Here is a 115,343-nt window from a genome sequence, read left to right as displayed (position 1 = left end):
AACTACAGTCGATAATTGGACGTACGAAGGTGATATTGCCTTAACCGCCAGCAATGCCATTTTTAAAGATAGCGATATCGGTAACACTATTCACTTGCCTTACTTTGAAGATGATGAAAATAAAACGCTACGCTGTGAAATTACTGAGTTTATTAACACTCACGCGGTGCGAGTAACACCTAATCGTGATGTTCCTGAATTACTACAGGAAAAGCCATTGAGCGAATGGGGCTTTGCGCGTTTCCGTTTTGAAGGGCTACAGCATATCGAAGGTAAAACCACTAGCATTCTAGCCGATGCAAACGTGTTACCTCAGCAAAAAGTATCTGGCGGTGCTGTATCACTCGAAGAGCCTGCGGTAGTTGTTCACATTGGCTTACCGTACGTGAGTGATATGGAAACTTTAGATATTCATATTAATGGGCAAGAAACGCTACTAGACAAAAAGAAACTGGTTAAGACAGCTAGCCTTATTGTCAATTCAAGCCGAGGGATATTTGCTGGCACCGAAAAAGACCGACTATATGAATATCCACAGCGTGAATTCGAGTTCTATGATAACCCGGTTGATGACGCTACTGGCGTAGTAGAAATTAACCTTGATGCTCAATGGAGCAAAAACGGCCGTGTGTATGTCAGACAGTCTGATCCGTTACCTCTATCTATCTTAGCGGTTATACCTCGTTTAGATGTGGGAGGCTTCTAATATGGCAAAGAGTATTGTTCAAATCGTACCTGCGACATTAGAGCACGCTAAAGCATTGGTGCCGCGTGTTAGACAGGCTGATATCGATGAATTCTATGCAATGAACCTATCAACGCCTGAGGATGTTTTAGCCTCAGGCATCAAGCTATCTACAAAATCATGGGCTGCTATTTTCAATGGTGAGGTAGCGGCTATCTTTGGTGTGTCTCCTGCGTCCATTATCGGTGGAGTTGGGATCCCCTGGTTGGTTGGCTCGGATATTTTAGAAAAGCATCAGAAAGCTTTTCTACGCCGTTGTAAGCCATTCGTCGGTTTAATGCTGCATATCTATCCAGAACTACTTAATTACGTTGATGAACGCAATTACGTTGCTAAGAGTTGGCTGCATTGGTTAGGGTTTAAGTTAGAAGATGCAAAGCCAATTGGTGCGCTTAATTATCCATTCCACAAATTCACGATGAGGGCTAAATAATGTGTGATCCTATTTATGCCGGTGTTGCAATGCTTGCTTCATCAGGCGTGCAAGCATATAGCCAATATCAATCAGGTAAGTTTAATGCTGATGTAGCCAATCAAAATGCGCGCCAGAACGAACAAGCGGCTAATGATTCAATCAATCGTGGTAATGCGGAAGCAGAGAAACAGCGTTCACGTACGCGGCAACTTGCCGGGTCACAGGCTGCGGCAATGTCTGCTAATGGCCTTGATTTAAGTTCTGCAGGTGCACTTGATATGTTCGGCGATACAGCGGCGATGGGTGAGCTTGACGCTTTAACGCTGGTTAATAATGCGAGTCGCGAAGCGTACGGCCTACGTATGCAAGCAGCTAATGACAGACTTCAGGGTAAAATGGCACGCCGTGAGGGTAATTTTGGCGCTGCTACAACATTATTAACTGCACCAATCAAAGCCTACGGTGCATATCAATTGGCTGGTGGTACGTGGGATCCGTTCTCTGGTACATCTAGTGCAGCAGCTAGCGGTAGTTCAAGTAACAACCTATTCGATATTGCAAAGAAAAGCGGTACCAACCGTTTTGTATTCTAAGGGGGGGGGACGCATGCCAATTGTACCAACGTATAAAGAACAACAGGTTAGTTCATCGCCTCTGCCAAATAATGGTTTTAGTGTTCAGTCTAACCCTAATCAGTTTGGTGCTGGTTTAGGTCAAGTTGCCGAGCAATATACAGGCTTATTCGCTGAAGCGAAGCAACGGGCTGATGTGGCATTGGCACAAGATGCGTCATTGCAGCTTAGACAAAAAGCAAATGAACTAATGAACGATTTACTTGCTATGCAGGGTAAGAATGCTATTGGTAAAGGTTATGAGTTTGAGCAAGCATTTGATAATGCTGCTGGTGAAATAGCCGGAACACTGCAGGATGATGCGATTAAAAGCATGTTCGCACAGCAAGCAAAAGAAATGCGATTGCAGTTTAGCTCGCAGGCTAATAAGCATGAAATGGGGCAAATTAAAGCTTACGAACAAGACCAATTCCAAGCAACGTTATCTGTGAATGCGGAGTCGGCCGCTAGTTTGTATGGAGATAACAATGCTTACCTATCAGCAAACAAACAAGTATTCCAACAAATAGAAGAGTTTGGGTTTTCGCACGGCTGGAGCGATGAGCAGATTCTAGCTAAGAAACAAGAATTTAAAACAGCCACAGCCAAGAGAGCTATTGAAAATCAGATAGGATCTGATTATATGCAGTTTATGCAGCAGAACGGAGAGCCGTCAGATAACGGTGGTATTTCACGTTATTCTGATGACAAATCAACACCATCAACTGTCACGGGAAAAGCAAGAGGGTTAAGAAATAATAACCCTGGCAATATTGAGTTTTCCAAAGAAAATAATTGGGTTGGACAGCTTGGACATGATGGTAGATTTGTACAATTTGAAACGCCAGAGCATGGACTCAGAGCGCTGGGTAAAAACTTATTATCTTATGCAAGGCAAGGATATGTAACGCCTGAGCAAATTATAACGCGATGGGCTCCACCGGGTAAAATAGATAAAAATGATACTGAGGCATATATTAAGTTTGTTTCGGAATATATCGGCGTTGATAGGGATGTACCTCTTGATTTAACTGATTTAAACACCCTGACAAAAATGACGATGGCAATTATTACGCAAGAGAATAAGGGTCATAAAATTAACTATACACAAGCGCAAATTTCGAATGGAATGCAAAGCGCATTGGGTTTATCCAGTTTACCTAAATCTGAACGCCAGCCAAAGCGATTAACTGGCTCAGTAGCTTTCGATGCGCTAGACGAGTCAGACCAAGCCAAATACTTGAAGCAAGCTGAACAAATGGATAAGCAACGTCAGCAGCAATTACAAATTGAACTTGGAACTACTATTTCTGATTCCTACGCCGCATGGGAAAACGGTCTTGATGCACCTAATGCGCCATCTGAAAAAACTATTATTTCTGCTTTTGGTTATGACAAAGGCACTGCAATGATAGCTGATATGCGAGAAGCGAAGCGCTATGCTGGATTGATATCAGCTGCTAAAGATATGACGCCACAGGCTCAGCGCTCATTATTAAACAGCATCATGCCGGACCCATCTGAAAGCAATTATGCAAGTAAAATGCAGCGCTGGGAAAAGTTTGGTAAGTTTGTTGATAGCAACATCAAGGCGCAAAACAAGGCATTTTCAGCAAATCGCCTGCAGTTATCTATACAGAATAACTTCCCGCTAGATCCTAACGATAAAAGCAATCAGGATGCAGCAGACCACTACTTTGCAAACAATATCGAATCATCATTCAATATTCGTGATGAGAATAGTTTAAATGCAGTAGCTGAAATATCTAGTCGTACTGGAATTATTCCCTCGCAAATTAAATCAAAACTGGCGACTGGCTCAACATCTAGAAACCCTGAATTAGTCATTCCAATGTCTAAAATGTACGGGCAAATCTTTGATAATAATCCGTCTGCGATTAATGGTCTATCTACTGACGCCATGGCTTACTATGGAAAAATCTATGACTTAACTCGATCAGGTATGGATAGTGAAAAGGCAATAGATATTGCATACAACCTAACCTATGAGCAGAACGATAGAACCAAGGCGATTATCGCCGAACAGATGCGTGATAAGAAATATAGCAAAGAAAGAGACAAAGCAGCTCAAGGTAATATTAATAGTTTCTTTGCCTTAGGTGGTTTCTCTTCGCCTAATGTTACAAAGCCTGGCATTAACAACCGTGAATATATGCGAGACTATCAAACGCTTTATGATGCGAACTTTGCTAGTACTGGCGGCGATCCTGATTTAGCTAAAAAAATGACGGATGCACAAGTTAAGAAAACATGGGGCGTTACATCAATAAACGGTAAAGATGAAGTTATGCGTTATGCTCCTGAAGCTGTTTATGGCACTAATGAAAGCGGTGCTGGTAACTGGATCATTGGTCAATGGCAAGAAGAGCAAAAACAGCTTAAATCTAAAGTGTTTGGTGGTATGCCTAGCGATGCTGAATTTGTTTTAGTTCCTGATGCGGTGACAGCTCGTGATTACAGTTATGCAATCATGCTAAAACAAACTGGTAGTGACGGTATCCCTATGTTTACACCTTTCCTTGGTGATAGCGGTATGCCATCACGCTTTAAACCTGATCAATCATCATCACCAATGTACCGTGAGGTTATGGATAAACGCCAGAAAACATATCAAGAGGCTAAGAAAGAGCGTGAGATATTAGAAGGTAACGCAAAGCCTGATCCGATTGATTATGGCTTCAGCAATACACTTAACACCATGTTCGGGAGAGAATAGCCATGCCTATTTATGAAATGAATCCAAATGATGTAATGGGCGCTGATATTGGTTCAATTAAACAACCTGAACCTCAATATGGTGAATCAAATGATGTAGGAATTCTTGATGCTGCAAACCCTTTCAGTGATAAAAATGAGGTTTCTAGGCTACGTGATGCAGCATTTAGGATTGATAACTCAGTAGGTAGTTTAATCGCTACCATGCCTTTTAATCAGTTCGAAGAACAAGACGGTTATAATCCATTCGATGATGAACGCACATTATCTGGCTATGAAGATTTTGCAGATGCTTTTATTCACTCTAAATCACCAGAGGAAACATCAGCAATAAAACAGCGTATTAATAGACAAATTCAAGATAGGCAATTGCTGCAAGATGCTGGTGGAGCTGGATTAATTTCAAGCATAGCGATGGGGGTAATTGATCCTATAAACGTAGCAGCAATGATGGTACCTGCAGGTACTATTGCGCGTGGCGGGGATGTATTAGCTACCGCCAGTAAATTTGCGGTTTCTAACGCGCTTGGTGGTGTTGCTTCTGAATTGGCGTTATCTGCTACCCAAGAGACTAGAACGCTTGAAGAAAGCGCATTGAACGTAACGTTTGATGCTATGTTAGGTGGATTACTTGGCTCTGCCGCTCAGTTAGTTAAAAACAGAGGGCAGATAGTCAGTAAGTTTAAAAATGATGTGTTAGGCGAACAGCAGACAATACAACAAAATATTCCTGATAATACTAGTGTAGGTGCAATGGAAGTCCCTGAGACCACGTTAGAACAGGAAACATTGAAAGGACCATCATTTATTAACAGAACAATGAATGTTAGTCCTGTTGGGCGAGTAGCTCAGTCACCATCAAAAACAGCACGGCAAATTAACCAGCAGCTTGCAGAGAACAATTTTACCTTTGCAAAAAATGAAGAAGGTATTGCTTCGTTTACAGCTGTAGAAACCAAGGTAAGAGGCTATGAAACGCTTGTTTATAAGCAAGTTGAATCAACCAAAGATTTTTATAAAACCTATCGCAAAAAAGCCAAAGAGCGTGACGGTAGTCGATTAAGCTTATATGAGTTTAGTGAGCAAGTTGGTGATGCTATGCGCAATAATGATCGCCATGCAATACCAGAAGTCGCAGAAGCAGCAAGAGCGGTGCGTCCTATTGTTGAAAAGACCAAGGATCGCATGGTTGAGCTTGGCATCTTGCGTGAAGGGGTAACTGTATCAACAGCAGAAAGCTATTTTCCTCGCATTTATAAGTTCGACAAAATACTGAATGATCGGGCTGAATTTAGAAATATTATTGCTGATTGGTTACAGGAAATGAATCAGCGCACAGTTTATAAAGCTGAATCTAGTCTAGCTAAAGCCGATGCAGGAATAGAACAGGCCAGAGCGTCCGTACCACAAGCAGAAAAGTTGAACGCTGAAATAAAAGAGGCTGAACGCTGGTCTGGTAAAAAACAGCTTTTAATGAATGAAATAGAAAAGAACCGAAAATTAGTTGCAGAAAAAGAAGCTGTTTCAGCTGAAATTGAAATGCGTAAAGCAAAAAAGCCAACTAAAAAACTTGAGCAATTAGAGCGTAAACTTATGCGCATTGAAGATGCTGAAAATAAACTGGCTTCTTATCAGCGTTCTTTAGAAATTTTAGACAAACCACGCCAGTTTAGAAACGAGTATAGCCAATTAACACGTAAAGCAAATTCACTAACTCGCTATGATAATCGTCGCCATGCAGCATTGCGCAGAATGGAGCCATTAGCGCGTGAAGAGGTTGAGGCAGCAGCAGATGATATCATCAATAAAATTATCGGTGCACCATCTGGAATTGTACCTAGTGAGCTGATACCTGATGGATTAACTAAGCGTGCAGGTTTCACTAAATCACGTACGTTAAATATTCCAGATGAACGTATTAAAGACTTTTTAGAGTCAGATGTTAACTACGTAATGGAAAACTATATTCGCCAAGTAGCACCAGAAATAGAGCTCACGGCGCAGTTTGGGCGAGTGGATATGGACGCACAAATCAAAGCCATTACTAATGATTACAACACGTTAATTTCCGAAGCTAAAACCGCAAAAGAACGTGGAAAATTAGAAGCCAGAAGGGATGCTGATTTACGCGATATTCGCGCCATGCGTGACAGGTTATTAGGTACCTATGGTGCACCTAAAGATCCATCAAGTTTCTTTGTCAGAGCTGGTCGCATTGCTCGTCACGTTAACTTTTTACGTTTACTTGGCGGCATGACAATTTCATCATTGCCAGATATAGCCAGACCTATTATGCAGCATGGTTTGCGTAGCGCATTAAAGCCATTGGGTAAAATGTTAACCGACATTAGCGCAATGAAGATCGCCAAAGCTGATTTGCGTGAAATGGGCGTAGGCCTTGAATATGCATTGTCTAGCCGTTCTAAAGTTATTGCTGACCTTAATGACCCTTATGCTCGACGCACTTTTCTTGAACGTGGCTTAGAATGGTCCTCACAAAAGTTTGGTAACTTTACATTGATGAATCAATATACCGACACAATGAAGATGTGGACTGGCGTTGTTACGCAATCAAAGATACTCAGAGCTGCGCAAGAGGTTTCGACTGGGAATGCATTAAGTAGCAAGGAAATCAAAAAGCTGGCTCACCTTGGCGTTGATAAGAATATGTTAGAGCGTATCGCTCAGCAATACTCAAAACACGGTGAAGATTTAGACGGTATGTTAACTGGCCATAGTCACTTATGGGATGATCGTGTAGTTCGTGAGACTTTCCAAGCAGCTGTATTGAAAGATGTAAGAACTACTGTAATCACTCCTGGTATTGGTGACACACCATTAATGATGAGTAGCGAACTAGGAAAGATTGTGATGCAGTTTAAAACTTTCTTCTTTGGTACCCACAATAGGGCGTTAGTGTCTGGCATTCAATCTGGTGATGCTTCATTCTATTATGGTGCATTGTTACAAATTTCATTAGGCTCATTGGTATATGTATTAAAATCAATGATGGCAGGGCGTGAAATTAATGCTGAACCTGCTAACCTTGTGAAAGAGGGGTTAGACTGGTCTGGAATGATGGGCTGGCTAGGTGAGCCTAATAACCTATTAGAAAACCTCAGCGGTGGTTCGTACGGCATGAGCGCTATGTTTGGTGGCCCACCAGCATCACGTTATCAGAGTCGAAACGGTATCGGTGCACTGTTAGGCCCTACATTTGACCTTGGTGGGGATATCCAAAATATTACTGCAGGCGTTATGAATGGTGAGTTTGATGATAGAGAAGTCAGATCGGTAAGAAAACTGTTACCATTTCAGAACCTTTTCTATTTATCACCGTTGCTTAATCAGGTAGAAGAGCAGCTAAAATAAAGATCACAAAGTACATAGTAGGGCTGAATGGCTTATTGGTTTATTCTGCTCTACTATTTTTCCAGCAAGAGAAAAGCTATCTTCGTCCAAAGAAATCATAGTAATAATAGCTTTGAAGTCATTTTCATATATATGCTTTTTTATATGATGACCTTTGTATCTATCGTTTATATAGGAAACAAAGTTATTAAGCATATTCATTGTATTATCAGTAACAAGCTCACCTAAAGGCAGCTCTATTATTTGCTTTGCAACGTGTATTACTAATATATTAGACAGCACTTCAGAGCTACTATAATCGCTTTTAAGCCCCATAATAGCCAGTACTTTACCACCATTCGTTACTGTAAAACCAAGATCACTAGCCATTTGCTGTACTTCTTCGAAAGTATTTTTTCTTTTTTCTAAATAAACCAAACATATGACCTCACATTATTTTAGTGCTAAATATAATCAGTAATTATTTTGATTTATCCATGCAGGTTTTACACCACATTGTTAACCCATCTTTACGTTTACTGTTTGGGTAAAAATTTGTTTTGTTTCGGCGAACTTTGCATTTAGGGCAGTACTTCATTTTAGGTGTATCTCTTGGTGCATCTAAACACTCTCTGCACCAAACAGTTAAACCATCATCACTCTTTCCCGACTTGCCAAATTTATCAAATGGTAAATTTCTACCGCAGCGTTTACATTTTTTCCTCTCGCTATCAATAGGATTATTTTTAGTCGCTTTTTGGGATTGAGCTGTTATTTGTTTAACTGGTTGCTGATTGATAACAATAGGCTGTTTTTCAGATATAGAGTAAGATTGTTGAGGTTGGGTATTCTTGGTAGTTTTGACTGTATCAGCAGATTGTACAGCCTGACTATGGAAAGTATTAACATCAGGTTTACTGCTAAATTGGGTGGTAGTTTGTTCTACAACCTGAGTTCTATGGATGTTAATTTCACCATCATCAGTTTGTATTTTCTTTGTATGGGTTACAACGGTTCTATCAGATACTTTAGTCTTATTTTGATTAATTAGGTAAATGATAACAACGACCACACCAATAACAATAAACAGTTCCATAATATCACTTTATCTTATCAATTATCATTAACCCAGTAGGTTAATATCTAAAGTGAAATTATTCAATCAAAAAAGCACCTCCGCATAGGTGCTTTAATTTATTCTTAAATGATTACTTGTTTAACTCGTTGGCGATATATTCAATATGCGTCTTGATATTCTCTTTAACCTTCAAACTCAGGTTTATGTAATTCATCATTGCTGTAATTTCAATGAGTGCCGCGCTCACGTCACATCCTTCACTATCCAGTTTTCTTAGTAGTTCTTCTACGTTCGACTTGCTCATCAACTCCTTTATTCCAGTTTCGGTATTAACTTTTTCTGCATAGTTATCGGGTGCTGGAAAATTAATTACATCTTTCATATTAACTACCTATGTGATTTAAGGAGCTTATACAGTAACTGAAAATACTTCACGAATGTTTATCTTTTTATATTTAAAAGTAAACAATGTTCCGTTGATGAATTTTAATGGCTATCATACACCAACGCAACCAAGTGGAGAATAGCCATGACTGTTTCAACTGAAATCAGCAGTAATGAATATACAGGAAACGGTGTAACAACCGATTTTGATTATAAGTTCAGGATATTTAAGGCAAGTGATTTAAGCGTTACAACGTCAGACGCAGACGGTGATAATGTTGTCATGTTACGTTTAGGTACTGATTACACAGTAACAGAGGTCAATAAATCAGCTGGTGGCAAGGTACTATTAACCAGGCCATTAGCTGATAAACATCAAATTAGCATTGCCCGCGTAATTCCAATCGTTCAGGAAACCTCATTTCGCAATCAAGGTAAATTCTTAGCTGAAACTCATGAAGATGCATTTGATTATCTCACGATGCTTATGCAACGCCTATGGGGAAGCTTGTCATTATTTCTAAAGCGCCCAAGCATTTTAGCTAACTGGTTCGATGCTAAAGGCTATCGTATTGCTAACCTTGGGAAGCCTAAGAGTGATAGTGATGCGGTTGATTTAGGCACATTGAAAGATGCTCTTTTAGCTAAAGAGAGGCGAGCACTTCGTGTTGAAGATATGGATATTCTAGCTTTTCCTAAGCGTAATGATAGAAAAAATAAAGCAATAGGATTTGATTCCTTTGGGTTGCCTTATCTTTTTGATCCTAATGATCCATCTAGTATTAGTGATGCTGTTTTGAAAAGTTCGGAGATGAACCATCTGATTGACGGTCAGTTAAGAATAGGAACAATGACTCCAGTGCCGGGTGTCGGCGGTGAAAGGGACACTATATTATTGGTAAGGGATATCCAAGGAGAGTCTGATAGGCATGGTTTCAGAGATGAATCTGTATTAAGCAACATTACAGACCATGGAACTTATGGAACATTTGATGCTGCTGTAATTTATCGCGGAGATAATTTCTACGGACACAATTTTTCCTTCCAAGATAGATTCAGATATCAAGGTTCAGGTGGTGTTAAATTACATGGCGGGCTACTTTCAGCGCCAAACTACAGTGGAACTGGCGTAATTTACGAAAGAAATGGATTTAAAGTCCAAGAGTATGATGGTACATCAGTAGTAAATACACAAATCGCTATAAAAATCGATGCACTAGATAAAGCAAAATCAAACTACACTTTGGTATCAGACAGTCCAAAAGCAAGCATGTTACATACAGGTGTTGCTATATATGGATATCCAAAGAAGGCTCCTGATTTTACAGAAGGATTGGTGTATCAAGGTAACTGGCTTGTTGGTGGTAAGCAGACAGGCATCCGGTCAGAGGGATCAGCTAATAAAGCTTGTTTTGAATCATATAAAGCGTTTTCAGCAAAGCTACAAACCACACCGGAAGCCAATGTTCCAGACTTGATTGGATATGATGTTAATACTGGCGGCGCTGCAAGCAACTCTAGCGTTTCTCGTGTAGTTGGATTTAACTTTACCGAATACAACCAAATAGCAATCAGCGTGCGCGGAATTCAGTTAGCAGTAAATGCTGAGGATGGTAAAAATAACTGGCAACTTTTTATCGCTGGAACAGCACCGAATTGGATAAATAGCAGGACAGGGTTTGGCGTTGATAATGAAGCTAGAGCACCCAAAGCAAGAGTTGACATTCAAGGTAGCACAGAAACTGAAGCTCAACTTAGATTAAGGGCTGGAACGCTAACAACAACCCCTCTTGACGGGTTTATCGAGTTTACTGGCAACAACTTGTATATAACAATAAAAGGAGTCCGGAAAAAGTTTTCATTGATTGATTAATATATTTACATTAATTCTCTGATGGTATTTTGTTTATCTTTTGTGCTGTAGTATCATGGTTATTTCTCAACTATGGTGCTACTCATGCATGAAAACACTACAGCGGTTACAGGCTTAAGCCTTGCATCATTTGTTAGTTATTTTTCAGGATTGCCCCCGGAGGTTGTTATGGGGGCTATTCTTGGCGCTATTTATTTCACTACAGCTGCAACAGAATTCCCCTTAGCTATCCGTTCAATATTTGCCATGCTCAGCTTTGCCGCAGGGCTTTTACTGTTCAGCCCGTTCGCTACTATCTTTGTTTCCATGACGGGTTTAATTGGCGTTAAGCCTGATGCTTATAACGTTGATAGCCTTGATGCTATGGGGGCGTTCGTAGCTTCTCTTCTCTCTGTAAAACTCAGTATCAAATTGTATAAGAAAGCTGATATTCCGAAAGGAGGTAACAGCCATGACATACGATAAATCACTACTAATTATCAATGCACTAATCTGCTTAATCATGTTCTTTAGAGGTCTTTATTTCGTACGAGGAGATAAAGGCTATAGCCGATTAGGTGGCTGGCTTGCGTGGGTATTCTTAGGTTACTCAATTTCGGTACCGGTATTTTCCTATCTAGATCCAACCTATCAGGTTGGTATTCAAAACCTTATTCCAAATTCGTTCCTTTGTGCTGCGCTGTTTGCTAAGCGTGGCAATGTTATGCAATTACTTAAAAAAGTGGGGTGATCCTAATGTCTATGGTGGATAAACAAAATAGATTTACTGGAATGGTGGCTAAGTTAATTATCTTTGCTCAGGCGAATGGCTACCAGTTAACTTTTGGTGAAGCATACCGAACGAAAGAACAGGCAGCATTAAATGAAAAGGCTGGTAAAGGCATCAGTAAAAGCCTGCATACAGAGCGCCTAGCGGTTGATTTTAATTTATTTAAAGACGGTAAGTGGTTAACTGCTTCCAGTGATCATAAACCACTTGGTGAATACTGGGAATCAATTGGCGGTAGCTGGGGCGGTCGTTTTAATGACGGTAACCACTATTCATTGGAACACAACGGGGTTCGCTAATGAAACAAGTAGCCATTGCATTAATTGCGCTGGCTATCTCATTTGCCGCTGGTTTTATGACTAGCGGCATTTTTTCTGATAACCAGCAAATGACAAAACAGATTGCAGGGAAACAGGAAGATGAGAAAGACCTAGCGTTTAACCTCGACCAGCGCAAGCAGGCTGATGAAGAACAACAAAATAGGGTGGTGATATACAATGAACAAAAAGAACGTGCTACGATGCGCACAGACGCTCTGCTTGAGCGTGTTCTTAATCACTTTGATGGGATGCAGTACGAAGCCAGTGCCTCGGAAACAAAAGCTAATGGTACCATTAACGCCGATACCTGCCGAACTGAAAGAGAAAAGACCAGTGAACTTTCTAGACAACTACGAAGAACACTTGAAGTCTATGGGCGTGAGTCTAGGCGTGCAGATGAAAACACAAGCGCCCTTAATTTATGTATCACTGAGTTAGCTGAGAAAGAAAAACTACTGAATTCGTATCGATAAACCGCTGTGCAAATATTGTTCACTTTTCATTGTGACGGTATTGGCGACGGTATCACAACCTGCTAGGTTAATCTTGATTTATATAAATCAATTGGTTATGTGGTTCTAAAACAATTGAGTGGGAATGATTTAGCTATTATCGATAGCGATTTTTAGAAATCATTAATGTTAAAGGCATCAGTTACTTACTGGTGCCTTTTTGTTTTTTAAATATAAAACAGTTTTATTAACTAAGCTGGTCAAATATCCAGCCTCAAATTTTTACTTATCTCATCAGCCAATGTCGTCGGAACTTCCCACTCCTTGGCGAGATCATTCCATTGTGAAACTGCATCGATAGTTTCATCGATAATATTATCGATTTTTTGTTTGTTAAATGCTGGGCTGAGCTTGATTAAAGAATAAAAATCGTCGCGGCTAAAATCATCTCTTTTCCCATTTAAACTCATCCAATGGCTATTTACCCACTTGCTGCCAGGCTTATAACTATAAGCAAGATCGTATGCAGGCGCTAAAATCCATTTATTATCTTTAAGCATAAATGCAAAGTTTTTCGAATGGTCATCATGATTACGAGCGATAATATTAAATGCCATACGCCTCAATAATTGGTAAGCGTCATTTGCAGATAATCTCAGTTCGCGCGCTATACCAAATAGTTCTGCATAAGAAAATGAGCCTGGCTTTTTATAATCCACATGGGCTAGCCCGTTTAAGGTTTGTACATGAATTTTTTGATTACCAATGCGATCAAAACGCTGAGTAATAAAATGCCGTCTAGCACCTTCATCTAATAAATGGCAGGGCATCATATCTACACCGCTCTGTCTTGCCATCAGGTGATAAACATATTCCATTGCCCCGTAGCCTAGGGGATCTCCAAACGTTTCTTGGTTTTTATTATGCTCACTGACGCCATCAAATTTCATTAAATAATGCGTGAAGTTATCCGGAATATCAGATTGACCTGATCGAACTTGGGTAAAGTCTTGGTTAAAGGCAAGCACAGCCTTAGGTCTTGCTCCACCTGCACTCATTCCGACAGAAAGTAGTTCAATCATGGCAGCCGAATCTTCTTGGTGATTACGATTTAATTCCAAATGAAAATCGCCACGTAAATCGAGAACCTCCTGTGCGATAGCAACAAGAGATTCAATCTGAATGTCGGATTGCTTATTACCGGAATGAAGTTTTGTAGCAGGGATGTACTCTAGTGCGCCCATTCCGCGTTTTCCCGTGTATTGCAGGCGCTGCAAAGGTGTAATGCTGTCAACGGATTTACCTTGGCTCGAAACCCAAGCATTCATGACTGCGTTACCAAAATCATCGGGCAGAGAATCGGCAATTAACCCTGGTAGCCCTTTGAATGTCTGATAATCGAGCTCAGGAAAACGATAAATATGCGGAGATAAAGGCATCTTTAACGGAGAAAGCTGGATGCCTTTTTTAATGAATTCAGGAGTGTATTCAAACGCGCCAAGACCCGTAGAGGAATCAAAGCTTAATGCGCCAATACTGTCACCTTGGTAGCACACTTCGATGACTTCCATTACCATTCTAATTCTTCCTCTTCAATATCAGTACGTTGTCCAGATGCACGTTGACGTTTTTTTCCTTGTAGCTTCATCAGCTGAATAGGGGATATTGGCTGTGGAGGTAAAAATAAATCTAATTGTTCAGTTAGGTTGAGTGCCATCATGATGGCAATAAACATTTCTAGCTGGGCATGACCTTTTTCTGCGGCCATGATTGTTTTGCGTGAGACACCAACAAATTGCGCTAATTTAGCTTGGGTTAAATTTTGATTGAGTCTCGCTTGCTTTAGACGTTCACCTATTTGCTCTGCATAAGCTAAAGCGGATTTTATCTTGGTCATAATGTCCCCCAATTTGGACATAGTGTGCAATATTACACTTTAATGTATCAAATATAGGACTTTATAATACTCTAGTCAAATGCATTGGTAAGTCCTAAATTATGGACCTAATGTGTTTTTATTGCTTTAAAGTCCATAAATTGGGACTTTGCTATATTTTTATTATTTTCATTTTGGATGGAGCGCTTACGGGGAGATGATGACCGATAAAATCAAAATAGATGTATGGAAAATAACTATAAATTCATAAAATGTGATTTTTTATTCAAAATATCCCAATTATCACTTGTTCAATTAATTCAGCTTGTTATTATCAGCAGCCTATATACATAGAAGGTATATGTTCACTCCCCGTAATCATAATAATAAAGGTGAGGGGAAACTCACTGAACCATGGCTAAGGATAAAAACGTGTCATTTCGTCTTAGATATCTTGCTCTTTTGCCTTTGCTGGTTGCGACAGCCTGCCAGCAACCCGCGAAAACCAACATCATTGAAACCTCATCAGCACAAGTTCAACCCGCGGTCATTAATAATTCGTGGATAGAAATTTCGCACAGTGCGTTGGATTACAATATCAAGAAAGTGCAAACATTATTGGGTGATAAAGCGGGGTTGTGCGCCGTTTTAAAAGGGGATTCCTATGGGCATGATTTGACGCTCGTCACACCAGTGATGATTGAGAATAATGTCCAATGCATTGGATTAACGAGTAATACAGAGTTTAAGCAGGTTCGTGATTTAGGCTTTAAAGGTCGTTTAATGCGAGTGCGTAACGCCACTGAGAAAGAAATGGCTCAAGCGACGGAATTTCATGTAGAAGAACTCATTGGTAACTTGGATATGGCGCAGCGCTTAAATGCGATTGGGGCGAAACAAAACACCATTATTCCTATTCATCTTGCATTGAATTCAGCCGGTATGTCGCGCAATGGATTAGAGGTTAGCAATGCTGAGGGATTACAACAAGCTAAGCTAATTTCGCAGTTACCAAATTTAAAGATTGTCGGGATTATGTCGCATTACCCAGAAGAAGATGAAGCGCAAATTAGACAGGATCTGGCTAAGTTTAAAAAACAGTCTCAACAAGTGTTAAAGATGACAGGGCTAAAGCGTGAGGACGTGACACTGCATGTGGCGAATACTTATGCAACATTAACGGTACCGGAATCGTGGTTAGATATGGTACGTGTTGGTGGCATTTTTTATGGTGACACTATTGCGACCAAAGATTACAAACGTGTCATGACGTTTAAATCAAATATTGCGGCTGTTAATCATTATCCGAAAGGAAATACAGTGGGTTATGATAGAACTTACACTTTGAAGCGTGACTCAGTGTTAGCCAATATACCTGTTGGTTATGCGGATGGATATCGTCGTGTCTTCAGTAATGCTGGCCATGTATTGATTAATGGTCAACGTGTGCCGGTTTTTGGGAAAACATCCATGAATACCGTAATGGTAGACATTACTGACCTTAAAAATGTTCAGCCAGGGGATGAGGTTGTCTTTTTTGGTAAACAAGGCAATGGAGAAATTACCGCTGAGGAAGTTGAAGAGATTAGCGGTGCTTTGTTTACAGAAATGTCCATTTTGTGGGGAGCCACAAACAAGCGGATTCTTGTGAATTAAGGCATTTTATCTGAACTTAAACCCGTCCATGTGGCGGGTTTTTTTATGTATATGGAGGTATCAGAATAATTGCAATTTACTATGACGATCCGATAAGTGCGGTTTAACAGAATTGTTATCGAATCATGAGTAGGGATATGTTAGTTTGGAGATAACCTTTTCAATCTGAATAATGTCAGAAGGCAAATAGAAGAATTAGAAGGATATTCTATGTATCAAGTTGATTTACATGCTCACACTATCGCCAGCACCCATGCATTTAGCACTGTTAATGAATACTTTGCAGAAGCCGCCGCTTGTGGCATGAAACTATTTGCGATTACTGACCATGGCCCAGAGATGCAAGATGCTCCACATGAGTGGCACTTTGGGAATATGCCAATATTGCCACGCATTGTAGGCGGTGTTGGTTTGCTCTATGGAATCGAAGCAAATATTAAGAATAAGTTAGGTGAGACAGACTGCAATGAAAAGATAGCTCGTCACCTAGATATTATATTAGCGGGTTTCCATGAGCCTGTTTTAGAACCACAAAGTTTAGAAGAGAATACTGAAGCGATGATCGCCACTATTCGTAGCGGAAAAGTGCAAATTATTACTCATCCTGGTAATCCCAAATATCCTATTGATATTAAAGCCGTTGCCCAAGCAGCCAAAGAGTGCAACGTGGCACTAGAGATGAACAACTCCTCTTTCTTGCATTCTAGAGCGGGTAGTAAGAAGAACTGCATAGAAATAGCAAAAGCGGTGAAAGAAGCGGGTGGTTGGGTTGCATTAGGCTCAGATTCTCATCATGTTAGCTATTTAGGGCATTTTGATGAAGTGATTGAAATGCTGAAATCGATCGATTTTCCGGAATCTCGAATTTTGAATACCACGCCACGTCGTGTTTTAGACTTTTTAGAAGCTCATGGGCGTAAGCCTATTCCTGAGTTTGCCCATTTTTAATTTTAAAATTTAAATTATCCGTAAAAAAGCCATTCAAGATTGAATGGCTTTTTTACTTGAAGTAAGCAAAAAAAGTTCTCTTTAGATAAAAATAAAAGTCAGTACATCTTAAAAAAAGAAACTTTATTAAATTAGTAAGATAAAAAGTGAGTTTTTAAAATAAAAACGAAGAAAAAATAGATATCAAATAAATTGGAATGAAGATGATCTTTAAAACCAAAAAATTAACATCAAGACTATCTTTAATTTATCTATTTGATATTTATAAATAAATTAACTTCGCAGTAAATCAAATAAAGATTGAAAATTAACCTATGAAAGTAAATGGAATATCAACAAAATTAAAATATTTATTCATTAAAATAACCTATAAAAAATTTAAGAATCTTTAATATTCTCCTATTGCGAAATGATCTACAGATATGATTTATTAGTGTGGCAAGAACATCCTTGCTTAATAAATTAATCTTAAGGTACTTAGTATGAAAAAGTTATTAGCAATCGCAACTGTATTGTCATTAGCTGTTTCTGGTGCTGCATTAGCAAATACAACAACTAAAACTGAGCCAGTAGCGCCAATTGCTGCCGCTCATCACTCAGCGAAAGCTCATCACGCAAAAGTGAAAACTGAGAAAAAAGTGAGTGCAACTAAAGATAAAAGTGCCGAAAAAGCCATTTAAATTTTTAGCTACACCAAAATATAAGTTTTATATCAATGACTCGTTAGTTTGAATTTAAATAAGGCGTTCAAAATGAAAAAATTATTAGCAATCGCGACTGTTCTGTCATTAGCTGTTTCTGGTGCCGCACTAGCAAATACCACTGTGAAAACTGAACATGTAAACCATGGTGTGAAAACTCACGAAGTTGCCAAAGCAGAACACAGTAAAAAAGAACTTAAAAAGAGTGAAGTCAAACAAACTGGTGAAGTAAAAGCACCAGAAGCGACTAAAGCAGGTAAATAAGTTCGCTTTACTCCTCTAGATTACGTCACGGTGCCATGGGGGTATAATTCCATGGCGCTGCTTGACCGCTTATATGGTATACTGCGCATTATTTTTAAATCAGTGTAACCGTATGAATTATCAATGTCCCCTGTGTTTTAAACCTCTCAATTTAATTAACAGTACCTATCGTTGTGAAGCAAACCACCAGTTTGATTGCGCCAAAGAGGGTTATGTTAATTTACTTCCAGTGCAACATAAGCGTTCGAAAGATCCGGGCGATAGTTTAGAGATGATGGTATCGCGCCGACAATTTTTAGATGCTGGGCATTATCAACCTATGCGCAATAAAGTCGCGGAAAAACTTGCACAATATTTACCTGAAAATAGCCAAAGCATACTCGATATTGGGTGTGGGGAAGGGTATTACACCGATTATTTTTTACAGTCATTATTAGCAGCATCCAAGCCCATCAACATGTATGGGCTTGATGTTTCGAAGGTCGCGATCCGTTTTGCTGCTAAGCGGTACAAATCAGTCAATTTTTGTGTCGCATCGAGTCATCGTTTACCTTTTGCTGATACCAGCATCAGTGGAATTATTCGTATTTACGCACCCTGTAAAGCACAAGAGCTCAGTCGCGTATTAATGTCTATGGGCATCTTAATTACCGTGACGCCCGCAGCAGAACATCTGCAAGAATTAAAAGCCTTGATTTATGATGAAGTGAAATTACATCCAGCAAAAGAGGAAGATCTTCCTGATTTCAAACTGATTGATGAAACGCGTTTAAATTACGCGATGAGTTTGTCTGGAGAAGAGGCATTTGGATTACTTGAGATGACGCCATTTGCATGGAGAGCGTCTGAAGAAGTGAAACAGCAATTAAAACAATCAGAAATTAAAGCGTATACCGCAGATTTTTTGATTCGAGTTTATCAATATCAACCATAAACTCACGGTGAAACTTTGAACGATCCCCCTGAACAAGTCAGGGGGATATCGAATATTACGGTGCGTACATAAACAATTCGAGATGTTCAAAAAGGATATTGAAGCCAATCGCGATAAGTACCAAACCACCTAATATTTCTGCTTTTTTTCCTAGTAGTGGACCCACGTAACGTCCAATCATCATACCGATCGTCGCCATAATCATGGTGGTTAAACCAATGGTCATTGCGGTATGGACAATATCGACTTGTAAGAAAGCTAAACCTAAACCAATCGCCATTGCATCGAGGCTGGTGGCTATCGCGGATAACACAAGGTTTCCTGCACTATGACTTGATGGTTTATCGCAGCAGTCTTCATCTTTCGTCGTCAGACTTTGCCAGATCATACGACCGCCAAGGATGAATAGTAGGGCAAAGGCAATCCAGTGATCCCAACGGATCACATACTGGCTAGCTAAAATACCGATTCCCCAGCCAATGATTGGCGTAATGGCTTCGATAAAACCAAAGATAAATCCAGTACGGAGAATTTCACGAAAACGGGGTTTATGGAGTACTGCACCTTTGCAGATAGCGACAGCAAAAGCATCCATGGATAGTGCGAAGGCGAGGATGAGAGTGGCGTAAAAGCTCATAACAATAATCTCGGTTGGGTGTTTCCATATACACATAAATTACCCCCAACCAAAAGGCGTATTTATGTGTCTATGGTCTTGCCAACCAGTAAATGGCATCCGCACCACGTTTAAAAACAAACGAGTATGTTGATACGGATTTTCTGGAAAGAATATATTTCCAGAACAGGCTACTCCCCAATGACGTGGGACGAAAGATATCATAGATTTTAATAAAGGCAAAATATTAATTATTAATAATGATTTCTGCAAATGATAATAATTTTCATTTTCGATATTAACAAAATTAAGGTTAATTAAACATTTAATTAACCTTAATATTTATACCAATATATAAAGTAGTTATTTGTGATTAATGAAGAAATCATAAATCTTTTGTAAATCATCAAGATGGTTGACTTGAACATGGATTTTCTTTTGCTCCAATCCAATCATTAAAATACCATCTTCAGATAAATTCATTGTTTTAATTCGCTCATATAAAATAAATGTATTGGCGAAATAAAAACCGGTTTGTTTAAAAAATACTTTCGGACGACGAATAAAGGCTAAATAAATAGCCATAAAAATAGTAATCATTAATAAATAAGTGGTTAATAAATTACCATGTCGAGCAATGTTTGTATAAATGACGATGCAAATGAGAACAATAAAAATAATGGCATCGACTCTGTGTTTACGTTTTAAGTTAACTTTTAATAGAGTTTTGCCCTTCAGAATTCCTTGGATAAATTCATCATAGATTGCGTATACAAGCATGATCAAAATGATAATGGCTAAAATTGCATCATTTAAGGTCATTTGAGTACCCATGACTAAGTGGACGAGCTATCAAGCTTAAAAGTAAAAAAGGGAGGCTGCAACCTCCCTTTCTTGATATTGAACAGAAATTATGGCGCTAAGAAGTTTAACCAAGCACCAAGGATACCTAAACCGAAGAAGCCGATAATAATCCATAAAGCGTTCACTTTACGGCGTAACAGCCACATACAGGCGAAGGTAAGTAACAGAGGCACCAAGCCAGGCATTAATTGGTCAAGGATCATCTGAACGGTAGTGATGTCTTCAACACCTGTAGTTTGGTTTTTGATCCGCGAAACTTCGAGTGGAATATTGACATGAGTCCATTTATTGACCAATGCCCCCATAACGAACAGACCGAGAATTGACGCCCCTTCTGTCAGTTTTTGCAGGAACCCACCACCAATATCCTGAACGATATCAATCCCTTTTTTATAGCCATAGGCAACACCATAGTAAAGTGTCAGCAAACGGACTAAGTTAAAAAGAACAAAGAATAGCAGCGGCCCTAATAGGCTACCTGTCATTGCGATACCCGCACCCAATGCAGCAAACACGGGACGCACGGTTCCCCAGAAAATAGGGTCACCGACACCCGCTAATGGTCCCATCAAACCGACTTTAATACCGTTGATAGCACCGTCATCGATATCTGCACCGTTCGCGCGTTCTTCTTCCATCGCCATTGTGACACCTAAAATAGGCGCGGCAACGTAAGGATGAGTATTAAAAAACTCTAGGTGACGTTTAATCGCTTGTTTACGATCATCATTGTTGTCTGGATACAAACGACGAATAACAGGAACCATTGAATAGCAAAAGCCTAAGGCTTGCATACGTTCAAAGTTCCATGAACCTTGTAATAAGTTAGAGCGTAGAAATACGCCGCGAATATCGCTTTGAGTTAACCGCTTTTCGGTTGGTTTTGTGATATCGACCATTATTGCATTCCTCCTAGTCCAGCTCATTGTCGAGGTTGTTATTGCTGTTTTGTGTGACAACAACCTGAGATTTGTTGTATTTAGGGCTGAGTTGGATATATAGGATAGCCATCACAGTTCCAATCACACCAAGCGCAACAAGGTTAAAGTTAGTGAATGCTGCAGTGACGAAACCTAAATAGAAGAACGGCATGAGGTAGCCAGCGCGCATCATGTTAATAACCATCGCATAACCCACAACAACAATCATACCACCCGCAATATTCAGACCGTCAGTAACAACCTGAGGGATGGAATCCAGCATCTGTTGTACTTCTGATGTCCCGACTGAGACAGCAACAATGAGAGCCGGAATGGCGATACGCATTGCTTGAAGTAATAATGCAGAAATATGAATAAAGCCAATCGCGGATAAATTACCATTGAGCGCAGCACGGTCAGCAGCATGTTGGAATGCAACAGTAACTGTACGTACAATAATGGTGAGGACTTGACCCGCAGCAGCTAATGGTATCGCGATTGCAATACCCGCGCCGATACTTTGACCACCTGCGATAACCAGAATGGTTGAAATGATGGAGGCTAATGCTGCATCAGGGGCAACCGCCGCACCGATGTTCATCCAACCTAACGCGATCATTTCCAGAGTACCACCGATAATAATACCGGTTTTCATATCACCCAGAACAATACCAATAAGCGTACAGGCAATGAGAGGGCGGTGGAACTGGAATTCATCGAGGATTGATCCCATACCGGCGATACAAGCCACAACGAAGACCATTACTATTTGAACAACGGTAAGTTCCATTGTTTAATCTCCTGTAACCAACAAGTTTTTAAGACTGTTTTTGAGTAACGGTTCAATATGAACTAATTTCTAAAACATTATTTTTTGAGTTTATTAATTAAATCCATCATGTGGACTTTACTGTCTGAAGCAACTTTACGGACTTCTAACTCAATATTTTTGTCATTCAAATACTTAAATGCATCGATATCTTTTTGGTTAATTGATACGGCATTGGTGACCATGGTTTTTCCTTCGGTATAAGCCATTCCACCGATATTGACCGAGTCAATTTCAACGCCTTGTTCAACAATGCGTTGTACGTCTGTTGGATTAGTAAATAACAGCATGACACGCTCACCCGAGTATTTCGGGTTGTTGTACACGCGGACACATTTATCTACGTCAACAACGTGGGCGGTGACACCAGGAGGGGCAACTTGCTTCAGTAGCGTGGAACGTACAGTGTCTTTTGCCACTTCGTCACTGACCACGATAATGCGTTTAACTCGCATCTCTTTGGTCCAGCGCGTCGCGACTTGACCGTGGATTAAACGGTCATCAACACGGGCTAAAGCAATGATCATATGTTCACCTGGACCGGCAATAACAGGTTGTGGAGCAGGTGTGTTGACGGCTTTAGGTGCGGGTGCTTCTGCAACAACTTCTTTAAACTTGAATGGACGGATGCCACCGCGACCTGTTTCGAGTGCGACAGTGATCAGCTCATCCATGGATGGGTTATCATCGCGGCACATGAAGGTCTCGACGAGCATTGGGACATTTACGCCTGTAATGATTTCGTAATTGTCATGCTCATTGGCAATGCGTGTAGCAGCATTAAATGGACTACCTCCCCACGTATCAACAAGAAATAGCACACCAGCTGAGGTATCAAGAGTGGTCAGCTTTTGTGTGTATTTATCGAATAGCGTGTCAGCATTTTCCCCAGGGACAAAGTCAATAAACGAGACGTTTTCTTGCTCGCCTATTAACATCTCGGTGGTTCGGAGTAGCTGTTCGGCAGCAACTCCGTGGGTACCAATCATAATAGCTATACTCACTATTTTTCCCTCTTAACAGATAAATCGAAACATCATTGACGATAGAATAGAAGTTAGAAACCGGACTTCTTCTCTATGTGTTTCCCCTGCACCTTAAATAGTAGCTGAATAAATTCAAACTAAGTGGCTAGCTAATAATTAGTTAAGTGCAATTATTAGCTGAATGGTCAGTCCAATCATATCACTAGGATTAATCTAAAAAACTTGTTTCGCGTCAGAAAAATAAAAACCGATCCAAATATTACTGATAAATAAACCTATAAATCTAAAAATATAATATTATTCAGATAATAAATCTTTATTTTGTTAAGATAGCGATACATTACTTTGTTATCGGTAACAAAAAAGAGACTTTTTTAGAGGGTAATTGTTAGAATTGAATGAATAGTGAGCAAATTTAGTCTGAGGGATAGAATCTTCAGTAATAAAAGGACGAAAGTATAGATTCAAAAATAAGAGAAAAGGCGATAAAAACAGACAAAGCAAAACAATCATAAACGATAAAAATCGAAAGCTGAAACGAGAAAAGCTGATAGAGAGAGACAGAATGGTGGTAGGGAGTCGTAAGGGCAATTAACTTAATTAAATAAATTAAATAAGGGGGAGGTAAAGTGAGGAAAAATTTCCCTCTTCATGATGCATAATACGCCATGAAGAGGGAGGGTCTACGTACTAATAATTAATCACATTGGACTTTGATTGCTAAACCACCGCGAGAGGTTTCACGGTACTTAGCATTCATATCTTTACCGGTTTCGTACATAGTTTCGATGACTTTATCCAGTGAAACGCGAGGTTCGCTGGTTCGGCGTAAAGCCATTCGTGCTGCGTTAACAGCTTTAACAGAAGCGATGGCATTACGTTCGATACAAGGTACTTGAACTTGTCCTGCAACAGGATCACAGGTTAAACCTAAATTATGTTCCATACCAATTTCGGCAGCAATACACACTTGCTCTGGGCTTGCGCCAAATAATTCGGCGAGACCAGCTGCTGCCATAGAACACGCCACACCAACTTCACCTTGGCAACCGACTTCAGCGCCGGAGATAGAAGCATTCATTTTGTAGAGAATACCAATTGCCCCAGAGGCTAAGAAATAACGCAAATACAGTTCAGGGGTGACAGGTTCAATACTGTGGTTATAGTAAGCCAGCACTGCTGGAACAATACCGCAAGCACCATTAGTTGGTGCAGTCACGACGCGCCCACCCGCTGCGTTTTCTTCGTTAACGGCTAATGCATACATGTTGATCAAATCAACGATGTTCATGGGGTCGTTCGACAGTTTGCTTGCAGAGGTAACTAAACGGTTAAGTGCTGGCGCACGGCGTGGTACACGCAGTGGACCCGGTAGAATGCCTTCGGTGTTAAGACCGCGTTCAATACACGCTTGCATGGTTTTCCATACATCAGCAAAGTAAGCATCAATTTCTTCACGTGGATGTAAATCCAACTCATTTTTCATCATTAAGCTGGAAATGGACAAACCTGATTCTTTACATTTTAGCAGTAACTCAGCAGCCGAGTTGAATGGATAAGAAACGGGTTTGCTGTCTAATACCGTTTGACCAAAATGCTCTTCATCAACAATGAAACCACCACCGATGGAATAGTAGGTTTTGGTATAAATTTCTTTATCGCCAGCGAAGGCGTGGATAGTCATTCCGTTTTCATGTAACGGTAAGTTATCTTGACGGAAATTCATGCCACCTTCACGTGGAAATTCAACAGTATGGGTACCATTTGCTAATGGTAACTTTTCTGTTTCTTCCACATTTTTGATAAAAGATGGGATTGATTCGATGTCAACGGTAGCAGGAAGGTTACCTGCTAAACCCATAATAATGGCGATATCGGTATGGTGACCTTTACCTGTTAAGGATAAAGAGCCATAAACGTCTACTGCGACACGGGTGACGGATGGTAATAATTGCTTATTGACCAAATCATCGACAAATTCTTTCCCAGCTTTCATCGGACCAACTGTATGAGAGCTTGAAGGGCCAATGCCCACTTTAAACATGTCGAAAACGCTTATCACGCAGGACTCCTTAAACAAAAGATGAAGATATAGTGATTTATTTTAAAGGGCGCTACTTTACTGTTATTTCGTAGTGTTAACCAGTAAGTTTAAAGTATTTTTTGAAATAAGGTAGTTACATAAGGTGGATTGGTTATAAATAGCACTAATTGTATTTTAGACAATGGAAAAATAATTGAATAAAAGGATTATTCGCTGTGAAAATTAATCCAGCTGTAAGGCAAGTTGGTGCAGGATGGATGCTGTTAAACCCCAAACTAAATGGTTGTTATACCAGTAAAAAAAGACACGTTTCTCACGACCAGAGCGATTGATATCCACATATTTATGTTTCTGTAGAGATAGCGCATCAAACAGCGGGATCTCAAAGATAGACGAAACCTCGCTTGGATTCGCTTGATAGCGAATATTATCGGGCACGAGTCCAACAATCGGGGTTACTTGATAACCGCCAATGCTGGTAATCGGAGCGAGCTGCCCTAAAACTTGCACTTTTTCAGGCGGCATGGCGACCTCTTCGTAGGCTTCTCGTAGCGCCGTGGCAATTAAATTTGAATCTTCAGGGTCACGTGAACCACCGGGGAAGGCGACTTGCCCTGCATGGGAACGCAAGAGAGGCGAGCGCTGAGTTAGTAACAATGTTGGATTGGATTTGTTGATAATCGGCAAGAGCACAGCAGCCGCTTTACCCGCCGATGTGGCGGGTTGGCGTGAGAGGGGAAGTGTCAATTGAAAACGGTTAATAAAGCTATTCAGCTCAGTCATCGTTATCCAGTTTTCCTAGTATTGGCAAAATTAAACGCAATTTGTCAAAGGTCTCTTGATACTCTTTATCAGCTTGACTGTCAGCAACAATGCCACCGCCTGCCCAGCAATAAATCTGTTTTTTATCAGTAAGTAGGGTACGGATTGTAATATTCGTATCCATATTGCCACAGAAACTAATATAGCCTATTGCACCACAATATCCATGTCGACGATTCGGTTCAAGCTCTTCAATAATCTGCATAGCACGAATTTTGGGTGCTCCCGTAATTGAACCGCCAGGGAAACATGCGCGAAGTAAATCGGTAGCTTGGTATTGAGTCTCTAATGTCGCCGTAATCGTGCTGACAAGATGATGAACGGCAGGGAATGGCTCTACTTTAAAGAGTTCAGGCACGCGCACAGTACCGGGTTTTGCGACGCGTCCAATGTCATTACGTAGTAAGTCTACAATCATCAAGTTTTCAGCACGATCTTTCGATGAGTTTGCTAACTTTTCAGCTTGCAGCTGATCTTCTTCTGGAGAATCAAGTCGAGGTAATGTTCCTTTAATGGGGCGTGTTTGAATCTCACCTTTTTCTAATAGAATAAAGCGTTCAGGTGAAATGCTGATAATAGCATTATCAGGCAAGCGAATGAACGAGGAGAATGGCGCGCGGTTATGTTGATTCAGCGTTAGAAAAGCATCCCATTCATTACCTTTATATTTAGCTTTAAAGCGCTGTGCAAGGTTGATTTGGTAGCAATCACCTTCGCGTAAGTATTGGTGAATTCGGGCAATATTTTCATGGTATTGCTCTTCAGTCATGTTGGCATGCCACGGCGATGTTAGTGCAAAGGGCGCTTTACGTGACGTTTTCTGCGCCTGCAACCAGGCTAACCGCTGCTCGACATCTTGATGACTAAACAACGTCACACATTGTTCATGATGGTCGACAATTAAACCCCATAAATAAATACCGACTGCCATATCAGGAAACTTCAGTTCAGTTGTGGCGAGTTCAGGCAATTTTTCGATGCGGCGACCGAGATCATAACTCCAAATACCCATAGCGCCACCTTGGAATGGCAAGTGCTCATCCATGCATTTTGCTTCGGGGTATTGATCAATTTGCTGTTGTAAAAGGGCGAAAGGGTCCTGTTCCGAATATTGTATGGGTTGGTTTTGTATTTGAATTTCGGTTTGAGGACCACGGGTTAGTAGGGTTGCGACCGGATCGGCGACAATCATATCATAGCGATTGTGTGAGTGCTCAGCCTGACCTGAGTGGAGTAGCATAGCCCACGGTTGGTGTGATAACGGTGCAAAATAATCTAATGCCGCATTTGGGCTGTAAGGAAGTTGTATTTTATTAATAGCCATATCAATCAATTAATATCGGGTTCTACAGTGAATGATGCCAGATTACCATATAATCTTACCTTATTAAGGTAAGAGCTGTTAAAATTTGCTGAAAATCCTAATGTATAAAATAAGTCCACAATTTAAAGAGGTTGATGATGTTTTCAGGTATGCCAGCACTTTCCCATGAAGAGCAACAAGAAGCCGTTGAGCGTATTCACCAATTGATGGCAGATGGCATGAGTAGTGGAGAGGCGATTGCGCTGGTAGCGCACGAAATCAGAGAAAAATACCAAGATAAAGAGCAAATTGTTGCTCGATTCGATGATGAAAATTAATAATCGGTAAACATACTATTAACATTTAAAAATATTTCTGATAAATTCATATCGGTTAAGTCATTTTGCTCATAGGTTTTATTTTAGCAACTACACTGTATGGATAACGTCAGCATATATGCGTGGCGTTGTTAACCTTGATGCAGTTTTGGTGAGTAAAATGGATCTCAATTTCACCTACATCTCGTGGGTGCCGGAGGATGGTATGAATATTAATAAAAAAATGGCAGTTGTTTTAGGCGGTTGTGCGCTTGTATTAAGCTCGTTTGCGTTCAGTGCTAACAAGGAAGAAGGTAAAGCTGCGGCATTTGTGAGTTGTGGTAATCTCACTGAACCACAAATTGCAGCTCAAGTTAAAAATGACTTTATGAACAACAGATTACCACGTTGGGCAGATGAAAAAGCGGCGGTAGGTAAAAAAGCAGTTGCTTGGATTAATGACAATGAAGTGACTAAAACTGAAGAGGGTTACATACTTCCTTTAGTGGTCAGAGGCTCAAAATCTGATTTGCACTACCGTGTTACAGTCAATTGCAAAAACGACACGATTACGTATAACACCAGCAATTAATTTGCAGGTTTAGCGAACGAAAAAGGAGAATTGAATTCTCCTTTTTTTGTTTTAGCGATTTCTTGGCTCATATGGCATACGAGCAAAATTCATCGATAACTGGCGATAATAAACCAGTCTTTCCCGAAAGTAATCCCGCAGATGTTCTGGCTGTTCACGTTCGACGGCTTCAGGAATAATAGGAATATTATAGCGCTCCTTGAAGGCAACACCGGAAGCAAGAAGGTCAACGTTGATTTTATCCATCTCGTCTTTGGGGAGGATGGCAAGATTGTGGCTCATTTTAAATCCTAACAGTTAACAACATCAGCCGTAATTGTAGCAATTGAAGTACAGAAAATCTTGATAAAATAAAGATATCACCAATGAATAATATCAAATTCAAACTCGATAATAGTCGCCAATTAGGATTATGACGGTAATGAAAAGCTAATGCGATTGATTCGTGTTATTTTTACTAAAAATCATTGTTAATCAATAAATTAAATTTTATGGAAAGAATGTTTTATGAATTCATTTATTATGTTACTGTGCAGTATAACTTCTTAAAATCATCATCATTAAGGTAGAACTATGTTAAAAGCTGACATGATTGAAGCGCTAAATAAACAACTGAATCTTGAATTCTTCTCTGCCAACCTGTACTTACAGATGAGTGCTTGGTGTAGCGATAAAGGTTTTGAAGGCGCAGCTGCATTCTTAAAAGCACACTCGCAAGAAGAGATGGAACATATGCAACGTTTATTTAATTACCTTAGCGATACAGGTGCATTACCTCGCTTAGGTGCGATTGCTGCTCCACCAGAAAATTTTGACTCTATCGCTGATGTATTCAACAAAACCTATGAACATGAGCAGTTAATTACTTCAGAAATCAATAAGTTAGCGCATTTAGCGATGACGACTCAAGATTATTCAACATTTAACTTCCTGCAATGGTATGTGGCAGAGCAGCATGAAGAAGAGAAACTGTTCAAATCTGTGCTTGATAAACTGGGCATGGTGGGTGAATCAGGTAAATCTCTATTCTTATTGGATAAAGATCTGAAAGGTTTAGCGGCAGCAGCGCACGTTTAATCTATTTCCTTATTTTATGTTTCAAGCGCCATCTCAGTAATGAATGGCGCTTGTTTTATTTTTGCGAGTGAGTTTTATTCTCGTTTTGTGTCAAAGTTCACAAGCTGGCTGAGAAAATCTGCTTTTATCGCTGCGCATCGTATTATTTTCCGTATAATGATTGGCAATATATCTAAATTCACCTGCAAATTAAGAGGTTACTATGCCAATCAACCAGATAAAATCATCTTGGCGTAAATTAAGCGCGGTCGCTGTACTGTTCTTAGGAATGTCATTTCAACAAGCCTTCGCGCATGCCCATCTGAAAGATCAATTACCCGCTGAGGGCGCCGCTCTAGAGCAAGCCCCTGAAGCAATCACGCTGAATTTTTCTGAAGGCATTGAAGTTAACTTTACTAAAGTTAATGTGACCGATGAAAATAAACAAACTATCAAAACAGGTAAAGCTGCTTTAGATCCTAGCAACAATACCAAAGTCATTATTCCTGTCGAAAGTAAGCTAGCTGCGGGTAAATATGATGTTCAATGGAGCGTGGTCTCTGTTGATGGACATAAAACAAAAGGGAACTATAGCTTCACTGTGAAATAATATGTCACTAGAAGCATTTTATACCTTAACGCGATTTGCTCACTTTATCGCCGCAATGTTGATGTGTGGAATGTCAATGTTTGCGGTGATAGTTTGTCGCGGGCAATTTCGCGAATTGTTACAAACTGCACTGAAGAAAAGTATTATCTTTAGCGCAGTTATCACGATTATTACCACATTTTGCTGGATGATTGCTCAATCAGGTTTGATGGGCGATGGCTGGGAAGATGCGCTTGATATGACTATTTGGCAAGGTGTACTCGGCACAACGTTTGGACAAATCTGGCGTTGGGAAATCCTCTGTGCGGTTGGCTTATTGGCGGTGCTATTTATACGCCCGATTACGCTAAAGCTTTATCTTATCCTTATTTTTTCCATTATTATCCTTGGTTTGCATGCATTAATTGGACATGCTGCAATGCATGATGGGGGATTAGGTGTGTTTCACCAAATCAACCAATTTATTCATCTGATTAGTTGTGCATATTGGTTTGGCGGGTTGTGGCCATTTCTGATTTGTATTCAATTCTTGCGCAGTAAAGATAAACTTAAAACGGGATTAGACCAGCAAATTGTGATTTCAATGAAGCGTTACTCACAATTAGGGCATCTTGCGGTTATTTGCGTCCTTGTCACAGGAATTATCAATAGTGTGATTTTATTGCCTGATTGGCCATTCTCGTCAGTGTTGTCCGAATATCAATCTTGGCTATGGCTAAAAATTGTATTAGTTGGATTGATGGTATTGTTAGCACTAACCAATCGTTATTGGGTGGTTCCCCGTCTTCAGCAGCAAGGGCGTATCAGCTATTTGATTATGAATAGTTGGGCTGAATTATTGCTAGGAACTATCGCTATTCTTGCGGTGTCTATTTTTGCTACCTACCAACCTGTATAATAGCTTCCTATGTATATAACCCTCGTTTGACAAGGTTACTTTAGATGAAATCCAAATTACTAGTTTGTGCATTATTACTGAGTGGAGCATTCAGTACTGCAGTTGCTGCACCATTGGCGACAGTGAGTAAAAAACAGTTTGGCGATGATTGGCCACTAAAACGTGAAGAAGTGATGTTAGAGTGCCGAGCTAATGGAGCCTTGGTTGTGATTAATCCCGCTACATTAATGCAGCATCCGCTAAATGATATTGCGACTGCACAAATGGAGAAAAAACAGATTCAAGCACAGCCGATCGATGTACTACTCACACCGATTGAAACCTCGAAATCTGTTGAAGAGAGAGTATTACCGCTAAAACAAGCAGCAGAAAAGTTGTGTGAAAATAAATAAGATGTTGAGACTTTTTAGCTGAAAGATCAAGGGAATGGCGATTGAAAGGTTTTACTGATTGCTCTGATAGATTTAACTTATCATGCAAATAGTTCAATCTTGGAAAATTAAGCAATAAATTGTGTTAAAAATATGTGAAATAATTGCTGATTTAAGTGGTAAGAACGTAAGCTGAACGCTAGTATTAGGGAGTACTTTGTTACGTCTCAATGGCAATTTTAGCGCACGGCTCTGCCAGAGCCATTTCCCAAGGCCCGGTAATCGGAATCTACCAGGCCTCTTTTTTTGTGTTATTTCCCATCTGATATTTCGACTTAGCCCCTTCGCACTCATTAAGCAATTCTCATCAGCCAGTGATGATTTTCTTTATCGTAACGTTGGCGATAGAGCAAAACAGGCTTTTCATTCAGTGTCGCAGGGATACTTGTATGTTCGTCCCAGCCATCTAATTGCATGCAGAATTCAGAATCAGAATCACAAGGGATACTCACGGTATCGCTACGCTTGTCCGCCATTACTGCATCATTGATTTCATAGGAAGAGATTTTCAATTTAACTATGCTCATAACATTTCCTCTTTACTCTTTATTTTAACAATAAAAAATCAGCCCAACGAAATTAAGCATAGTATAAATGGAATTCATTTCCAAAATATTTTTTTATGAATGGAAGATAAAAAAGGCGTCCTGCTGAAAAATAGGACGCCTTGTTAGGGATTATTTTTTGGGGATAGGGGTTCCCCAGTCTAACCAGTCCGCTGGTGGCTCTAATTTCAGAATGAAATGCTGATCAGGTTTAGCTTTAGGTGCGAGTGGCACTGTTGGTGGGGTTGCCAGTGAGATTCCACCACGAACAAACTGTTTGAATGTGCCGCTTTTCACCACGCCGCCCGTTAAGCCAAAGGCGAGGTTGTAACCTGAAGATAACCAGAACTGGGTATTATCACGGATCAGATATTGGTATTCTTTACCTATACGCGTTGCAACATAAACGCGATCGGAAAGCTCTCCCAAATAAAGCCCGGTGACGGTTCCGATCTCTAATCCTCTAAACAGAATTGGCGTTCCTACCTGAATAGAACCCGCTTCACTGGCATCAAGGATAATGGTGAGACCATCGAGATAACGGGAATCTGTAATGTTGGCAGTTTGCAATTCAAATTGGAAACGGCTCTTATTACTGCGCCCCGGCTCTGCACTAATATAAGGTTGGATCAGTGTATCAAGATTATTGACCCCAGAAGGTGAAAGCTCGGGGGTAACAATGGCAAAACGGCTGCCAATTTTAGTGAAGTTTTCCACATATTCTGGGTATAAAATAGCTTTTGCTTTCACTTCGCGGTTATCAGCTGAGAGCTGCAATGATTCGATTTGACCAATGTTAATCCCCAAATAACGGATAGGCATTCCTTCTGATAATTTAGAGGCATCAAAGGTGGTTAGCGTCACAGCACTACCAATGGCTTTCGCGGCAGTTTCTGATGGATAGAGAGTGTGTTGGCGTGAAGTATCTAAAGAGCCAGATTGGATATTGTCAAAGCTAATCGCACCACTAAATGCACGGCTGAGCGGGGAGGCTTGAACGGTTAAACCACCTGCATTTAACTGAACTTTGGCGCCACCTTCTGCCCAAAATACACTTTGTGGTGTGAGTAAGTTGCGATATTGTGCGGAGATATAGACATTCACCGCAAAACCATCATTATTTGGCTTAATCGAGACGATTTTACCCACTTCAAATTGTCGATATAACACGACGGAACCTTGTTGGATATCAGGTAGCGTATTGGTGTTCAACGTAATCGTCGTTGGTAGGGTTGAGCCTAAAACACCTGCTTTGGCATTCTCATCCGTACGGTATAAAGGAAATGATTCGGGTAAGGTATCTTTGCCTTTCCCTGGAATAATATGTAAGCCGCCATCTAACCATTCTTGTGGCGTAGCGCCTTGGAATTGCACGCCATTCATACCCAGTTGTACATCGACACGGCTATTGGCAACAAACTTACTGTCTTGTTTAACCAAATGTTTAAATTCATTGAAAATGGAAATTTGGAACTGAACATTATCGTCAGTTAAGTGACGTTGTAACACTTTACCAATTTTGATCCCGCGGTATACAACGGGTTGACCTACGTTAACTCCAAATGTATCCAAGGCGGTTAGGGTGAGTTGTAAATCTAGGTTACCTTGCTGATCTAGCGGTTTGACATCGTCTTTACTGGCTTGTAATACGTACTGTTGTCCCGTTTGTGCCGGCAGACTGTTTTCAGGGGAATCAAATGCTACAGCACCATTGATGACCGCCGAAAGGCTTTCCATTTTGATGCTGGCACCTGAATTGAGATCAAATCCGCCTTCAATACCGGAAATATTCCAAAATTGGCTATCTGAGCGTACAAGGTTAACGTAGCGTTTTTTAATAATAACGGCGATTGAGACGCCTTTATTTTCAGGTAATAAGGAGTAATCGGAAATATAACCGACAGGCACTTTACGATAATAAACCGGAGAGTTTTCGTTCAACGCCCCTAAATCTTTTGCGGTGAGATAAATCAGTAATTCACCTTCATTTAAGTTGCGCAGAGGCGGCGTATCAAGTGCGATAAACTGAGATTTAGGTGAGCCTGTACCGGGTTGCATACCAATGTAGTTCCCGCCAACTAGCGCATCTAACCCCGATACACCAGCTAAAGAAGCTTTGGGTGTGACCAGCCAAAAGCGCGTTCCACTGGTGAGCGCAGAACGCATATCTTTATTGACATTCGCGGTGACAAGGACACTTTTCATGTCACCACTGATGGACACTGTTTGTACCATTCCGACATCGACACCTTGGTAGCGGATTGGTGTTCGCCCAGCAACAACCCCAGAAGCGGAAGAAAATTGAATGGTAATTTGTGTACCGCGTTCGACCCATTGTTGGAACAGTAGCCAGCCTGCGATCATAATCGCGATGATGGGAAGCAGCCAAAAGGGTGAAATGGTTGTCCTTTTACGACGGACAGCCTCCGAAACTTCATCAGAAGTTTCATTTTGATGGTTTTGATTTTCCATAAGAATCCCAAATTAATCGACTGTCTAACCACTCAACAGCAAGGATAGTTAAAATAACCGCAGTACCAAAATATAAAGCCGCTGGCCCCATGGTGAACGACATTAGCATATCTCGGTTAACCAATGTCATCATTAAGGCGATGACGAATAAATCTAACATCGACCAGCGCCCGATCCATGAAACGAATTTGAGTAACTTCATACGTAGAATAGGGTCGGTGTGGCTTTTAAACTGAATTGAAAATAACAGTAATATCATGATGATTATTTTTACAAAGGGCACCAAAATACTGGCAATAAAGACGATAATGGCAATCGGCCAGTTTCCAGAATCAATTAAGGAAACCACACCTGAGTAAATTGTGTCTTCTAACCGCCGCCCATTTAAATAAAAGATTGAAATAGGCAGTAGATTAGCAGGGATCAGTAATACCATGGCAGCAATCAGTGCTGCCCATGTTTTTTGTAGGCTGAGAGGTTCACGATGATGAAGTGGGCGATGACAGCGCTGACATTTCCCTTTTTTATTCGGTTCTCCAGTAAAATGGCAAGCTAGACATGTTTTGGCGCGGGGAGAATCCGCTTGTTCCTCCAGAGGGTACAGCCGCCGCCACAACTCATCGAGATTGATGTGGATTAAAATAAGGATACTAATCACGGACATGATGCTGAATGCAATCAGTCCATGTCCCATATAGACCGTCGCGTAATCCTTCATTTTAATTGCTGCAATACCGAGCCCAACTAAATAGACATCTAGCATGACCCATTCTTTGAGGTGTTTCATCATCAATAAAATAGGGCGCATGTTCATCGCTAAATAACGGGCTAAGACGAGAGATAAAATCGAAATAGGTAGTAGCAATGGGGCCGCTATCGCACAAAAAGCGACAATACTTGCAGTAAACGGATCACCTTGTTCACTCATTAGACGAACACCATCAAGTACATTGGCATTAATTTGTATCCCAAATAGATGAATAGAAATTAGAGGTTGCCAAAAAGCGATGGGAGCAAGAAGCAATAAAGTAATAGATAATAGCGCGAGACGACGGAGCGACCATGAGCGACCATCATTAAGTTGACTAGAACATCTTGGGCAAACAATGACTTGCTGAGGTTGAAAAGGCGGAGTCACTATTTTTTGGTTGCAATGGCAGCAACGTTGCAAATTCATGGCAGTATGATTAATGTGGGTCATATATATTCATTGTATGAATTAATTTGCTTGTAATCTAGTGTAAAAAAATTTACGTAAAAGTGACAACTTGCTAACCTACGGTCTACGCTTACTAATATTTTTTACTTGTTTAGGTATAACTGAAAATAAATATGGATAAAAAGAAGTATTATCACGAACTTTCAGATAGTTTATCTGCACTTCTCGCTGGAGAGTATGATTTAATTGCGAGTTTGGCAAATAGTAGTGCGTTATTATTTGAACGTTTATCAGGTATCAATTGGGTCGGTTTTTACTTGAGTGATGGAAATGAACTGATTCTTGGTCCATTCCAAGGTAAAGTTGCTTGCGTTCGAATCGCATTCGATAAAGGCGTTTGTGGTACTGCATTTTCACAAGAGCGAGTTCAGCGTGTCGAAGATGTGCATGCTTTCCCTGGTCATATCGCTTGTGATGCCGCAAGTAACTCAGAAATCGTCTTTCCATTGAACGTAAATGGCAAGGTAATTGGGGTTTTAGACATAGATAGCCCAAATATCGGCCAATTCGATCAAGAGGATGAAAAAGGGCTTCAATACCTTACAGACCAGTTATGCCAACACTTGGCTATGTGTTCTATACCAAAATATTATTAAATATTGGTATGTAAAATTAATAGGAACGTGGCAATTGTCAGCAACACGATTATAATGTCCGCTTGTTCATGCCCGTGAGGTTGGCAAAATCGTTGTTATCAGGAAATTTCATGGAAAATCAACCTAAGTTGAATAGTAGTAAAGAAGTTATCGCATTTTTAGCAGAGCGTTTTCCACGCTGTTTTATCGCTGAAGGCGAAGCACGTCCGCTGAAAGTCGGAATTTTTCAAGATATCGTAGGGAACTTAACCGAAGAAGACGGTATTAGTAAAACGCAATTACGTTCTGCGTTACGCATGTATACCTCTAGCTGGCGTTATCTTTACGGTGTTAAAGAAGGCGCAAAACGTGTTGACTTAAATGGAGATGACTGCGGTGAGTTAGATGCAGAGCACATTGCCCATGCGCGTCAACAATTAGCTGAAGCGAAAGCGAGAGTTCAAGCCCAACGCGCAGAGCAACAAAAAACGCAAAAGCGTCCTGCTGCGAAAAAGCCTAGTGACAAAGCGCCTCGTCAAAATGATGCGAATAATAAAGAAAACGCATCTCGTCGCCGTCCATCAGACAAAAAAGAGCGTCCACAAACTGCCGCTCCGAAAAAACCTCGTAGCAATCCTGTCGAAGAGAATTTGAAATCAGTTACTGATATCAACACACTGAAAGTCGGTCAGACTCTGAAAGTGAAAGTGGGTAGCAGTATGATGGATGCCTCTGTGCTAGAAATTGCCAAAGATGGTGTTAGGGTTCAATTGCCATCTGGTTTGGCAATGATTGTGCGCGCGGAACATTTAAAGTTCTGATACGGAGGTCACTCAGGTCATGAACAAATTACTTCAAGTTGCATTTGTCGTTAGTCTCGCGACTTTTGGCACTGCAATTGCTAATACTCAGGCAGTGACTCCGGTCACTGCTGCTCAGTTACCTCTTTTAAAGCAGAATACTCAGCACGGTACAGTGAGTGAAAGGGTAACATCGCGTTTTACTCGTTCTCACTATCGTCAATTCGATTTAGACAAAGAGTTTTCTGGGAAAATATTTGACCGTTATCTCAATATGATTGATTACGGTCACAATGTTTTACTTCAATCCGACGTCGAACAGTATGCAAAAGATAAAGCAAAAACTGGCGAATGGCTTGAAGATGGCAAGCTAGATAAGTTCTATGACCTGTATAACCTTTCTCAGCAACGTCGCTTTGAACGTTTCAAATATGCACTCGCGCGTTTAGATCAGCCTATTGATTTAAACGCGACGGATTCTATTGAAGTTGATCGTACTAAAGCACCTTGGCCGAAAGACAAAGAAGAACTCGACCGTTTATGGGATCAAAAAGTCCGTTATGACTGGCTGAGTTTGAAATTGACAGGCAAAGATGACAAAGAGATTAAAGAAAAACTGACTAAGCGTTACAATTTTGCATTGAAACGCTTAGCTCAGGCGCAAAGTGAAGACGTATTCCAACTGATTATGAATGCGTTTGCACGTGAAATTGATCCTCATACCAGTTATTTATCACCACGTAGTACTGAACAATTTAACTCAGAAATGAGTTTATCTCTTGAAGGGATTGGTGCAGTGCTGCAACAAGATGATGAAAATACAACGATCAATTCTTTAGTAGCAGGTGGTCCTGCTGCGAAGAGCAAAGAACTGAAAGTTGGCGATAAAATTATTGGCGTTGGACAAGTTGGTAAACCTATTGTTGATGTCGTTGGCTGGCGTTTAGATGATGTAGTTGCATTGATAAAAGGTCCAAAAGGCAGCCAAGTTCGTTTAGAGGTCGTTTCGGATACGAAAGGGGCTAAACCACGTATCGTGACGATTGTTCGCGAGCAAATTCGATTAGAAGATAGAGCGGTTAAATTAACAATCAAACAGCAAGGCAAAGAGAAAGTTGGGGTATTGGATATCCCTGGTTTCTATGTTGGTTTGACCAATGATGTTAAAACTGAACTGCAAAAAATGGCGAAAGAGAATGTTTCAGCTCTGGTGATTGATCTGCGCGGTAACGGCGGTGGAGCACTCACTGAGGCGGTATCGTTATCTGGTCTGTTTATTAATAAAGGACCTGTGGTTCAGGTTCGTGATAATAATGGTCAAGTTCGTCAAGATGCAGATGATGATGATGTTATCTATTATAAAGGTCCATTAGTGGTTTTGGTTGACCGCTTTAGTGCCTCTGCCTCTGAAATTTTCGCAGCAGCAATGCAGGATTATGGTCGCGCTTTAATCGTAGGTGAACCGACCTTTGGTAAAGGTACAGTGCAACAGCATAGAAGCTTAAGTCGTGTTTATGACCAAATGCTTAAACCTGAATGGCCATCATTAGGTTCAGTGCAATATACTATCCAAAAATTCTATCGTGTGAATGGTGGAAGTACTCAGCGTGAAGGGGTAACTCCAGATGTGGTCATGCCAACAGGGCAAGATCCAGCAGAAACAGGTGAAAGCTTTGAAGATAACGCGTTGCCTTGGGATAGCATTCCAGCCGCAAATTATACGCAATCTGGGGATATCAAAGCTGATTTATCACCAATTAAAACTAAACACTTAGCACGTATTAGCGTCGATCCAGAGTTTAAATATATCGATGAAGATATTGCACGTTATAAATCATTAAAAGCAACTAAAAATCTGATTTCATTGAATTATGCTCAGCGCCAGAAAGAGGATGATGAAATTGAAGCGACGAAACTAAAACGCATTAATGAGCGTAATGCGAAGCTTGGTAAGCCGCTATTGAAATCAATTGATGATTTACCGAAAGATTATGAAGCGCCAGATCCGTATTTAGATGAAACGGTGAAGATGGCAATAGATCTTTCGAATCAAAACACTAAGATGCTTTCTAGTGCTAAACAGTAAATAAAAATTGCCTACTATAGAGCCAGCGTAAGCTGGCTTTTTTATTTCAAAAAATAAGATTAACAGATTGATTTAATTTACTTTTTATATAAAACAAATTTCCTCTTACTTTTTTAAATGAACTAAACCTAAATTTTTTCAAAAAATAATTGGGTTTTCTTTCGCTTTTTCAAAAATATCCTACACTTCAGTTAGTAATATCCCTTATTAATGAGGCAATACAATGCGTAAATTATCTGTAGGTTTATTAACTGTCATGGCGGTCATGATGTCGTCAATGGGTTCTGCAAATGCAAGTAACTACCCTTGTTCAGGCGCTAAAGGTGGAATAGCTCGTTGTGATGGCGGGCAATTTATCTGTAATGACGGAACAACCAGTCGTTCAGAGCAAGTCTGTACAACTGAGCTAAAAAACTCAATCAATAAAAGTGCTGGTATTGGTGCGGGTATTGGAGCGGGTGTGGTGAAGCAATCTAGCAAACCATCTGCGGTAGATTCTATCAAAGAGACAGGTGACAACATGAGTAAAACTGCAAAAGATAAAGCATCAAAAGCAACTGATAAGGCAAAAACAGCTGAAAAAGAGACGTCTAAAGCTGTGAAAGATAAAGCGAAAGCTACCGAGAAAGAAACCTCTAAAGCTGTAAAAGAGAAAGCGGATAAAGCGAAAGCTGCTGAGAAAGAAACCTCTAAAGCTGTAAAAGAGAAAGCAGATAAAGCAAAAGCTGCGGATAAAGAATCTGCCAAAGCAGTAAAAGAAAAAGCAGATAAAGCGAAAGCTAAAGAAAAGGAAACATCTAAAGCGGTGAAGGAAAAAGCCGACAAAGCTAAAGCAACGGAGAAAGACAAAGCCAAAGCAGCAAAAGATAAAGCTGATAAAGCAAAAGCCGATAAAGCAAAAGCTGCAGCAAAAACAACCGCGAAAGTCTCTAAAGGCAAACCAACTAAAGGTAAAGTGAGCTGATCATTTCCTTTTAGTCCTTGCCGTTTCCATGAAAATGCCGTTTACTAAAACGGCATTTTTTATTCCCGAGTGTAAAGATATGTTATTTTGTGACTTTTTCCTGTTAATGAGCTTGAAATGGTGTGAAAAAACCTTATTTATAAAGTAAATTTGTCGTAATGTTTGTTTTTACCAAGGAACCTATAAAAATGATGAGAATTGCTTTATTCTTGCTCACAAACTTAGCCGTTATGTTTGTGTTCGGGATAATTTTAAGTTTAACCGGGATACGTGGAAGTAGTGCACAGGGGCTGCTGATTATGGCGGCATTGTTCGGTTTTGGTGGTGCGTTTGTATCACTACTGATGTCCAAATGGATGGCGCTGAAGTCTGTTGGTGGTGAAGTTATTGAGCACCCACGTAACGAAATGGAACAGTGGTTAGTTAACACTGTTAGCCGTCAATCTCAACAAGTTGGTATTAAAATGCCACAAGTGGCAATTTACCACGCACCGGATATTAATGCATTTGCAACAGGCGCACGTCGTGATGCTTCTTTAGTTGCGGTAAGTACTGGTTTATTAGAAAACATGAGCCGCGATGAAGCCGAAGCGGTTATTGCTCATGAAATCAGCCATGTGGCAAATGGTGATATGGTTACCATGACGTTGCTACAAGGCGTCGTGAATACGTTTGTTATCTTTATTTCACGTATTTTGGCGCAAGTTGCGGCTGGCTTCATGTCAAACAACAATGACAGCGAAAGTGAAAGCAGCAATGGCAACCCAATGGTTTACTTTGCCGTGTCAATGGTATTAGAGATCGTGTTTGGTATCTTAGCGAGCATTATTACTATGTGGTTCTCTCGCTACCGTGAATTCCATGCGGATGCAGGCTCTGCCAAATTAGTGGGTAGAGAGAAAATGATTGCTGCGTTGCAGCGCCTGAAAACGAGCTATGAGCCGCAAGAAGAAGGGCGTTTAATGGCATTTTGTATTAATGGCCGCGGAAAGGCATTCAGCGAACTATTTTTATCTCACCCACCATTAGACAAACGTATTGAAGCATTACGTTCAGGGCAATACCTGAAATAGTCGTACAGCGAGTTTATGCTATCAATGTAAAAGGGAAACGTTATGTTTCCCTTTTTTATTACCTACCAAAGACTCACCGCCGAAGAATTTTATTTATCATTTTATCTAACTATTCCAGCAAATTGTGCCAGCAAGATTTAGAATCAAGGCAGGAAAAGCATGGCGCATTTTATGCTGTAAACACTCAAATCAGCATACCAAAAAAACCGATGTCAACTGATTGAAAAGCGTTAAACGAACAGTTTAAAGTTTGCGTATATTTTCGAGGTGTTGGTGCTTATTTACTGTCATTATGTCGAATAAATAGACTAAATACTTCTTTGTGATTATTTAAATAGAGATAAGTGAAACAAATCCCGTACACTTTATTTGTATTAAGTCCTATAGATGGGGAAGATTAATATTCTGCATAATGTTGATTATTTATGGTTAACTAAAATCAACATGATAGGATTAATGAATTCCAATTATTTTTTGTTATCAACAACTATATTTTATATAGTTTTATTGTTCATTATTGTAACTATTACTTTTTTAAAAATTAAAAATTATTGCATAAATATGCAGTTATAATTGTTTGTAATTTATTTATCTATTGTGATATGGTGCAAAAGTATCCTTTTTATTCAAGGTGAATGCCGTATTATCATAAGGTTGTTTCCTTTGGTTTAAATTCTTTTTTCACACCTGCAAGATGTATATTCAATATTTATGCATATCCAGCGTGGCGGTTTTACGCGCAAAAAGAATGTTAATCAGCATTGTCATTTATAGTTGATAAATACTTCATTTTATTTTGAATAAAAAGCACATCGTTCTGCGTGTATTTCAGATTTGAAATAACTCGCCATAAAATAATAAATGATAGGAAACCAACATGCACAATGACTTTTTAACACACGAAACTGAGATGCTGAATTTATTGAAGCAAGTCGTTAATATCGAGTCAGGTTCATACGATAAAGAGGGTGTTGATAACCATGCCGCATTTTGGTGCGAACGCTATCAATCAATGGGCTTTGAAGTTGAAGTTATTCCAAATGAAAAATTAGGGAATAACTACCGTATTTATTATCCAACTACCACGCCTGAAATTTTAATTTTACTGCATCTTGATACAGTTTTTCCAAAAGGTACTGTTGCGGAAAGACCATTCAGTATTGAGGGCGATAGAGCTTATGGGCCGGGTGTTATCGACATGAAAGGCAGCCATGTTATGGTGCATCAGGTCATTAAGCAGCTCTATGCAACACAAGATGAGCGTTATAAAAAAATTGAAGTTCTGCTGAACTGTGACGAAGAAATTGGCTCAATTTCATCACGCACTGTAATTGAGCAATGCGCCAAGGGCAAACGCTATGCCTTAGTGATGGAACCCGCTCGCGCAAATGGCGCCATTGTAAGTGCACGTCGTGGTGTAGGAACTTATGTTCTGACGATTCAAGGAAAAGCATCCCACTCAGGAATTGCACCAGAAGCTGGAATTAGTGCAATTCAAGAGCTGGCCTACAAAATCCAGAGCTTACATGCTCTGTCTCAGCATGATAAAGGCTTATCGGTCAATGTGGGGCTGATCTCGGGTGGAACATCTGTGAATACGGTTGCGCCAAATGCCCGTGCAGAGATTGATGTGCGGATCTCTTCAGAGCAGCAAGGTGTTGAAATTGATAAAAAAGTCCGCGAAGTTTGTAGCCAACCTGTACTAGAGGGTATCCAGCTTTCTCTGACGGGGGGAATTAACCGTCCTCCGATGGCAAAAACGGTAGAAAGTGTTGAGCTCATCGACATCATCAAACAAGAAGCCAATAAACTAGCAATTACACTGGAAGATGTTTCTACTGGTGGTGGCTCTGATGCTTCATTTACAGCGGGAGTTGGAACACCAACAGTGGATGGTTTGGGACCGATCGGTGGCTATCAACATAGTGACAAAGAATATCTTGAGATCCCTTCTTTAACTGAGCGTGCACAGTTATTTTTTAATGTATTAACGCGTATTACGCAGTAATCATGACCCACAAAATAAATAATAATCCAACAGGATAAGTCTATGGCAACAACATCAACAACATCGACAACACCACAAAAAAAACGTTCTGATGGGATAAACCCATATGTATTGCTCTTTTTCATCTTAGTAGCGGCAGCCATTGCGACATGGATTGTGCCAGCTGGTCAATACGCATCAGAAACTAAAGTTATCACAACCATCAAAGATGGGGTCGAGACTCAAGTTAAGAGCTCTTATACCATTCCTGGGAGTTATGAACGTTTACCGGAACAGCACGGCGTATTGCCAGGACAAGTCTTTACTTCTATCGCCGATGGATTAGTTAAAGCCGCGCCCATTATTTTCTTGATTATCTTTACTGGGGGCGCTTTACATCTGCTTGAAACGACTGGGGCCATTAATAAAGTCCTGAGTAATATTTCACGCAGTAAAAAACTTAATGACTTTTTATTAATCACGATTTTCTTTGTTGTTTTCTCGATTCTAGGCACCACAGGTATTGTTGTGAACTCAATTATTGCCTTCGTCCCTATAGGGTTATTGGTGGCAAAATCAGTCGGGATGGATGACAAGTTTGGTGCGGCGATTGTTTACGTTGCTGCATATTCCGGTTTTAACGCATCCGTTATGGCTCCGATGACTGTTGGTTTATCTCAAGGGTTAGCGGATGTTCCCCTGTTATCGGCATTTGGCTTCCGTACGGTTGTATATATTAGCTTTGTGATCGCAGGGATTATCTTCTTAACTCTGTATGCTAAAAAATGCCGTCGTCAGGGAATGGTTCGCCCTGACGTTGAAATCGATGACAGTCAATTTGAGACGTCAAAAATTTCTTTACGCCACGTTATCACCTTATCTTACGCCGCATTTTGTTTAATTGGCTTCATTTTTGGTGCCATTGAATGGAGCTGGGGTGAAAAAGAGATGATGGCGATGTTTATCATCTTAGGTGTGGGCGTGGGTGTGTTGAATAGAATGTCGGCGAACGATATTGCGACAGGTTTCCTGAAAGGCTGCGCAGGTATGGTTGGCGGCGCATTTATTGTCGGTATGGCGAGAGCGATTGCGATTGTACTTGCTGACGGTATGATCTTAGACACGATTGTAAATTCGATTATCTCTTTGATGGACGGATTACCAAAAACGTTATCTGCACTTTCAATGTTTGGTACTGCGGCGATTATGCACTTCTTTATCTCTTCAGGATCGGGTGAAGCAGCAGTTTTAGTACCTATTTTCACCCCAATGGGGGATTTGTTAGAAATTACTCGCCAAACTACCGTACAGACCGTACTAATGGGTGAGGGGGTTGTAAACTGTATTAACCCAACATCTGGTATTTTGATGGCCGTATTGGCGACATCGAAGATTCCTTATACCAAGTGGTTGAAGTTTATTTGGCCTCTGGTTTTAACATGGGTCATTATTTCTATTATTTCGATCGTGTATGCAGTGGTGACAAATTTAGGTCCGATTTAAGAGGGACCAAGTTTAGTCATCAAGATAGACAGGATATAAACCAAAGCGCTACTCGAAAGAGTGGCGTTTTTTTTGAGTAATGGGTAAGTTTGGGCAAAAAAAAAGCCCCCTTCATAGGGACTTGAAGGGGGAGCTAAATGAATAAAGAATGGTTTAATTCGGGATCAAAGATAAAGGATCCGAATAAGCAAAACTTAGTTTTTTGTGCACTTTAGGAGACCATTCTTATTTAATGGGCTGAATCGCATTTATCGCTAAATGCCTATTGACGATAACCTGTCTTAATTTGTTCTAAGATGTTTTTGTAGGTCTCAGCTTGATTCTCATCTTCCATTGAAGCGACTTCGCGCTGCATTTTGATCAGAATCTTACCCGCATCAGCTTGACCGATAGCTTTAAGCATGTGAGTAACAAGATTTTTTAAACAGGTTACTTCGTCAGCTAAAGAGTTTACATCGGGCTCAGTTGGAAAATGGGTTTTCATTTAGGAATTCCTGTAAGAATAAAAAGTAATTTGCAGATTGTAGCATAGAAGAAATGATTCTGTCGCTTTTCAAACAGGTATGAAAATAAGAGAGAAATAATAGTTCTTCTATAAGAAAAGAGTCTGAAAACAATAGTTTTCAATCCTTTAAAGATGAATGACGAGTGTGATATTATTCACAAAAATGAACTGAAGGCTATTATTGGTCTTAATTATCTTCAACAGGATGTCGTAAACCATGTCTCAGGTTTCTCGAAGCACTGCATGGATCCGTGTATTGGCGCTCTCCGTTGCAGCTTTTGTCTTTAATACCACCGAATTTGTTCCTGTCGCATTACTGAGTGATATCGCAGAAAGTTTTCATATGACAGTGGCTCATACAGGGCTAATGATCACGATTTATGCGTGGGTTGTCGCAGTGATGTCCCTCCCTTTGATGTTAATGACGGGAAAATTTGAACGGCGAAAGTTATTGGGGTGCATATTTGTTATCTTTATTCTTAGTCATATTCTGTGTGGGATTGCATGGAATTTTGAAGTGTTGATTGTTGCACGCATTGGTATTGCATTATCCCATGCTGTGTTTTGGTCTATCACCGCATCATTGGCAATCCGAGTCGCTCCTGCGGGCAAAAAAGCGCAAGCATTGGGTTTACTTGCAACGGGAACAGCCTTAGCGACTGTTTTGGGGCTACCACTAGGCCGTGTTATCGGGCAATGGATGGGCTGGCGAGTAACATTCTTGTGTATCGGTGTGTTGGCATTATTAACGATGATTGCATTATTGCGATTTTTACCGCGTTTACCGAGTGAACATTCAGGGTCTTTAAAAAGCTTACCGATTATTTTTAAACGCCCAGCTTTAATTGGAGTGTTTGTCCTGATCACGATCGTGATTACGGCGCATTTTACTGCCTACAGTTATATTGAACCATTTGTGCGTGATGTCGCCTTACAGAGTCAAAATTTTGCCACTGTATTATTGTTAATCTTTGGCGGTTCGGGCATTTTCGGTAGTGTATTGTTTAGTCGATACAGTAGCCGTTTTACACTGACATTTTTACCTGCATCGATTATTTTGATTACACTCTGTTTAGCACTATTTATGCCATTAAGTGGTGATGTTTGGACACTTATAGGTATTTGTGTACTTTGGGGAATTGCGATTATGTGTATCAGCCTTGGCATCCAAGTTAAAGTCCTTGATTTAGCGCCGGATGCAACGGATGTGGCAATGTCAATTTTCTCGGGATTATATAATATCGGTATTGGCGCAGGTGCGTTATTGGGCAATCAAGTTATTACCCATATGGGAATGACTAATATTGGTTACGTAGGCGCAATTATTAGTATCTTAGCTCTCGCTTGGTGCTTGTTTATCTACTTACGTTATACGTCAGCATTCAAAGAAAAACAGTTAGTGCCTGCCAATCATTAAGTCTTCTTTATTCATCAGCACTATACTAATTAAAGGTTAGTATGGTGCTTTTTGGTGTGCTAAATTTCTGCCAAATATTAGGTTAATCAATAAATAAAGGTGAATTATGAAAGGATTGGGCTTTTTACTAATGTCCATTATTGCAGAGGTTATTGCGACGACGACACTAAAAGCATCAGATGGTTTTAGCCGTTTTTGGCCATCCTTAGTGGTAGTCATTGGTTATGCCATCTCTTTTTGGGGGCTTTCTCAGGTTGTGAAGGTGATGCCGCTGGGGATTGCCTATGCCATTTGGTCCGGTCTTGGGATTGTGTTGGTTTCTGTGGCTGCCATCTATATTTATAACCAAAAACTCGATTTACCCGCAATTATTGGTATGCTATTAATTATAACTGGTGTTTTAGTCATCAACCTGTTTTCTAAGAGTGGCACCCATTAAGGGAACTGAGACAGCGCTGATACTGTTGGAGAAAGAAAATGAAAAGGAAAGGTCAATCGCTGTTAAAAACAGTGATGGCAATGGGATCCGTTACGGCGTTAGCCGTTTTGCTTTCAGCGTGCGGTAGCTCGGAAAACAGTCAGATGACAAGAGCAGAAACCGCCGGTTCTCAATATGCACAGCAAGTTGTGAATTTAGGACCAGGTGCGCAAGAAGCCTGCACTTCTGCGGGTGGATTACCTTCATTGAATTTAGAATTAAATGGTGAAAAAACCCCCGTTTGCCAGTTTGCTAATGGGCGGCGTTGCACGGTATCGGTCATCCGAAATGGAGCCTGCATTTAAAACTTGAGACGCCCATCAAATAAAATTGATGGGCGAAAAGAAAGGTTATTTTTTACTTGGGAAGAATAGGCTGATAGCGACAATCACGCCAACTAAGATATAGGCAACAAAAATACCCACTAACCATTGCGGCATATCTAAGCCTAAGAATGCCCATTGTCTTACTGCACAATCACCTGTTGCTTCAAACACAGAAGGAACCCATTCTTGCAGTGGCAACCAATCTGGGAAATTCACGAAGAAGTCACAAGATGCAAAAGGCGACGGATAAAGTTGCAGCATGGTGTGTTCCCATGACAGGTCTAGCCCACGCCAACCGGCATACAGCCAAATCACAATTGCAATTACTTTAACAATGGTGCTTTTAGGTGCTATCGCCCCAATTAAACCCGCTGCAATAATTCCCATCAATGCAACGCGCTCATAGATGCACATTACGCATGGTTGTAGCTTCATAATATGCTGGAAGTACAGTGCTGCACATTCAAGCATAAAAGCTGTGAATGCCATGAGTAGCCAAGCTGACCGTCCTTGAGAACAGTAATTAAAAAATCTGAACATAATTAATTCCCTTCATTAATAATTGGCTTATTCTGCCTCTATCTGGGTGATAAAAAAAGCAGCAAAATCAGATTAGAATAAGATTAGCTTAGTTTTTACGTTTTATTACAAAAAAAGCCGCATAAGTATGCGGCTTTGAGTCAACAAAAGGGGTTATCAAAATTCATTAGCGAGGGATGGTAACTAAACCAATACTTTCCATCCCATCGGTTAGTGGGATTAACCACAACTCAACCCCAAGCAAACCAACGACTGTCATCACGATAGTAAATGGCAGCGCCATCCATACCATGCGTCCATAAGAAAGGCGGATCAATGGGGAAAGGGCTGAAGTTAGCAGGAACAGGAATGCGGCTTGCCCGTTTGGTGTTGCGACCGACGGTAAGTTTGTTCCGGTGTTAATCGCCACGGCTAAGTGCTGATATTGCTCGGCTGAAATTAACCCTGCATTTGCTGCTTTTAAGGCTTCAGTGATATATACCGTTCCAACAAACACATTATCGGAGACGGCTGAAAGTAATCCATTAAATAAATAGAATAGTGAGAGTTGTGACGATTCAGAGGATTGCAGTACATACTGAATAAATGGTGTGAAGAGTTGCTGGTCAATGATCACCGCAACAACACTAAAAAATACCGTGAGCAGAGCAGTAAATGGCAATGCCTCTTCAAACGCTTTGCCGAGAGCATGTTCTTCAGTGATCCCGCAGAATGTCGTGGCAAGGATAATTACGGAAAGACCAATGAGCCCTACTTCAGCAAGGTGAAATGCTAATGCGACAATCAACCAAATCCCGATAAGACCTTGCACAATCAGCTGTGCTTGTTCTTTCTTGCTACGTTTTGCACTCATCTTTTTATCATGATCGGTTAATACTTGGCGTACGGAATCTGGTAATTCAGCGCCATAACCAAATATTTTAAACTTCTCGACGAGGAAACAAACCAGTAAACCACAGAAGAAAACAGGGATGGTGACTGGTGCCATACGTAGGTAGAAAGTAATAAAGTCCCACTCAACATGTTTGGCGATGATCAGGTTTTGTGGCTCACCGACCATGGTCATTACCCCGCCAAGGGCTGTACCGATACCTGCATGCATCATTAAGCTACGTAAAAATGAACGGAACTGTTCTAACGTGTGTTTTTTCTCAGCAGTATCAATGAAGGCATCGTTTTGTAGGTCGGTATTGCTAGGCTGGCTAGAGGCATATTGATGGTAAATAGCGTAGAAGCCAATAGAAACGCTAATGACCACAGCGATAACCGTTAGGGCATCTAAGAAAGCAGATAAAAACGCACTTGCTAAGCAAAATGACAACGCTAAAATTCGTTTAGAACGGACGTTTATTAACAGCTTCGTGAAGACAAATAGTAGAAGTTGCTTCATAAAGTAGATGCCAGCCACCATAAAGATTAGCAATAGAATCACTTCAAGATTATTGCTAATTTCATGGGATATTTGAGCTGGGCTAGTCATGCCAATGAGTACGGCTTCAATGGCTAACAACCCCCCAGGTTGAAGCGGGTAGCATTTTAGCGCCATCGCTAACGTGAAAATAAATTCGATGACGAGCAGCCAACCAGCGATGAATGGGTTAACAAAGTAGAAAACAATTGGGTTTATTATTAAGAACAAAATGATAGCAAGTTTGTACCAATCTGGAGAATTTCCCAAAAAATTCTTCAAAAATGCTCTTCTTAAACTAAAATCCATTATGACTTTTAATCCTCTTTAGCGAGTGTTGTGTGATAGCGTGTTACATACTACTCTTATCTTTTATAGAATTTAAGCTTATTTGCTAATAGATAATACATTAATTATATAGGGTTTTTACGATTTACCTACGGTTTATTAGAAAGCTAACTATCTCAGATTGTGACAATCTGGTATGATTTCTAGCAGTCCGTCTAAAAATGTTTGGAATAATAAAAATATGGTTATTAAAGCTCAAAGTCCGGCAGGTTTTGCGGAAGAGTACATTATTGAGAGTATTTGGAACAATCGTTTTCCTCCAGGATCTATTTTACCCGCGGAGCGTGAGCTATCTGAATTAATAGGCGTAACGCGCACTACATTACGTGAAGTTTTACAACGTTTAGCTCGTGACGGCTGGTTAACTATTCAGCATGGTAAGCCAACCAAAGTAAATAACTACTGGGAAACCTCAGGGTTAAATATCCTTGAAACCCTCGCGAAGTTAGACCATGACCGAGTACCTCAGTTAATTGATAACTTGTTAGCAGTACGTACAAATATCGCTGCTATTTTTATTCGAACCGCATTTCGCAATGATCCAGAAGCCGCATTGGAAGTGTTAGCCGGTAAAGACAAAGTTGAAGATAGTTCAGATGCTTTTAGCGATCTGGATTATAACATTTTCCGAGGTCTGGCATTTGCGTCAGGTAACCCAATTTACGGCTTAATCATTAATGGACTAAGAGGGTTGTATACGCGCGTCGGACGCTATTATTTCTCGAATCCAGAAGCTCGCCGTTTAGCGTTAAGTTTTTATCAGCAATTAAGTCATTTATGCCGCGAGCAAGCTTATGATCGTGTCATGGAGTGTGTCAGAAACTACGGTAAAGACAGTGGGATTATTTGGCATAACATGCAAAGCAATATGCCATCAGACCTTGCTAATAATATTTAGCCCTCAACGTTTGCTCAATCAGAAGCCAGTGCTTTAGCGCTGGCTTTTTTGTTGCTATTAATTGTTAATATGAGTTAATAAAAATAGAGTTTTACTGAGCCTCATTTATCGTCCCAGCAAAGCCGCGTTCTCAACCTGTTACGCCTCTTCGTTTAACCTATTGAATTTATTCCAGATAGAAAATATCAATCATACGAACTGTTTTAGTTGAATAATCCACAAAATCACCATTTTTTGGTATTAAATGAATAGGGTATAGATTTGGATAAATTGGTATAGAAAATATTATTTTCAAATTAAAGCAGAAAATGTTGAATTTTGTTTTTTTTGACTACTAATTTTTAAATTAAATAAATAAATTTCAATTACTTATGATTTTAACTGGATTCTTGGTATTTTTTTAACTGAAATAATTCGCCACATTATAAATTTAAAAGCCACTGAATCAGCTTTATTGTCTTTTTTGTTAAAAATGTTAATCAACTGTATTGGAAAATAAAAACTAGAATATTATGCTAATAACAAATCCATTTTGTTCTCTTGAGGGGCTCTATGAAAGTTCTCGTTTTGGGTGCTGGCGTTATTGGTGTTACCACTGCGTGGTATCTCGCACAAGAAGGGCATGAAGTCTGTGTTATTGATAGGCAGAACGATGTTGCAGAAGAAACTAGCGCAGGTAATGCAGGGCAAATCTCACCGGGTTATGCAACACCGTGGGGTGCGCCAGGGATCCCTCTTAAAGCTGTAAAATGGATGTTTGAAAAACATGCGCCTTTGGCCATTAGACCTGACGGCAGCCTGTTCCAATTACGCTGGATGTGGCAAATGCTGAAAAATTGCGACATGCAGCACTACACTATGAATAAAAGCCGTATGGTCCGGATTGCTGAATACAGCCGTGATTGTATTCGCCAATTAAGGGCAGACACCGGAATTGGTTATGAGGGGCGTCAAGGCGGCACTTTGCAGCTATTTAGAACGGCAAAACAGTTTGAGAACGCAGCAAATGATATTGCGGTTTTACAGCAAGAGGGTGTGCCCTACGAATTGCTTACCGCAGAACAGTTAGTCACCGCAGAACCCGCGTTAGAATTTGTGAAACATAAACTCACTGGGGGCTTGCGCCTACCTAATGATGAAACAGGGGATTGCCAGCAATTCACTAAAAAATTGGCAAAAATGGCAGAACAAGCCGGAGTTACTTTCCGCTTTGGATGCCATGTTGAACAGATTTTAACAGATGGCAAACGGATCAGCGGTATTAAGGTTAACGGTGAGATTTTGCTGGCAGATCAATACGTGGTTGCTATGGGGTCATATTCGACTCAGATGTTACAGCAGTTGGTAAAAATCCCTGTATATCCACTGAAAGGTTATTCACTGACGATGCCTATCATTAATGAATTACGCGCGCCAGTTTCTACTGTGTTGGATGAAACCTATAAAATTGCGGTTACACGATTTGACCAACGTATTCGTGTTGGAGGAATGGCTGAGGTTGTTGGGTTTAATCTTGATGTCCTACAAAAACGCTGTGAAACATTGAAAATGGTTGTGCAAGATTTATATCAAGGCGGTGGAGATATTAGCCAAGCACAATTTTGGACAGGATTACGACCAATGACACCAGATGGTACTCCAATTGTTGGACCAACAGAGTTCAGTAATTTATATCTGAATACGGGGCATGGGACCTTAGGTTGGACAATGGCTTGCGGCTCTGGCAAATTGTTGGCTGATTTAATTTCAGGGAATACGCCTGATATCGCTGCGGATGATTTGTCTGTGTTCAGGTATACCGATGGTTTTAATACAAAATTAGTCCATACGGGTCATTTATCGCCTGCGCGTTAATTGAGCAATTTCAAATGTCAATAATAAGGAATAGCAATGCCACGCCCAATTCGTGCAATTATTCATCCTCATAATTTAGAACATAATTTAGCCGTTATACGTCAGAAAATTGGTCAGGCTAAGATCTGGTCGGTAATGAAGGCCGATGGTTATGGTCATGGTATAAAACGAATATGGCGTGGGCTTAAAGCATCAGACGGTTTTGCTGTTCTGGATCTGCATGAAGCGGTTTTATTGCGAGAAGAAGGGTGGCAAGGTCCTATTCTGCTGCTAGAAGGTTTTTTCCAAGCCGCAGACTTAGTGGTTATTGATCAGTATCAGCTGACTACCAGTGTGCACAGCCGCTGGCAGCTAGCTGCAATTGAGCAAGCGACATTGAGCCAGCCAATCTCTGTGTACATTAAACTGAATAGTGGAATGAATCGCCTAGGATTCTCTGTGAGTGAATATTCCGATATTGTGGATCAGCTGACGCACATGGCAAATGTGGCGAACGTAACTTTAATGAGCCATTTTGCCAATTCAGATTTACCCGGTGGAACTCAAGTCCCATTGGAAAAAATTCAACATTTCTCATCGTTATCGTTACCAACTTGCATTGCAAATTCTGGTGCGGTGTTATGGCATCAAAATACACATTATGATTGGGTGCGAGCCGGTATTGTGCTGTATGGAGCATCACCAAGCGGTAAGTGGGCAGATATTGCCGAATATCATTTAAAAGCGGCAATGACCTTACAATCTGAGATTATTGCGATACACCATATCGAGGCGGGTCAATCCATTGGTTATGGTAGTAAGTTCACCTCAGAAAAACCAATGCGTATTGCAACGGTTGCCTGCGGTTATGCGGATGGATATCCACGCCATGCACCGACAGGCACGCCTGTTTGGTGTCAGGGGCGACGTTGTGAACTCTTAGGTGCTGTTTCCATGGACATGCTGACTATCGATATTAGTGATTGCCCTGAAGTAACAATTGGCACTCCCGTAGAACTATGGGGTGAGAATTTACCCGTTGATGATGTGGCACAATTTGCGGGTACAATTGGTTACGAATTATTATGCGCACTAGCACGTCGTGTACCCATTGATTTTTAATGAATAAGTATCACTTTTCATTTGCTTAGCTTATATTCATTGCTGAGAAAGATAGACAATGAATGCAATTTAGCTTTAAATGTGAACCATCTCACTAACGTAGGGGATACTCCTGCGTTATTCATCGTTTATTATTAACTTCATTTGAATAATTTGGGTTTAATTTAATATGTCTAAAACAGTTAAAATGACCACACTTGCCATTGCGTTAAGTGCGATTTCAAGCGCTGCTTTTGCTGGAACTTGGTCTGTTGGTGGTTCCGTATTAGCGCAAGCAACGCCTTATAAAGGCATCAAAACTAGCGATTATATTACGCCAGTTCCCGTCGTGAATTATGAGAGTGAAAATTTCTACTTCCGCACATTAGCTGTAGGTTACTACTTGTGGAATGATAAAGAAGACCAACTTTCTTTAGATGCATATTACTATCCGCATTTCTTTAAGCCAAAAGATAACGATAATGCAGATATGCGTAAGCTAGATCGTCGTCGTGACACTGTGATGGGGGGGGGTCACCTACAGACATAACGCGGATTGGGGAACATTACGTTTCAATGGTTCTCTCGATATGTTATGGGAAAGCGAAGGCATGCGTGCTGAAGCAGCTTATCTATACGCATTTAAAGGCGATAACTGGTCACTAACCCCAGGGATTGGTATTAAATGGGATAGTGCGAAGTTAAACCGTTATGAGTTTGGAGTGACCTCGAAAGAGTCCGCAAAAAGCGGTTTAGAGCGTTACCAGCCAAACTCAAGTTGGACACCTTATGTTGAATTATCAGCTAACTATCGCATGACTGACAGCTGGTCATTATTTGCACTAGGACGTGTTGATAAGCTGTCTAACGAAGTGAAAGATAGCCCGATGGTGAACAAATCCTATTCTGGTATTGTGTGGAGTGGTGTGACTTACACCTTCTAATTTATACGCTGGAATAGAATGAAAAACCCCAAAATGGCTAGGCTGTTTTGGGGTTTTATTTTTGCATTTATTCTTACGATTATTTTACGCGTAGTTATTCTTGCTGTGGCTGAGGTTTATTTTCGCGGCATACCATCACGAGAGAAAGGCGAGAAGGGCTTTGCGCTTCAGGTTTCATTGGCATATGAATGCGAGCCGTTTCCACACAAACCATCTGTTTGTAACCATTATTAGGCATATCCTGCATGCTGCAAGATAGCTCCGCCCAAGGGTTCCAGCACACAACATCGCTGTGATGATAATGGTGCAACTCAATAGTGCGATTCCAGCCATCATCACGCAATAAACTGTACTCTTCGGGTTCAGTATAAATGCGGTCGGTGTGCTTATTGAATTTCAGTGGTTCAGAAATGTAAGCTTCTCTATCTGCTACTTTATCAATGTAATGTCCACCGAGACCATACACAGTGGCTTTTTGAATATCACTAATATTGAAGTAACTGTGCAATGCCGCTGTCGCTTCAAAATCCCCATAGCTTTCTAGTTCAAGTTCACAGGTTTCACCAAGCTTCATACGTAGGATCAGTGTAAACTCATGCGGCCAGAGTTTGCGGGTGTATTCGTTGTCTGTCAGGGTAAAGGTGAGAATGACACCACAATCATGTTCGTTATGGGCGGTAAATTGCCAAGGTAAAATACGGGCAAAACCGTGACTAGGGCTATTTACAGGACCAAACCATGGCCAGCAAATAGGAATACCGCCTCGAATAGCCACGCCTTCTTTAAACGCACTTTCCGGACTTAACCAAAGGCAGGGTTTTTGACCTGCGGGTTGCCAGTCAATTAAGTGGGCACCTTGTAGGCTCACTGCACCACGCACTTTTGGATGTGAAACTACGATGAGTGGCAACTCACCAAGTTGGCGTTGGGTAATATAAGGAGAAAGCTGTTTGATAACAGGTAAAGCAAAAATTTTATCATGCATTGTCTTGCGCCTGTGGTTGTTGGTCCATCATCACGACCTAAATCAGCGACTATAAATAGAACAGCGCCTATAAATAGGGCAGTAACTAGAAATAACAATATAACAAACTCACGATACTGCAAGTTGCATTGAGTGAAGCGGGAGACGCAGCTTGGAGTATATTGAGCTGGGCTTTAATTTTGCGTGTACGAAGGATACAAAAGAGCCGCCAAAAGGCGGCTCAGTCACACTAATTGCGTAACAACTCTTATTTAGAGATGTGAGCGATCAGGTCTAGAACTTTGTTAGAGTAGCCAGTTTCGTTGTCATACCAAGAAACCAGTTTCACAAAGTTGTCGTTCAGTGCGATACCTGCTTTAGCATCGAATACTGAAGTCAGTTTTTCGCCGTTGAAATCGGTAGATACAACGTCATCTTCGGTGTAACCCAGAACGCCTTTCAGTTCGCCTTCAGCTGCTTCTTTGATAGCATCACAGATTTGAGCGTAAGTTGCTGGTTTTGCCAGACGTGCAGTCAGGTCAACAACAGAAACGTTAGGAGTTGGAACACGGAAAGACATACCAGTCAGTTTACCGTTCAGCTCAGGGATAACTTTACCTACAGCTTTAGCAGCACCTGTTGAAGATGGGATGATGTTCTGAGAAGCACCACGACCACCACGCCAGTCTTTGTGTGAAGGACCATCAACAGTTTTTTGAGTCGCTGTTGTTGCGTGAACAGTGGTCATCAGACCTTCAACGATACCAAATTTGTCGTTGATAACTTTAGCCAGTGGAGCTAAGCAGTTAGTTGTGCAAGATGCGTTAGAAACGATTTCTTGACCTGCGTAAGCTTTGTGGTTAACGCCCATAACGAACATTGGAGTGTCATCTTTAGAAGGACCAGTTAACACAACTTTCTTCGCGCCTGCTTGGATGTGTTTACGAGCAGTTTCGTCAGTCAGGAAGATACCTGTTGCTTCAGCAACAACATCAACACCGACTTCGTTCCATTTCAGGTTTGCAGGATCTTTCTCTGCTGTAACACGGATTTTTTTACCGTTAACAACTAAGTGACCATCTTTAACTTCAACAGTACCGTTGAAACGACCGTGAGTTGAGTCGTATTTCAACATGTATGCCATGTACTCTGCATCGAGCAGGTCGTTGATAGCAACGATTTCGATGTCAGAACGCTCTTGTGCAGCACGGAAAACGATACGGCCGATACGACCAAAACCATTAATACCTACTTTGATAGTCATAGTATTTCCACCAGCTATTTTATTTCGTGAATTAAGATGTACTTAAAGTTACCAAAACCTTGCCAGCCGTCAAGCGGAATCGTGTCAATTATTGAAAAAAATCAATTCTGAAACCACTATCTGCATATTTGTCAGTCACTTCAGCAGCAAATACAGCCGCACGTATTATCGGGATTGTTCAGCATAATGAAACCATCCTTCAGTGATATATGTGAGACTCATCACAAATCAAACCGTAAAGTTCTAACCTTAATAGTCTAGAATAGTTTTTCACTGAACGTTGTTAAGTTTTTGTTGCTTGAAATAGGGGCATGCTGACTTCAGCAAGCGCCTTTTTGAAAAAGAGTAGGTAATCGATGTCGAATAAAGATAAGCAAACTATTGATTTGTCAAAGCTTAACCAAGTCCAACTGTATGTGACGCAGGAAGCTGGTACAGAGCCGCCATTTAGTGGTCAATTATTGCATAACCGTAAAGATGGCGTGTATGAATGTCTCTGTTGTGGCACACCTTTATTCCTTTCTGAGACAAAATTTGATGCTGGCTGTGGTTGGCCGAGCTTCTTTCAACCGATAGATGAAAGTTTGATAAAATTTATCGAAGATTTCTCCCACGGAATGCATCGTATTGAAGTGCGTTGTGGTCATTGTAACGCTCACCTTGGCCATGTATTTCCTGATGGACCTCAACCCACTGGGCAGCGTTACTGCATTAATTCAGCATCACTGAGCTTTACAGATGACAAAACGGGCGAAAAGACCGTTGGGTAGGTTGCTGAAGCTTGCTGAAGCACGAGTTGTCACTCGGAAGTAACGATTCAGCTAAATAGATATAATTAAAATAATCTTCATTATCACTTTATTCGTTTTATGAGGCGTAACGTGAGCGTAGAAATGGATACACAACAAATAGAACAACTACTGTCTGTGATGACCCCTGAAATTTATCAGCGCTTAGTGACGGCTGTCGAATTAGGTAAATGGCCTGATGGCGTACCGTTGACACCTGAGCAGAAAGAAAACACATTGCAGATGGTCATGTTATGGCAATCTCGCCATAATCATGATGCGGAACATATGACTGTTGGCACAGATGGTCAAATTACAATGAAGAGTAAGCAAGAATTAAAATCCCTGTTTCAAGGGGATAGATTAGCAACGTTGAAACCGCAAGAAAACGACTAAGCATATAATATCGCCCCATGAATGGATGGGGCGGTAATTGAGAATGACAACGATAAAACGGCTTAAGCTTAAAATGATAAGCTCATCAACTTGGCGCCCGCATTTTGCATTTCTGCTAAGGCGAGTTCACTATCTTCTGGGGCTAAATTCACACCACGACAACCGTCAACTAAAACATCCACGCAGTAGCCTAATTTCAGTGCATCTAACACCGTAAATTTAACGCAATAATCGGTCGCAATTCCCATAACGGTTAAATGGCGAATTCCCTGTTGTTGGAGCCATGGATGCAGCTCCGTTTGACTGATACGGTCGTTATCGAAAAAAGCACTGTAACTATCCACTTGTGGGTTTTCGCCTTTAGTGAAGACTTTTTGGATAGCGTGGATATTAAGTTGAGCATGAAAATCAGCGCCATGAGAACCTTGTATGCAGTGTTCAGGCCACCAAACTTGCGGTAATCCATTTAATTCACCCAGTGTGCCGACAGGGTGCCCTGAGTTAACGGCAAAACTCAGATGATCTTCAGGATGCCAATCTTGGCTGGCGATCACCGTCGTTCCTTGCGCTTGGCAAGTATCAATCATACGATTTGCTGTTTCAATGACCTGTTCACTTTGTTGAACCGCAAGTGCACCACCAGTGCAAAAATCATTTTGTAAATCGACTAACAGTAACGCTGATTTCATCATTTCTCTCAGTAGGTTATGGCTTACTCATCGGCGTAGCTTAACTCTCCACGCAAGTTATTTTGCATTAATTCGCGAATAAGCTCAGTGGTATAATCTTGGCTTAGTAAATAATGTAATTTACTCAATGCGGCTTCAAAAGTCATATCAAAACCACTAATCACTCCAGATTCTGCTAACGCATGTCCGGTAGCATAACCTTCCATATTCACGCGACCTGAAATACATTGAGTGAGATTAACCACAATAATGCCGCGTGACGTCGCTTCACGAAGGATCCGCAAGAGTTCAGGTTGTTGCGGTGCATTGCCAACACCATAAGAACGTAAAATAAGCGCTTTTACAGGTTGTTGAAGAATGTTACGTACGATTTCAATCGATAACCCTGGATATAATGTGACAACACCTATCGGCTGTGGAGTAATACGATGAGTTTTGAGTTCACCAATACCAATTGGAGCAGGGCAAGTATTGAAGGTACGGATGTGGATCCCTGCTTCCATCAAAGGTGAACAGTTTGGTGATGTAAACGCTTCAAAACCATCAGCATGTGCTTTTACGGTGCGGTTACCGCGATACAATTTATTATTGAAGAATAAACCGACTTCATTAATAGGATAGTTTGCCGCTAAATAAAGTGCATTGAGTAGATTGGTTTGCCCGTCGGAACGTAGTGCTTCGAGTGGAATCTGTGACCCTGTCACTATGATCGGTTTCTTAAGATTTTCGAACATGAATGAAAGCGCAGAGGCGGTAAATGCCATGGTATCCGTACCATGTAGAATCACAAACCCATCATATTTATCATAATTTTCGCTGATGTCATCGGCGATATTCTGCCAGTCTTCGGGTGTGATGTCCGAAGAGTCGATTAATGGTTGATGCTCCCGAATCGTAAATGTTGGCATTTCAGGGCGATGGAATTCGGGCATTTGCGCTAGCTGGGCTTGTAAGTGACCTGAAACGGGAATATAACCTTGCGGAGAGTGGCGCATACCGATGGTGCCACCCGTATAAACGACATAAATCGATTTCTTCTGCATTTTGTTACCTGACGATGACAGATGAAGTTCTGTGTGTGAATAATTTGGATTATAAGGATTTTGGCTTATTTGCCGGAGATAATCTATGGATAAAACAATATATTGCAGATTGTTGTGATGGCAAGAACGCTTTACGCTAGGTATTTTCCCTTTAAGGTATCCCCTCTATGATGACCATAGAGGGGGCGACAGTTAGTTAATTTCCGCGCAGTTTAAACAAAAAGCATAACGATTTTGCGGATCATTCATTTTCAAGAAAAACTGTGCTTGGCGGCGGATATCCGTCACCGCGGCTGGCGGTAGGAAAGCTTGCAATGCGTCAGGCATCATGACTTGAACATTGTTAGTCACTTCAAGGATTAATTGATCCATAAAGGAGAGTTCAGGCTGCATCCAATCCAATTCAACTGATTTCACTTGCGCTAGTTCAGCTGCTTTTGCGACAGCATCATCAAAATCACCTAATTGGTCAACTAAACCTATTTTTAGTGCGTCTTTCCCAATCCAAACGCGACCTTGAGCAATTTTATCTATCTCTTCTGGCGTTTTATGGCGTGATTGAGCGACTAAGCCGATGAAGGTTTGATAGCCGTTTTCGATAGTAATTTGCATCATATCAGCAAATTGTGGGCTGATCCCTTTAGTGACTGAAACGCCCGCCAATGGTGAAGTTGAGACGCCATCGGTGTAAACACCGATAGATTCGAGTGAATTCTCAAAGGTGTTGATCACGCCAAAAATACCAATGGAGCCTGTTAGTGTGCTTGGGCTGGCAATAATGTAGTCCGCAGGCGTTGAGATCCAATAACCGCCGGATGCAGCCATACCCCCCATAGAAACCACAACAGGTTTTTTCGCCGCACGGGCTGCGGCTAATTCATTACGAATTAAGTCAGAGGCGCTGACGCTTCCTCCTGGGCTATTGACCCGTAATACGATAGCTTTGATATTGTCGTTTAATCGCGCATCACGAATTTGGGCAGCAAGGGTTTCTCCACCAGCAATACCGGGTGTTTGTGGTCCATCCATGATGGCACCTTGTACCACAATCACTGCGATATTACCTTCGCTGTTGCTGGTATCGGCGATTTGGGTGGAATAATCATAAATGCTGATACCATTGAACGTTTTATCGTCTTTATTCCAACCAAATTGGTTGGAGAACACGTTCTCAGCTTGCTCTCGGGTGTAGATCTTATCCACCAATTTTTGTTGTAAGGCATACTGTGCGGTATCACCTTTCACGAGGCGGAGTTGGGCAATTAGCTTATCGGCACCCGGGAAAATGTGTTCTGCCTGGGTTTTGCGGTTTTGTGCGATTGATCCTAAATAATTATCCCATAGAGTGGTTAGCCAGAGCAGGTTTGCTTCTCGGGCTTCAGGGGACATATTATCGCGCATCATCGGCTCTACCGCAGATTTATAGGTACCGACACGGAAGATATGGCTACTGACTTTCAGTTTTTCTAATAACGACTTGTAATACAGTGTATCGGTTGAGAAACCGTAAATGCCCACTGTACCATGAGGTGCAAGGTAAATTTCATCGGCGAAGCTTGCTAAATAATATTGAGCTTGGGTGTAGCTGTCGCCCATGGCATAGACGGATTTTCCAGAGGCTTTAAATTCTTCAATGGCTTTACCAATGTATGCCATAGAGGGTTGATCTGCGCTGACTAAATTATCTAAACGCAATATTAATCCTGTAATGCGATCATCATTGGCAGCAGTACGAATAGTGTCGACGATATCAAACAGCGAGTTTTCTTGCATGAGGTTATTAGAGCTACCTAATAATTCACGACTCATACGACCAAAAGGATCAGGCGATGAAACTTGGTCAACAACGATACCTTGAAGATCAACGACCAGTGCACCAAAATAGTTTTTCTCTGGCTTACTGTCCGTTTGCAATAGAGAATAGGCGCCGATCACTAAAAATAACAACACGAAGAAAATTGCGTTGAAAATAAATTGTCGAATGAAATTAATGATTCGCCAGCTAAACTTAAAGACTGTGGCGAAAATATCCCAGAGTTGTCGCATTTTTTCTCCAGTGTGAGGATATCAATCAAGGTTGGCGGCATAAAATGGCACGCGAATGATTTAGAATATCATTTATTTGATGGTTGATTAATAGATAGATTAATCAATAGATTTAATCCTATACAGTATCAAACGATGACAGATACCAAATAATGTAATACAGGATTATTCATAACAAAACCATTGCGAGCATTGTACAATAGCCTGATGGTATTTCTATTTTGCTGTGCACTACATCAGCTTACTCTTAATCGGAGATCAATATGGATGCATTAACCCTTTTGTTGAACCGTCGTTCAGCTTCACGTTTAACCTCACCTGCGCCGCAAGGCGAACAACTCGAAAATATTCTTGCCGCTGGGATGAGAGCACCGGATCATGGCGCGTTAAAGCCATGGCATTTTGTTGTGATGCAAGATGAAGGAATTACCCGCTTTAGTCAGTTGCTCGAAAAAGCCGCAGTGGAAGGTAAACTTGGGGCAGAAGTGGAAGAAAAAGCGCGCAATGCACCATTTCGTGCACCTCTTATCATTACTGTCATTGCAAAAGTAAAAGATCACCCAAAAGTCCCTCAGTGGGAACAAATTGTTGCAGCAAGCTGTACGGTTCAAGCAATGCAGATGGCGGCGTTAGCACAAGGGTTTGGCGGTATCTGGCGTTCAGGTTCATGGACAGAAGATGCGATTGTGCGGGAAGGGTTAGGCTGTGAAGAGAATGACCATATTGTCGGCTTTCTTTACTTGGGAACGCCAGAATTAAAGGCACCTGCAAAAGCTCAGCAACCTGATATGACAGGTTTTGTGACATATTTCTAAAGAGATAGACAATGACAGAAAAAATTAGATTGACCCAATACAGTCACGGTGCAGGCTGTGGATGTAAAATCGCACCTAAAGTATTAGAACAAATTTTGCATACTGAGCAAGCTAAATTCCATGATCCCCATTTATTAGTGGGCAATGAAACCAAAGATGACGCGGCGGTTTATGACTTAGGTAATGGCATTGGTATTATCAGTACCACAGATTTCTTTATGCCAATCGTGGATAACCCATTTGAATTTGGACGCATTGCGGCGACTAATGCGATCAGTGATATTTTTGCGATGGGCGGAAAGCCGATTATGGCGATTGCCATTCTAGGTTGGCCTATTGCAAAATTGCCACCTGAAGTGGCGCGTGACGTGATTGAAGGTGGGCGTGCAGCATGTGCTGATGCGGGTATTTCATTAGCTGGCGGTCATTCCATTGATGCACCGGAACCTATTTTTGGTTTGGCGGTAACTGGGGTGGTAAATACAGATTATGTGAAGAAAAACAGTGCAGCGAGTGCAGATTGCGAATTGTTTTTAACTAAACCGCTTGGTATTGGCGTGTTGACCACCGCAGAGAAAAAAGGGGCTTTGGCACCCGAGCATGAGCATCTTGCTGCGGAAACTATGTGTCAGATGAATAAATTCGGCGCGGTTGTTGCACCATTAGACGGTGTGACTGCAATGACGGATGTGACCGGTTTTGGTTTACTTGGGCATTTAAGTGAAATTTGTGAAGGTTCAGGCGTTCGAGCTCAAATTGCCTTCAGTCAGGTGCCAAAATTAGCGGATGTTGAGAAATATATTGAAGCGGGCTGTGTACCAGGTGGTACTCAACGTAACTTTGATAGCTACGGTCACTTGATTGGTCCAATGAGCGACATGCAACGCAAATTGTTGTGTGATCCTCAAACCTCAGGTGGTTTGCTCATCGCGATTAAACCATCGGAAGTTACTAAAATTAAAGACATTGCACAGCAGCAAGGTGTTTTGTTACAGTCTATCGGGAAATTATTACCCCCACAGGACAATGTACCTTTAATTGAAGTGATAGATTAATCTATGCGTTTGTTTATTGCGGAAAAGCCCAGCCTTGCACGGGCAATTGCGGATGTACTGCCAAAACCCCATCGTAAAGGGGATGGCTTTATTCAATGTGGTGATGACCAAATGGTCACATGGTGCATTGGACATCTTTTAGAACAAGCAGAACCGGACGCTTATGATCCGCGCTATGCCCGTTGGAATTTGCAAGACTTGCCCATTATTCCTGAAAAATGGCAGTTGAAGCCTCGTTCCGCAGTAACCAAGCAACTAAATACTATCGATGCTCTCTTGAAGCAAGCGAGCGTCGTTGTTCATGCCGGAGACCCTGATCGAGAAGGGCAGCTGCTGGTGGATGAAGTCTTGGATTATTTCAAACTTGATCCGGAAAAGCGTAAAAATGTAAAACGTTGCTTAATTAACGATTTAAACCCTCAAGCTGTTGAGCGTGCTATCGACCGCTTGCGTGAAAACCGTGAATTTATTCCGTTATGCGTCTCTGCATTAGCCCGAGCTCGTGCTGATTGGCTGTATGGGATCAATATGACCCGTGCATATACGTTGTTGGGGCAACGAGGTGGCTATCAAGGTGTGCTTTCTGTTGGACGTGTTCAAACACCCGTCTTAGGTTTAGTCGTTAGACGTGATGAAGAAATAGAAAACTTTATTCCAAAAGATTTTTTTGAAGTCAAAGCACATATTGTGACACCGAAAGATGAGCGTTTTGTGGCAATTTGGCAGCCGAGTGAATCTTGCATCGATTTTCAAGATGAAGAAGGGCGTCTCATCCACCGTCCGTTAGCGGAACATGTGATTTCGCGTATTGAAGGAAAGCCGGCAATTGTCACGCAATATCAGGACAAAAAAGAGTCTGAAATTGCGCCGCTACCGTTTTCTTTATCCGCATTACAAATTGAAGCTGCCAAAAAATATGGACTGAGTGCCCAAGAGGTCCTCGATATTTGCCAAAAACTGTATGAAACCCATAAACTTATCACATATCCACGTTCAGATAGTCGCTATCTGCCTGATGAGCATTTTGCTGGGCGCCATGCCGTATTGAATGCAATTGCTGTACACCAACCCGAATTAACGGAGTTCGAATTACCTGAACTCGATAAGAAAAACCGTTGCTGGGATGACAAAAAAGTGGATGCGCACCATGCGATTATTCCAACAGCAAAAACGGCGGCGGTGCGTTTAACTGAAAATGAAAGCAATGTTTATCAACTGATTGCTCGTCAGTACATTATTCAATTTATGGCTGATGCGGTTTATCGCAAATGTACTATCGATTTAGATATCGAAAATGGCAAGTTCAATGCGAAAGCCCGTTTTCTTGCCAAAGCGGGTTGGCGCGTGGTATTAGGCAGCAAAGAACGTGATGCAGAAAACGATGGGATGCCATTGCCAATTGTGAAGAAAGGCGATGATCTTTTATGCGAAAAAGGGGAAGTGGTCGAACGACAGACCCAACCTCCACGACCATTTACGGATGCAACCTTATTATCCGCCATGACAGGTATTGCGCGTTTTGTACAAGATAAAGCATTAAAAAAAGTATTGCGTGAAACCGATGGTTTAGGGACCGAAGCGACCCGTGCAGGCATTATCGATCTACTCTTTAAGCGCCAGTTTCTCTTTAAAAAAGGGCGCTATATCCATGCTTCTCCCGCTGGGCGAGCGTTGATCCACGTTTTACCAGATATGGCGACACTACCTGATATGACTGCTCATTGGGAATCAAGACTCACGCAGATCAGTGAAAAGCAAACGCGCTATGATGATTTTATGCAACCGTTAAGCCAAACATTGATTAATTTGATTCAGCAAGCGAGACAATATACCAATCTTCGTGCATTTCGAGAACTACCGCCTCCGCCCAATGCAAAAGGAATGAAAAAGAGCTCGAAAAAAGCCTCTGGTGCCAGTAAAGCAAATAAATCTGCCTCATCAAAATAAGTGTTATCAGGCAATTCGTGTTTATCGCTAAAAGAGTTTGAAAAAGCGTTTTAGTAGTGACAAGGAGATGTTCCAAAAGCGCTTGTTAACCCTAACTTTTTGTCATCGTTCAATTTGGAACCATCAAGGCAGCATATAGGTTCTATTTGTTCAGGGGCATTCATTCTTCATGCGTTAAATCTATTACCCAAACGACAAGCCACAACTCATCGAGATGCAGAGGCGGCATTGAGCGCATTATCAGTAGAATTTATGGCGCAGCCATTTGTTTGTCATGGAAAGGTGGCGACAGCGGGAGGCTGTTTATCTGCACTTTATCTCGTGGGATGGTTAATCGATTTTAGCTTACACCAAGGACTGATGTAAAAAACGGCCAAGTGCAAAGCATAAGGTAAAAAGCTTTTAGGACAAAATCGTGCTGTCCTAAAAGCGAATAATTTTGTCGAGCTTATTTAGTCAGATCAAATTCAGCCCAAACAGGTGCATGGTCAGACGGTTTTTCCATTCCACGAATGTCGTAATCGATACCAGTGGCACGACAACGGCTTGCGAGCTTTTTAGACGCTAACAGAAGGTCAATACGCAGTCCTCGGTTATCATCAAAACCCTTGGAGCGATAATCAAACCAAGAATAACGGTCAGTGGTATCAGGATGCTGTTCACGGTAAGTGTCTACAAGCCCCCAACCCAGTAATCTCTCTAACCATTCACGCTCTTCAGGTAAGAATGAGCATTTACCTGTCTTTAACCAGCGTTTGCGGTTGACATCGCCAATACCAATATCTAGATCGGTTGGGCTGATATTCATATCACCCATGATGAGTAGTTGAGAATCTGCAGTTTGCGTTGATGTCACATAATCTTGTAGATCACGGTAAAATTTTTCTTTTGCTGGAAATTTGGTTGGGTGATCACGGCTTTCTCCTTGAGGGAAGTAGCCATTCACGACAGTGAGGATACCTTCATTAGTTTGGATATCCGCCATGATAATACGGCGCTGTGCTTCTTCATCGTCAGTAGGGAAGCCTTTTCTGACAGCGATTGGCTCATTTTTTAACAGTAATGCCACACCGTAGTGGGCTTTTTGTCCGTGATAATAAACATGGTAGCCTAATTTACTGACTTCCTCGTAAGGGAACATATCGTCATGGACTTTCGTCTCTTGTAACCCGATCACTTCAGGTTGATGCTTTTCGATAATCGCTTCCAGTTGATGAGGACGTGCTCTTAGACCATTAATGTTGAACGAAATAAATTTCATGGTTACTTATCACCCATTGCTTTAAATATGATTGAAGAGATTCTAGCAGAAGCTAACAATAGTGTAACTATTAAATATTTTTTGTTTATATAATTGCCCATAATTTATTAGTGAATTTTAATTTTTGATAATAATATATCTATAGATGCTAATTAAAAAATGTTTGTTAGTTTTATAATTAACTACCTAAAAGTTCATTTAAAGTCAGTTGGTTATTTATATTTTAATGTGATTTAATGGTGGGGCAATAAAAAATAATCAAATGAAACAGTATAATATATTGCTTTGCTATGTTGGAAAATATAAAAATACTTTTATGAAATATTGTTAACCATCAAATGAAAAAATTTATTTAAATTTTTATTTGGTGTTCGAGATTATGGGTTAATCAACATATTGTTATTTAAAAATAATTATGTTGGTTTACATTTCAATAAATAGAATGGGGTCATAGATATGTTCTTTTCAAGAAAATTAGAGGCGTTTATGGCAGTTGTTGAGAATGGCTCGCTAAGCAAGGCTGCAAGGGTGATGAACCGCACGACACCCCCCATCGCAAAATCCATAAAAGACTTTGAAACGAGTTTGGGTAAACGGCTTTTTAAAAGAGAAAAATTTGGAATGACATTAACTAAGGATGGCCAAGAACTTTATAATGATCTCAGAGATCTTTACCTACAGGAAAAAGAAATAACAAAGAAACACTTTTCTGGTTACATCGTTAATGAAGCCAATATTTATTATGACTGGGGGAAGGAAAATCATTTAATTAATTTGTATCAAGCCGCACATAAAAATAATGTTCAGGTTAATATATTAAGATTTAACTATGATGAGGTAGATGAAATTGTCGACTATGATGGAAATACTTTAATTTTAAGTTCTGAATTAGTTATCAGTGAAAGATTTTCATTGCAAAAAAAAATAGAGAATGCGCCGTTAGGTATTTATTGCAGAAAAGAGTTATATGAAAAATTCAATCATGACGTAGTGGTATTGCTTCAACAAAGTACTTGGTTATGCGATCCGTCATTTTACAAGAGCTCACTAATGAGTGATTTGTTGGCAAAAGTTGAGACTGCTGAAAGTAAATCCAGTATCCGACAGATGGACAATATTGGATGTTGCCAAAGTTTTATTCAAGATGGGGATTTTCTTGGAATCATTGACCACTATCCTGAGGATGAATTGATCGACAGATCACTGATTTATGTGTCACTAAACGGGATTTTGGATAAAAGTGATTGTTACATTTATAAATCAAAGTCACATTCAAGTGTGTTAAATCGATTTATTGGTGTTGTAGATAAACTTGGAAAAGAGACTGCTTAGATGGTGGTGGGAGAAGGATTCGAACCTTCGAAGTCTGTGACGGCAGATTTACAGTCTGCTCCCTTTGGCCGCTTGGGTATCCCACCAGATTTTGAATTGCTGTAATCGTTCACAGCGGGCGGCATCATATCAAATGACGCGCCCCTGTAAAGTATTAATTGAAAAAAAATATCTGAATGCTGGATTTTTAATCTTAACGCATGATAAATCAACAAATTAATGTAATTAATAACTGAAATGCTCTGTTATAAAATAATTGTCCGATTACCGTAAACAAAGACACGTTGTGCGAGAACCCAGTATAAGGCATGGCTCAGCACGTTTTTTTCAACATCACGACCAGCGCGCATCATATCATCCGCAGTGAAAGTATGATCTACGTTGATAACGTTTTGCGTGATGATAGGGCCTTCATCTAAATTATCATTCACAAAGTGGGCTGTCGCCCCAATGATTTTCACACCGCGCTCATAGGCTTGGTGATAAGGACGTGCACCAATGAATGCAGGTAAGAATGAATGATGAATATTAATAATTTGGTTTGGATAGCGCTGAACGAAGGCAGGTGTTAGTACACGCATATATTTTGCCAGTACAACATAGTCAGGTTGGTACTGATCAATCTGAGCAGTTAATTTCTCGTCATGTTGATCACGAGTTAATCCTTCGTGGCTGATATGATGGAAAGGAATGCCAAATTGTTCGACAAGATTTTTTAGCGTGTCGTGGTTGCCAATAACGGCGGCAATTTCCACATCTAACCCATCATAAGCACTCTTCATGAGGAGATCACCAAGACAGTGAGCTTCTTTGGTAACCATAACGACAATGCGGCGGCGTCCCGCAGAGTTTAATTCACGCTTAGAACCTTCTGGCAACGCATCATCTAAATCTGCTAGCAATGTTTCGTCGTTAAAAATGCCTTCCAGTTCCGTTCTCATAAAAAAACGACCAGTGCGGTGATCGACAAATTCATTATTTTGGATAATGTTAAGCTGGTGTTTGTAGCAGATATTGGTAATTTTGGCGATTAATCCCTTAGCATCAGGGCAAATAGTTCTGAGAATTTTTTTCTGTACGTTTTTGTGTTGCATGGAACTGCCTAATCCTTAACTAACAAAAGTCCAATAATTTAGACTCATCGTAATATGTGCAAAGAATATGCGAATTGATAAACAGAGAATTAATAACTATCGCAGCACTTCTTGAATTTTTTTCCTGAGCCGCATGGGCAGTTATCATTACGCCCAACTTTTGGTGTTATTCCATCAATGTAATACCACTGTGCATCAATGCGAAGAAAACGGGAACGTTCGTGAATAAGCTGTTTATGATCAGCTTTTTCATCAATAAAGCAAGCCGAAAATTCGACATAAGCTTCGTCAGGATTTTTAGCATGAGAAGAACTAATGACACGCAGTCCTAGCCATTCAGTTTGTTCAAAACTTTCTACGATAGCATCGCGCCACTCTTGTGCTTGGCAATCTGGGTGCCATGTTTTAATGAGGTAATCTGCATCTCGGTGAACATAAGCACTGTATCGTGAGCGCATTAATTGCTCTGGAGTTTCAGCAATAGTCTGCCCAGATATCAGCGGAGAGCAGCATTGGTCAAACGGCAGAGGATGACCGCAACTACAATTATTTTTTAAAGATTGGTTCATTCTTTTCTCGATAAAATAACTATACTTAAAAAATATAGTCGTTAATGATTTTGCGATATAACTATTGTTGTCACAATATATGACTTATTAAACCAGGGTAGTCGTGGTAGGTATGATATGAAAAATAGAAAAATACTCATAGTTGAAGATGAAAAAATTTTTTGTACTATTCTTCGTGAATACCTCGAAAGTTTAGAAACCGACGTCTATATCGCGGATAATGGTGCGCTTGCACTTGAACTGATCACGCAACAGCAGGTGAAACCTGATGTGATTTTATGTGACCTAAATATGCCCGTCATGAACGGGGAAGCGTTTATGGCAGAACTGGTAGAACGCAATATTAATGTGCCAGTGATTGTCATATCAGCAACGACGGATTTTACTCAATTGGATCGCATGTTTCGCCTTGGAGCGAAAGATGCACTATTGAAGCCGATAAAAAATCTTGATGAAGTCAAAGTGACGATCCATGCGGCGTTGTATCCTGAACAATATGATCCCGAAGCATTGATTGAGAATGAAATACAAAATATTTCGAATATTCTAAATAATGACAAGCTGGATATGTTGGCCATTTTAAAACAGTTGCAACCTCCCGTTGTACAGGTCATTAATGGCTATAAGATAAACTATAGACAATTAAATGAAGCGAATCGTTTTGGTTTACTGTTGGATATTGCAGCAATATCAGAAGAACAAATTGGCTTTTATTGTATCGATATAGAGCGTTCTCCGCATGAAGGTATCATGGCGGCTTTTTTAATTAGAGTGGTATTTAATGATTTGCTCAAGAGCGCAGTAAATAACCGAGATAAAAAATTGCCTCAAATTGATAACATTATTAACCAAATAAATCATCTACTTGAAGAGTCAGGTTTTTCAGGTCAGTTTCCTTTGCTGCTTGGTTACTTTAATACTAAGTCCAAAAGTGTGATTTTGGCGAGTGCAGGGCTCGAAGCTGATATTACCACGGGGAATGAGCACTACCACTTAGCGCGCAACATTCCATTGGGCACCTTGAAAACATACCATTCAAATCGATTAGATTTTCAAGGTGAGAATTGGAGATGTCTTATTCATAATTCGAATCAAAAAATTAAGCTGATGTTTAATCCTGATGCTCAGAAATAATGCATGTATTTAATGAATATGGGTTCTATTTATCTTAAATGGGGCTATCTCTATTTATTCAATAATGAATCCTGATATACTGGCGCGCACTAAAAACGCACCAGTATAGTTTATTGACAAGATAAATGGTGCTTATTAAATTTTCGGAGTTCTCAAGATGATCAAACGCAAGGTGCGTAAAGCGGTAATCCCTGTAGCGGGTTTAGGAACACGGATGCTTCCTGCAACGAAAGCGATCCCGAAAGAGATGTTACCTGTTGTGGATAAGCCTTTAATCCAATATGTAGTTAATGAGTGTATTGCTGCTGGGATTAATGAAATTGTGTTAGTAACACACTCATCTAAAAATTCTATTGAAAACCACTTCGATACGAGCTTTGAACTTGAAGCTATCTTAGAAGCGCGTGTGAAACGCCAACTGTTGGATGAGGTTAAGTCTATTTGTCCAAGCCATGTGACGATTATGCAAACGCGCCAAGGTATTGCTAAAGGTTTGGGACATGCGATTCTATGTGCTAAGCCATTAGTGGGTAACGAACCTTTTGCCGTCATTCTTCCTGACGTTATTTTAGATCGCTACAGCACCGATTTAACGAAGTTCAATCTTAAAGAGATGTTAGAACATTATGAAACAACAGGAGCTAGCCAAATTTTAGTTGAGCCAGTACCAGAAGAAGATGTTTCTAACTATGGGATTGTGGATTGTAATGGTGTGACATTACAACCAGGCGATAGTAAACCTATTTCTCGTATGGTTGAAAAACCTAAGCGTGATGAAGCGCCATCAAATTTATCAATTGTAGGGCGTTATGTATTATCTGAAAAAATTTGGGATGCATTGGCAAAAACTGCCCCAGGTGCTGGCGACGAAATTCAATTAACAGATGCCATCGCTTTAATGATGGAAAATAAAGAACCTGTTGAAGCTTACCACTTATGTGGTAAAAGCCATGACTGCGGAAATAAATTAGGTTACATGAAAGCCTTCGTAGAATATGGCATGCAACACGATACGTTAGGAAATGATTTTTCCGCATGGATTCAAGAGTTAGCCGCTAATTTAGATACTACTGCGAAATCTAATTAATAGATAAACTCCCTTTATGCGTATAAAAAGCTAACCAAAATGGTTAGCTTTTTTTATACAAATCTATAAAGGGAGTATTCGGATTTTAAGTGTCATTAAATGTCAGTGATATAATATAAATCTATAACACCTGTGTCGCGTGTGAATTAATTAGCGTAAGACCTATCAAGGAGAGTTCAAGAATTTTATCTGATGAGATTACGTAACTTTACTTTAACGCTATATTTTATTTTGTACTATTATTTTTGATTAGCGCTGGATGAAGAAAAACGGATTAGGAAAGATGAAGGATGGATAATATTGGGGTTGTTATAAATAAAAACACCCTTATAAAAAGGGTGTTTAGAATTTGAAAGGTTGTTAATCTTAGATTAAGAAATCGTCTAAAGATTTACCTTGTTCTTCGATTGCAACTTTAATTACTGCTGGAGTACGACCTTGGCCTGTCCAAGTTTTAGTTTCGCCGTTCTCATCAACATATTTATATTTTGCTGGACGAGCTGCACGTTTAGCGCGGGTGCTAGTGCTTTTACCTGAATCCATAGTTTGCAGAAGGTCATTTAAATCTACGCCTTGTTCTAAAATCATTTCGCGAACTTTTTCTAGTTTACGATTACGTTCTTCGACTTCAGCGCGAGCTTGGCTTTCTTCTTCACGACGCTCATCAACAACGACGGTTAATTTTTCCAGCATTTCTTCTAAAGATTCTAAAGTAACTTCACGTGCTTGAGCACGAAGAGTACGGATGTTATTTAAGGCTTTTAATGATTCGCTCATTTTCCTGGTCTCAATTTTATATGTTGGCATGTGTACAGTAATAATAGAGTGCTATTTTAAATTCTGCAATAGCTAAATTACTTTCGTAGTTTAAAAGTTATCTTTAACGAATGCAATTTTTTTACAAAAGAATTATAAAAATTTTCGTTGCTATAAATTTCGCTATTATCAATAACGGAACTAATGAAAAAAGGTAATTAGGAAATGCCAATAAAATTTATATTAATAGGCTCATGATAAGCATTACCTTTTGTTTGGGGATGTATCAATGGATGTCTTTAACGTAAATTTTCTTTTTTTGACATAATAAAATTAGCAATATGTGCCAATGGCTATACCAAGGAAAGTTAATATCAGTTTGAGATTAATTGTCTAGCACACAAAAAGAATGTGACTTAAAGTCACTAATTTAACATAGTGATGGGCGGAAATTCATACACTTACTTATCAGCATAGAGTTTCAGTTAATCTTAAAATGCCTTTATGCTAAAATATTCTGAAACATTATTTTTAGGAAACCGCCCAATGGCACAGCTCTACTTCTATTATTCTGCAATGAATGCAGGTAAATCGACTTCATTATTACAATCTTCCTATAACTACCACGAACGTGGAATGCGTACTTTGATTTTTACCGCTGAAATTGATAATCGTTTTAGTCATGGCAAGGTGTCTTCTCGGATAGGGTTATCTGCAGATGCGTTATTATTTTCGCCTATAACGGATATGGCGGAAATTATCAAAAATGAAAATAGTGTTCAGAAAGTACATTGTGTGCTTATTGACGAATGCCAATTTTTGACAAAACAGCAAGTAGAACAATTATGTGATGTAGTCGATAATTTAGACATTCCAGTGCTTTGCTATGGTTTGCGTACGGATTTTTCTGGGGAATTGTTTGCAGGAAGTCAGTATTTATTAGCGTGGGCAGATAAATTAGTTGAGTTAAAAACCGTCTGTTATTGCGGGCGTAAGGCAAATAAAGTTTTACGCATTGGTGGTGATGGTATACCAGTATATGAAGGAGCACAGGTGGATATTGGTGGAAATGAAAAGTATATCTCAGTCTGTCGCAAACATTACTCCGATGCTATCAAACAAGCTCAATTAATGAATAGTGGCGCGATAGAGAAAACACCGTTTAACTTCAAATAAATGAAGATTAAGATTAATTAGGCATATAGTTTACAAATAGGAATATCAGGTTATTAAGACATTTTTGTCAAATAAGGTAAATAAATTAATAAAATACTCAATCTACTTGTAGTTAATAATGGTTCGTAACAAAAAAAAGTTTAAAACGGATTGAATAAAATTTGATAAGCCTCATGTTTTTAACATGGGGCTTTTTAGTGGATTAATTTTATACATGAACACATTATCCTATAATCAAAAAATGCAAATGTGCTTAAATGGTAGCGCGTAATGAAATTTAACATCTCAAATCTTAAAAACGACAAGTTTTTATTATTGTTTCTTTGCTTTGGAATACGCCTACGGTAATAGGAATATAAGGTAGGGTTGATTATATGCTCATGGCAGTGAAACGAAGACTAATGAAAAGAGCATTGACTGGAATAAAATCGACTGCTTTTGTTCATAAGGTGACAACGAGATTATAACGTCTAGCCATTTCTTCATGTTTCCATTTAGCTAGGGGAAGCTAAGGTAACTGTGAATGTCCTCTCTGTACTATCTTTCCTCATCGATACGCTGTTGTCACGGGCTAGTGGATGTAGTTGAGTTAGCTATCATTCATCGCTTTTTATCCAGGCTGAACGCGTTTAATGCCTTATTCAGTGACAATAGCTGGTAGGTAAGTGAACTCGTCGGAAAGCCCACCAAAATCATTAATCATTTGCCATTGAGCTTGGAAAATATTTCCTTGAATATTGGGTATTTCTGTATCACTAAATGATGCCAATATCAGGCTTTTATTATAGTTTTTCTGGTTATATTTAATATTTACAACAGTTAGATAGTAAGGTGTTGGATTATTAAATTTCCACATTTTTTGTTGTTGGTGAAGAGTCACTCGCTGGAAAATATGGCTATTGGGAGCACTGAGATGACTAGGTCGATAAAATACTTTAATGAAGATGTTGGTGACAAACGTGGGTTTAGTCTTATTTGCTCGCTCTCGAAGGTGTTTTTCTGCTGGAATAGCGCGTGTATTTAAAAAGAAAAGAGATTCTCTATCGGCTGGTAATTCACTGTTATTTTTTAATAATACGCGAGCGCTAGACTGATTGTTTGCTTCTAATCGAAATAAGTAGGGGGTAACCAAAAAATAAGGTGACTTCGTACCTTCAATTTGTTCAGTCACGGTAGCCTGAATGAAATAGGGGATTGAATCCCCATTAATCACCGTGAATGTGGTGGAGGGGTGATCACTGTTTAATATTAATCTTGTTGGTTCCAGACGTAAGCCCACGCTGTAGGCTGAAAAGCTCAAGCACAGTAAAATTAAATAGGTAAAATCAGCCAGTTTTTTCATATCAATTTATGTCGTCCCGAGAAAAGAAAAGGTCATGGTTGATTGAAAAGAGTTCATTTATAGACTCATGTTTTTCTGGATGGGACTTAACATAAATATAAAAGGTTTTATGAAATTGATCCTTATTGGTGCTTTACTAAGCATTTCAACTGTTTTCAATAAAGTGACTCAAGTTAGCTGATACCGCAGCGTGGTTATATTTCGGAAATACATATACCAAGGTTTATATTTGGGTTATCAATAAGTCTGATGAGACCAACCTAATTTATAGGTGATATTCTAACGACGGTATTGTGGAATAAACGAATGCTGCAATGAGAGAAGACGACTGCTTAGACAAATAATCGTAAGGTGGTTAGGGCGGTGATTTTATCATATATCCATCTTTGGGATGTTTGAATAAAGATAAAGGCTCCAAAAGCGTTAGGGGGATCCTAAATCTTTTGAAGCCTTTTTATCGATTAATGGCTATACCATTAGAATGCTAACTATTTTTTCGTGCTTTTCTTTTCTGCTTTAGGTGCAGCAAGTTCTGCGCCTTTTTCAGTAAATTCACGTCCGTAGTAAGAATCCAGTAACAGTTGTTTGATTTCAGAGATCAGCGGGTAACGTGGGTTAGCTCCAGTACATTGGTCATCAAACGCATCTTCAGACAATTTATCTAAATGAGCTAAGAAGTCCGCTTCGGCAACACCAGCTTCACGAATAGATTTAGGAATACCTAAATCCGCTTTCATCTCTTCTAGCCAAGCAAGTAGACGTTCAATTTTCTCACCTGTACGGTCGCCTGCTTTGGTCAATCCTAAGTGATCAGCAATCTCAGCATATTGACGACGAGCTTGAGGGCGATCGTATTGGCTGAATGCTGTTTGCTTAGTTGGGTTATCATTTGCGTTGAAACGAATAACGTTACAAATCAATAGGGCATTAGCTAAACCATGTGGAATATGGAATTCAGACCCCAATTTATGTGCCATGGAGTGACAAACTCCTAAGAAGGCGTTGGCAAATGCAATACCCGCTAATGTTGCTGCATTATGAACCCGCTCTCTTGCTACAGGGTTTTTCGCCCCTTCATGGTAGCTTGCTGGCAGATAATCTTTTAACAGGCTTAGTGCTTTCAATGCTTGACCGTCAGAGAATTCATTCGCCAGTACAGAAACATAAGATTCCAGGGCATGAGTCACGGCATCTAACCCACCAAATGCAGTTAGCGATTTAGGCATGTTCATGACTAAGTTTGCATCAACAATCGCCATATTTGGTGTTAATGCGTAGTCTGCTAATGGGTATTTTTGACCTGTTTTATCATCAGTCACAACGGCAAATGGTGTAACTTCAGAACCTGTACCTGACGTGGTTGTAATCGCCACTAATTTTGCTTTTACGCCCATTTTCGGGAATTTATGAATACGTTTACGGATATCCATAAAGCGTAACGCTAATTCTTCAAAGTGAGTTTCTGGGTGCTCGTACATGACCCACATGATCTTAGCGGCATCCATTGGGGAACCACCACCTAATGCGATGATCACATCCGGTTGGAATGCTTGCATTTGAGCTGCGCCTTTACGTACAACAGACAAGGTAGGATCCGCTTCTACTTCAAAGAAAACATCCGTTTCAATATGGTGTTTTTTCAGCACATCAACAATTTCATCGACATAACCATTATTGAATAAATAGCCATCGGTGACGATAAAGGCGCGTTTTGCACCATCAGTGGCTATCTCTTCTAAAGCAATAGGAAGACATCCACGGCGGAAATAGATTGAATTAGGGAGTTTATGCCACAACATATTTTCAGCTCTTTTTGCCACGGTTTTCTTGTTGATTAAGTGTTTTGGTCCTACGTTTTCGGAGATAGAGTTACCTCCCCAAGAACCACAACCCAAGGTTAAGGATGGTGCTAACTTAAAGTTATACAGGTCACCGATACCGCCTTGAGATGCTGGGGTATTAATCAAAATACGTGCCGTTTTCATTTTTTCGCCAAAATAGCTTACTCGAGCATGTTGGTTATCTTGGTCAGTGTAGAGGCAAGACGTATGACCAATACCGCCCATTTCAACTAATTGTTCTGCTTTTTCCACTGCATCTTCAAAGTTTTTAGCACGATACATTGCTAAAAGTGGAGAAAGTTTTTCATGGGCAAAAGGCTCTGATTCATCAATGAGTTTTACCTCGCCAATCAGAATTTTGGTGGTTTCAGGAACGACAATACCTGCCATTTCTGCAATTTTAAATGCTGGTTGACCCACGATTGCTGCATTTAGGTTACCATCTTTTAAAATAATATTTTGGACAGCTTTGAGTTCTTTACCTTGTAGTAGGTAACCGCCATGGGTAGCAAAGCGCTCACGAACTTGATCATAAACTGCATCAACCACGACAACTGACTGCTCAGATGCGCAAATTACACCATTATCAAAAGTTTTTGACATCAAGATAGACGCAACGGCACGTTTGATATCGGCGGTTTCATCAATAACAACAGGGGTGTTACCTGCGCCTACACCAATAGCGGGTTTACCTGAGCTGTATGCTGCTTTCACCATGCCCGGACCACCGGTTGCTAAGATTAGGTTAATATCTGGGTGATGCATTAATGCGTTAGACAGCTCGACTGATGGGGAATCAATCCAACCGATGATATCTTTTGGTGCACCAGCTTCAATCGCTGCATTTAATACGATTTCTGCCGCACGGTTAGTCGCAATTTTAGCACGCGGATGTGGAGAAAAAATAATCGCATTACGAGTTTTTAAGCTAATTAAAGATTTAAAAATGGCAGTAGACGTTGGGTTTGTTGTTGGGACAATACCGCAGATAATGCCAATAGGTTCAGCAATAGTAATGGTGCCAAAGGTTGGGTCTTCAGACAGAATGCCACAGGTTTTTTCGTCTTTATACGCGTTATAGATATACTCAGAAGCGAAGTGGTTTTTAATCACTTTATCTTCCACAATACCCATACCTGATTCTTCAACGGCTAGTTTAGCTAATGGAATTCGAGCATCAGCCGCAGCGAGAGCCGCAGCGCGGAAAATACGGTCGACTTTTTCTTGAGAGAAGCTGGCAAATTCACGTTGAGCTTTTTTGACACGAGCAACGAGTTCATTGAGTTCGGTAACATTAGTTACGGACATATAGATTACTCCTGATAAAGTTAAAATTTTTAAGCCAATGAGCAAAGCATCTAAAAAAAGCTGTTGTAACAAGACCACCTAAAACAACAGTATAGATAAACTTAACAATAATGCGTTTCACTCATGCTAATTGGCTTATAAATCTCAGATAAATAGCTCAAAAAGTAAAAATTAACTGATTCATAATAACGTTTATTAGTTAAGAACAGATTAACAAAAAGGGGAATTAATAAAGTGATCTAAATCACAAAATATGCAAGCTGACTCCTTTCAGCATGGCATTTTTACGTTTTAGTAGAAATTGCAAAAAAAGGATTAATGAATCGCTAAAAATGGGTGAATAAAACGTCGATTTTTGAGTGGTGAGACAACCTGCAATAAATAATTCTATTAAGATGCACAAAATTGTTCTTTAACTAAGGATTTTAGTCATTTCAGTGATAAAATTAATTCAGGTAAGCGTTTCTTGTTTAAGAATTTTATGAGGGTATTAATGGGTGAGCGCAACATTACTTGATTTATCAGGCTATATTAAATTTTTTATTGGTCTATTTGCGTTAGTAAACCCGGTTGGTATCCTACCTGTGTTTATTAGTATGACAAACTACCAAACTATCGCGAGCCGTAATCGAACAAATACAATAGCCAACTCATCAGTGGCAATTATTTTATGTACGTCTTTACTGGTTGGTGACTCAATATTACAGCTGTTTGGCATCTCAATTGATTCGTTCCGTATCGCGGGGGGAATACTAATTGTTACTATCGCTTTATCGATGATCAGCGGTAAAATTGGTGAAGATAAACAAAACAAACAAGAAAAAACCGAAACAGCAGTGCGCGATAGCATTGGTGTGGTTCCATTAGCTCTTCCGTTAATGGCGGGACCCGGTGCAATCAGTTCATGTATCGTGTGGTCTTCACGATGGACAGGGTGGCAAAATTTTATTGGATTAGCGTTAACCAGTATTTTATTTGCTTTCTGTTGTTGGTTGCTGTTCCGTTCGGCATCTTTATTGGTTCGTTATTTAGGGCAGACAGGTATTAACGTCGTCACCCGTATTATGGGGTTATTATTAATGTCATTAGGTATCGAAATTGCTGTAACGGGTGTGAAAGCAATATTTCCAGGTCTTTTATAACTCATTGTATTTAGCCGTCTATCGGGACGGCTATTCCTGCCTCTCTTTTATTACACATCATCATCTCATCTCAATCGACAATATCCATTTAATTTTTTTGAGTTACTCAAGATGTTCGAAATAGTTCCTCTGCACGATAAATATAAAATGTGATTATGTGCCGCACTTTTTGCAAATATAGGAATAAAAAGTAAGGAAATGTGAGCTGCGTAAAGTTATTCACTATTCTCATTGGAGATTGTTAATGATATGTTTGGATTATTGTCATTGCAGGTCTTAAGTATTATTTAAGGTGTTTTTTATCTGATTGTTTTATTTGTTTATTTTTATTGTTACGTACATTTTAGTTATTCTGATGATGATTTAATGCTCGAAATGTTAAGTGTATGTGATTTTTTGCGGCTTTTTTTTATATGCCTTTTGTATAAATTAAAGTCAGTAAGGGCGTTTTTGGGAGGTTAAAGTAAAAAAGTTATTAGTAAACAATGGCTAAAAGCCTTTATGAGTCAATAACGAAAGGCTAAAAAAACACCATTCGACTTAATGTTGAAAATTTAATTATGAAATGGAGAAGGCGCAACGATGAAATTAACATCCCGACACTGTTTACTTTCTTGTCTCATTATCTCATCTACTGTTTTTGCTCAAGCGTTACCTACCTCAAATAAATCACCACAAACGATTACCATAAACAATGGTTCTGAAGTTGCTTCTCTTGATCCTCATAAAGTTGAAGGGGTGCCGGAAGGTAATATTATTCTCAATTTGTTAGAAGGGCTGGTTTACGAGGATATTGAGGGTAAAGCGGTTCCTGGTATGGCGAGCAGTTGGCAGAATGAAAATTATACCGTATGGACATTCACTATACGCGATGATGCCAAATGGAGTGATGGAACACCTGTTGTCGCAGAGGATTTTGTATATAGCTGGCAGCGACTAGCGGACCCGAAAACGGGATCACCTTATTCCAGTTATTTACAAAATGCTTATATCGAAAACTCAGAAGCGATTTTAAAAGGGCTGAAACCGAAAGAATCATTGGGTGTTAAAGCTATTGATGATAAACATTTGCAGGTAACACTCAGCCATCCAGTCCCTTACTTTATCGATATGCTTTCACATACCTCAATGAAGCCAGTTAACCGTAAAGCAATTGAAAAATATGGTGATAAATGGACACAACCCGGTTTCTTTATTAGCAATGGGGCATACATTTTGGATGAATGGACAGTCAATGAGCGAATTATTCTTAAGCGTAATCCACAGTATTGGAATAATGCAAAAACGCAGATTGACCAAGCTACTTTTTTAGCCATCACGTCTGAAGTCAGTGATAACAACCGCTATCGCAGCGGTGAAATAGACATTAGTAACTCTGCCATTCCGCCTACGTTGTTTAAAAAAATGAAGGCAGAGAAACCTAACGAGCTGTATGTTCGTCCATATCTGTGTACGTTTTACTATGAAATTAATAACCAGAAAGCTCCCTTTACCGACCCACGAGTGCGTGAAGCGATTAAATTAGGTTTAGACAGAGAAACGATCACAAATAAAATCATCGACCAAGGACAGGTTGTCGCTTATGGGTTTACACCGACATTTATTCATAATGGTCATTTCGCCATACCTGAATGGGCAAAACTTTCGGCGGAACAGCGTTACCAACGAGCCAAAGACCTGCTCGCTGAGGCTGGATACACGGCGAAAAATCCCCTTAAATTTACTCTACTGTACAACACATCAGATCAAAATAAGCAGCAAGCTATTGTTGCCGCATCGATGTGGCAAAAAAATATTGGTGCTCAAGTCACATTGCAAAACCAAGAATGGAAAACCAGCTTACAAAACCGCCATGAAGGAAACTATGAAGTTGCTAGAGCAACATGGTGTGCTGATTACAACGAGCCTTCTGCATTTTTGAATTCATTACTGTCGGATAACAGTAACAATACGGCAGCATACAAAAACAAAGCTTATGATCAATTGCTATTAGAGGCTTTGACTGCACCAGATGACCAATCTCGTCAAAAAATTTATCAACAAGCAGAGTCCTTGCTAGACAAAGACTCTGCGCTGGTTCCCGTTTATTACCGCGTGAGTGCAAGAATGATCAAGCCCACAATTGGAGGATTTAAAGGAGGAGACCCTCTTGATCATATGGATGTTAAGCGGTTATATATAAATTCTACTAATCAATAATTTTGTAATAAACAAAATAACTGTTTACTGACTCAGTAATCGGATGCATCAACAACACAACCAAAACAAGAGTATGGGAGTAACCAAAATAATGAGCAAATTACTGAATAAGACCTTTGTTGCTTTAAGCGTTGCTGCTGGGTTAATGGCAGGGACGATGGCGACAAGTTATGCTGCAGTTGTTCCTGCTGGCGTGGAGCTAGCCGATAAACAAGTTATCGTACGTAATAATGGCTCCGAGCCACAATCCCTTGACCCGCACAAAATTGAAGGGGTGCCTGAATCCCATTTAGCAAGGGACCTATTGGAAGGGATTACGATTGTTGGACCTGAAGGGGAAACATTACCTGGCTCCGCGATTAGCTGGGAAAATAAAGATTTCAAAGAGTGGACCTTTAAAATTCGCGATGGCGCTAAATGGTCAAATGGTGACCCTGTCACGGCTGAGGATTTTGTTTATAGCTGGCGCCGACTCGCAGATCCAGACACCGCGTCTCCTTACGCTAGTTATCTGCAATATGCCCACGTACAGAATGTGGATGATGTTATTGCCGGTAAGAAAAAACCAGAAGAATTAGGCGTTAAAGCGTTAGATGATAAAACGTTGGTGCTAACATTAAGCGAAGCCGTACCGTATATTCCTAAATTACTTTCTCACCCATCAATGTCGCCAGTGAATAAAAAAGTCGTTGAAAAATTTGGGGCTAAATGGACTCAGCCGGGTAATTTTGTGGGTAACGGTGCCTATAAATTGAAAGATTGGACCGTTAACGAACGTATTGTTTTAGAGCGTAGTCCAACCTATTGGGATAATGCACATACAGTCATCGACCAAGTCACCTTCTTACCAATTTCATCGGAAGTTACGGACGTAAACCGTTATCGTAGCGGCGAAATTGATATGACGTATACCAATTTACCTATCGAACAATTTAAAAACATTCAACAAACAATGCAGAAGGATTTGCGTGTAAGTCCATATTTATGTACTTACTATTACGAAATTAATAATGAGAAACCGCCATTTAATGATCCTCGCGTTAGAGAAGCATTAAAACTGTCAATGGACAGAGATACTATCGCTAATAAAATCAAGGGAATGGGAGATATTCCTGCCTATGGTTTTACACCACCATTTACCAATGGTATGAAAGCTGAAAAACCAGATTGGTACACTAACATGACGCAAGAACAGCGTAATGAAAAGGCGAAACAGTTGCTTGAAGAAGCGGGTTATAATAAGTCAAACCCATTGAAATTTAACTTGTTATATAACACATCAGATTTACATAAACGCATTGCTATTGCCGCATCATCCATGTGGAAGAAAAATATTGGTGCAGAGGTTAAACTCGAAAACCAAGAGTGGAAAACTTTCTTAGATAGCCGTCACCAAGGTGCTTATGATGTCGCACGCGCAGGTTGGTGTGCAGACTATAACGAACCGTCATCCTTCTTAAATATGCTGCTTTCTTACAGCAGTAATAACACCGTACATTATAAAAACAAAGATTTTGATGCCGCGATGAAAAAGACGCTTCAAGTAAAAACAGATGACGAGCGTGCTGATTTATACAAACAAGCAGAACAGATTGTTGACAAAGATTCTGCGATAGTCCCTCTCTACTATTATGTTAACACCCGATTAGTGAAACCGTATGTGGGTGGATATACGGGTAAAGATCCATTAGATAACTTACATACTAAAGATCTGTATATCATCAAACACTAATTACAACAGGCTGGCTCCGCGTGAGCCAGCCATTAGCCTAAATGGCAACAGAAGTAGGAAAGGGCAATGTTTAAATTTATTTTACGTCGTTTGCTTGAAGCAATTCCGACTTTATTTATTCTCATTACCATCTCATTTTTCATGATGCGACTCGCGCCAGGAAGTCCGTTTACGGGTGAGCGAAAATTACCTCCTGAAGTTATGGCGAATATTGAGGCGAAATATCACCTGAATGATCCCATGTATAAGCAATACTTCAATTATTTAATCCAACTTTCACAAGGGGATTTCGGTCCTTCCTTTAAGTACAAAGACTACAGTGTGAATGAGCTAGTCGCGAAAGCCTTTCCTGTATCTGCAAAACTCGGCGCAACGGCGTTTGTGGTTGCGGTGTTATTTGGTATTACAGCGGGGGTCATTGCGGCTTTAAATCAAAATACTAAATGGGACTTTACAGTCATGGGATTCGCCATGACGGGGGTTGTCATCCCAAGCTTCGTTGTGGCACCTCTTTTGGTGCTGATTTTTGCCATTCATTTGAAATGGCTCCCCGGTGGGGGTTGGGATGGCGGTAATGTGACACATATGATATTGCCAATGGTGGCGCTCTCTTTGGCATATATTGCCAGTATTTCACGTATTACTCGTGGTTCGATGATTGAAATCATGCATTCAAACTTTATTCGTACTGCGCGCGCAAAAGGGTTACCACTGCGTACCATTATTTTCCGACATGCCTTAAAACCGGCGTTGTTGCCTGTGCTTTCTTATATGGGACCGGCTTTTGTCGGGATAATCACAGGTTCAATGGTCATTGAAACCATTTTCGGTTTACCTGGTATTGGCCAGCTATTTGTGAATGGGGCTTTAAATCGTGATTACTCGTTGGTGCTCAGCTTGACTATTTTAGTTGGGGTTTTAACCATTGCCTTTAATGCCATTGTCGATGTGTTATACGCTGTCATCGACCCGAAAATTCGTTACTAAGCCGGAGAAACACTATGTTATTAAACAACAAAAATAGTGAAGCTCTGGAAAATTTTTCTGAGCAACTGGATATTGAAGGGCGCAGCCTCTGGCAAGATGCAAGACGGCGTTTTATGCATAACCGTGCGGCGATTGTCAGCTTATGTGTCCTATTTTGTATCACCCTGTTTGTGATTTTTGCCCCTATGTTATCGCCATTTCTGTATGACGATACGGATTGGGAGATGATGTCCACAGCACCTGATTGGGCTACGGGGCATTATTTCGGAACGGATGCTTCAGGTCGTGATTTACTTGTACGTGTGGCAATTGGTGGACGAATTTCATTGATGGTCGGCGTTGCAGCAGCATTGGTGGCGGTTGTCGTGGGAACATTGTATGGGTCGTTAGCGGGTTATGTGGGTGGTAAAGTCGACTCCATCATGATGCGCTTATTGGAAATTTTAAACTCCTTCCCATTTATGTTCTTCGTTATTTTGTTGGTCACCTTATTTGGTACCAATATCCTGCTGATTTTCGTCGCAATTGGTATGGTGTCATGGCTGGATATGGCGCGTATCGTTCGCGGACAAACATTGGGATTAAAGCGCAAAGAATTTATTGAGGCAGCGCTAGTGTGTGGAGTGAGTACGAGGCATATTATTCTTCGCCATATCGTCCCCAACGTATTGGGCGTGGTTGTGGTTTATGCTTCTTTACTCGTACCAAGTATGATTTTGTTTGAGTCCTTCTTAAGTTTCCTTGGTTTAGGAACTCAAGAGCCACTCAGTAGTTGGGGAGCCTTGCTCAGTGATGGGGCAAACTCAATGGAAGTAACACCGTGGTTGCTGTTGATCCCTGCTGGATTCTTAGTTATCACGCTGTTTTGTTTTAACTTTATCGGCGATGGCTTACGTGATGCCCTCGACCCGAAAGATCGCTAAGGGGCTTATTATGGAACACTCAACACGCAGAAGCCCTTTATTATCGGTGCATGATTTGAACGTCACATTCGCAACCCAAGATGGGAATGTGACAGCGGTTAACAAACTCAACTTTGAATTGAGTGCGGGAGAAACGCTGGGTATTGTGGGTGAATCTGGTTCAGGTAAATCGCAGACAGCGTTCGCACTCATGGGGTTACTGGCAAAAAATGGTCGAGTGGGTGGCTCAGCCATGTTTAATGGTCGTGAGATTTTAAATCTCAAGGAAAAAGAACTTAATCGCATGCGTGCGGAAGAGATTTCAATGATCTTCCAAGACCCAATGACATCGCTTAATCCTTATTTGAAGATTGGTACTCAGCTTTCTGAAGTCTTAATGTTACATAAGGGACTGAGTAAAAAAGGGGCATTTGAAGAGTCAGTTCGTATGCTTGATGCCGTAAAAATGCCTGAAGCGCGTAAACGTATGAATATGTATCCACATGAATTTTCAGGTGGTATGCGCCAGCGCGTGATGATTGCGATGGCACTCTTGTGCCAGCCAAAACTGCTCATTGCTGATGAGCCAACCACTGCATTGGATGTAACTGTACAAGCGCAAATCATGACATTACTGAATGAGCTAAAACAGGAATTTGATACGGCGATCATTTTAATCACTCACGATTTGGGTGTTGTCGCGGGTGTGTGTGATAAGGTTTTGGTGATGTACGCAGGGCGTACCATGGAATATGGCAGTGCTCGGGATATTTTCTACCAACCCTCCCATCCATATTCACTCGGTTTATTAGCCGCCGTGCCTCGCTTAGACGGTGATGATGATAACTTGGCAACCATTCCGGGCAATCCACCAAATCTTTTACGCTTACCGAAAGGCTGTCCATTCTCACCGCGTTGCCAATATGCAAATCAACACTGTGTAGAGGAAGAACCTCGATTATCCAGTTTTGCCCAATCTCGTTTGCGTGCCTGCTTTAAGTCTGTGGAGGAATTAGTATGACCAACCAAGAAAATAGGCAGGTGCTGTTGGAAGTGAACGATCTCAAAGTGCATTTTTCCATCAGGGATAAACAACAGTGGTTTTGGCAACCCGATAAAAGCTTAAAGGCCGTCGATGGCGTGACATTACGTTTGTATGAAGGGGAAACCCTTGGTGTTGTTGGCGAATCTGGTTGTGGTAAATCGACCTTCGCTCGTGCTCTGATCGGCTTAGTAAAATCCACTAGCGGCACCGTAACATGGCTTGGGCAAAATTTGCTGACCATGAACGATAAGCAATGGCGCAATGTACGCAGCGATATTCAGATGATATTTCAAGATCCGTTGGCATCCCTTAACCCACGGATGACTATCGGGGATATTATTGCGGAGCCATTAAAAACGTATCATCCTAAGATGTCACAGGCAGAAATCACTGAAAAAGTGAAGAAAATGATGATGCGGGTAGGGTTATTACCAAACCTGATTAACCGTTACCCTCATGAGTTTTCCGGTGGGCAATGTCAGCGAATTGGTATTGCGCGCGCACTGATATTAGAACCTAAACTGGTTATTTGTGATGAGCCCGTATCTGCATTGGATGTGTCAATTCAAGCGCAGGTGGTTAACTTACTGCAAGAACTTCAGCGAGAAATGAAACTCTCATTGATCTTTATCGCTCACGATTTGGCGGTAGTTAAGCATATTTCAGACCGAGTTTTGGTGATGTATTTAGGGCATGCTGTGGAATTGGGGACGTATGACGAGGTGTATAACAACCCGCTGCATCCTTATACGCGTGCATTGATGTCAGCGGTACCCGTTCCTGATCCTGATAAGGAAAAAAACAAGCAAATTGAGCTACTTGATGGAGAGTTACCTTCACCGATTAATCCACCGTCGGGCTGTGTATTTAGAACTCGTTGCCCAAGTGCTGATGCAGAATGTGCGAAAACACGTCCATTATTAGAAGGGAGCTTTAAGCATGCGGTATCATGCTTGAAAATTGATCCTCTATAATTGGTGATATCCACGTTTTCAAGGCTCCCTTTAGATGAATAAAGCGGAGCCTTTTTTATGGAGGACAATTTTCAGAGTTTTCAATCATCGTTGTCTCTTAAAATAATGTGTTATATATGATATTAAAATCAATACGATGCAATCTATAGGATATTGACGCTTAATGAACCACCTTTCGCCGCCGTTACAACAATTACAACAAACATGGCAGAACATTAATCAGTGCTATGCGGATGATCAAATTCAACGTATCAAACAGAAACTCCCTCTCGCCCAACAAGTTGATATAGATGAGGCATTGTTCGGTGCAGATAGCCACAATTATCAGCTCAATCCACCCTTAGATATTGAGCGGATAGAGCAGTGGCAGAATCGGATGGCGGTACAATTACCACATGAGTATGTGACATTTATGACTCAGTTAGGTAATGGCGGTGCAGGACCGTATTATGGCATTGAACGCTTTGAGGACAGCGAGAGTCGCTATGACTCAGTTGCGTTGCCTTCGGTACTTAGCCCAACGATGAGCGATGAAGAGTGGCAAACATTGAGCCAAATGGCGGATGATTGCACTGACGAAGAGTACGATTCACGAGAAAGTTTACTTCATCAAGGGCTATTTTATCTGGGAACTTGCGGTTGTACTTATGACATTCTGTTGGTGGTCACTGGCGAACATGCTGGGCGATTAATCTATACCCATGATTGGTGCGATTCTCCAACTGCGTATTTTTTCGTATATGAAAATCATTTTCTTGATTGGTATGAGCGCTGGTTAGATGAGGTTATTCAACAATACGATACTGGCTGGTTTGGGCACCGAATGGGGGGCAATGAGGTTTATTTATTTGACTTATTTACCCTTAGCAGTGATGAAAAAAATAAATTAGCGGCGTTAGAAGGGCTGAAAAAGTTACCCGCATTATCAGAGGAAGGAATTGAACAACTGACGGCAATCCTGAATATAGATGCATGCAGGATTTATCAGACTAAGGCATTGGAAGTGTTAGCGAAATACTCAGCCACGGCATCATCTGATTATTTAATGAAGGCGATTGAAAGTCACGAGCCAGCGCGTATTAATCTTGGTTTACAGTTGATTTTTTGGTACCAAAAAGGGAATTTAGCTAAATTTAAATCGACAATATTAGTGAGATTAGCAGAGACCCAACATGTTGATACCGTGCGATTTGTGGGATATATCCTTAAAGAGTTACAGGCTGTGAAGGTCGAGAACTTCGAACATTTATTCCAACATACAGAATGCAGTGTCGTGATAAACGCATTATATGCAGCGTCTCATGATACAAATTTCAGTCAGAAAGTGTCTAAGTATTTTGAGTATATGGTGTCCGACAATAGCGAAGTTGCGTTAACGGCAATTCAATCTGTTGCTCGATCATCGCAATTTGCAGACGGTGTTGAAGCCTTTATCTGCGCAGCATGGGAAAATACCCAGTAGATAAGAGCGATTATATTCGCAATAACTTACGTCACTATATGAAGAAGTATAATTTGCAGTTGGATTTGGCAGAATAAAACAGGGGGAATATTCCCCCTGTTTACCCGTTATTTTTTCCATTCAATATGTTGGAAAGGGTGTTTTGGATTTCGACTGATCAGAATTCGTGCAAAAATATCATCAATGTCATCTTCAGGATTTTTAGCCAGCCCAATCACGATTTCGCTCATTTGCGTTAAAGGGAGCCCTTGAGTCGCCAGAATATGCCAATCTTGGCTAAACGGAACAATTTCAGCAGCCCCGCAGTCTTCAAACTGTAATGCGAAAATAACTTGATCCGCAGGCTCCAAATTCTCCATTGCGCCTTCAAGGAAAAGGTCATAGGCAATTTCAATGATTTCATCTTCATCGATTAGGTTAATATTTGAATTTTGACTCATGACGTTTTCCTAACGGTCAATACTATATAAGCATCAAACTATAATAGTGGGCTAAAGAAGTAGCATAGGCGCTCAATGACACGATTCCAGAATGGGCGTTGTTCCCATTCTTCAATATCTAAACGTGTGGAGCGAGCCATGTAATCATACTGAACCAGCGTGAGATCGCTACCAAAACTTTTATCGTCAATGACCACGGTAATTTCAAAGTTCAGCCATAAACTGCGCATATCTAAGTTGACTGATCCCACTAAACTTAGCTCGCCATCGACACAGACACTTTTGGTATGCAGTAATCCATCTTCAAACTGGTAGATCTTCACGCCCGCTTCCAATAATTCTGTATAGAAAGAACGACTAGCCCAGCGAACTAAGAAAGAATCATTGTGACGTGGCATGATGATACTGACATCAACTCCGCGCATGGCAGCGGTACAAATCGCATGCAGTAAGTCATCACTTGGCACAAAATACGGCGTTGTCATGATCAACTGTTTACGTGCCGAGAACATGGCGGTCATCAATGATTGCTGTATTAACTCTTCAGGAAAACCGGGACCTGACGCAATCATTTGGGTAGTGTGACCATTATCTTGCTCAAATGGCATGATATTGGTATCGGGTGGCGGAGGTAAAATTCGTTGCCCTGTTTCCATTTCCCAGTCAAAGGCATACACAATCCCTAATGTGGTACTGACAGGACCTTCCATGCGCACTAAAATATCGACCCATTCACCAACGCCTGCATCTTGTTTAAAGTAACGAGGGTCGACCATATTCATACTGCCGGTGTAGGAAATATAGTTATCAATGACCACAATTTTGCGGTGTTGACGTAAGTCCATTCGACGCAGGAAAAAACGCATTAGGTTAACTTTCAGGGATTCGACAAATTGAATGCCAGCAGCCCGCATTTTATCCGGATAATCGCTGCGGAAAAAATGCCAGCTGCCTGCAGAGTCCACCATAATACGGCATTTAACACCACGCTTCGCTGCATTGAGTAATGCTTCAGTGACTTCATCTACTAACCCGCCAGGTTGCCAGATATAAAACACCATTTCGATTGTATGCTGAGCATTGTTGATATCGTTAGCTATTGCACGTAACGAATCTTCGCTGGTGGTCAGTAATTGAATGCGATTACCTTTAACGCCAGCAATGCCTTGGCGCTTTTCACACAGCTGAAATAATGGCTCTGCAACGGGACTATTATCGGTGGCAAAGATATGCTTGGAGAGACGCAAGTTTTCTAACCAAGTGGCAACCGATGGCCACATTTGATGGGCTTTATCAATGCGACGTCGACCTAAATGAAGCTCACCAAATGCTGCGTAGGCGATGATACCAACCAACGGCAGGATATAAATGATCAGTAACCATGTCATCGCTGAAGTGACGGGGCGACGTGTCACAAGGATACGTATGGTCACCCCTGCAACAATTAACCAATAGAGGAAAAAAAGTAACCAACTCATTAAGGTGTAGACGGTTGCCATAATGGATAACAAGCCTCACTGACAAAGAGAAAAAGAGTCGAAAAAAGAAAATATGTCTTATTAAATATAGACTAAGAATAAACATACCAGAATTTGCTAAAAGTTCTGAATAAAAACTGAGTTAAATAAATAAAAGTGCAATTAATGGTAAGTTTTCTAGAACGGGATCATGATTAAACTGACCATTTTCGTATTTTTGCGGATAACTTCTTCTTGGTTCTCGCAAACAAAGGCATATAATATTTCGTCGTTATGACCATCCACCTGATAAGGATTAAAAAATGAGACGCAGTAGGCAAGAAGTGGGGCGCTGGAGAATGTTAAGACAGGTCGTTCGCCGCCGCCGCCGTTGGTTAGAAAGACACTCTCGCCGTAACATGAAAATTTATGCTATTCGTAAAATGGATATCTATCGACGTCGCCATTCTCTGTTATTTACTCAGTGGATTGAGTAAGGGTATTCACGTTTATACTCACATTTTTCACTTTGTTCGCTAAACCTTATTGAATATGATTGCTATTTGCATTTAAACTATTGCTCATATTCAATAAGTAAACTGGTGTAGGGTAAAAATTGCATATGCGTGGTATCAGACTGTTAGTCATCGTTGCTATCTCATTATTAATTCATGCGGGTCTAGCTATGGCATGGATTTTTAATCAACCGAAATTTCCTCAGCCTGAGGAGCCTATCTCGATAGCGATGCTTTCCTTTGCTGAACCTGCCTCAACTCCGCCTGTAGAAACACAGTCAGAACCTGAGCCTGTGGTAGAGCCTGAACCTATCATTGAACCTGAGCCTGTAGTGGAACCTGCAATTGTCTTACCGCAGAAAAAGCCGGTAGTGAAAAAGAAACCTGAACCAAAGAAAGAACCTAAAAAAGAACCGAAAAAAATTCAGGAACCTGTAAAGCCTGTTGAAAAACAGCTCGCAATGAATAAAACCCCCGCTACCAACACGGATATCCTATCAAAAGACACCGTAAATACGCGTGGAGCCGAGACCACAGCCAAAAATAATGCGCCAGTATCTAGCCAGTCCTCTGGGAGTCGTGGTCCAAAAGCATTAAGCAAGCAAGCGCCAGATTACCCGGATCGTGCTCGTCGCCTTGGAAAAAATGGCTATGTAAAAGTGCGTTATGATATTGATGATGATGGACGAGTCCAAAATATTGAATTTGTCGAAGCGTCGCCAAAAGGGTTGTTTGAGCGTGATGTAAAACGCGCGATGAACCGTTGGAAATATGAAAAATTACCTGCAAAAGGTTATACCACCGAGATCTACTTCAAAGTGGATGGAACGGTTAGCCAAGTATAGAAAAGCAAACACAGTAAATATGTAAGAGTAAAAATAAAAAAGCGCTTCATATGAAGCGCTTTTTTGATATTCGAATGATTAAGCCTGAGGTTGTGAACTTTCTAATTCAAAGTGTTGTTTGTCTTCAGGTAATGCGCGTGGGGTATTGTCATCATTCACGGCTACATAAGTAAATACAGCATCAGTCGCTTGATAACGCTGACCAACTGGATGGGTTGCCACTTTTTTTACCCACACTTCGATATTGATTGTCACCGAACTTTTTCCGGTTTTTAAACAGCGAGCATAACAGCAAACGACATCACCAACAGCAACGGGTTTTTGAAATTTAATACCATTGACAGCCACTGTGACTACGCGACCAAGAGCAATTTCTTTTGCTAAAATCGCGCCGCCAATATCCATTTGAGACATTAGCCAGCCACCAAAAATATCGCCATTCGCATTGGTATCTGATGGCATTGCCAAAGTACGTAAAACGAGCTCACCGTTAGGTAATTGCATATCAAACTCTTTAGTAAAGGGAATTAAACACTATGATTTTGTTGCTCATTTATAGCAAACAAATATAAGTATAGTAAACCGCTAGAGTACATCCAGTCACAGATAATTGTAACAAATCGCTGTGATAGGCATAAAAAAGCTGCGAAAGTGCGCAGCTTATTTATTTTTATATTATTTTAGAGAAATAAATTACTCTTTTGGCTTCTCTATTTGGGGCTCTTTAGTCATGTGTTTGAAAATATACACGACACTCAGAATCGTAAAAATTAAGGTACTGGCAGTGAGTCCAAACACTTTAAAATTCACCCAAACGTCTTGCGCCATCCAAAATGCGACATAGATATTGATACCGGCACAAGCGATGAAGAAGATTGCCCAAGCGGTGTTCAGTTTCAGCCAATAACTATCAGCTAATTTAATTTCCTGATTACTTCCCAGCATTCTTTGGATAATGGGCTTTTTGGTAAACCATTGGCTAATTAATAATGCTAAAGCGAATAAACCATAAATAATAGTGACTTTCCATTTAATGAAGGCATCACTATGGAAAATTAAGGTTAAAGCCGCAAACGCCATAACAATGACACAAGTAATTTTAGCGACTTTTTCGACTTTCTTATAAATAAGATAAGTTGCCAGTAGAGCGAGGGGTGTTGTCACCATTAAGGCGCCACTAGCGTAAAAAATATCGTATCTTTTATAGACAATAAAAAAGATAACCAAAGGAATAAAATCAATAAGTTGTTTCATAACAGTGGATTCGGATCCTTAACGTGAACATAGTCAACTTAAACACAATGACGTAGTTTAACTGATTTTGCGAAGATTGTTAAAAGTTTGCTCTCTTTTACCAAGAATTAGGGCTGTCATCCAACCAGATTTGCACTATTTTACGCTTATTTGACTTAGTTCTAGATAAACTTTAATAGTTCGGATATAAATAGTCTACACAATAAATTAACTGATTAATTTTTAGAGAATTTTTCTCCATGATAAAGGCGCGATTATTTAATTTGATGCCCGGTTTGCAAGCCTTTAGCCAGTACCAATTGGCTAATTTAGGACCGGATGTGAAAGCGGGGCTATCGGTCGCTGCGGTGGCGCTGCCTGTTGCAATAGCCTATGCGGAGCTTATGGGGATCAACGCTATTGTTGGTTTATACGCCTGTATTTTACCTATGCTGATGTATGCGTTATTTGGGACATCGAAACAGTTAATTATCGGTCCTGATGCGGCGACGTGCGCCGTGATCGCGGCAGCCGTTGCGCCATTGGCTATGGGAGATGAAAATACTCGCTGGCAGCTAATTATTGTGATGAGTTTAATGACGGGAATTTGGTGCCTGATTGCGGCGCGGTTTCGTCTGGGAATGTTTGCTGACTTCTTGTCAGGTCCCATTCTTCAAGGATTATTAAATGGGGTAGCTCTGACCATTATTGTAAGCCAATTAGGCAAAATATTTGGTATCGATTCACTGCCGTCAGGGTTTATCGAACGTTTAGTCGCAATACCTCTCGCACTGTCTGAAACGCATATTCCAACACTGATTGTGGCAGTGTTAACGTTGTCTATCACGATACTGATTAAGCGAGTACGCAGTAAGTGGCCCTCCTTATTAATTGCAATGGTATTAGCAACAGGTGCCAGTATTGTCTTTAATTTAGAACAATATGGCATTAGCACTGTCGGTAATCTTGGGGAGGGCTTACCCTCTATTGCAGCACCCGATTTTAATCCTGGGTTATTGCGGGATTTAGTCACACCATCCTTAAACTTGGCGGTCATTAGCTTTGTGAGTTTTATGATGACGGCTCGCAGTTTTGCCAGTAAAAATGGGTATACCGTTGATGCTGACCAAGAACTGCGAGCATTGGGTATGGCGAATATTGCGTCGGCGTTATCTCAAGGATTTGCGGTCAGCGCAGCCAGTAGTCGAACCGCAGTAAACGACATGATGGGAGGCAAAACCCAAATGGTGTCTGTGGTTGCGGCATTAACCATCTTGGTTGTATTACTGTTTTCTATGGACGTATTAGGATATATCCCGATGCCCGCATTAGGGATGGTGCTGGTGGTATCCACGTTTTCACTGATTAGTTTTCGCAGCATTTATGCTATGCGTAAACGGAACCGACAAGCCTTTTTCTTATGCGTTTTCACACTTTGCGCGGTGCTTGTGGTCGGCTTGATCAGCGGCGTGGGTTTTGCAGTATTATTAGGTTTGCTGCAATTTTTGCGGGTGATATTCCGCCCAACCGATCAATTATTAGGGGTCGATGAACAGGGTATGTTGCATTCTATGAACCCTGATAATGATATTCAGGCGGTTGAAGGGGTTCTGATTTATCGTTTTAACTCACCGTTGACCTATTTCAATGTGAACTATTTTAAAGATCGCTTAAACAAGCATATCGATAGCCAGCGTAAACGTCCGGCGTGGGTCATTGTGGACGCCGCCGTTAGCTTCACCCATAACGACGTGAGCGTCTTCTCTGCATTGAATGAACTCGTCACGGCATTAAAAGCCAAAGGCGTTACGCTCGTATTGGCAGGGCGGCGGACATCGCTAAATCGCTGGTTATCTCAAAATAAAATTAATCGTTCAGATGATGATTTATTGGTGGTACCGGATATCTATTTTGCTATTCGCTTGATTCAAAGTAAGCAGCATATTCAGCAAAAAAGTGTGGATGAGCGAAACGAAGAGAAAAATCAGTCAATATAACGGAAAAAAGGGCGTATCAGATACGCCCTTTTTCATCAATTAGCCTATGTGAGCTTAGGCATTCTTGGTGCTCAGCATGTATAAACGGAAAAAGTAAATTAAAGCAAAAGCCGCAATGATATTGTTAAATAAGAACGAAATACCATTGACCACGATATGATTCAGTTGCAGGCTGCTTAACAGCATACTGACCAGCATTTGGCTTGCCATCCAGATTAAAATCATTGGGGCAGCAATACGCCAATTCGCAAATGCCAGCTTCCAACTTTTCCCCATTGCATTAAATGGATTCACTTTTTCATTCATTAGAATCGCGGGCGCGAGAGAAAAACCGATCGCTAAAATCAGACCAGGAAGCACCATTAAAGTGATACCCAGTTGGATAAGCAAAGAGCAGATGATCAACAACAGGAACATGGCAGGAGCTTTAGGTAACGATGACACTAACGCTTGGGTTCCGTTGACGGCTTCACCGCGAGATAAATTGGCAATATAAGAAAGTACGCCACACATGAGCACTAAGCTGCCCAGTGCCACGGAGAGAATTAAGCCTAGTGAGACTCTTAGGATACTGCTTTTTTCAGCTTCTGGCAGGGTGAGTACCCAGTTTTGTAGTCCTGCGTTACCCGCCTCAAGGAGTTGGTTTTGCGCTTCCAGTAATACGCCGATCATCCGTTCATTAGGAATTAACATTGCGTAGACAATCACGCTGATTACCGTGGCGATTATCACAATGGTGAAAAGGCCATTCAACTGGTTTTTAAAAAAGTTGATGCTGTCACGAAAGAGTGAGTTGGCCGAAATGGACATGTAACTGCTCCTATCTACAAACGGAATAAAAATTTGACGGTGATTGTAACCGAGTATCGTGCGTATAGGTAGAGAAAGATAAGAAAAGTCTGGGAGTTAGCCTAATCAGTAGAGGCGCTCAATAAATACGCGTATTAAGAATAATAAAGAATAAAATCCAAAAGATGTATTTTAAATATATATTTAAAAGTGAGTTTAATTAGCAATAAATATAAAATCATTTTTTATTTTAATGGTTATTTAACGAAAATTGATTCAAATCAAAATAGAAAAAAATAGTAATGGAATAATAAACTCAGATTTATTGCGAAATATATAAATTAGCAAAAGATGTGATCTTGATTTGAATATCTAATTCGAGAATAGGCTATATTTTTGCTAAATAATAAACATAGGAATGGGATGACAATGAAAAAACTCACTGCGCTTGTCTTAGCTGCTGCAACTTTAGCTCCAGCTGTTTCATTTGCACATGAAGCTGGCGACTTTTTATTCCGTGCAGGAACTGCAACGGTAAGACCAAATGCGGGTTCTGAAAACGTATTAGGGCTTGGTTCTTTTGACGTTAATAATAATACCCAATTAGGTTTAACTTTCGGTTACATGATCACCGATAATATTGGTGTGGAATTATTAGCCGCAACACCTTTTGAGCATAAAGTTGGAACAGGTCCTACAGGTACTATTGCAACAGTTAAACATTTACCACCAACACTGATGGCTCAATACTATTTCGGTAGTAAAGAAGATAAACTGCGTCCTTATTTAGGTGCGGGTCTGAACTATACCTTCTTCTTTGATGAGAAATTTAATAGCACAGGTAAAGATGCTAAGCTTTCAGACCTTGATTTATCAAGCTCTTGGGGCTTTGCAGCTCAAGCAGGTATGGACTATAACCTGACTGACAACTGGATGTTAAACGCCTCAGTGTGGTGGATGAATATCGAAACGGACGTTAAATTTAAAGCCGATGGTCAGCAACAAAAAATCGATACTCGTTTAGACCCATTCGTATTTATGTTTGGTGTGGGTTACCGTTTCTAATTTCTTAAGGACATAAGCAAGATTATTCTTGCTGACTAATGGATTAGAAAGCAGTAAAGAAATCCGGGAATATACTTCCCGGATTTTTCGTTTTTAGAAAATAAAATAATAATCTGGAATGTTAAATTAATTCTATTTTATTTAACATTAAATTTACATTGCCGGGGTTTTAATATATCAATACAGATATTTCATTCAAAATTTAAATATCAAAATACGTATTTAAACTTAAATTAAAGTTAATGATTTTATCTCTATATTTGAAATGTTTTCTGTGATGTGAAATTTGACTAAAAACCAAAATCAATTAATTGATATTAAGAATAAAAAAACCACCCAATAATGGATGGCTTCACAAAGTCTAGATAGAAATAAATGATGGGAATTATTTCTGTGTAGCAGCTTTCATATTAGTGACAAACGTCGTTAATTTACTGAGCATCTCTTGTGGCTGCTGCAAATTATTTTCAATAATTTTGACGACAGCGGAACCGGATATTGCGCCAGCTGCACCATTACGAATCGCTTCAGCTACTTGTTCCGGTTCTGAAATACCAAATCCTTGAAGTGCAGGCGCCGCACCATATTGAGAGAGCTTATCGATTAAATGGGTTAATGGCATTTGAGCACGTTGCTCTGTTCCGGTGACTCCCGCTCGAGAAAGCAAATAAGTATAGCCTTGACTGTGTTTGCCAATTTCCTGTAGCAGGGCGTCATCACCATTTGGTGGGCAGATAAAGATAGGCGCAATACCGTGGGCTATCGCAGATTCACGGAAAGGCTTTGATTCACGCATTGGCACATCCGCAACTAAAACGGAATCTACACCTGACTGCTGACAACGTTGATAGAAAGAGTCAATACCATTAGTGAACACTAAGTTGGCATACACTAATAAGCCAATTGGCATATCCGGATGTTTAGCTCGAATACGTGCTAATAATTCAAAACACAGCGTTGGTGTGATATCACTTTTAAATGCCCGTAAATTCGCATTTTGAATAGTGGGACCGTCGGCTAAAGGATCAGAGAACGGAATGCCTATCTCTAAGGCATCCGCACCGCCAGCGATGAGTGCGTCAATAATTTTTAACGAGAGCTCAGCATCAGGGTCACCTAACGTGACAAAGGGAACGAAAGCACCTTGATTTTTTTGGTCTAAACGCTGAAAAAGTTGGGTATAACGCGTCATTAGATTTCCCCTCTGCTGGTCAAAATATCATGTACTGTAAAAATGTCTTTATCACCACGACCGGATAAATTGACAATTAACAACTGCTCTTTATTTGGATTTTGTTCTGCCATTTTGAGCGCGTAAGCCAGCGCATGAGAAGATTCCAACGCAGGAATAATGCCTTCTTTACGTGACAGCAACTTAAAGGCATTCAGCGCTTCATCATCCGTGATTGAAACGTATTCTGCTCGACCAATACTGTTTAAGTGAGCGTGTTGAGGACCCACTGACGGGAAATCTAATCCCGCAGAAATTGAATAAGACTCTTCAATTTGACCTTCAGAGGTTTGCATCATGGGGGACTTCATTCCAAAGTAAATCCCAACGCGACCGTGTTTCAAAGGAGCACCGTGTTGCCCTGATTCAATGCCATGGCCCGCGGGCTCAACACCAATTAACCCGACATTTTCTTCAGGAATAAAGGAGGCAAACATGCCGATAGCATTGGAACCGCCACCGATACAGGCGATCACCGCATCGGGCAAACGACCTTCCTTGTCTAAGATCTGTTGTTTGGCTTCATCACCAATCATCCGTTGGAATTCACGTACAATGGTTGGATAGGGATGAGGACCCGCCGCAGTCCCTAATAAATAGTGTGCGGTTTCATAGCTGCCAGACCAGTCTCTTAATGCTTCATTACAGGCATCTTTTAAGGTCGCAGAGCCGCTATGGACTGGGATCACTTCCGCACCCATTAATTTCATCCGAAATACGTTAGGAGACTGACGTTCAACATCTTTCGCACCCATGTAAATACGACATTTCATATTCAATAATGCACAAGCAAGGGCGGTAGCAACACCATGTTGCCCAGCACCCGTTTCGGCAATAATTTCATTTTTGCCCATGCGTTTTGCCAGTAAGGCTTGCCCTAAAACTTGGTTAGTTTTGTGGGCGCCCCCGTGAAGGAGGTCTTCACGCTTTAAATAGAGTTTGGTTTTTGTTCCCGCAGTCAGATTACGGCACAGGGTTAACGCAGTTGGACGACCCGCATAATTTTTGAGTAGGTCATGAAATTCCGTTAAGAATGCAGGATCATTTTGGGCATCAATAAAGGCATCTTCCAACTGGTTTAATGCAGGGATCAGGATTTCTGGGACATATTGCCCACCAAACTCACCGAAATAGGGGTCTAATTTGCTCATTATTTATTATCCATTTTAAAATTGTGTGTTCTGTATTGATGAATGTGTTTTTGGCTAAAGTGCCATACGGGCATTCTTCAATACATCAAAGACTTGGTTTAGTTTATGTTCGGATTTAATACCCGGCTCAATCTCAATACCTGAGTTAAAATCAAGCCCATTACAAACGAGTTGTGCCGCTTGCTGGCAATTATCTGGGTTGAGTCCGCCAGCAATCATCAGCTTATGTGAGCTATTGACGGGGATATTTGACCAATCAAAGGTTTTACCTGTACCACCTGCACCATTATCTAATAGCAAGATATCGACTAAAGTTGGGTCATAATCAATAACTTGATTATCTGCCATGTTAAGTGCTTTCCAAATATGACAGTGCGCGGGCAAGATTTCACGGAGCTGGGCAATGTAGGCATTGTCTTCGTTACCGTGAAGCTGAACAGCGTGAAGTGCTAGCTGTTGTGCAATATGTGATACAAAATCAACGGATTGATCGCGAAAAACACCCACATATTTAAGCGGGGTTGAGTGAATAATCTGCTTTGCTTGTGACAGTGTCACTTTGCGGGGTGATTTTTCCGCAAAAATTAATCCGCCAAAATTAGCACCAGCAGCAAAAGCCGCTTTAGCATCTTGCTCGCGGGTTAAACCACAGACTTTATGCTCGCCAACTAATAAATTACGCAGCGCTTGTGGTAAATCTGCCTGTTCCATCAAGGCACTGCCAATTAAGAATCCATTTGCGACATCGACAAGGCTTTGAATATGTTGATGTTGTAAGATGCCCGATTCACTGATCACCACCGTACCCGCAGGTAAACGCGGAGCTAGCTGACGAGTGCGATTGAGGTCAATGGACATATCACGTAGGTCACGGTTATTGATCCCGACAACTTTGGCTCTCAACTTGATAGCGCGCTGCAGTTCACCTTCATTACTGACTTCAGTGAGTACGCCCATATTGAGTTGGTGCGCCACATCTGCTAATGCAATGTATTGCTCATCGTCCAATACCGATAGCATAAGTAAGATAGCATCTGCTTGGTAATAGCGAGCAAGGTATATCTGATAAGGGTCGACAATAAAATCTTTGCACAGAACAGGTTGTTTCACGGTATTGCTGACGATAGTCAGATAATCCATTTTACCTTGGAAATATTTTTCATCGGTAAGAACAGAAATTGCAGAAGCATAAGGAGCATACATGCTGGCAATGACCGCAGGATCGAAATCTTCACGGATCACTCCTTTTGATGGCGATGCTTTTTTACACTCTAAAATAAAGACAGGGCGTTTAGCTTGTAATGCCGCATAAAAACCACGTTGCGCAGGTTGCACTTCAGATTGGAAACTCGCTAGTGGTTGGTGCAATTTGCGTTCAACCAAGTAGGTCAGTTTGTCATCTACAATCTTCTGTAATACAGTGCCTTTCATTTTAGTGCTCCCTTGCAGCTAGTGCCAGAACGCGGTCAAATGCTTTGCCGCTACGAATAATATTGAGTGCGTGCTCGCTGTTTTCTTTTAAATCTTCGTAACCATTAATACGTAATAACATCGCGACATTGGCAGCAACAGCAGCTTCATGAGCGGCTTGACCATGTCCTTGTAATAATTGAGTTAACAGAAAACGATTCTCATCGGGCGTACCACCTTCTAAATCTTTTAGTTGATAGGGTGTTAAGCCAAAATCGTTAGCTGTTAAGATATATTGCTGCACTTCGCCATTTTTTAGTTCGGCTACGTGGGTTGGCGCATGAAGAGAAACTTCATCCATCCCTCCACTATGTACCACAGCTGCACGAGTAAACCCAAGCATTTGCATGGTTTTTGCAACGGGCTCAACCAGTGAATCTTGATACACGCCAACTAAAGCGAGCGGTGGACGCGCAGGGTTGATTAATGGACCCAGTACATTAAATAGGGTGCGCGTCTTTAATTGAGTGCGAACCGGCGCGGCATGACGGAATCCACTGTGATATTGTGGCGCAAATAAAAAGCATAAACCTAATTCATCTAAGGCATCACGAGCACTCTGAGCACTTAAATCTAATGCAATTCCAAATGCAGCAAGTAAATCAGAGGAACCAGAACGACTTGAAACGCTACGGTTACCGTGTTTGGCTACTTTGATCCCACATTCGGCAGCCACAAAAGCGCTGGCGGTTGAAATGTTAATGCTGTTTGCTCCATCACCACCGGTCCCGACAATATCGCTAAATTGATAATCAGGGCGTGGGAATGGCTGCGCGTTTTCCAAGCATGCCAGTGCGGCACCTGCAATTTCTTGAGGTTGTTCACCGCGCATTTTCATGCTGATCAGCACCGCGGCAAGTTGGGGCTCCGTGAGCTCACCTTGAATGATGGCGTTAAAGAGGTATTGGCTCTCTTGTTGAGTTAACGCTTGCGCCTTAAATAATTTATCGTAAATGTTTTGCATGATTGGCTCTCTGTGTCCCATTAGTGCGAATGTGTTGTTGTTTTGTTGGGGGAAGAAAGCGCCCATGCCACGGTGTTTTCTAATAACAACTTACCTTGCGTGGTTAAGATGGATTCAGGGTGAAACTGGAATCCACACACTCGCTGCTCATCATTGCGCACGGCCATAACCATACCGTTGGACTGTGCACAAATGGTTAATGATTCAGGAACTTGGCTACCTACTAAAGAGTGATAACGCGCCACTGAAATTGGGTTATCTAAATCAGCAAACATCGCTTGACCATCATGGGTCGCCATTGAGGCTTTACCATGTAATATTTCACCCGCTGGAGAAACAACGCCGCCATACGCTTCAACAATGGCTTGATGCCCTAAGCAAATACCAATCACCGGAATTTTTCCTAACGCAGATTTAAGCACTTCAGGCATACAACCGGCTTCACTGGGTTTTCCTGGTCCGGGAGAAAGCACCAAAATCGGGTCATTCAATTGCGTCAGTACGGATAAAACATGTTCTGCACTGACGGTGTTACGGTAGATCACGACCTGATGACCACTGGCACGTAATTGGTCGACCAAGTTGTAAGTAAAAGAGTCAATATTATCGAGTAGTAAGATGTTAGCCATTAGAATAACTCCTCAACTTGGTGGGCTTGAGCAATCGCGCGGATCACTGCACGTGCCTTATTACGCGTTTCGTCGGCTTCACCTTGCGGGGAGGAGTCGAGTACCACACCACCGCCGGCTTGCACTGTCGCAATACCATTTTCAACATACGCTGAGCGAATAACGATACAGGTATCAAAATCCCCTTTGCCGTTGAAGTACCCGACAGCGCCACCGTAGGAGCCGCGACGTTCTTTTTCACATTCGGCAATCAATTGCATGGCTTTGACTTTTGGCGCACCAGTTAGTGTTCCCATATTCATACAGGCTTGATAGGCATGAAATACATCTAAATCACGACGTAAAGTGCCCACAACATGAGAGACTAGGTGCATCACAAAAGAGTAGCGATCGACTTTGGTCAAATTGGCGACATAACGGCTACCCGCTTCGCAAATGCGTGCTAAATCATTACGAGCCAAGTCTACGAGCATGATGTGTTCCGCGAGCTCTTTTTCATCCGTGCGCATTGCTAATTCGATGCGACTATCTAAATCCAAGTCGATATTCCCTTGCGCATTACGTCCACGAGGACGAGTCCCTGCGATAGGGTAGATTTCGACAACACGACTTTGTTGGCTGTATTTCAATGCACTTTCAGGTGATGCGCCAAACAGCGTAAAGTCGTTGTCTTGCATAAAAAACATATAAGGGCTTGGGTTTTGTGCTTTGAGTTTTTGATAGGCAATCAAGGGTTGTGCACATGGCATACTAAATTTACGCGATGGCACAACTTGGAAGATATCCCCACGATAAATCGCCTCTTTTAGTGTATTCACCACCTTGCCATACTCTGTATCGTCTTTATTGATAGTAACGCTGAACTTAGTGGGTTCCCCCAAAGGCAAGGTGGGTAAGTAAGGTCGGCAAGCCACGATAATGTCATTATGACGTTGTTGTACTTGTGCTACTGCTTGTACATTTGCAGTAAAAAATAAGCTTTTCAAACGTGCCGCTTGGTTCTGATGGTCGATCACTAAATAGTGTTCAGCGACAAAAAAGCAGAAATCAGGGCACTGGTTAGTCGCTGTTACTTCAGGTAATTCTTCAAAATTTGCGACTAAATCGTAGGCGAATAACCCACCCATGAAGAGAATTTCAGGCTTGGTGTAGTAGGCTTGTGCCAGTGCAGGCAATGTCCGTAATACATCTAAGCAGGATGCGCTTTTTAAGCGGCTATCTTCATCTAATTGACTTTCTGGTTGCGCAAAAACAACGGTCAAATGCTCTGTTGTTAAATCACAACGAAGGGCTTGCTCTGTTAACTGCTCACTGATTAATGGCAGAAGTGCTTGCCCATTTTGGGTTAATGCTTCAATTTCGACACGTTGACCAAATGCTCGGATACGTAATGCGCTGTCGACGATTAACAAACTTTGTAAATTGGCTTTGTTGTTGACTTCCGCCGACTCTAACAACATGGTAGCGGGTTTATTCTGGCACAGATGATTAAATAGCAACGTTGGGTCTGGTTGATAGTTAATTGGGCTATCCAGATAATTAAAATGTGCTAATGTGGTGTTTTGTTTGTTCATTTTGCTGCCTTAAGCTAATTTCAGACATAAAAAAACCCGCTGGTTGAGGGCGGGTTCGGCACTGAGGCATTAACAATTTATGCGCGTGCGGCTTCCGCCCAATTTGGGAAGTCGCGCCACCAACGATTTGATAAATTGAATAAAGTCATACATGCCTCACTGGATAAACAAATTGGTTTTAAATGTTTTTTGGATGTAACTAATCTTGCGTACTAGTAAACTGGATCATGAGGTTTGTGTCAATAGTTGTTTGTATTTATTTTTAATTTTCGTTAAGTCGAAGAAGGGAGAAGGTAACATCATGTCGCAAGATTCGACGCCAATAGTGACTCGCTATGACTTACATAGCCATACGAATGCATCAGATGGGGATTTAACGCCCGCTGAGTTAGTCGAACGTGCGATAGTAATGGGTGTGAATGTCTTATCAATTACGGATCATGATACTTGTGATGGGGTGATTGCCGCCAGGGCATATCTTGCAGAAAATCCGCGTCCATTAACACTAGTTAATGGCGTTGAAATATCCACCCTGTGGGAAAATATTGAAATTCATATTGTTGGGCTAAATTTTTCACCGAGTGAGCCTGCAATGGCAACGTTGTTGGAGCAGCAATCACAGCGTCGTTTAGAACGTGGCATTGAAATGGGACGACGTTTGCAAAAAGCAGGAATTGATGATGCATGGGAGAATGCACAAGCACTTTCAGGTGGTGGACAGGTAACTCGGGCGCATTTTGCGCAATATATTGTCAAAACTGGCAAAGAGAAAACGATTAATAATGTGTTCAAGCGCTACCTTGCGAAAGGAAAGACTGGTTATGTACCAGCTCAGTGGTGCAGCATTCAAGAGGCCGTCGACGCGATTCATCGCGCGGGTGGTGTTGCGGTATTAGCCCATCCATCAAAATATCAACTTTCCAATAAGTGGTTAAGACGGCTGATCGACCATTTTAAAGCTTGCCAAGGGGATGCGATGGAGATATCCCACTGTCAGCAGCCAGCGAATGAGAAGCAATTTCTAGGGGAATTAGCGCAAGGCGCCGAATTGAAAACGTCTGTCGGCTCTGATTTTCATCGACCGTGTTCGTGGATTGAACTAGGACGCAATCTATGGCTCCCTAATGATAATCATGCGGTTTGGACGCTGTGGGATCAGATAAAAACCGCTTAGTTTATGAGAATATAACCTAATTTATTGATGGATCACGGTTTGGGTGTAAAATACTCTGCAATATAAATTATTTTATTGAACCGCAATATTATTTGATAAAGGTAATATTGTGGTTGTTATGTTTTGCAAATAGATAGTGCCATTTTTAGGTCGTTCACCGGATGATGCTGTCGATACCCAACTATAGAGGTCACTATGAGCCAGTTTTTCTATATCCATCCGGACAACCCTCAGGCAAGGCTGATTAGCCAAAGCGTTGAAATTCTGAATAAAGGCGGCGTTGTGGTTTACCCGACAGATTCAGGTTATGCCATTGGTTGTCGTTTAGAAGAAAAAAATGCCCTAGAACGTATTTGCCGTATCCGTAAATTGGATTCAAATCATAACTTTACGTTAATGTGTCGTGATTTATCCGAGCTTTCTAACTATGCGCATGTAGATAACACCGTATTTCGTTTAATTAAGAACAATACACCGGGTAACTACACGTTTATTTTGAAAGCGACGAAAGAAGTACCGCGCCGTTTAATGAATGAAAAACGTAAAACAATTGGTTTACGTGTTCCTTCAAATCCAATTGCGCGTGATCTGTTGGAAGCCGTAGGGGAGCCATTAATGTCCACCAGCTTGATTTTACCGGGAGATGATTTTACGCAATCTGATCCTGAAGAGATCCGCGATTTACTGGATAAACAAGTGGACTTAGTGATCCATGGCGGCTACATCGGTCAAAAACCAACGACGGTTATTGATTTTACGGATGACACACCGGTTGTTGCTCGCGTTGGAACCGGTGACCCAAGCCCCTTTGAGTAAGCTTATTTGCCAAGAAGATTAGTAATAGGGGATCAGGATAAACCTGTGTATAATGCGCAGGTTTTCAAATTCATCACTTTTTGCCTATTGAGCGAGAAGTTATTTGACGCCTGTGAAGGCGACAGCTGAGGATCTCATGAGTTCTAAACCGCAACAAACTGAAAAGTTACAAAAAATCCTTGCCCGTTCAGGGCATGGTTCCCGCCGAGAAATCGAAGGATTACTTAAAGAAGGTCGCATTAGTGTTGATGGTAAAATGGCAACACTGGGTGACCGTGTTGAAGTTAAAGCGACAACAAAAATTCGTTTAGATGGCCGCCTTTTAGCGATTAAAGAGCCAGAAAAAGAAATCTGCCGTGTCATGGCATACTACAAACCAGAAGGGGAATTGTGTACTCGTCATGACCCTGAAGGACGTCCAACAGTATTTAATCGTTTACCAAGATTGACTGGCGCTCGCTGGATAGCGGTAGGTCGTCTTGATGTGAATACCAGTGGTTTACTGTTATTCACGACGGATGGCGAATTAGCTAACCGTTTAATGCACCCAAGCCGTGAAGTCGAACGTGAGTATGCGGTACGTGTATTTGGTGAAATCACGGACGCAAAAATTCGTCAGTTAACTACGGGTGTTCAATTAGAAGATGGTCCTGCATCGTTTAAAACGGTGTCATACCGTGGTGGTGAAGGAATGAACCAGTGGTATAACGTCACGTTAACGGAAGGTCGTAACCGTGAAGTTCGCCGCTTATGGGAATCTGTTGGTGTTCAAGTCAGCCGGCTGATCCGTGTTCGTTACGGGGATATTGACCTCCCTAAAGGTTTACCGCGTGGTGGTTGGACGGAGTTAGGTTTAGAGCAAACTAACTATTTAAGAGAGTTAGTTGAGCTGGATGTTGAAACAGAAAGTAAAGTGTCTGTTGAGCGCGATCAGCGCCGCATCAAAGCGAACCAAATTCGTCGTGCAGTGAAGCGTCATACTCAAGTTGCATCACGCCCAGCGGCGAAACGCCAATCTTCGCGTCCAACAGCAAAACGTCGTACTCGAATCTAATTTGTACTGCGTTATTTAGCAGATTTTAAAGAGGTTATGGTATGCGCCATAACCTTTTTTTATTTCATTTAGATTGAAATTCTGAAATTATCCGCTAATTTTTGATACTCAATTTTTCATTCTCACATTATCTATTTCAATGTTTTTCCAATTAATAGAAATAAAATAACAAGAGAGTAAATAAATTACCAATCCAGTCCTTTTATGATTAGTAAAGGGTAAAATAAAATACACTGAGCAATTTTGCTTATTACTTTTACTTCTTTGTTATTTTAGTATTTAAAACTTAAAATACTTAAGCTAAGAGTTTATAAGGTGCTTGTCACATTGTGACACTTTCATATTGTGTAAGTTGTATATTTAATCTATTTTTATCATGATGAAATAAATAAAAGGTTTTAATATTTATGTTATGTACAAAGTCGGCGAAATATGCGGCAGTCTTGAGTTTTGGCATAACAAGTTGCGATGTATATCAACCACATACCTCTGAAAATGGGCGCTTCTTCTTCAGTAATGAATCGTTAGATAATTACTCATTTTTTATTGATAATAAACTGATAGTGATCCCTAGAGAATCTGTGGGAAGTTTATATTTGAAACAAGGCTTACATTCCATGACGATGGATCAAGGTAAACATATTTATTTTATGGTTTACCCTGGTAATAAAGGGGGAATATTAAATCCTCAGCAGCATATTTATTATTCCTATAGCTTTGTCTATGGGAATAATGGAATTCCGTCGATACATGATCAGATAGTGCAAGAATTAAAGGTTGGCGATTATCGAGTAAAAGGAAGAGTTCAGAGCAGTGATGATATCATTATTGATAATAACGTATTCAACTGTGATTACCCTATTGGAACTCGGATCCCAGACGAATTAAATTCATTGACCAACGTAAGTAAAATAAAAAGAAAGTGTTTTTCATATTTAGAATTCATTAATGCAATTTCCAGTGATGATAAACAAATAAAACAGGTTTCGGTACGTGAAGATAAATCTGTACAACAGGATACAGTGAGCCTGATGTTTGACTATCCTGTGATACTTCCGGTTTTTGACGATCAAAACATTCAGCAGTATGCAGAGAAAGTGAATGCTATTATCCACGCTTATCGGCGTTCAGACGACCCGACAACGAAGCAAGATTTTTATAATCAATATCGTCTCGAGGTATCGAGTATGGCTGAAATTTATAGTCAGTGGGATACTGAGGACCATTGTTTAGAAGAGCGACAAAAATATGTGTTATTTTTGTCGCAAACTGCAGCTATATTCAGCGCGGGTGTTTTAAAACTTCATGATATGCCTTAATTCGCTGTCACCAACTATTACCAATCAATGCCTTTTTGCGCCTTAATCCCTGCGTCAAACGCATGTTTAATGGGGCGCATCTCCGTCACAGTATCAGCGAATTCCAGTAATTCACGGTGACAACCTCGGCCTGTAATGATGACCGACTGATTTTCGGGGCGGCAGCTCAGCGCATTCATGACCTCAGCAAGTGGGAGATAATGGTAACTCACCATATAAGTAAGCTCATCAAGAATCACTAAGTCATACTGTGGGTCTTGCAGTAATTGAAGAGCGTGCAGCCATGTTTCGAGACAAGCTTGTGTATCCGTATGCTTGTTCTGAGTTTCCCATGTGAAACCCGTCGACATGACATAAAAAGGAACCCCGTGGGGTTCCAAAAGATTTCGTTCGCCATTGTCCCAGCTGCCTTTAATAAACTGGACAACCGCGACTTTTTTGCCATGACCGACCGCACGACACGCTGTACCAAAGGCAGCCGTCGTTTTTCCTTTACCGTTGCCTGTGAAGACAATCAGGATCCCTCGTTCTAACTGTGCGGCATCTATACGTTCATCCACTTTTTGTTTCAAACGTTGTTGACGTTCTTCGTGTCGGTCTTGGCTCATGGTTTACTCCGCTTTAATCGGCTTTAAATTTGGTTGAGCATCTACACTTGTTCCCGTTTGGTCGACGCTATCATCACCCATTAAGTATAGATAAGTTGGCATAATATCGGCGGGCGTTTTTAACGTCATTGGATCTTCTCCTGGTGCTGCACCAGCGCGCATTGCAGTGCGCGTGCGTCCTGGATTGATGCAGTTTACACGTAAGCCGGTGCCTTGATATTCATCAGCTAAGACTTGCATTAAACCTTCCGTTGCAAATTTAGAAACGGCATAGACGCCCCAATTTGCACGACCTTGTTTGCCAACACTAGAACTGGTGAATATAAGAGATGCATGGGGCGCTTTCTCTAATAAAGGTAATAGAGCTTGAGTTAGCATAAACCCAGCATTCACATTGACTTGCATAACGTCATGCCACAGCTGAGCGGGTTGTTCACTTATTGGAGCGATATTCCCCAGTAATCCTGCGCTGTGTAATACGCCATCTAAATAAGGATGTTGTTTTGCAATATCGTCTGCGATGGCTTGGCAATCGTCGGGTGTCGCAGTCAGTAAATCAATAAGGTAGCTTTCTGATGTTGAACCAGTGACGTCTTGAATTTCTTGTTTAATTGCGGCTAATTTTTGCGGGTTTCTACCCAATAAAATGACGGATGCGCCAAAGCGTGCATAAGTTAATGCTGCTTCTTGACCAATCCCATCAGTAGCGCCGGTGATTAAGATAGTTTTACCATTCAAAAGATCTTGTCTAGGCTGATAATGAAGCATAATTTTTCCTATCGTCATGATTCGCGTTGAGGGTTATCATCGCGTAAATTGCGCGGGAGGGCAATTTACCACATTTGTTTAACGTCTGTGGTTATTGATAACAATTTTTTTACTGGTTGTTTTTGAACAATCATGCGATCATTTTTTATTAGTGTTAAATACGAGAAGGATCAACCTGTGGAGTATTTCTCTTTGTATGGACTGTTTTTAGCAAAAGTGGTGACGATTGTGGTTGCCATTGTGGTTATTGCTGTATTTGTATTTGGTGTCGGAATGAGACGCCAAGGAAGTAAAGGTGCATTAAAAATTACAGATTTAGGTGAGAGCTACCGTGAACGCCAACGCCAAATGCAACAAATCAAAATGAATGATTCTGAGCAAAAAGCGTGGACAAAGGCATTTAAAAAACAGGAAAAAGCGAAAGCGAAAAGTGAAAAATCAGGGGCAAAAGTAGGGCAAACTGCCGTCAAAAAGCCTTGCTTATATGTCTTAGACTTTAAAGGCAGCATGGATGCTCGTGAAGTTAGCTCTTTACGTGAAGAAATCAGTGCAATTCTGGCAGTTGCGGAACCTCAAGATGAAGTTTTACTGCGTTTAGAAAGCCCAGGTGGATTAGTCCATGGTTACGGTTTAGCGGCATCTCAGTTAATGAGATTGAAAGAAAAAATATTCCACTTACTGTTGCAGTTGATAAAGTCGCGGCGAGTGGCGGTTATATGATGGCGTGTATCGCAAATAAAATTGTTGCAGCGCCGTTTTCTATTATTGGTTCGATCGGTGTTGTCGCGCAGGTACCTAATATTCACCGTTTACTGAAAAAACATGATGTAGACGTAGAGTTACACACTGCGGGGGAATACAAGCGTACATTGACGATGCTGGGTGAAAACACCGAGCAAGGGCGCAAGAAGTTTGTTGAAGATTTGAACTCAACGCATGAGCTGTTCAAAGATTTTGTTCATCAAAATCGCCCATCTCTTGATATTGCTGCTGTTGCAACAGGGGAATACTGGTATGGAACTCAAGCGCTAGAAAAAGGTTTGGTGGATCAGATTGGGGTAAGTGATGACCTAATCATTGATGCAATTGAAACCAAAGAAATCGTTAGCATCCGTTTTGTCATGAGTAAAAAAATGGTAGAGCGTTTTACCAGTAGTGCGGCTGAAAGTGCGGATAAGCTATTATTACGCTGGTGGCAGCGAGGTCAAAAACCACTATTATAAAAATAGCGGTTATAAAAATGTATGTTATAAAGAGAAATAACATTCATTGAATATTGACGACGTAATGTTCAATTTGAACTACCCTTAAAAATACCGGCCAATAAAGCCGGTATTTTTTTATTACTGTTCAGACTCAAGCAGTCGATACTGTTCAGAAAATACGTGTGCTAAATGCTTATACATGTTAAAAGCCGCAGGGCTTTTTAGGGTTGGAATGCCATTTTCATCAAGGAAGAACTCCCCTTTGAAGACCAAAACATCGCGATGTTGCTCGACATTATCTACAAACATGCCGTCGAGGTATTCATCGTGGTTTTTAATGATTTCGTTGGCTTTTTCAAGTAGTTCTTGCTTTGAAATAGTTTGAATCTCAGTGTTCATAGAATGCCTCTCTTGAAAAAATAATTGGTTGCTTCTAGCATTTTATCAGGTAGAGTGTGTGTTTTTCAATGCGGCTAAACCGCATTATGTGGTTAAAATCAGTCAACTAGAGCAATTTGTATGCTTTATAAAATAATGTGGCTGGTGGATAAAATTCGTTTCGTTACAAATTATTGTACGAAAAAATATTGATATATTGTGATTCTGTCGCAATATAAAAAAGAGATTCTCATTTTGCGCATTTGAATAGAAAAATGCGCCTTCTTTGATAGTAGGTAAAGGTAAATATGGGTAAAGCTCTTGTTATAGTGGAGTCCCCGGCAAAAGCCAAAACGATCAATAAGTATCTTGGCAGTGGCTACGTTGTAAAAAGCAGCGTCGGTCATATTCGTGATCTGCCGAAAAGCGGCTCTGGCTCACAATCCGGCTCACCAAAGAGTACAGGCTCATCTACCGATAAAGCAAAGACCGACAAAACGAAAAAAGTTAAGAAGGATCCTCAAGATGCGTTAGTTAAACGTATGGGGATCGACCCTTATCATGGTTGGAAGGCGAATTACCAAATTTTGCCGGGTAAGGAAAAGGTCGTTTCTGAATTAAAAGCGTTAGCCGCAGATGCTGACCACGTCTACCTCGCGACGGACCTTGACCGCGAAGGGGAAGCAATTGCGTGGCATTTACGCGAAGTGATCGGTGGTGATGACTCTCGTTTTAGTCGTGTTGTGTTTAACGAAATCACTAAAAATGCGATTACTCAAGCATTTGAAAGCCCAGGTGAATTGAATATCGACCGTGTTAATGCTCAGCAAGCACGTCGCTTTATGGACCGTGTCGTTGGTTACATGGTGTCTCCATTATTATGGAAAAAAGTGGCACGTGGATTATCAGCTGGGCGTGTACAGTCTGTTGCAGTGAGACTGATTGTTGAACGCGAACGAGAAATTAAAGCTTTTGTTCCTGAAGAATATTGGGAACTGCATGCGGATTTAGCGGATAAAAGCGCCGTTAATTTACGCTTAGAAGTGACTTCTCAATCAGGAAAATCATTTAAACCTGTTAATAAAGTACAAACAGAAGCTGCGGTTAAATTACTGGAAAAAGCACGTTATCAAGTGATTGATCGTGAAGATAAACCGACATCCAGTAAACCCAGCGCGCCATTCATCACATCCACGCTGCAACAAGCAGCGAGCACTCGCTTAAGCTTTGGTGTGAAGAAAACCATGATGATGGCTCAGCGTTTGTATGAAGCAGGTTATATTACCTATATGCGTACTGACTCAACCAACTTGAGCCAAGACGCAGTAAATATGGTTCGCGGTTATATTTCTGACAACTTTGGTGCGCAATACTTACCAAAAGACGCGAACGTTTATACCAGTAAAGATAATTCCCAAGAAGCGCACGAAGCTATTCGTCCATCCAATGTTGATGTGTTGCCAGACTCACTAAAAGACATGGAAAACGATGCAAAACGTTTATACCAGTTGATTTGGAATCAATTTGTGGCTTGTCAAATGACACCTGCAAAATACGACTCTACAACATTAACGGTGAAAGCGGGCGATTTCGAATTAAAAGCGAAAGGTCGCACTTTACGTTTTGATGGTTGGACGAGAGTCATGCCAGCACTGCGTAAAAATGACGAAGATAAAACTTTACCTGCGATCCCAGTAGGCGCTGAGTTATCGTTGGTAGAATTGTTGCCAAGTCAACACTTTACGAAGCCACCAGCACGCTTTAGTGAAGCATCTTTAGTTAAAGAATTAGAAAAACGTGGGATTGGTCGACCGTCAACATATGCGGCTATCATTTCGACGATCCAAGATCGTGGCTACGTGAAAGTAGAAAACCGCCGGTTCTATGCGGAAAAAATGGGTGAGATCGTCACGGATCGTTTGGAAGAAAATTTCAACGACTTGATGAACTATGACTTTACTGCCCGCATGGAAAATCAGTTAGACCATGTTGCGAATCATGAAGCCGAGTGGAAAGCGGTTCTGGATGAATTCTTCTCTGACTTTAGCAAGCAATTAGATGTTGCTGAAAAAGACCCTGAAGAAGGGGGAATGCGTACCAATCCAATGGTTATCACGTCGATTGTTTGCCCTGACTGTGAACGCCATATGGGAATTCGTACCGCATCAACAGGGGTGTTCTTAGGTTGCTCCGGCTATGCACTGCCGCCAAAAGAGCGCTGTAAGAAAACCATTAATCTGATCCCTGAAGATGAAGTTCTTAACATCCTTGAAGGCGATGATGCCGAAACCAACGCCTTAAGAGCAAAACGTCGTTGTCCAAAATGTGGCACCGCGATGGATAGCTACTTAATCGATAATGGTCGTAAACTCCATGTTTGTGGTAATAACCCAGCATGTGAAGGCTATGAAATCGAAGAGGGCGAGTTCCGCATCAAAGGTTACGATGGTCCGGTGATCGAATGCGACAAATGCGGTTCTGAAATGCACCTGAAAATGGGGCGTTTTGGCAAATACATGGGTTGTACCAACGAAGAGTGTAAAAATACTCGCAAGATCTTAAAAAGTGGTGAAATTGCACCGCCTAAAGAAGATCCAGTACCGTTACCAGAACTACCATGTGAAAAATCAGATGCTTATTTCGTGCTACGTGATGGCGCTGCCGGTGTTTTCCTTGCGGCAAATACGTTCCCGAAATCAAGGGAAACTCGCGCACCATTAGTGGCAGAACTGCAACGATTTAAAGACAGACTACCAGAAAAATTGGCGTATTTAGCGGAAGCACCAGCGCAAGACGAAGAAGGTAACCCAACAGTGGTTCGCTTTAGCCGTAAAACGAAACAGCAATATGTTTCGTCAGAGAAAGACGGTAAGGCAACAGGTTGGAGTGCTTTTTATGTGGATGGTGTTTGGAAAGCCAAAGAATAATTTTTTATTCTTCATACTCTACACCGTAGCGGCGTTGGCGGCACTCGCTAACCCTAGTCACATACTTGTGTATGCTCCTAGGGATTAGCTCGATTGCCGCCTTGCTACAGCACAAATTATTTTGAATAAATCTATTGATTATATTCAGGATGACTCTGGTGCTAACCGCCGGCTTGTTCTAACGCGAACTATTTAGAATAATAGTTTGGAATTCGGTAACGAAGTTCAGAATCAAAGCTAAATCCAAATCTGCAATCATATAAAAGAGCCCTCTGGGCTCTTTTTTTTGTTCATAACTCGATAGCTCTCACATAACAAAAGCAGTAATCGCCCATTTTTATTCATTTATTATGCTAACGTTTAACTTAAGGGTAATACACAACGTGAATGACTGGAGGCGGTATGAAGTTCAAATTATGTTTGTTAGCAACATTATTCACAGCCAGCGCGGCATATGCAGCACAAACCACGGTAGAGCTAAAAGAAGCGACAGCCAAAGGTGATGGTAAAGCCATTGGCGAAGTGGTGATTTCTGAAACCGAATACGGATTACTCTTCACTCCAAAACTCTCTGGATTACAAGCGGGAGGCGTGCATGGCTTCCATGTGCATGAAAACCCAAGTTGCGACCCAGGGGAAAAAGAGGGCAAAACAGTTCCAGCATTAAAAGCGGGTGGGCATTTAGACCCCGCGAAAACAGGAGTACACAAAGGACCTTATGATAAAACAGGTCATCTTGGAGATTTACCGGGCTTAGTGGTTGATAGCCAAGGCAATGCAACCTACAGCGTCCTTGCACCAAAATTAAAATCCTTGAAGGATATCCAGAACCGAGCATTAATGGTGCACGCAGGTGGGGATAATTATTCAGATCATCCAGAGGTGTTAGGCGGTGGGGGGGCTAGAATGGCCTGCGGCATCATTCCTTCGTCATAATTTGCGTGATAACTGCGTTGGCGTT

Annotated in this window: 105 protein-coding genes, 1 tRNA gene, 3 pseudogenes, 1 riboswitch and 1 other annotated feature (1 of these 111 running past the window's edge); of the genes and pseudogenes, 64 read left to right on the top strand and 45 right to left on the bottom strand. The window is 40.8% G+C overall.

Annotated features, from left to right (window positions below):
• The 5 genes in view from PROVALCAL_RS08655 to PROVALCAL_RS08635 are tightly spaced (at most 13 nt apart) and all read left to right on the top strand, a layout consistent with a single transcriptional unit that may run on beyond the window.
• Window positions 1–706: the 3' end of a phage tail protein gene (locus PROVALCAL_RS08655; protein ID WP_006658823.1), read on the top strand. It extends 1,751 nt beyond the left edge of the window; 706 of the gene's 2,457 nt are visible here — the last part of the coding sequence; its start codon lies off the left edge, out of view; its stop codon occupies window positions 704–706.
• The gene (locus tag PROVALCAL_RS08650) at window positions 690–1,178 is read left to right on the top strand and encodes a hypothetical protein (RefSeq protein ID WP_006658822.1); all 489 of its coding nucleotides are present in this window, start codon (window positions 690–692) and stop codon (window positions 1,176–1,178) included. Before PROVALCAL_RS08655 ends, PROVALCAL_RS08650 begins: the two co-directional genes overlap by 17 nt.
• Window positions 1,178–1,753, top strand: a complete 576-nt coding sequence (locus tag PROVALCAL_RS08645) for a hypothetical protein (RefSeq protein WP_006658821.1) — start codon at window positions 1,178–1,180, stop codon at window positions 1,751–1,753. Before PROVALCAL_RS08650 ends, PROVALCAL_RS08645 begins: the two co-directional genes overlap by 1 nt.
• A gap of 13 nt (window positions 1,754–1,766) precedes the next feature.
• Window positions 1,767–4,508 carry a hypothetical protein gene (locus PROVALCAL_RS08640; RefSeq protein WP_006658820.1) on the top strand — a complete coding sequence of 914 codons (2,742 nt, stop codon included), beginning with the start codon at window positions 1,767–1,769 and terminating at the stop codon, window positions 4,506–4,508.
• 2 nt (window positions 4,509–4,510) lie between these two features.
• Window positions 4,511–7,879: a hypothetical protein gene (locus PROVALCAL_RS08635; protein ID WP_006658819.1), complete on the top strand. Its 3,369-nt coding sequence runs from the start codon at window positions 4,511–4,513 to the stop codon at window positions 7,877–7,879.
• A 3-nt stretch (window positions 7,880–7,882) separates the two neighbouring features.
• On the opposite strand, the gene PROVALCAL_RS08630 is transcribed toward PROVALCAL_RS08635, so the two are convergent.
• The 3 genes from PROVALCAL_RS08630 to PROVALCAL_RS08620 all read right to left on the bottom strand — a co-directional run bounded on the left by PROVALCAL_RS08630 (window position 7,883) and on the right by PROVALCAL_RS08620 (window position 9,318).
• On the bottom strand, window positions 7,883–8,248 hold the full coding sequence (locus PROVALCAL_RS08630; RefSeq protein WP_039861803.1) for a hypothetical protein: 366 nt from the start codon (window positions 8,246–8,248) through the stop codon (window positions 7,883–7,885).
• A gap of 91 nt (window positions 8,249–8,339) precedes the next feature.
• Window positions 8,340–8,954, bottom strand: coding sequence for a hypothetical protein (locus PROVALCAL_RS08625; protein ID WP_006658817.1), 615 nt, complete (start codon window positions 8,952–8,954; stop codon window positions 8,340–8,342).
• 112 nt (window positions 8,955–9,066) lie between these two features.
• On the bottom strand, window positions 9,067–9,318 hold the full coding sequence (locus tag PROVALCAL_RS08620) for a hypothetical protein (protein WP_006658816.1): 252 nt from the start codon (window positions 9,316–9,318) through the stop codon (window positions 9,067–9,069).
• Window positions 9,319–9,465: 147 nt separating this feature from the next.
• Here PROVALCAL_RS08620 and PROVALCAL_RS08615 point away from each other — a divergent pair, with 147 nt between their 5' ends.
• From PROVALCAL_RS08615 to PROVALCAL_RS08595, 5 genes are all read left to right on the top strand, one after another.
• On the top strand, window positions 9,466–11,193 hold the full coding sequence (locus tag PROVALCAL_RS08615) for a hypothetical protein (protein ID WP_006658815.1): 1,728 nt from the start codon (window positions 9,466–9,468) through the stop codon (window positions 11,191–11,193).
• Between the two features lie 84 nt (window positions 11,194–11,277).
• A complete protein-coding gene (locus tag PROVALCAL_RS08610; RefSeq protein ID WP_036953346.1) occupies window positions 11,278–11,658 on the top strand; it encodes a putative holin in 381 nt (126 codons plus the stop codon).
• Window positions 11,645–11,923 (top strand): phage holin family protein, encoded by a 279-nt coding sequence (locus tag PROVALCAL_RS08605; RefSeq protein ID WP_006658813.1) that lies wholly within the window; start codon window positions 11,645–11,647, stop codon window positions 11,921–11,923. The genes PROVALCAL_RS08610 and PROVALCAL_RS08605 overlap by 14 nt, the downstream gene beginning before the upstream one ends.
• Window positions 11,924–11,928: 5 nt before the next feature.
• Window positions 11,929–12,261, top strand: a complete 333-nt coding sequence (locus PROVALCAL_RS08600) for a M15 family metallopeptidase (protein WP_039861802.1) — start codon at window positions 11,929–11,931, stop codon at window positions 12,259–12,261.
• Entirely contained in the window at window positions 12,261–12,755 is a 495-nt protein-coding gene (locus tag PROVALCAL_RS08595; protein ID WP_006658811.1) for a hypothetical protein, read from the top strand. The genes PROVALCAL_RS08600 and PROVALCAL_RS08595 overlap by 1 nt, the downstream gene beginning before the upstream one ends.
• 239 nt (window positions 12,756–12,994) lie before the next feature.
• On the opposite strand, the gene PROVALCAL_RS08590 is transcribed toward PROVALCAL_RS08595, so the two are convergent.
• Together PROVALCAL_RS08590 and PROVALCAL_RS08585 are read right to left on the bottom strand one after the other, a co-directional pair.
• Window positions 12,995–14,311, bottom strand: coding sequence for a type II toxin-antitoxin system HipA family toxin (locus PROVALCAL_RS08590; protein WP_006658810.1), 1,317 nt, complete (start codon window positions 14,309–14,311; stop codon window positions 12,995–12,997).
• Window positions 14,305–14,631 (bottom strand): helix-turn-helix transcriptional regulator, encoded by a 327-nt coding sequence (locus PROVALCAL_RS08585; protein ID WP_039861801.1) that lies wholly within the window; start codon window positions 14,629–14,631, stop codon window positions 14,305–14,307. The genes PROVALCAL_RS08590 and PROVALCAL_RS08585 overlap by 7 nt, the downstream gene beginning before the upstream one ends.
• A 411-nt stretch (window positions 14,632–15,042) precedes the next feature.
• Here PROVALCAL_RS08585 and alr (PROVALCAL_RS08580) point away from each other — a divergent pair, with 411 nt between their 5' ends.
• From alr (PROVALCAL_RS08580) to rlmA, 5 genes are all read left to right on the top strand, one after another.
• On the top strand, window positions 15,043–16,266 hold the full coding sequence (alr, locus tag PROVALCAL_RS08580) for an alanine racemase (protein ID WP_039861827.1): 1,224 nt from the start codon (window positions 15,043–15,045) through the stop codon (window positions 16,264–16,266).
• Between the two features lie 210 nt (window positions 16,267–16,476).
• Window positions 16,477–17,214: a phosphatase gene (locus PROVALCAL_RS08575; RefSeq protein ID WP_006658807.1), complete on the top strand. Its 738-nt coding sequence runs from the start codon at window positions 16,477–16,479 to the stop codon at window positions 17,212–17,214.
• A 482-nt stretch (window positions 17,215–17,696) separates the two neighbouring features.
• Window positions 17,697–17,894 (top strand): hypothetical protein, encoded by a 198-nt coding sequence (locus tag PROVALCAL_RS08570; protein WP_006658806.1) that lies wholly within the window; start codon window positions 17,697–17,699, stop codon window positions 17,892–17,894.
• A gap of 72 nt (window positions 17,895–17,966) precedes the next feature.
• On the top strand, window positions 17,967–18,179 hold the full coding sequence (locus tag PROVALCAL_RS08565; RefSeq protein WP_006658805.1) for a hypothetical protein: 213 nt from the start codon (window positions 17,967–17,969) through the stop codon (window positions 18,177–18,179).
• 112 nt (window positions 18,180–18,291) lie between these two features.
• Window positions 18,292–19,113, top strand: a complete 822-nt coding sequence (rlmA, locus tag PROVALCAL_RS08560; RefSeq protein WP_006658804.1) for a 23S rRNA (guanine(745)-N(1))-methyltransferase — start codon at window positions 18,292–18,294, stop codon at window positions 19,111–19,113.
• A 55-nt stretch (window positions 19,114–19,168) separates the two neighbouring features.
• On the opposite strand, the gene mntP is transcribed toward rlmA, so the two are convergent.
• From mntP to pabB, 8 genes are all read right to left on the bottom strand, one after another.
• A complete protein-coding gene (gene mntP, locus PROVALCAL_RS08555) occupies window positions 19,169–19,750 on the bottom strand; it encodes a manganese efflux pump MntP (RefSeq protein WP_006661628.1) in 582 nt (193 codons plus the stop codon).
• Window positions 19,751–19,756: 6 nt separating this feature from the next.
• A riboswitch (yybP-ykoY riboswitch) is annotated at window positions 19,757–19,941 on the bottom strand.
• 151 nt (window positions 19,942–20,092) lie between these two features.
• Window positions 20,093–20,551, bottom strand: a complete 459-nt coding sequence (locus tag PROVALCAL_RS08550) for a DUF986 family protein (protein WP_039861800.1) — start codon at window positions 20,549–20,551, stop codon at window positions 20,093–20,095.
• 89 nt (window positions 20,552–20,640) lie between these two features.
• Window positions 20,641–21,492 carry a PTS mannose transporter subunit IID gene (locus PROVALCAL_RS08545; RefSeq protein ID WP_006661630.1) on the bottom strand — a complete coding sequence of 284 codons (852 nt, stop codon included), beginning with the start codon at window positions 21,490–21,492 and terminating at the stop codon, window positions 20,641–20,643.
• 13 nt (window positions 21,493–21,505) lie between these two features.
• Window positions 21,506–22,303 carry a PTS mannose/fructose/sorbose transporter subunit IIC gene (locus PROVALCAL_RS08540; RefSeq protein WP_006658800.1) on the bottom strand — a complete coding sequence of 266 codons (798 nt, stop codon included), beginning with the start codon at window positions 22,301–22,303 and terminating at the stop codon, window positions 21,506–21,508.
• A gap of 77 nt (window positions 22,304–22,380) precedes the next feature.
• The gene (gene manX / locus PROVALCAL_RS08535) at window positions 22,381–23,346 is read right to left on the bottom strand and encodes a PTS mannose transporter subunit IIAB (protein ID WP_006661631.1); all 966 of its coding nucleotides are present in this window, start codon (window positions 23,344–23,346) and stop codon (window positions 22,381–22,383) included.
• Between the two features lie 679 nt (window positions 23,347–24,025).
• Window positions 24,026–25,390: an L-serine ammonia-lyase gene (locus tag PROVALCAL_RS08530; protein ID WP_039861799.1), complete on the bottom strand. Its 1,365-nt coding sequence runs from the start codon at window positions 25,388–25,390 to the stop codon at window positions 24,026–24,028.
• A 204-nt stretch (window positions 25,391–25,594) separates the two neighbouring features.
• Window positions 25,595–26,155 carry a CoA pyrophosphatase gene (locus tag PROVALCAL_RS08525; protein WP_006658797.1) on the bottom strand — a complete coding sequence of 187 codons (561 nt, stop codon included), beginning with the start codon at window positions 26,153–26,155 and terminating at the stop codon, window positions 25,595–25,597.
• Complete coding sequence (gene pabB / locus PROVALCAL_RS08520; protein ID WP_006658796.1) at window positions 26,148–27,518, bottom strand: aminodeoxychorismate synthase component 1; 1,371 nt, start codon at window positions 27,516–27,518, stop codon at window positions 26,148–26,150. Before pabB ends, PROVALCAL_RS08525 begins: the two co-directional genes overlap by 8 nt.
• Before the next feature lie 137 nt (window positions 27,519–27,655).
• On the opposite strand from pabB, the gene PROVALCAL_RS08515 reads away from it, so the two are divergent.
• Both PROVALCAL_RS08515 and yebF read left to right on the top strand, forming a co-directional pair.
• Entirely contained in the window at window positions 27,656–27,835 is a 180-nt protein-coding gene (locus PROVALCAL_RS08515; protein ID WP_006661634.1) for a YoaH family protein, read from the top strand.
• 205 nt (window positions 27,836–28,040) lie between these two features.
• Window positions 28,041–28,406 (top strand): protein YebF, encoded by a 366-nt coding sequence (gene yebF, locus PROVALCAL_RS08510; protein ID WP_039861826.1) that lies wholly within the window; start codon window positions 28,041–28,043, stop codon window positions 28,404–28,406.
• Window positions 28,407–28,457: 51 nt separating this feature from the next.
• Here the strand turns inward: yebF and PROVALCAL_RS08505 are convergent, their stop codons facing one another.
• Window positions 28,458–28,688 carry a DNA polymerase III subunit theta gene (locus PROVALCAL_RS08505; protein ID WP_006658793.1) on the bottom strand — a complete coding sequence of 77 codons (231 nt, stop codon included), beginning with the start codon at window positions 28,686–28,688 and terminating at the stop codon, window positions 28,458–28,460.
• Between the two features lie 291 nt (window positions 28,689–28,979).
• Between PROVALCAL_RS08505 and ftnA the strand changes: the two genes are divergently transcribed.
• The 4 genes from ftnA to PROVALCAL_RS08485 all read left to right on the top strand — a co-directional run bounded on the left by ftnA (window position 28,980) and on the right by PROVALCAL_RS08485 (window position 31,362).
• Entirely contained in the window at window positions 28,980–29,483 is a 504-nt protein-coding gene (ftnA, locus tag PROVALCAL_RS08500) for a non-heme ferritin (protein ID WP_006658792.1), read from the top strand.
• 202 nt (window positions 29,484–29,685) lie between these two features.
• Window positions 29,686–30,072 (top strand): copper homeostasis periplasmic binding protein CopC, encoded by a 387-nt coding sequence (gene copC / locus PROVALCAL_RS08495; RefSeq protein ID WP_006658791.1) that lies wholly within the window; start codon window positions 29,686–29,688, stop codon window positions 30,070–30,072.
• Window position 30,073: 1 nt separating this feature from the next.
• Complete coding sequence (copD, locus tag PROVALCAL_RS08490; protein ID WP_006658790.1) at window positions 30,074–30,970, top strand: copper homeostasis membrane protein CopD; 897 nt, start codon at window positions 30,074–30,076, stop codon at window positions 30,968–30,970.
• Window positions 30,971–31,014: 44 nt separating this feature from the next.
• Complete coding sequence (locus PROVALCAL_RS08485; RefSeq protein WP_006658789.1) at window positions 31,015–31,362, top strand: DUF2511 domain-containing protein; 348 nt, start codon at window positions 31,015–31,017, stop codon at window positions 31,360–31,362.
• A 332-nt stretch (window positions 31,363–31,694) separates the two neighbouring features.
• On the opposite strand, the gene PROVALCAL_RS08475 is transcribed toward PROVALCAL_RS08485, so the two are convergent.
• The 3 genes from PROVALCAL_RS08475 to yebS all read right to left on the bottom strand — a co-directional run bounded on the left by PROVALCAL_RS08475 (window position 31,695) and on the right by yebS (window position 35,619).
• On the bottom strand, window positions 31,695–31,928 hold the full coding sequence (locus PROVALCAL_RS08475) for a DUF1480 family protein (RefSeq protein ID WP_006658787.1): 234 nt from the start codon (window positions 31,926–31,928) through the stop codon (window positions 31,695–31,697).
• Window positions 31,929–32,078: 150 nt separating this feature from the next.
• Window positions 32,079–34,418, bottom strand: a complete 2,340-nt coding sequence (locus PROVALCAL_RS08470) for a PqiB family protein (RefSeq protein WP_006658786.1) — start codon at window positions 34,416–34,418, stop codon at window positions 32,079–32,081.
• On the bottom strand, window positions 34,393–35,619 hold the full coding sequence (gene yebS, locus PROVALCAL_RS08465; protein ID WP_039861798.1) for a membrane integrity lipid transport subunit YebS: 1,227 nt from the start codon (window positions 35,617–35,619) through the stop codon (window positions 34,393–34,395). The genes PROVALCAL_RS08470 and yebS overlap by 26 nt, the downstream gene beginning before the upstream one ends.
• A 131-nt stretch (window positions 35,620–35,750) precedes the next feature.
• On the opposite strand from yebS, the gene PROVALCAL_RS08460 reads away from it, so the two are divergent.
• From PROVALCAL_RS08460 to PROVALCAL_RS08430, 7 genes are all read left to right on the top strand, one after another.
• Window positions 35,751–36,233: a GAF domain-containing protein gene (locus PROVALCAL_RS08460; protein WP_006658784.1), complete on the top strand. Its 483-nt coding sequence runs from the start codon at window positions 35,751–35,753 to the stop codon at window positions 36,231–36,233.
• Window positions 36,234–36,343: 110 nt separating this feature from the next.
• Window positions 36,344–37,033, top strand: a complete 690-nt coding sequence (proQ, locus tag PROVALCAL_RS08455; RefSeq protein WP_006661641.1) for an RNA chaperone ProQ — start codon at window positions 36,344–36,346, stop codon at window positions 37,031–37,033.
• Between the two features lie 19 nt (window positions 37,034–37,052).
• Window positions 37,053–39,098 carry a carboxy terminal-processing peptidase gene (gene prc / locus PROVALCAL_RS08450; protein WP_006658782.1) on the top strand — a complete coding sequence of 682 codons (2,046 nt, stop codon included), beginning with the start codon at window positions 37,053–37,055 and terminating at the stop codon, window positions 39,096–39,098.
• Window positions 39,099–39,321: 223 nt separating this feature from the next.
• A complete protein-coding gene (locus PROVALCAL_RS08445; RefSeq protein ID WP_006658781.1) occupies window positions 39,322–40,062 on the top strand; it encodes a YdcA family protein in 741 nt (246 codons plus the stop codon).
• Between the two features lie 188 nt (window positions 40,063–40,250).
• On the top strand, window positions 40,251–41,135 hold the full coding sequence (gene htpX, locus PROVALCAL_RS08440) for a protease HtpX (RefSeq protein WP_006661643.1): 885 nt from the start codon (window positions 40,251–40,253) through the stop codon (window positions 41,133–41,135).
• An 877-nt stretch (window positions 41,136–42,012) separates the two neighbouring features.
• Window positions 42,013–43,143 carry a M20 family metallopeptidase gene (locus PROVALCAL_RS08435; protein WP_006658778.1) on the top strand — a complete coding sequence of 377 codons (1,131 nt, stop codon included), beginning with the start codon at window positions 42,013–42,015 and terminating at the stop codon, window positions 43,141–43,143.
• A gap of 42 nt (window positions 43,144–43,185) precedes the next feature.
• Window positions 43,186–44,625: a YfcC family protein gene (locus PROVALCAL_RS08430; protein ID WP_006658776.1), complete on the top strand. Its 1,440-nt coding sequence runs from the start codon at window positions 43,186–43,188 to the stop codon at window positions 44,623–44,625.
• Window positions 44,626–44,887: 262 nt separating this feature from the next.
• Here the strand turns inward: PROVALCAL_RS08430 and PROVALCAL_RS08425 are convergent, their stop codons facing one another.
• A complete protein-coding gene (locus tag PROVALCAL_RS08425) occupies window positions 44,888–45,109 on the bottom strand; it encodes a DUF2594 family protein (RefSeq protein WP_006658775.1) in 222 nt (73 codons plus the stop codon).
• A gap of 238 nt (window positions 45,110–45,347) precedes the next feature.
• On the opposite strand from PROVALCAL_RS08425, the gene PROVALCAL_RS08420 reads away from it, so the two are divergent.
• From PROVALCAL_RS08420 to PROVALCAL_RS08410, 3 genes are all read left to right on the top strand, one after another.
• Window positions 45,348–46,547, top strand: a complete 1,200-nt coding sequence (locus tag PROVALCAL_RS08420; RefSeq protein ID WP_006658774.1) for a sugar transporter — start codon at window positions 45,348–45,350, stop codon at window positions 46,545–46,547.
• Between the two features lie 106 nt (window positions 46,548–46,653).
• A complete protein-coding gene (locus tag PROVALCAL_RS08415; protein ID WP_006658773.1) occupies window positions 46,654–46,986 on the top strand; it encodes a DMT family transporter in 333 nt (110 codons plus the stop codon).
• Between the two features lie 38 nt (window positions 46,987–47,024).
• On the top strand, window positions 47,025–47,330 hold the full coding sequence (locus PROVALCAL_RS08410) for a DUF333 domain-containing protein (RefSeq protein WP_006658772.1): 306 nt from the start codon (window positions 47,025–47,027) through the stop codon (window positions 47,328–47,330).
• Between the two features lie 45 nt (window positions 47,331–47,375).
• On the opposite strand, the gene dsbB is transcribed toward PROVALCAL_RS08410, so the two are convergent.
• Together dsbB and nhaB are read right to left on the bottom strand one after the other, a co-directional pair.
• On the bottom strand, window positions 47,376–47,891 hold the full coding sequence (gene dsbB / locus PROVALCAL_RS08405) for a disulfide bond formation protein DsbB (protein WP_036965814.1): 516 nt from the start codon (window positions 47,889–47,891) through the stop codon (window positions 47,376–47,378).
• 166 nt (window positions 47,892–48,057) lie between these two features.
• Complete coding sequence (gene nhaB, locus PROVALCAL_RS08400; RefSeq protein WP_006658770.1) at window positions 48,058–49,608, bottom strand: sodium/proton antiporter NhaB; 1,551 nt, start codon at window positions 49,606–49,608, stop codon at window positions 48,058–48,060.
• A 220-nt stretch (window positions 49,609–49,828) separates the two neighbouring features.
• Here nhaB and fadR point away from each other — a divergent pair, with 220 nt between their 5' ends.
• The 4 genes and pseudogenes from fadR to PROVALCAL_RS08380 all read left to right on the top strand — a co-directional run bounded on the left by fadR (window position 49,829) and on the right by PROVALCAL_RS08380 (window position 54,423).
• Entirely contained in the window at window positions 49,829–50,545 is a 717-nt protein-coding gene (fadR, locus tag PROVALCAL_RS08395) for a fatty acid metabolism transcriptional regulator FadR (protein WP_006661650.1), read from the top strand.
• A gap of 552 nt (window positions 50,546–51,097) precedes the next feature.
• Entirely contained in the window at window positions 51,098–52,399 is a 1,302-nt protein-coding gene (locus PROVALCAL_RS08390; RefSeq protein WP_006658767.1) for a D-amino acid dehydrogenase, read from the top strand.
• A gap of 36 nt (window positions 52,400–52,435) precedes the next feature.
• On the top strand, window positions 52,436–53,500 hold the full coding sequence (gene alr / locus PROVALCAL_RS08385) for an alanine racemase (RefSeq protein ID WP_006658766.1): 1,065 nt from the start codon (window positions 52,436–52,438) through the stop codon (window positions 53,498–53,500).
• Window positions 53,501–53,669: 169 nt separating this feature from the next.
• Window positions 53,670–54,423, top strand: a pseudogene (locus tag PROVALCAL_RS08380) (MipA/OmpV family protein).
• Window positions 54,424–54,517: 94 nt separating this feature from the next.
• Here the strand turns inward: PROVALCAL_RS08380 and PROVALCAL_RS08375 are convergent.
• Window positions 54,518–55,408 (bottom strand): D-hexose-6-phosphate mutarotase, encoded by an 891-nt coding sequence (locus PROVALCAL_RS08375; protein WP_006658763.1) that lies wholly within the window; start codon window positions 55,406–55,408, stop codon window positions 54,518–54,520.
• Window positions 55,409–55,655: 247 nt separating this feature from the next.
• Window positions 55,656–56,651, bottom strand: coding sequence for a glyceraldehyde-3-phosphate dehydrogenase (gene gapA / locus PROVALCAL_RS08370; protein ID WP_006658762.1), 996 nt, complete (start codon window positions 56,649–56,651; stop codon window positions 55,656–55,658).
• A 356-nt stretch (window positions 56,652–57,007) separates the two neighbouring features.
• Here gapA and msrB point away from each other — a divergent pair, with 356 nt between their 5' ends.
• Window positions 57,008–57,421, top strand: a complete 414-nt coding sequence (msrB, locus tag PROVALCAL_RS08365) for a peptide-methionine (R)-S-oxide reductase MsrB (protein ID WP_006658761.1) — start codon at window positions 57,008–57,010, stop codon at window positions 57,419–57,421.
• A gap of 123 nt (window positions 57,422–57,544) precedes the next feature.
• On the top strand, window positions 57,545–57,835 hold the full coding sequence (locus PROVALCAL_RS08360; protein ID WP_006661655.1) for a YeaC family protein: 291 nt from the start codon (window positions 57,545–57,547) through the stop codon (window positions 57,833–57,835).
• 68 nt (window positions 57,836–57,903) lie between these two features.
• Here PROVALCAL_RS08360 and pncA read toward each other — a convergent pair whose 3' ends face one another.
• The 3 genes from pncA to sppA form a co-directional block, all read right to left on the bottom strand.
• Entirely contained in the window at window positions 57,904–58,524 is a 621-nt protein-coding gene (pncA, locus tag PROVALCAL_RS08355) for a bifunctional nicotinamidase/pyrazinamidase (RefSeq protein WP_036965810.1), read from the bottom strand.
• A gap of 23 nt (window positions 58,525–58,547) precedes the next feature.
• A complete protein-coding gene (ansA, locus tag PROVALCAL_RS08350; protein ID WP_006658758.1) occupies window positions 58,548–59,567 on the bottom strand; it encodes an asparaginase in 1,020 nt (339 codons plus the stop codon).
• Window positions 59,568–59,759: 192 nt separating this feature from the next.
• Window positions 59,760–61,613 carry a signal peptide peptidase SppA gene (gene sppA, locus PROVALCAL_RS08345; protein WP_006658756.1) on the bottom strand — a complete coding sequence of 618 codons (1,854 nt, stop codon included), beginning with the start codon at window positions 61,611–61,613 and terminating at the stop codon, window positions 59,760–59,762.
• A gap of 263 nt (window positions 61,614–61,876) precedes the next feature.
• Here sppA and PROVALCAL_RS08340 point away from each other — a divergent pair, with 263 nt between their 5' ends.
• The 4 genes from PROVALCAL_RS08340 (at window position 61,877) to PROVALCAL_RS08325 (ending at window position 65,796) form a co-directional block, all read left to right on the top strand.
• Window positions 61,877–62,428, top strand: coding sequence for an NAD(P)H nitroreductase (locus tag PROVALCAL_RS08340; RefSeq protein ID WP_006658755.1), 552 nt, complete (start codon window positions 61,877–61,879; stop codon window positions 62,426–62,428).
• Window positions 62,429–62,439: 11 nt separating this feature from the next.
• Window positions 62,440–63,483, top strand: coding sequence for a selenide, water dikinase SelD (gene selD, locus PROVALCAL_RS08335; RefSeq protein WP_006658754.1), 1,044 nt, complete (start codon window positions 62,440–62,442; stop codon window positions 63,481–63,483).
• Between the two features lie 3 nt (window positions 63,484–63,486).
• Window positions 63,487–65,430 carry a DNA topoisomerase III gene (locus tag PROVALCAL_RS08330; protein WP_006658753.1) on the top strand — a complete coding sequence of 648 codons (1,944 nt, stop codon included), beginning with the start codon at window positions 63,487–63,489 and terminating at the stop codon, window positions 65,428–65,430.
• A 99-nt stretch (window positions 65,431–65,529) separates the two neighbouring features.
• Window positions 65,530–65,796, top strand: a complete 267-nt coding sequence (locus PROVALCAL_RS08325; protein ID WP_050788077.1) for a DJ-1/PfpI family protein — start codon at window positions 65,530–65,532, stop codon at window positions 65,794–65,796.
• An 82-nt stretch (window positions 65,797–65,878) separates the two neighbouring features.
• Here PROVALCAL_RS08325 and xthA read toward each other — a convergent pair whose 3' ends face one another.
• The gene (gene xthA / locus PROVALCAL_RS08320) at window positions 65,879–66,691 is read right to left on the bottom strand and encodes an exodeoxyribonuclease III (RefSeq protein ID WP_006658751.1); all 813 of its coding nucleotides are present in this window, start codon (window positions 66,689–66,691) and stop codon (window positions 65,879–65,881) included.
• Between the two features lie 456 nt (window positions 66,692–67,147).
• On the opposite strand from xthA, the gene PROVALCAL_RS08315 reads away from it, so the two are divergent.
• Window positions 67,148–68,023: a LysR family transcriptional regulator gene (locus PROVALCAL_RS08315; protein WP_006658750.1), complete on the top strand. Its 876-nt coding sequence runs from the start codon at window positions 67,148–67,150 to the stop codon at window positions 68,021–68,023.
• A gap of 1 nt (window position 68,024) precedes the next feature.
• On the opposite strand, the gene PROVALCAL_RS08310 is transcribed toward PROVALCAL_RS08315, so the two are convergent.
• From PROVALCAL_RS08310 to PROVALCAL_RS08300, 3 genes are all read right to left on the bottom strand, one after another.
• Window positions 68,025–68,109 (bottom strand) — tRNA-Tyr (locus PROVALCAL_RS08310).
• Between the two features lie 159 nt (window positions 68,110–68,268).
• Complete coding sequence (gene purU / locus PROVALCAL_RS08305) at window positions 68,269–69,117, bottom strand: formyltetrahydrofolate deformylase (RefSeq protein WP_006658749.1); 849 nt, start codon at window positions 69,115–69,117, stop codon at window positions 68,269–68,271.
• Window positions 69,118–69,206: 89 nt separating this feature from the next.
• Window positions 69,207–69,686 carry a YchJ family protein gene (locus PROVALCAL_RS08300; RefSeq protein ID WP_006661673.1) on the bottom strand — a complete coding sequence of 160 codons (480 nt, stop codon included), beginning with the start codon at window positions 69,684–69,686 and terminating at the stop codon, window positions 69,207–69,209.
• Window positions 69,687–69,803: 117 nt separating this feature from the next.
• Here PROVALCAL_RS08300 and rssB point away from each other — a divergent pair, with 117 nt between their 5' ends.
• Both rssB and galU read left to right on the top strand, forming a co-directional pair.
• Window positions 69,804–70,820, top strand: coding sequence for a two-component system response regulator RssB (gene rssB, locus PROVALCAL_RS08295; protein WP_006658747.1), 1,017 nt, complete (start codon window positions 69,804–69,806; stop codon window positions 70,818–70,820).
• Between the two features lie 157 nt (window positions 70,821–70,977).
• Window positions 70,978–71,907, top strand: coding sequence for a UTP--glucose-1-phosphate uridylyltransferase GalU (galU, locus tag PROVALCAL_RS08290; RefSeq protein ID WP_006658746.1), 930 nt, complete (start codon window positions 70,978–70,980; stop codon window positions 71,905–71,907).
• Window positions 71,908–72,273: 366 nt separating this feature from the next.
• On the opposite strand, the gene hns is transcribed toward galU, so the two are convergent.
• Window positions 72,274–72,684 carry a histone-like nucleoid-structuring protein H-NS gene (gene hns, locus PROVALCAL_RS08285; RefSeq protein WP_006661675.1) on the bottom strand — a complete coding sequence of 137 codons (411 nt, stop codon included), beginning with the start codon at window positions 72,682–72,684 and terminating at the stop codon, window positions 72,274–72,276.
• A 525-nt stretch (window positions 72,685–73,209) separates the two neighbouring features.
• Between hns and PROVALCAL_RS08280 the strand changes: the two genes are divergently transcribed.
• Window positions 73,210–73,839, top strand: coding sequence for a thymidine kinase (locus PROVALCAL_RS08280; protein ID WP_006661676.1), 630 nt, complete (start codon window positions 73,210–73,212; stop codon window positions 73,837–73,839).
• A 637-nt stretch (window positions 73,840–74,476) separates the two neighbouring features.
• On the opposite strand, the gene PROVALCAL_RS08275 is transcribed toward PROVALCAL_RS08280, so the two are convergent.
• On the bottom strand, window positions 74,477–75,181 hold the full coding sequence (locus PROVALCAL_RS08275) for a fimbrial biogenesis chaperone (RefSeq protein WP_006658743.1): 705 nt from the start codon (window positions 75,179–75,181) through the stop codon (window positions 74,477–74,479).
• 488 nt (window positions 75,182–75,669) lie between these two features.
• Window positions 75,670–78,330 carry a bifunctional acetaldehyde-CoA/alcohol dehydrogenase gene (adhE, locus tag PROVALCAL_RS08270; RefSeq protein WP_006661678.1) on the bottom strand — a complete coding sequence of 887 codons (2,661 nt, stop codon included), beginning with the start codon at window positions 78,328–78,330 and terminating at the stop codon, window positions 75,670–75,672.
• A 497-nt stretch (window positions 78,331–78,827) separates the two neighbouring features.
• Between adhE and PROVALCAL_RS08265 the strand changes: the two genes are divergently transcribed.
• From PROVALCAL_RS08265 to PROVALCAL_RS08230, 8 genes are all read left to right on the top strand, one after another.
• Complete coding sequence (locus PROVALCAL_RS08265; protein WP_006658741.1) at window positions 78,828–79,472, top strand: YchE family NAAT transporter; 645 nt, start codon at window positions 78,828–78,830, stop codon at window positions 79,470–79,472.
• A gap of 582 nt (window positions 79,473–80,054) precedes the next feature.
• Window positions 80,055–81,671: an ABC transporter substrate-binding protein gene (locus tag PROVALCAL_RS08260; protein ID WP_006658740.1), complete on the top strand. Its 1,617-nt coding sequence runs from the start codon at window positions 80,055–80,057 to the stop codon at window positions 81,669–81,671.
• Window positions 81,672–81,762: 91 nt separating this feature from the next.
• Window positions 81,763–83,403: an oligopeptide ABC transporter substrate-binding protein OppA gene (oppA, locus tag PROVALCAL_RS08255; protein ID WP_006661680.1), complete on the top strand. Its 1,641-nt coding sequence runs from the start codon at window positions 81,763–81,765 to the stop codon at window positions 83,401–83,403.
• 66 nt (window positions 83,404–83,469) lie between these two features.
• On the top strand, window positions 83,470–84,390 hold the full coding sequence (gene oppB, locus PROVALCAL_RS08250; protein WP_006658738.1) for an oligopeptide ABC transporter permease OppB: 921 nt from the start codon (window positions 83,470–83,472) through the stop codon (window positions 84,388–84,390).
• Between the two features lie 14 nt (window positions 84,391–84,404).
• Window positions 84,405–85,313 (top strand): oligopeptide ABC transporter permease OppC, encoded by a 909-nt coding sequence (gene oppC / locus PROVALCAL_RS08245; RefSeq protein WP_006658736.1) that lies wholly within the window; start codon window positions 84,405–84,407, stop codon window positions 85,311–85,313.
• A gap of 10 nt (window positions 85,314–85,323) precedes the next feature.
• Window positions 85,324–86,313 (top strand): ABC transporter ATP-binding protein, encoded by a 990-nt coding sequence (gene oppD, locus PROVALCAL_RS08240; RefSeq protein WP_039861794.1) that lies wholly within the window; start codon window positions 85,324–85,326, stop codon window positions 86,311–86,313.
• On the top strand, window positions 86,310–87,311 hold the full coding sequence (gene oppF, locus PROVALCAL_RS08235) for a murein tripeptide/oligopeptide ABC transporter ATP binding protein OppF (RefSeq protein WP_006658733.1): 1,002 nt from the start codon (window positions 86,310–86,312) through the stop codon (window positions 87,309–87,311). Before oppD ends, oppF begins: the two co-directional genes overlap by 4 nt.
• 163 nt (window positions 87,312–87,474) lie before the next feature.
• Window positions 87,475–88,773 (top strand): SMI1/KNR4 family protein, encoded by a 1,299-nt coding sequence (locus PROVALCAL_RS08230; RefSeq protein WP_006658732.1) that lies wholly within the window; start codon window positions 87,475–87,477, stop codon window positions 88,771–88,773.
• A 107-nt stretch (window positions 88,774–88,880) separates the two neighbouring features.
• On the opposite strand, the gene PROVALCAL_RS08225 is transcribed toward PROVALCAL_RS08230, so the two are convergent.
• A complete protein-coding gene (locus PROVALCAL_RS08225; RefSeq protein WP_006658731.1) occupies window positions 88,881–89,213 on the bottom strand; it encodes an HI1450 family dsDNA-mimic protein in 333 nt (110 codons plus the stop codon).
• Window positions 89,214–89,251: 38 nt separating this feature from the next.
• Window positions 89,252–90,712, bottom strand: a complete 1,461-nt coding sequence (cls, locus tag PROVALCAL_RS08220) for a cardiolipin synthase (protein ID WP_006658730.1) — start codon at window positions 90,710–90,712, stop codon at window positions 89,252–89,254.
• A gap of 281 nt (window positions 90,713–90,993) precedes the next feature.
• On the opposite strand from cls, the gene PROVALCAL_RS19640 reads away from it, so the two are divergent.
• Complete coding sequence (locus tag PROVALCAL_RS19640) at window positions 90,994–91,167, top strand: YciY family protein (RefSeq protein WP_006658729.1); 174 nt, start codon at window positions 90,994–90,996, stop codon at window positions 91,165–91,167.
• Window positions 91,168–91,292: 125 nt separating this feature from the next.
• On the top strand, window positions 91,293–92,030 hold the full coding sequence (locus tag PROVALCAL_RS08215) for a TonB family protein (RefSeq protein ID WP_006658728.1): 738 nt from the start codon (window positions 91,293–91,295) through the stop codon (window positions 92,028–92,030).
• A gap of 78 nt (window positions 92,031–92,108) precedes the next feature.
• Here the strand turns inward: PROVALCAL_RS08215 and yciA are convergent, their stop codons facing one another.
• Window positions 92,109–92,534: an acyl-CoA thioester hydrolase YciA gene (gene yciA / locus PROVALCAL_RS08210; protein ID WP_006658727.1), complete on the bottom strand. Its 426-nt coding sequence runs from the start codon at window positions 92,532–92,534 to the stop codon at window positions 92,109–92,111.
• A gap of 189 nt (window positions 92,535–92,723) precedes the next feature.
• Window positions 92,724–93,284, bottom strand: coding sequence for a septation protein A (locus PROVALCAL_RS08205; protein ID WP_006658726.1), 561 nt, complete (start codon window positions 93,282–93,284; stop codon window positions 92,724–92,726).
• A 239-nt stretch (window positions 93,285–93,523) separates the two neighbouring features.
• On the opposite strand from PROVALCAL_RS08205, the gene PROVALCAL_RS08200 reads away from it, so the two are divergent.
• Complete coding sequence (locus tag PROVALCAL_RS08200) at window positions 93,524–95,260, top strand: SulP family inorganic anion transporter (RefSeq protein ID WP_006658725.1); 1,737 nt, start codon at window positions 93,524–93,526, stop codon at window positions 95,258–95,260.
• Window positions 95,261–95,314: 54 nt separating this feature from the next.
• On the opposite strand, the gene PROVALCAL_RS08195 is transcribed toward PROVALCAL_RS08200, so the two are convergent.
• Entirely contained in the window at window positions 95,315–96,070 is a 756-nt protein-coding gene (locus tag PROVALCAL_RS08195; protein WP_006658724.1) for a YciC family protein, read from the bottom strand.
• Window positions 96,071–96,478: 408 nt separating this feature from the next.
• Between PROVALCAL_RS08195 and ompW the strand changes: the two genes are divergently transcribed.
• Window positions 96,479–97,114: an outer membrane protein OmpW gene (ompW, locus tag PROVALCAL_RS08190; protein WP_039861823.1), complete on the top strand. Its 636-nt coding sequence runs from the start codon at window positions 96,479–96,481 to the stop codon at window positions 97,112–97,114.
• A 385-nt stretch (window positions 97,115–97,499) separates the two neighbouring features.
• On the opposite strand, the gene trpA is transcribed toward ompW, so the two are convergent.
• The 5 genes and pseudogenes from trpA to PROVALCAL_RS08160 form a co-directional block, all read right to left on the bottom strand.
• Entirely contained in the window at window positions 97,500–98,306 is an 807-nt protein-coding gene (trpA, locus tag PROVALCAL_RS08185; protein ID WP_006658722.1) for a tryptophan synthase subunit alpha, read from the bottom strand.
• Window positions 98,306–99,496: a tryptophan synthase subunit beta gene (trpB, locus tag PROVALCAL_RS08180; RefSeq protein ID WP_006658721.1), complete on the bottom strand. Its 1,191-nt coding sequence runs from the start codon at window positions 99,494–99,496 to the stop codon at window positions 98,306–98,308. Before trpB ends, trpA begins: the two co-directional genes overlap by 1 nt.
• A 54-nt stretch (window positions 99,497–99,550) precedes the next feature.
• On the bottom strand, window positions 99,551–100,927 hold the full coding sequence (gene trpCF / locus PROVALCAL_RS08175; protein ID WP_006658720.1) for a bifunctional indole-3-glycerol-phosphate synthase TrpC/phosphoribosylanthranilate isomerase TrpF: 1,377 nt from the start codon (window positions 100,925–100,927) through the stop codon (window positions 99,551–99,553).
• A 1-nt stretch (window position 100,928) separates the two neighbouring features.
• A pseudogene (trpD, locus tag PROVALCAL_RS20015) lies at window positions 100,929–102,559 on the bottom strand (bifunctional anthranilate synthase glutamate amidotransferase component TrpG/anthranilate phosphoribosyltransferase TrpD).
• Window positions 102,559–104,133, bottom strand: a complete 1,575-nt coding sequence (locus tag PROVALCAL_RS08160) for an anthranilate synthase component 1 (RefSeq protein ID WP_006658717.1) — start codon at window positions 104,131–104,133, stop codon at window positions 102,559–102,561. Before PROVALCAL_RS08160 ends, trpD begins: the two are co-directional and overlap by 1 nt.
• 26 nt (window positions 104,134–104,159) lie before the next feature.
• Window positions 104,160–104,261: a sequence feature (Trp leader region), on the bottom strand.
• A 173-nt stretch (window positions 104,262–104,434) separates the two neighbouring features.
• On the opposite strand from PROVALCAL_RS08160, the gene rnm reads away from it, so the two are divergent.
• The 4 genes from rnm (at window position 104,435) to PROVALCAL_RS08140 (ending at window position 108,496) form a co-directional block, all read left to right on the top strand.
• Window positions 104,435–105,307: an RNase RNM gene (gene rnm / locus PROVALCAL_RS08155; protein ID WP_006661690.1), complete on the top strand. Its 873-nt coding sequence runs from the start codon at window positions 104,435–104,437 to the stop codon at window positions 105,305–105,307.
• A gap of 195 nt (window positions 105,308–105,502) precedes the next feature.
• On the top strand, window positions 105,503–106,123 hold the full coding sequence (locus PROVALCAL_RS08150) for an L-threonylcarbamoyladenylate synthase (RefSeq protein ID WP_006658715.1): 621 nt from the start codon (window positions 105,503–105,505) through the stop codon (window positions 106,121–106,123).
• Window positions 106,124–106,259: 136 nt separating this feature from the next.
• A complete protein-coding gene (rluB, locus tag PROVALCAL_RS08145; protein ID WP_036963755.1) occupies window positions 106,260–107,177 on the top strand; it encodes a 23S rRNA pseudouridine(2605) synthase RluB in 918 nt (305 codons plus the stop codon).
• Window positions 107,178–107,794: 617 nt separating this feature from the next.
• Complete coding sequence (locus PROVALCAL_RS08140) at window positions 107,795–108,496, top strand: hypothetical protein (protein WP_226890318.1); 702 nt, start codon at window positions 107,795–107,797, stop codon at window positions 108,494–108,496.
• Window positions 108,497–108,513: 17 nt separating this feature from the next.
• Here the strand turns inward: PROVALCAL_RS08140 and cobO are convergent, their stop codons facing one another.
• Both cobO and PROVALCAL_RS08130 read right to left on the bottom strand, forming a co-directional pair.
• Window positions 108,514–109,104 (bottom strand): cob(I)yrinic acid a,c-diamide adenosyltransferase, encoded by a 591-nt coding sequence (gene cobO, locus PROVALCAL_RS08135; RefSeq protein ID WP_006658711.1) that lies wholly within the window; start codon window positions 109,102–109,104, stop codon window positions 108,514–108,516.
• A 3-nt stretch (window positions 109,105–109,107) separates the two neighbouring features.
• Window positions 109,108–109,872: a YciK family oxidoreductase gene (locus PROVALCAL_RS08130; RefSeq protein WP_036965783.1), complete on the bottom strand. Its 765-nt coding sequence runs from the start codon at window positions 109,870–109,872 to the stop codon at window positions 109,108–109,110.
• A 177-nt stretch (window positions 109,873–110,049) separates the two neighbouring features.
• Between PROVALCAL_RS08130 and sohB the strand changes: the two are divergent.
• A pseudogene (gene sohB, locus PROVALCAL_RS08125) lies at window positions 110,050–111,095 on the top strand (protease SohB).
• A 120-nt stretch (window positions 111,096–111,215) separates the two neighbouring features.
• Here sohB and PROVALCAL_RS08120 read toward each other — a convergent pair.
• Window positions 111,216–111,476, bottom strand: a complete 261-nt coding sequence (locus tag PROVALCAL_RS08120) for a DUF2498 family protein (protein ID WP_006658707.1) — start codon at window positions 111,474–111,476, stop codon at window positions 111,216–111,218.
• Window positions 111,477–111,763: 287 nt separating this feature from the next.
• Between PROVALCAL_RS08120 and topA the strand changes: the two genes are divergently transcribed.
• Together topA and sodC are read left to right on the top strand one after the other, a co-directional pair.
• Window positions 111,764–114,382 carry a type I DNA topoisomerase gene (topA, locus tag PROVALCAL_RS08115; RefSeq protein WP_006658706.1) on the top strand — a complete coding sequence of 873 codons (2,619 nt, stop codon included), beginning with the start codon at window positions 111,764–111,766 and terminating at the stop codon, window positions 114,380–114,382.
• Window positions 114,383–114,784: 402 nt separating this feature from the next.
• A complete protein-coding gene (sodC, locus tag PROVALCAL_RS08110) occupies window positions 114,785–115,318 on the top strand; it encodes a superoxide dismutase family protein (protein ID WP_006661697.1) in 534 nt (177 codons plus the stop codon).
• The last annotated feature ends 25 nt before the right edge of the window (window positions 115,319–115,343 follow it).

This window comes from Providencia alcalifaciens DSM 30120, from assembly GCF_000173415.1.
Classification (GTDB): Bacteria; Pseudomonadota; Gammaproteobacteria; order Enterobacterales; family Enterobacteriaceae; genus Providencia; species Providencia alcalifaciens.
This window is presented reverse-complemented; position numbering and strand designations above follow the sequence as displayed.

Bases quoted from the DNA above. Each gene is read 5' to 3' on its own strand.
- PROVALCAL_RS08435 (WP_006658778.1), top strand. From the start codon at position 42,013: ATGCACAATGACTTTTTAACACACGAAACTGAGATGCTGAATTTATTG.
- PROVALCAL_RS08280 (WP_006661676.1), top strand. From the start codon at position 73,210: ATGGCACAGCTCTACTTCTATTATTCTGCAATGAATGCAGGTAAATCG.
- PROVALCAL_RS08225 (WP_006658731.1), bottom strand. From the start codon at position 89,213: ATGAGTCAAAATTCAAATATTAACCTAATCGATGAAGATGAAATCATT.
- PROVALCAL_RS08550 (WP_039861800.1), bottom strand. From the start codon at position 20,551: ATGACCTTAAATGATGCAATTTTAGCCATTATCATTTTGATCATGCTT.
- sodC (WP_006661697.1), top strand. From the start codon at position 114,785: ATGAAGTTCAAATTATGTTTGTTAGCAACATTATTCACAGCCAGCGCG.
- rssB (WP_006658747.1), top strand. From the start codon at position 69,804: ATGAAAAATAGAAAAATACTCATAGTTGAAGATGAAAAAATTTTTTGT.
- PROVALCAL_RS08565 (WP_006658805.1), top strand. From the start codon at position 17,967: ATGAAAAAATTATTAGCAATCGCGACTGTTCTGTCATTAGCTGTTTCT.
- cobO (WP_006658711.1), bottom strand. From the start codon at position 109,104: ATGAGCCAAGACCGACACGAAGAACGTCAACAACGTTTGAAACAAAAA.
- hns (WP_006661675.1), bottom strand. From the start codon at position 72,684: ATGAGCGAATCATTAAAAGCCTTAAATAACATCCGTACTCTTCGTGCT.
- adhE (WP_006661678.1), bottom strand. From the start codon at position 78,330: ATGTCCGTAACTAATGTTACCGAACTCAATGAACTCGTTGCTCGTGTC.
- trpB (WP_006658721.1), bottom strand. From the start codon at position 99,496: ATGAGCAAATTAGACCCCTATTTCGGTGAGTTTGGTGGGCAATATGTC.
- PROVALCAL_RS08595 (WP_006658811.1), top strand. From the start codon at position 12,261: ATGAAACAAGTAGCCATTGCATTAATTGCGCTGGCTATCTCATTTGCC.
- gapA (WP_006658762.1), bottom strand. From the start codon at position 56,651: ATGACTATCAAAGTAGGTATTAATGGTTTTGGTCGTATCGGCCGTATC.
- alr (WP_006658766.1), top strand. From the start codon at position 52,436: ATGCCACGCCCAATTCGTGCAATTATTCATCCTCATAATTTAGAACAT.
- PROVALCAL_RS08470 (WP_006658786.1), bottom strand. From the start codon at position 34,418: ATGGAAAATCAAAACCATCAAAATGAAACTTCTGATGAAGTTTCGGAG.
- PROVALCAL_RS08505 (WP_006658793.1), bottom strand. From the start codon at position 28,688: ATGAGCCACAATCTTGCCATCCTCCCCAAAGACGAGATGGATAAAATC.
- PROVALCAL_RS19640 (WP_006658729.1), top strand. From the start codon at position 90,994: ATGAGACGCAGTAGGCAAGAAGTGGGGCGCTGGAGAATGTTAAGACAG.
- pabB (WP_006658796.1), bottom strand. From the start codon at position 27,518: ATGGCTATTAATAAAATACAACTTCCTTACAGCCCAAATGCGGCATTA.
- xthA (WP_006658751.1), bottom strand. From the start codon at position 66,691: ATGAAATTTATTTCGTTCAACATTAATGGTCTAAGAGCACGTCCTCAT.
- pncA (WP_036965810.1), bottom strand. From the start codon at position 58,524: ATGAAATCAGCGTTACTGTTAGTCGATTTACAAAATGATTTTTGCACT.
- PROVALCAL_RS08410 (WP_006658772.1), top strand. From the start codon at position 47,025: ATGAAAAGGAAAGGTCAATCGCTGTTAAAAACAGTGATGGCAATGGGA.
- PROVALCAL_RS08610 (WP_036953346.1), top strand. From the start codon at position 11,278: ATGCATGAAAACACTACAGCGGTTACAGGCTTAAGCCTTGCATCATTT.
- msrB (WP_006658761.1), top strand. From the start codon at position 57,008: ATGTCGAATAAAGATAAGCAAACTATTGATTTGTCAAAGCTTAACCAA.
- ansA (WP_006658758.1), bottom strand. From the start codon at position 59,567: ATGCAGAAGAAATCGATTTATGTCGTTTATACGGGTGGCACCATCGGT.
- PROVALCAL_RS08475 (WP_006658787.1), bottom strand. From the start codon at position 31,928: ATGAGCATAGTTAAATTGAAAATCTCTTCCTATGAAATCAATGATGCA.
- mntP (WP_006661628.1), bottom strand. From the start codon at position 19,750: ATGAGCTTTTACGCCACTCTCATCCTCGCCTTCGCACTATCCATGGAT.
- oppC (WP_006658736.1), top strand. From the start codon at position 84,405: ATGTTATTAAACAACAAAAATAGTGAAGCTCTGGAAAATTTTTCTGAG.
- PROVALCAL_RS08590 (WP_006658810.1), bottom strand. From the start codon at position 14,311: ATGGTAATGGAAGTCATCGAAGTGTGCTACCAAGGTGACAGTATTGGC.
- PROVALCAL_RS08275 (WP_006658743.1), bottom strand. From the start codon at position 75,181: ATGAAAAAACTGGCTGATTTTACCTATTTAATTTTACTGTGCTTGAGC.
- proQ (WP_006661641.1), top strand. From the start codon at position 36,344: ATGGAAAATCAACCTAAGTTGAATAGTAGTAAAGAAGTTATCGCATTT.
- PROVALCAL_RS08360 (WP_006661655.1), top strand. From the start codon at position 57,545: ATGGATACACAACAAATAGAACAACTACTGTCTGTGATGACCCCTGAA.
- yebF (WP_039861826.1), top strand. From the start codon at position 28,041: ATGAATATTAATAAAAAAATGGCAGTTGTTTTAGGCGGTTGTGCGCTT.
- purU (WP_006658749.1), bottom strand. From the start codon at position 69,117: ATGCAACACAAAAACGTACAGAAAAAAATTCTCAGAACTATTTGCCCT.
- PROVALCAL_RS08460 (WP_006658784.1), top strand. From the start codon at position 35,751: ATGGATAAAAAGAAGTATTATCACGAACTTTCAGATAGTTTATCTGCA.
- PROVALCAL_RS08340 (WP_006658755.1), top strand. From the start codon at position 61,877: ATGGATGCATTAACCCTTTTGTTGAACCGTCGTTCAGCTTCACGTTTA.
- PROVALCAL_RS08425 (WP_006658775.1), bottom strand. From the start codon at position 45,109: ATGAAAACCCATTTTCCAACTGAGCCCGATGTAAACTCTTTAGCTGAC.
- PROVALCAL_RS08615 (WP_006658815.1), top strand. From the start codon at position 9,466: ATGACTGTTTCAACTGAAATCAGCAGTAATGAATATACAGGAAACGGT.
- rluB (WP_036963755.1), top strand. From the start codon at position 106,260: ATGAGTTCTAAACCGCAACAAACTGAAAAGTTACAAAAAATCCTTGCC.
- PROVALCAL_RS08205 (WP_006658726.1), bottom strand. From the start codon at position 93,284: ATGAAACAACTTATTGATTTTATTCCTTTGGTTATCTTTTTTATTGTC.
- PROVALCAL_RS08195 (WP_006658724.1), bottom strand. From the start codon at position 96,070: ATGTCCATTTCGGCCAACTCACTCTTTCGTGACAGCATCAACTTTTTT.
- PROVALCAL_RS08525 (WP_006658797.1), bottom strand. From the start codon at position 26,155: ATGACTGAGCTGAATAGCTTTATTAACCGTTTTCAATTGACACTTCCC.
- PROVALCAL_RS08635 (WP_006658819.1), top strand. From the start codon at position 4,511: ATGCCTATTTATGAAATGAATCCAAATGATGTAATGGGCGCTGATATT.
- rlmA (WP_006658804.1), top strand. From the start codon at position 18,292: ATGAATTATCAATGTCCCCTGTGTTTTAAACCTCTCAATTTAATTAAC.
- oppA (WP_006661680.1), top strand. From the start codon at position 81,763: ATGAGCAAATTACTGAATAAGACCTTTGTTGCTTTAAGCGTTGCTGCT.
- yciA (WP_006658727.1), bottom strand. From the start codon at position 92,534: ATGCAATTACCTAACGGTGAGCTCGTTTTACGTACTTTGGCAATGCCA.
- PROVALCAL_RS08330 (WP_006658753.1), top strand. From the start codon at position 63,487: ATGCGTTTGTTTATTGCGGAAAAGCCCAGCCTTGCACGGGCAATTGCG.
- prc (WP_006658782.1), top strand. From the start codon at position 37,053: ATGAACAAATTACTTCAAGTTGCATTTGTCGTTAGTCTCGCGACTTTT.
- PROVALCAL_RS08645 (WP_006658821.1), top strand. From the start codon at position 1,178: ATGTGTGATCCTATTTATGCCGGTGTTGCAATGCTTGCTTCATCAGGC.
- PROVALCAL_RS08540 (WP_006658800.1), bottom strand. From the start codon at position 22,303: ATGGAACTTACCGTTGTTCAAATAGTAATGGTCTTCGTTGTGGCTTGT.
- oppB (WP_006658738.1), top strand. From the start codon at position 83,470: ATGTTTAAATTTATTTTACGTCGTTTGCTTGAAGCAATTCCGACTTTA.
- PROVALCAL_RS08600 (WP_039861802.1), top strand. From the start codon at position 11,929: ATGTCTATGGTGGATAAACAAAATAGATTTACTGGAATGGTGGCTAAG.
- copD (WP_006658790.1), top strand. From the start codon at position 30,074: ATGTCACTAGAAGCATTTTATACCTTAACGCGATTTGCTCACTTTATC.
- PROVALCAL_RS08545 (WP_006661630.1), bottom strand. From the start codon at position 21,492: ATGGTCGATATCACAAAACCAACCGAAAAGCGGTTAACTCAAAGCGAT.
- dsbB (WP_036965814.1), bottom strand. From the start codon at position 47,891: ATGTTCAGATTTTTTAATTACTGTTCTCAAGGACGGTCAGCTTGGCTA.
- PROVALCAL_RS08160 (WP_006658717.1), bottom strand. From the start codon at position 104,133: ATGAACAAACAAAACACCACATTAGCACATTTTAATTATCTGGATAGC.
- PROVALCAL_RS08200 (WP_006658725.1), top strand. From the start codon at position 93,524: ATGATAAAGGCGCGATTATTTAATTTGATGCCCGGTTTGCAAGCCTTT.
- PROVALCAL_RS08585 (WP_039861801.1), bottom strand. From the start codon at position 14,631: ATGACCAAGATAAAATCCGCTTTAGCTTATGCAGAGCAAATAGGTGAA.
- PROVALCAL_RS08630 (WP_039861803.1), bottom strand. From the start codon at position 8,248: ATGGCTAGTGATCTTGGTTTTACAGTAACGAATGGTGGTAAAGTACTG.
- PROVALCAL_RS08430 (WP_006658776.1), top strand. From the start codon at position 43,186: ATGGCAACAACATCAACAACATCGACAACACCACAAAAAAAACGTTCT.
- trpCF (WP_006658720.1), bottom strand. From the start codon at position 100,927: ATGAAAGGCACTGTATTACAGAAGATTGTAGATGACAAACTGACCTAC.
- PROVALCAL_RS08140 (WP_226890318.1), top strand. From the start codon at position 107,795: ATGACGATGGATCAAGGTAAACATATTTATTTTATGGTTTACCCTGGT.
- PROVALCAL_RS08485 (WP_006658789.1), top strand. From the start codon at position 31,015: ATGAAATCCAAATTACTAGTTTGTGCATTATTACTGAGTGGAGCATTC.
- cls (WP_006658730.1), bottom strand. From the start codon at position 90,712: ATGGCAACCGTCTACACCTTAATGAGTTGGTTACTTTTTTTCCTCTAT.
- nhaB (WP_006658770.1), bottom strand. From the start codon at position 49,608: ATGGATTTTAGTTTAAGAAGAGCATTTTTGAAGAATTTTTTGGGAAAT.
- galU (WP_006658746.1), top strand. From the start codon at position 70,978: ATGATCAAACGCAAGGTGCGTAAAGCGGTAATCCCTGTAGCGGGTTTA.
- PROVALCAL_RS08375 (WP_006658763.1), bottom strand. From the start codon at position 55,408: ATGCATGATAAAATTTTTGCTTTACCTGTTATCAAACAGCTTTCTCCT.
- PROVALCAL_RS08570 (WP_006658806.1), top strand. From the start codon at position 17,697: ATGAAAAAGTTATTAGCAATCGCAACTGTATTGTCATTAGCTGTTTCT.
- PROVALCAL_RS08445 (WP_006658781.1), top strand. From the start codon at position 39,322: ATGCGTAAATTATCTGTAGGTTTATTAACTGTCATGGCGGTCATGATG.
- PROVALCAL_RS08120 (WP_006658707.1), bottom strand. From the start codon at position 111,476: ATGAACACTGAGATTCAAACTATTTCAAAGCAAGAACTACTTGAAAAA.
- PROVALCAL_RS08150 (WP_006658715.1), top strand. From the start codon at position 105,503: ATGAGCCAGTTTTTCTATATCCATCCGGACAACCCTCAGGCAAGGCTG.
- oppD (WP_039861794.1), top strand. From the start codon at position 85,324: ATGGAACACTCAACACGCAGAAGCCCTTTATTATCGGTGCATGATTTG.
- PROVALCAL_RS08230 (WP_006658732.1), top strand. From the start codon at position 87,475: ATGAACCACCTTTCGCCGCCGTTACAACAATTACAACAAACATGGCAG.
- PROVALCAL_RS08575 (WP_006658807.1), top strand. From the start codon at position 16,477: ATGTATCAAGTTGATTTACATGCTCACACTATCGCCAGCACCCATGCA.
- oppF (WP_006658733.1), top strand. From the start codon at position 86,310: ATGACCAACCAAGAAAATAGGCAGGTGCTGTTGGAAGTGAACGATCTC.
- PROVALCAL_RS08215 (WP_006658728.1), top strand. From the start codon at position 91,293: ATGCGTGGTATCAGACTGTTAGTCATCGTTGCTATCTCATTATTAATT.
- rnm (WP_006661690.1), top strand. From the start codon at position 104,435: ATGTCGCAAGATTCGACGCCAATAGTGACTCGCTATGACTTACATAGC.
- trpA (WP_006658722.1), bottom strand. From the start codon at position 98,306: ATGACGCGTTATACCCAACTTTTTCAGCGTTTAGACCAAAAAAATCAA.
- sppA (WP_006658756.1), bottom strand. From the start codon at position 61,613: ATGCGACAACTCTGGGATATTTTCGCCACAGTCTTTAAGTTTAGCTGG.
- PROVALCAL_RS08625 (WP_006658817.1), bottom strand. From the start codon at position 8,954: ATGGAACTGTTTATTGTTATTGGTGTGGTCGTTGTTATCATTTACCTA.
- yebS (WP_039861798.1), bottom strand. From the start codon at position 35,619: ATGACCCACATTAATCATACTGCCATGAATTTGCAACGTTGCTGCCAT.
- PROVALCAL_RS08620 (WP_006658816.1), bottom strand. From the start codon at position 9,318: ATGAAAGATGTAATTAATTTTCCAGCACCCGATAACTATGCAGAAAAA.
- PROVALCAL_RS08420 (WP_006658774.1), top strand. From the start codon at position 45,348: ATGTCTCAGGTTTCTCGAAGCACTGCATGGATCCGTGTATTGGCGCTC.
- PROVALCAL_RS08390 (WP_006658767.1), top strand. From the start codon at position 51,098: ATGAAAGTTCTCGTTTTGGGTGCTGGCGTTATTGGTGTTACCACTGCG.
- ftnA (WP_006658792.1), top strand. From the start codon at position 28,980: ATGTTAAAAGCTGACATGATTGAAGCGCTAAATAAACAACTGAATCTT.
- PROVALCAL_RS08130 (WP_036965783.1), bottom strand. From the start codon at position 109,872: ATGCTTCATTATCAGCCTAGACAAGATCTTTTGAATGGTAAAACTATC.
- PROVALCAL_RS08605 (WP_006658813.1), top strand. From the start codon at position 11,645: ATGACATACGATAAATCACTACTAATTATCAATGCACTAATCTGCTTA.
- PROVALCAL_RS08515 (WP_006661634.1), top strand. From the start codon at position 27,656: ATGTTTTCAGGTATGCCAGCACTTTCCCATGAAGAGCAACAAGAAGCC.
- copC (WP_006658791.1), top strand. From the start codon at position 29,686: ATGCCAATCAACCAGATAAAATCATCTTGGCGTAAATTAAGCGCGGTC.
- PROVALCAL_RS08260 (WP_006658740.1), top strand. From the start codon at position 80,055: ATGAAATTAACATCCCGACACTGTTTACTTTCTTGTCTCATTATCTCA.
- PROVALCAL_RS08315 (WP_006658750.1), top strand. From the start codon at position 67,148: ATGTTCTTTTCAAGAAAATTAGAGGCGTTTATGGCAGTTGTTGAGAAT.
- PROVALCAL_RS08415 (WP_006658773.1), top strand. From the start codon at position 46,654: ATGAAAGGATTGGGCTTTTTACTAATGTCCATTATTGCAGAGGTTATT.
- PROVALCAL_RS08640 (WP_006658820.1), top strand. From the start codon at position 1,767: ATGCCAATTGTACCAACGTATAAAGAACAACAGGTTAGTTCATCGCCT.
- htpX (WP_006661643.1), top strand. From the start codon at position 40,251: ATGATGAGAATTGCTTTATTCTTGCTCACAAACTTAGCCGTTATGTTT.
- PROVALCAL_RS08300 (WP_006661673.1), bottom strand. From the start codon at position 69,686: ATGAACCAATCTTTAAAAAATAATTGTAGTTGCGGTCATCCTCTGCCG.
- PROVALCAL_RS08650 (WP_006658822.1), top strand. From the start codon at position 690: ATGTGGGAGGCTTCTAATATGGCAAAGAGTATTGTTCAAATCGTACCT.
- ompW (WP_039861823.1), top strand. From the start codon at position 96,479: ATGAAAAAACTCACTGCGCTTGTCTTAGCTGCTGCAACTTTAGCTCCA.
- selD (WP_006658754.1), top strand. From the start codon at position 62,440: ATGACAGAAAAAATTAGATTGACCCAATACAGTCACGGTGCAGGCTGT.
- fadR (WP_006661650.1), top strand. From the start codon at position 49,829: ATGGTTATTAAAGCTCAAAGTCCGGCAGGTTTTGCGGAAGAGTACATT.
- topA (WP_006658706.1), top strand. From the start codon at position 111,764: ATGGGTAAAGCTCTTGTTATAGTGGAGTCCCCGGCAAAAGCCAAAACG.